This is a genomic window from Streptococcus mitis, assembly GCF_946190375.1.
Classification (GTDB): domain Bacteria; phylum Bacillota; class Bacilli; order Lactobacillales; family Streptococcaceae; genus Streptococcus; species Streptococcus mitis_CJ.
In genome coordinates this window covers 1-103,022 of sequence record NZ_CAMIAF010000008.1, presented here as the reverse complement: position 1 = coordinate 103,022, position 103,022 = coordinate 1, and the positions used below count along the sequence as shown (strand labels likewise).

Annotated in this window: 103 protein-coding genes, 1 tRNA gene and 4 pseudogenes; 88 read left to right on the top strand and 20 right to left on the bottom strand. The window is 40.8% G+C overall.

Annotated elements, in window-relative coordinates; translation table 11 throughout:
* Positions 1–839: ISL3 family transposase (locus N8M09_RS05255; RefSeq protein ID WP_261064282.1), on the bottom strand; the 839-nt coding region annotated here is incomplete at its 3' end.
* A gap of 570 nt (positions 840–1,409) precedes the next feature.
* Between N8M09_RS05255 and N8M09_RS05250 the strand changes: the two genes are divergently transcribed.
* From N8M09_RS05250 to pepC, 21 genes are all read left to right on the top strand, one after another.
* Positions 1,410–1,601 (top strand): hypothetical protein, encoded by a 192-nt coding sequence (locus tag N8M09_RS05250; RefSeq protein WP_261064280.1) that lies wholly within the window; start codon positions 1,410–1,412, stop codon positions 1,599–1,601.
* Positions 1,598–1,792, top strand: coding sequence for a hypothetical protein (locus N8M09_RS05245; protein WP_261064278.1), 195 nt, complete (start codon positions 1,598–1,600; stop codon positions 1,790–1,792). The genes N8M09_RS05250 and N8M09_RS05245 overlap by 4 nt, the downstream gene beginning before the upstream one ends.
* Positions 1,779–2,663, top strand: coding sequence for an ABC transporter ATP-binding protein (locus N8M09_RS05240; RefSeq protein ID WP_261064277.1), 885 nt, complete (start codon positions 1,779–1,781; stop codon positions 2,661–2,663). Before N8M09_RS05245 ends, N8M09_RS05240 begins: the two co-directional genes overlap by 14 nt.
* 1 nt (position 2,664) lies before the next feature.
* Positions 2,665–3,402, top strand: coding sequence for an ABC transporter permease (locus N8M09_RS05235; RefSeq protein ID WP_153192748.1), 738 nt, complete (start codon positions 2,665–2,667; stop codon positions 3,400–3,402).
* Positions 3,402–4,499 carry a sensor histidine kinase gene (locus N8M09_RS05230; RefSeq protein ID WP_261064275.1) on the top strand — a complete coding sequence of 366 codons (1,098 nt, stop codon included), beginning with the start codon at positions 3,402–3,404 and terminating at the stop codon, positions 4,497–4,499. Before N8M09_RS05235 ends, N8M09_RS05230 begins: the two co-directional genes overlap by 1 nt.
* A gap of 1 nt (position 4,500) precedes the next feature.
* Positions 4,501–5,100, top strand: a complete 600-nt coding sequence (locus tag N8M09_RS05225; RefSeq protein WP_261064273.1) for a response regulator transcription factor — start codon at positions 4,501–4,503, stop codon at positions 5,098–5,100.
* Between the two features lie 322 nt (positions 5,101–5,422).
* Positions 5,423–5,836, top strand: a complete 414-nt coding sequence (rpsL, locus tag N8M09_RS05220) for a 30S ribosomal protein S12 (protein WP_001142332.1) — start codon at positions 5,423–5,425, stop codon at positions 5,834–5,836.
* A 19-nt stretch (positions 5,837–5,855) separates the two neighbouring features.
* A complete protein-coding gene (rpsG, locus tag N8M09_RS05215; RefSeq protein ID WP_000087873.1) occupies positions 5,856–6,326 on the top strand; it encodes a 30S ribosomal protein S7 in 471 nt (156 codons plus the stop codon).
* 282 nt (positions 6,327–6,608) lie between these two features.
* A complete protein-coding gene (gene fusA / locus N8M09_RS05210) occupies positions 6,609–8,690 on the top strand; it encodes an elongation factor G (RefSeq protein WP_000090348.1) in 2,082 nt (693 codons plus the stop codon).
* 103 nt (positions 8,691–8,793) lie between these two features.
* Complete coding sequence (locus N8M09_RS05205) at positions 8,794–13,185, top strand: PolC-type DNA polymerase III (protein WP_261064271.1); 4,392 nt, start codon at positions 8,794–8,796, stop codon at positions 13,183–13,185.
* 76 nt (positions 13,186–13,261) lie between these two features.
* Positions 13,262–13,768 (top strand): DnaA/Hda family protein, encoded by a 507-nt coding sequence (locus N8M09_RS05200; RefSeq protein ID WP_261064269.1) that lies wholly within the window; start codon positions 13,262–13,264, stop codon positions 13,766–13,768.
* A gap of 12 nt (positions 13,769–13,780) precedes the next feature.
* Positions 13,781–14,731 (top strand): helix-turn-helix transcriptional regulator, encoded by a 951-nt coding sequence (locus N8M09_RS05195; RefSeq protein ID WP_261064268.1) that lies wholly within the window; start codon positions 13,781–13,783, stop codon positions 14,729–14,731.
* 7 nt (positions 14,732–14,738) lie between these two features.
* Positions 14,739–16,052 (top strand): DUF262 domain-containing protein, encoded by a 1,314-nt coding sequence (locus N8M09_RS05190; protein ID WP_261064266.1) that lies wholly within the window; start codon positions 14,739–14,741, stop codon positions 16,050–16,052.
* A complete protein-coding gene (locus N8M09_RS05185; RefSeq protein WP_261064265.1) occupies positions 16,046–17,941 on the top strand; it encodes a DUF262 domain-containing protein in 1,896 nt (631 codons plus the stop codon). Before N8M09_RS05190 ends, N8M09_RS05185 begins: the two co-directional genes overlap by 7 nt.
* Before the next feature lie 89 nt (positions 17,942–18,030).
* Complete coding sequence (locus N8M09_RS05180) at positions 18,031–18,294, top strand: type II toxin-antitoxin system RelB/DinJ family antitoxin (protein ID WP_261012978.1); 264 nt, start codon at positions 18,031–18,033, stop codon at positions 18,292–18,294.
* On the top strand, positions 18,287–18,565 hold the full coding sequence (locus N8M09_RS05175) for a type II toxin-antitoxin system RelE/ParE family toxin (RefSeq protein WP_261043527.1): 279 nt from the start codon (positions 18,287–18,289) through the stop codon (positions 18,563–18,565). The genes N8M09_RS05180 and N8M09_RS05175 overlap by 8 nt, the downstream gene beginning before the upstream one ends.
* A gap of 20 nt (positions 18,566–18,585) precedes the next feature.
* Positions 18,586–18,738: a hypothetical protein gene (locus tag N8M09_RS05170; protein ID WP_000776617.1), complete on the top strand. Its 153-nt coding sequence runs from the start codon at positions 18,586–18,588 to the stop codon at positions 18,736–18,738.
* A 21-nt stretch (positions 18,739–18,759) separates the two neighbouring features.
* Positions 18,760–20,001 (top strand): aminopeptidase, encoded by a 1,242-nt coding sequence (locus N8M09_RS05165; RefSeq protein ID WP_033679625.1) that lies wholly within the window; start codon positions 18,760–18,762, stop codon positions 19,999–20,001.
* 9 nt (positions 20,002–20,010) lie between these two features.
* Entirely contained in the window at positions 20,011–20,241 is a 231-nt protein-coding gene (locus N8M09_RS05160) for a GlsB/YeaQ/YmgE family stress response membrane protein (protein WP_261064263.1), read from the top strand.
* A 257-nt stretch (positions 20,242–20,498) separates the two neighbouring features.
* Positions 20,499–21,221 carry a pseudouridine synthase gene (locus tag N8M09_RS05155; protein WP_261064261.1) on the top strand — a complete coding sequence of 241 codons (723 nt, stop codon included), beginning with the start codon at positions 20,499–20,501 and terminating at the stop codon, positions 21,219–21,221.
* Positions 21,222–21,331: 110 nt separating this feature from the next.
* The gene (pepC, locus tag N8M09_RS05150) at positions 21,332–22,666 is read left to right on the top strand and encodes an aminopeptidase C (RefSeq protein WP_261064259.1); all 1,335 of its coding nucleotides are present in this window, start codon (positions 21,332–21,334) and stop codon (positions 22,664–22,666) included.
* Positions 22,667–22,721: 55 nt separating this feature from the next.
* Here the strand turns inward: pepC and N8M09_RS05145 are convergent, their stop codons facing one another.
* The 5 genes from N8M09_RS05145 to N8M09_RS05125 form a co-directional block, all read right to left on the bottom strand.
* Positions 22,722–23,633 (bottom strand): PTS system mannose/fructose/sorbose family transporter subunit IID, encoded by a 912-nt coding sequence (locus tag N8M09_RS05145; protein ID WP_000136865.1) that lies wholly within the window; start codon positions 23,631–23,633, stop codon positions 22,722–22,724.
* 23 nt (positions 23,634–23,656) lie between these two features.
* Positions 23,657–24,460: a PTS mannose/fructose/sorbose transporter subunit IIC gene (locus N8M09_RS05140; protein ID WP_000022716.1), complete on the bottom strand. Its 804-nt coding sequence runs from the start codon at positions 24,458–24,460 to the stop codon at positions 23,657–23,659.
* Between the two features lie 25 nt (positions 24,461–24,485).
* The gene (locus N8M09_RS05135) at positions 24,486–25,475 is read right to left on the bottom strand and encodes a PTS sugar transporter subunit IIB (protein ID WP_261064257.1); all 990 of its coding nucleotides are present in this window, start codon (positions 25,473–25,475) and stop codon (positions 24,486–24,488) included.
* Positions 25,476–25,712: 237 nt separating this feature from the next.
* On the bottom strand, positions 25,713–26,732 hold the full coding sequence (gene adhP, locus N8M09_RS05130; protein ID WP_261064256.1) for an alcohol dehydrogenase AdhP: 1,020 nt from the start codon (positions 26,730–26,732) through the stop codon (positions 25,713–25,715).
* Positions 26,733–26,956: 224 nt separating this feature from the next.
* Positions 26,957–27,769 carry a Cof-type HAD-IIB family hydrolase gene (locus N8M09_RS05125; RefSeq protein ID WP_261064255.1) on the bottom strand — a complete coding sequence of 271 codons (813 nt, stop codon included), beginning with the start codon at positions 27,767–27,769 and terminating at the stop codon, positions 26,957–26,959.
* A 189-nt stretch (positions 27,770–27,958) separates the two neighbouring features.
* On the opposite strand from N8M09_RS05125, the gene N8M09_RS05120 reads away from it, so the two are divergent.
* The 6 genes and pseudogenes from N8M09_RS05120 (at position 27,959) to folK (ending at position 34,162) form a co-directional block, all read left to right on the top strand.
* Positions 27,959–29,377 carry an NCS2 family permease gene (locus N8M09_RS05120; protein ID WP_000359256.1) on the top strand — a complete coding sequence of 473 codons (1,419 nt, stop codon included), beginning with the start codon at positions 27,959–27,961 and terminating at the stop codon, positions 29,375–29,377.
* Positions 29,378–29,481: 104 nt separating this feature from the next.
* Positions 29,482–30,191 (top strand): annotated as a pseudogene (locus tag N8M09_RS05115) (lysostaphin resistance A-like protein).
* Between the two features lie 166 nt (positions 30,192–30,357).
* A complete protein-coding gene (gene folP, locus N8M09_RS05110; protein WP_261064253.1) occupies positions 30,358–31,332 on the top strand; it encodes a dihydropteroate synthase in 975 nt (324 codons plus the stop codon).
* Between the two features lies 1 nt (position 31,333).
* Entirely contained in the window at positions 31,334–32,656 is a 1,323-nt protein-coding gene (locus N8M09_RS05105) for a bifunctional folylpolyglutamate synthase/dihydrofolate synthase (RefSeq protein ID WP_261064251.1), read from the top strand.
* Complete coding sequence (gene folE / locus N8M09_RS05100) at positions 32,637–33,191, top strand: GTP cyclohydrolase I FolE (protein WP_000380913.1); 555 nt, start codon at positions 32,637–32,639, stop codon at positions 33,189–33,191. The genes N8M09_RS05105 and folE overlap by 20 nt, the downstream gene beginning before the upstream one ends.
* 158 nt (positions 33,192–33,349) lie before the next feature.
* Positions 33,350–34,162: a 2-amino-4-hydroxy-6-hydroxymethyldihydropteridine diphosphokinase gene (gene folK, locus N8M09_RS05095; protein ID WP_261012972.1), complete on the top strand. Its 813-nt coding sequence runs from the start codon at positions 33,350–33,352 to the stop codon at positions 34,160–34,162.
* A gap of 45 nt (positions 34,163–34,207) precedes the next feature.
* Here the strand turns inward: folK and N8M09_RS05090 are convergent, their stop codons facing one another.
* The gene (locus tag N8M09_RS05090) at positions 34,208–34,525 is read right to left on the bottom strand and encodes a DUF960 domain-containing protein (protein ID WP_261012971.1); all 318 of its coding nucleotides are present in this window, start codon (positions 34,523–34,525) and stop codon (positions 34,208–34,210) included.
* A gap of 238 nt (positions 34,526–34,763) precedes the next feature.
* On the opposite strand from N8M09_RS05090, the gene ccpA reads away from it, so the two are divergent.
* Positions 34,764–35,774: a catabolite control protein A gene (gene ccpA / locus N8M09_RS05085; RefSeq protein WP_020900851.1), complete on the top strand. Its 1,011-nt coding sequence runs from the start codon at positions 34,764–34,766 to the stop codon at positions 35,772–35,774.
* A 52-nt stretch (positions 35,775–35,826) separates the two neighbouring features.
* Here the strand turns inward: ccpA and N8M09_RS05080 are convergent, their stop codons facing one another.
* Positions 35,827–36,789, bottom strand: coding sequence for an asparaginase (locus N8M09_RS05080; RefSeq protein WP_261064248.1), 963 nt, complete (start codon positions 36,787–36,789; stop codon positions 35,827–35,829).
* 65 nt (positions 36,790–36,854) lie between these two features.
* Between N8M09_RS05080 and N8M09_RS05075 the strand changes: the two genes are divergently transcribed.
* Complete coding sequence (locus N8M09_RS05075) at positions 36,855–38,243, top strand: Cof-type HAD-IIB family hydrolase (protein ID WP_261064246.1); 1,389 nt, start codon at positions 36,855–36,857, stop codon at positions 38,241–38,243.
* A gap of 34 nt (positions 38,244–38,277) precedes the next feature.
* On the opposite strand, the gene N8M09_RS05070 is transcribed toward N8M09_RS05075, so the two are convergent.
* Positions 38,278–38,730 carry a universal stress protein gene (locus N8M09_RS05070; protein WP_000079148.1) on the bottom strand — a complete coding sequence of 151 codons (453 nt, stop codon included), beginning with the start codon at positions 38,728–38,730 and terminating at the stop codon, positions 38,278–38,280.
* A 161-nt stretch (positions 38,731–38,891) separates the two neighbouring features.
* Here N8M09_RS05070 and N8M09_RS05065 point away from each other — a divergent pair, with 161 nt between their 5' ends.
* The 4 genes from N8M09_RS05065 to N8M09_RS05050 all read left to right on the top strand — a co-directional run bounded on the left by N8M09_RS05065 (position 38,892) and on the right by N8M09_RS05050 (position 42,947).
* Positions 38,892–39,185 carry a hypothetical protein gene (locus N8M09_RS05065; RefSeq protein ID WP_261064245.1) on the top strand — a complete coding sequence of 98 codons (294 nt, stop codon included), beginning with the start codon at positions 38,892–38,894 and terminating at the stop codon, positions 39,183–39,185.
* 156 nt (positions 39,186–39,341) lie between these two features.
* A complete protein-coding gene (locus N8M09_RS05060; RefSeq protein ID WP_000666455.1) occupies positions 39,342–40,556 on the top strand; it encodes a pyridoxal phosphate-dependent aminotransferase in 1,215 nt (404 codons plus the stop codon).
* A gap of 154 nt (positions 40,557–40,710) precedes the next feature.
* The gene (gene rpmH, locus N8M09_RS05055; protein ID WP_000831905.1) at positions 40,711–40,845 is read left to right on the top strand and encodes a 50S ribosomal protein L34; all 135 of its coding nucleotides are present in this window, start codon (positions 40,711–40,713) and stop codon (positions 40,843–40,845) included.
* Positions 40,846–40,982: 137 nt separating this feature from the next.
* Positions 40,983–42,947, top strand: a complete 1,965-nt coding sequence (locus N8M09_RS05050) for a peptide ABC transporter substrate-binding protein (RefSeq protein WP_261064243.1) — start codon at positions 40,983–40,985, stop codon at positions 42,945–42,947.
* 91 nt (positions 42,948–43,038) lie between these two features.
* On the opposite strand, the gene N8M09_RS05045 is transcribed toward N8M09_RS05050, so the two are convergent.
* A complete protein-coding gene (locus N8M09_RS05045) occupies positions 43,039–44,883 on the bottom strand; it encodes an APC family permease (RefSeq protein WP_261064240.1) in 1,845 nt (614 codons plus the stop codon).
* A 157-nt stretch (positions 44,884–45,040) separates the two neighbouring features.
* On the opposite strand from N8M09_RS05045, the gene N8M09_RS05040 reads away from it, so the two are divergent.
* From N8M09_RS05040 to N8M09_RS04940, 21 genes and pseudogenes are all read left to right on the top strand, one after another.
* Positions 45,041–45,814 carry a TatD family hydrolase gene (locus tag N8M09_RS05040; RefSeq protein WP_261064239.1) on the top strand — a complete coding sequence of 258 codons (774 nt, stop codon included), beginning with the start codon at positions 45,041–45,043 and terminating at the stop codon, positions 45,812–45,814.
* On the top strand, positions 45,814–46,374 hold the full coding sequence (gene rnmV, locus N8M09_RS05035) for a ribonuclease M5 (protein WP_261064237.1): 561 nt from the start codon (positions 45,814–45,816) through the stop codon (positions 46,372–46,374). The genes N8M09_RS05040 and rnmV overlap by 1 nt, the downstream gene beginning before the upstream one ends.
* 71 nt (positions 46,375–46,445) lie before the next feature.
* A pseudogene (locus tag N8M09_RS05030) lies at positions 46,446–47,346 on the top strand (XRE family transcriptional regulator).
* A 318-nt stretch (positions 47,347–47,664) separates the two neighbouring features.
* Positions 47,665–47,961 carry a lactococcin 972 family bacteriocin gene (locus tag N8M09_RS05025; RefSeq protein WP_061866245.1) on the top strand — a complete coding sequence of 99 codons (297 nt, stop codon included), beginning with the start codon at positions 47,665–47,667 and terminating at the stop codon, positions 47,959–47,961.
* 103 nt (positions 47,962–48,064) lie between these two features.
* Positions 48,065–50,095, top strand: a complete 2,031-nt coding sequence (locus N8M09_RS05020) for a bacteriocin-associated integral membrane family protein (protein ID WP_261064235.1) — start codon at positions 48,065–48,067, stop codon at positions 50,093–50,095.
* 1 nt (position 50,096) lies between these two features.
* The gene (locus N8M09_RS05015) at positions 50,097–50,738 is read left to right on the top strand and encodes an ABC transporter ATP-binding protein (protein ID WP_261064232.1); all 642 of its coding nucleotides are present in this window, start codon (positions 50,097–50,099) and stop codon (positions 50,736–50,738) included.
* Positions 50,731–51,014: pseudogene (locus tag N8M09_RS05010) on the top strand (hypothetical protein). The gene N8M09_RS05015 and the pseudogene N8M09_RS05010 overlap by 8 nt, the downstream one beginning before the upstream one ends.
* Positions 51,015–51,265: 251 nt before the next feature.
* On the top strand, positions 51,266–52,138 hold the full coding sequence (gene rsmA / locus N8M09_RS05005; protein WP_261064230.1) for a 16S rRNA (adenine(1518)-N(6)/adenine(1519)-N(6))-dimethyltransferase RsmA: 873 nt from the start codon (positions 51,266–51,268) through the stop codon (positions 52,136–52,138).
* A gap of 1 nt (position 52,139) precedes the next feature.
* Positions 52,140–53,018 carry a ribosome small subunit-dependent GTPase A gene (rsgA, locus tag N8M09_RS05000; protein WP_261064228.1) on the top strand — a complete coding sequence of 293 codons (879 nt, stop codon included), beginning with the start codon at positions 52,140–52,142 and terminating at the stop codon, positions 53,016–53,018.
* Positions 53,019–53,028: 10 nt separating this feature from the next.
* Positions 53,029–53,685, top strand: a complete 657-nt coding sequence (rpe, locus tag N8M09_RS04995; protein WP_261064226.1) for a ribulose-phosphate 3-epimerase — start codon at positions 53,029–53,031, stop codon at positions 53,683–53,685.
* Positions 53,648–54,310: a thiamine diphosphokinase gene (locus tag N8M09_RS04990; RefSeq protein ID WP_261064224.1), complete on the top strand. Its 663-nt coding sequence runs from the start codon at positions 53,648–53,650 to the stop codon at positions 54,308–54,310. The genes rpe and N8M09_RS04990 overlap by 38 nt, the downstream gene beginning before the upstream one ends.
* A gap of 1 nt (position 54,311) precedes the next feature.
* Positions 54,312–55,568, top strand: a complete 1,257-nt coding sequence (locus N8M09_RS04985) for a DNA recombination protein RmuC (RefSeq protein WP_261064223.1) — start codon at positions 54,312–54,314, stop codon at positions 55,566–55,568.
* Entirely contained in the window at positions 55,558–56,499 is a 942-nt protein-coding gene (locus N8M09_RS04980; protein WP_261064221.1) for a 3'-5' exoribonuclease YhaM family protein, read from the top strand. The genes N8M09_RS04985 and N8M09_RS04980 overlap by 11 nt, the downstream gene beginning before the upstream one ends.
* Before the next feature lie 266 nt (positions 56,500–56,765).
* Positions 56,766–57,593 carry a pur operon repressor gene (gene purR / locus N8M09_RS04975; protein ID WP_004238844.1) on the top strand — a complete coding sequence of 276 codons (828 nt, stop codon included), beginning with the start codon at positions 56,766–56,768 and terminating at the stop codon, positions 57,591–57,593.
* A 66-nt stretch (positions 57,594–57,659) separates the two neighbouring features.
* A complete protein-coding gene (locus tag N8M09_RS04970) occupies positions 57,660–58,910 on the top strand; it encodes a diaminopimelate decarboxylase (RefSeq protein WP_261064220.1) in 1,251 nt (416 codons plus the stop codon).
* Positions 58,911–59,035: 125 nt separating this feature from the next.
* A complete protein-coding gene (gene pflA, locus N8M09_RS04965) occupies positions 59,036–59,830 on the top strand; it encodes a pyruvate formate-lyase-activating protein (RefSeq protein WP_001288288.1) in 795 nt (264 codons plus the stop codon).
* 273 nt (positions 59,831–60,103) lie between these two features.
* Positions 60,104–60,814 (top strand): ABC transporter ATP-binding protein, encoded by a 711-nt coding sequence (locus N8M09_RS04960; RefSeq protein WP_000438101.1) that lies wholly within the window; start codon positions 60,104–60,106, stop codon positions 60,812–60,814.
* 1 nt (position 60,815) lies between these two features.
* Complete coding sequence (locus tag N8M09_RS04955) at positions 60,816–61,601, top strand: ABC transporter permease (protein WP_261064218.1); 786 nt, start codon at positions 60,816–60,818, stop codon at positions 61,599–61,601.
* A gap of 1 nt (position 61,602) precedes the next feature.
* Complete coding sequence (locus tag N8M09_RS04950) at positions 61,603–62,322, top strand: ABC transporter permease (RefSeq protein ID WP_261064216.1); 720 nt, start codon at positions 61,603–61,605, stop codon at positions 62,320–62,322.
* A 61-nt stretch (positions 62,323–62,383) separates the two neighbouring features.
* A complete protein-coding gene (locus tag N8M09_RS04945; protein ID WP_033676135.1) occupies positions 62,384–63,070 on the top strand; it encodes a response regulator transcription factor in 687 nt (228 codons plus the stop codon).
* Entirely contained in the window at positions 63,040–64,128 is a 1,089-nt protein-coding gene (locus N8M09_RS04940) for a sensor histidine kinase (protein ID WP_261064214.1), read from the top strand. Before N8M09_RS04945 ends, N8M09_RS04940 begins: the two co-directional genes overlap by 31 nt.
* A 176-nt stretch (positions 64,129–64,304) precedes the next feature.
* Here N8M09_RS04940 and yidC read toward each other — a convergent pair whose 3' ends face one another.
* Together yidC and N8M09_RS04930 are read right to left on the bottom strand one after the other, a co-directional pair.
* Positions 64,305–65,231, bottom strand: a complete 927-nt coding sequence (gene yidC, locus N8M09_RS04935) for a membrane protein insertase YidC (protein WP_173226033.1) — start codon at positions 65,229–65,231, stop codon at positions 64,305–64,307.
* A gap of 77 nt (positions 65,232–65,308) precedes the next feature.
* Positions 65,309–65,587, bottom strand: a complete 279-nt coding sequence (locus N8M09_RS04930; protein WP_261064212.1) for an acylphosphatase — start codon at positions 65,585–65,587, stop codon at positions 65,309–65,311.
* A 33-nt stretch (positions 65,588–65,620) separates the two neighbouring features.
* Between N8M09_RS04930 and N8M09_RS04925 the strand changes: the two genes are divergently transcribed.
* The 12 genes from N8M09_RS04925 (at position 65,621) to N8M09_RS04870 (ending at position 75,528) form a co-directional block, all read left to right on the top strand.
* The gene (locus N8M09_RS04925) at positions 65,621–66,361 is read left to right on the top strand and encodes a TrmH family RNA methyltransferase (protein WP_261064210.1); all 741 of its coding nucleotides are present in this window, start codon (positions 65,621–65,623) and stop codon (positions 66,359–66,361) included.
* Between the two features lie 54 nt (positions 66,362–66,415).
* On the top strand, positions 66,416–67,099 hold the full coding sequence (locus tag N8M09_RS04920) for a Bax inhibitor-1/YccA family protein (RefSeq protein ID WP_261064208.1): 684 nt from the start codon (positions 66,416–66,418) through the stop codon (positions 67,097–67,099).
* A 112-nt stretch (positions 67,100–67,211) separates the two neighbouring features.
* Positions 67,212–68,204 (top strand): aspartate--ammonia ligase, encoded by a 993-nt coding sequence (gene asnA / locus N8M09_RS04915; RefSeq protein ID WP_000748005.1) that lies wholly within the window; start codon positions 67,212–67,214, stop codon positions 68,202–68,204.
* Between the two features lie 64 nt (positions 68,205–68,268).
* A complete protein-coding gene (gene rsmD, locus N8M09_RS04910; protein WP_224218754.1) occupies positions 68,269–68,808 on the top strand; it encodes a 16S rRNA (guanine(966)-N(2))-methyltransferase RsmD in 540 nt (179 codons plus the stop codon).
* Positions 68,798–69,286 (top strand): pantetheine-phosphate adenylyltransferase, encoded by a 489-nt coding sequence (coaD, locus tag N8M09_RS04905; protein WP_261064206.1) that lies wholly within the window; start codon positions 68,798–68,800, stop codon positions 69,284–69,286. Before rsmD ends, coaD begins: the two co-directional genes overlap by 11 nt.
* Positions 69,270–70,307: a SepM family pheromone-processing serine protease gene (locus N8M09_RS04900; protein WP_000727281.1), complete on the top strand. Its 1,038-nt coding sequence runs from the start codon at positions 69,270–69,272 to the stop codon at positions 70,305–70,307. The genes coaD and N8M09_RS04900 overlap by 17 nt, the downstream gene beginning before the upstream one ends.
* Before the next feature lie 57 nt (positions 70,308–70,364).
* The gene (locus tag N8M09_RS04895; protein ID WP_000250399.1) at positions 70,365–70,595 is read left to right on the top strand and encodes a DUF1146 family protein; all 231 of its coding nucleotides are present in this window, start codon (positions 70,365–70,367) and stop codon (positions 70,593–70,595) included.
* Between the two features lie 61 nt (positions 70,596–70,656).
* Positions 70,657–71,730, top strand: a complete 1,074-nt coding sequence (locus N8M09_RS04890) for an acyltransferase family protein (protein ID WP_261064205.1) — start codon at positions 70,657–70,659, stop codon at positions 71,728–71,730.
* Positions 71,715–72,998: a UDP-N-acetylglucosamine 1-carboxyvinyltransferase gene (murA, locus tag N8M09_RS04885; RefSeq protein ID WP_261064204.1), complete on the top strand. Its 1,284-nt coding sequence runs from the start codon at positions 71,715–71,717 to the stop codon at positions 72,996–72,998. The genes N8M09_RS04890 and murA overlap by 16 nt, the downstream gene beginning before the upstream one ends.
* Positions 72,991–73,179, top strand: a complete 189-nt coding sequence (locus N8M09_RS04880) for a DNA-directed RNA polymerase subunit beta (RefSeq protein WP_025169706.1) — start codon at positions 72,991–72,993, stop codon at positions 73,177–73,179. Before murA ends, N8M09_RS04880 begins: the two co-directional genes overlap by 8 nt.
* Before the next feature lie 38 nt (positions 73,180–73,217).
* Positions 73,218–74,042, top strand: a complete 825-nt coding sequence (endA, locus tag N8M09_RS04875) for a DNA-entry nuclease EndA (RefSeq protein ID WP_261064201.1) — start codon at positions 73,218–73,220, stop codon at positions 74,040–74,042.
* A gap of 154 nt (positions 74,043–74,196) precedes the next feature.
* Positions 74,197–75,528, top strand: a complete 1,332-nt coding sequence (locus tag N8M09_RS04870) for a hemolysin family protein (RefSeq protein ID WP_261064200.1) — start codon at positions 74,197–74,199, stop codon at positions 75,526–75,528.
* A gap of 200 nt (positions 75,529–75,728) precedes the next feature.
* On the opposite strand, the gene N8M09_RS04865 is transcribed toward N8M09_RS04870, so the two are convergent.
* A tRNA-Cys gene (locus N8M09_RS04865) sits at positions 75,729–75,799 on the bottom strand.
* Between the two features lie 167 nt (positions 75,800–75,966).
* Between N8M09_RS04865 and N8M09_RS04860 the strand changes: the two genes are divergently transcribed.
* From N8M09_RS04860 to N8M09_RS04840, 5 genes are all read left to right on the top strand, one after another.
* Positions 75,967–77,955 (top strand): peptide ABC transporter substrate-binding protein, encoded by a 1,989-nt coding sequence (locus N8M09_RS04860; protein WP_261064198.1) that lies wholly within the window; start codon positions 75,967–75,969, stop codon positions 77,953–77,955.
* Positions 77,956–78,021: 66 nt separating this feature from the next.
* Positions 78,022–79,518: an ABC transporter permease gene (locus N8M09_RS04855; RefSeq protein WP_000759914.1), complete on the top strand. Its 1,497-nt coding sequence runs from the start codon at positions 78,022–78,024 to the stop codon at positions 79,516–79,518.
* On the top strand, positions 79,518–80,444 hold the full coding sequence (gene oppC, locus N8M09_RS04850; RefSeq protein WP_000103691.1) for an oligopeptide ABC transporter permease OppC: 927 nt from the start codon (positions 79,518–79,520) through the stop codon (positions 80,442–80,444). Before N8M09_RS04855 ends, oppC begins: the two co-directional genes overlap by 1 nt.
* An 8-nt stretch (positions 80,445–80,452) precedes the next feature.
* Positions 80,453–81,520: an ABC transporter ATP-binding protein gene (locus tag N8M09_RS04845; protein ID WP_000159551.1), complete on the top strand. Its 1,068-nt coding sequence runs from the start codon at positions 80,453–80,455 to the stop codon at positions 81,518–81,520.
* A 10-nt stretch (positions 81,521–81,530) separates the two neighbouring features.
* The gene (locus tag N8M09_RS04840) at positions 81,531–82,457 is read left to right on the top strand and encodes an ATP-binding cassette domain-containing protein (RefSeq protein ID WP_033688124.1); all 927 of its coding nucleotides are present in this window, start codon (positions 81,531–81,533) and stop codon (positions 82,455–82,457) included.
* 414 nt (positions 82,458–82,871) lie between these two features.
* On the opposite strand, the gene N8M09_RS04835 is transcribed toward N8M09_RS04840, so the two are convergent.
* Both N8M09_RS04835 and N8M09_RS04830 read right to left on the bottom strand, forming a co-directional pair.
* The gene (locus N8M09_RS04835) at positions 82,872–83,750 is read right to left on the bottom strand and encodes a LysR family transcriptional regulator (RefSeq protein ID WP_261064195.1); all 879 of its coding nucleotides are present in this window, start codon (positions 83,748–83,750) and stop codon (positions 82,872–82,874) included.
* A gap of 127 nt (positions 83,751–83,877) precedes the next feature.
* Positions 83,878–84,228 (bottom strand): helix-turn-helix domain-containing protein, encoded by a 351-nt coding sequence (locus N8M09_RS04830; RefSeq protein WP_261064194.1) that lies wholly within the window; start codon positions 84,226–84,228, stop codon positions 83,878–83,880.
* Positions 84,229–84,586: 358 nt separating this feature from the next.
* Here N8M09_RS04830 and N8M09_RS04825 point away from each other — a divergent pair, with 358 nt between their 5' ends.
* From N8M09_RS04825 to yidD, 15 genes and pseudogenes are all read left to right on the top strand, one after another.
* Positions 84,587–86,212: a malolactic enzyme gene (locus tag N8M09_RS04825; RefSeq protein ID WP_261064193.1), complete on the top strand. Its 1,626-nt coding sequence runs from the start codon at positions 84,587–84,589 to the stop codon at positions 86,210–86,212.
* A gap of 202 nt (positions 86,213–86,414) precedes the next feature.
* A pseudogene (locus N8M09_RS04820) lies at positions 86,415–86,534 on the top strand (IS630 family transposase); the annotation flags it as partial.
* 497 nt (positions 86,535–87,031) lie between these two features.
* Positions 87,032–88,009 carry an ABC transporter substrate-binding protein gene (locus N8M09_RS04815; RefSeq protein WP_261064191.1) on the top strand — a complete coding sequence of 326 codons (978 nt, stop codon included), beginning with the start codon at positions 87,032–87,034 and terminating at the stop codon, positions 88,007–88,009.
* Positions 88,010–88,019: 10 nt separating this feature from the next.
* On the top strand, positions 88,020–88,913 hold the full coding sequence (locus tag N8M09_RS04810) for an ABC transporter permease (protein ID WP_000011439.1): 894 nt from the start codon (positions 88,020–88,022) through the stop codon (positions 88,911–88,913).
* Positions 88,914–88,925: 12 nt separating this feature from the next.
* On the top strand, positions 88,926–89,729 hold the full coding sequence (locus N8M09_RS04805) for an ABC transporter ATP-binding protein (RefSeq protein WP_000157661.1): 804 nt from the start codon (positions 88,926–88,928) through the stop codon (positions 89,727–89,729).
* A gap of 325 nt (positions 89,730–90,054) precedes the next feature.
* Positions 90,055–90,303, top strand: coding sequence for a YneF family protein (locus tag N8M09_RS04800; protein ID WP_000364990.1), 249 nt, complete (start codon positions 90,055–90,057; stop codon positions 90,301–90,303).
* A 203-nt stretch (positions 90,304–90,506) separates the two neighbouring features.
* Positions 90,507–91,301, top strand: coding sequence for a glutamate racemase (gene racE, locus N8M09_RS04795; RefSeq protein WP_000370376.1), 795 nt, complete (start codon positions 90,507–90,509; stop codon positions 91,299–91,301).
* Positions 91,298–92,269, top strand: a complete 972-nt coding sequence (locus N8M09_RS04790) for a nucleoside-triphosphate diphosphatase (protein ID WP_261064189.1) — start codon at positions 91,298–91,300, stop codon at positions 92,267–92,269. The genes racE and N8M09_RS04790 overlap by 4 nt, the downstream gene beginning before the upstream one ends.
* Positions 92,245–92,766, top strand: a complete 522-nt coding sequence (locus tag N8M09_RS04785) for a metallophosphoesterase (protein WP_261064187.1) — start codon at positions 92,245–92,247, stop codon at positions 92,764–92,766. The genes N8M09_RS04790 and N8M09_RS04785 overlap by 25 nt, the downstream gene beginning before the upstream one ends.
* A complete protein-coding gene (gene cbpB / locus N8M09_RS04780) occupies positions 92,763–93,224 on the top strand; it encodes a cyclic-di-AMP-binding protein CbpB (protein WP_000560711.1) in 462 nt (153 codons plus the stop codon). Before N8M09_RS04785 ends, cbpB begins: the two co-directional genes overlap by 4 nt.
* A complete protein-coding gene (gene xerD / locus N8M09_RS04775) occupies positions 93,221–93,955 on the top strand; it encodes a site-specific tyrosine recombinase XerD (RefSeq protein WP_314726050.1) in 735 nt (244 codons plus the stop codon). Before cbpB ends, xerD begins: the two co-directional genes overlap by 4 nt.
* Complete coding sequence (locus N8M09_RS04770; protein WP_261064183.1) at positions 93,955–94,683, top strand: segregation/condensation protein A; 729 nt, start codon at positions 93,955–93,957, stop codon at positions 94,681–94,683. The genes xerD and N8M09_RS04770 overlap by 1 nt, the downstream gene beginning before the upstream one ends.
* Positions 94,684–94,701: 18 nt before the next feature.
* Entirely contained in the window at positions 94,702–95,271 is a 570-nt protein-coding gene (gene scpB / locus N8M09_RS04765; RefSeq protein ID WP_261064181.1) for an SMC-Scp complex subunit ScpB, read from the top strand.
* Complete coding sequence (locus N8M09_RS04760; protein WP_001222228.1) at positions 95,258–95,980, top strand: pseudouridine synthase; 723 nt, start codon at positions 95,258–95,260, stop codon at positions 95,978–95,980. Before scpB ends, N8M09_RS04760 begins: the two co-directional genes overlap by 14 nt.
* On the top strand, positions 95,980–96,222 hold the full coding sequence (gene yidD, locus N8M09_RS04755) for a membrane protein insertion efficiency factor YidD (protein ID WP_261064179.1): 243 nt from the start codon (positions 95,980–95,982) through the stop codon (positions 96,220–96,222). Before N8M09_RS04760 ends, yidD begins: the two co-directional genes overlap by 1 nt.
* A 110-nt stretch (positions 96,223–96,332) precedes the next feature.
* Here the strand turns inward: yidD and N8M09_RS04750 are convergent, their stop codons facing one another.
* From N8M09_RS04750 to galE, 5 genes are all read right to left on the bottom strand, one after another.
* Positions 96,333–97,298, bottom strand: coding sequence for a siderophore ABC transporter substrate-binding protein (locus tag N8M09_RS04750; RefSeq protein ID WP_261064177.1), 966 nt, complete (start codon positions 97,296–97,298; stop codon positions 96,333–96,335).
* Positions 97,299–97,393: 95 nt separating this feature from the next.
* Positions 97,394–98,146, bottom strand: a complete 753-nt coding sequence (locus N8M09_RS04745) for an iron ABC transporter ATP-binding protein (RefSeq protein WP_261064175.1) — start codon at positions 98,144–98,146, stop codon at positions 97,394–97,396.
* The gene (locus tag N8M09_RS04740; RefSeq protein WP_261064173.1) at positions 98,143–99,099 is read right to left on the bottom strand and encodes an iron chelate uptake ABC transporter family permease subunit; all 957 of its coding nucleotides are present in this window, start codon (positions 99,097–99,099) and stop codon (positions 98,143–98,145) included. The genes N8M09_RS04745 and N8M09_RS04740 overlap by 4 nt, the downstream gene beginning before the upstream one ends.
* The gene (locus N8M09_RS04735; protein WP_261064172.1) at positions 99,089–100,048 is read right to left on the bottom strand and encodes an ABC transporter permease; all 960 of its coding nucleotides are present in this window, start codon (positions 100,046–100,048) and stop codon (positions 99,089–99,091) included. The genes N8M09_RS04740 and N8M09_RS04735 overlap by 11 nt, the downstream gene beginning before the upstream one ends.
* A gap of 143 nt (positions 100,049–100,191) precedes the next feature.
* Positions 100,192–101,190, bottom strand: coding sequence for a UDP-glucose 4-epimerase GalE (gene galE, locus N8M09_RS04730; RefSeq protein ID WP_261064171.1), 999 nt, complete (start codon positions 101,188–101,190; stop codon positions 100,192–100,194).
* A 293-nt stretch (positions 101,191–101,483) separates the two neighbouring features.
* On the opposite strand from galE, the gene pepA reads away from it, so the two are divergent.
* Positions 101,484–102,548, top strand: a complete 1,065-nt coding sequence (gene pepA / locus N8M09_RS04725) for a glutamyl aminopeptidase (RefSeq protein ID WP_261064169.1) — start codon at positions 101,484–101,486, stop codon at positions 102,546–102,548.
* A 21-nt stretch (positions 102,549–102,569) separates the two neighbouring features.
* The gene (locus N8M09_RS04720; RefSeq protein ID WP_261064168.1) at positions 102,570–102,866 is read left to right on the top strand and encodes a bacteriocin immunity family protein; all 297 of its coding nucleotides are present in this window, start codon (positions 102,570–102,572) and stop codon (positions 102,864–102,866) included.
* Positions 102,867–103,022 lie beyond the last annotated feature (156 nt).

Sequence of the window (103,022 nt, the reverse complement as noted above, 5' to 3'; positions counted from 1 at the left end):
CTGAGTTTACGACTATCTTGTTGAATGAGTTTCCAGTAACGCTTGATAGCCTTGTATTCATGGGATTTTCGCTCAAATTGATTCATGATTTGAACACGGACACGACTTATAGCACGGCTTAAGTGTTGCACAATATGAAAACGATCTAGAACAATTTTAGCACATGGAAAAAGCTGTTTAGCCAAGTCATAATAAGGACTAAACATATCCATCGTAATGATTTTCACCTGACAACGGACAGCTCTATCGTATCGAAGAAAGTGATTTCGGATGATAGCCTGTGTTCTTCCTTCAAGAACGGTGATAATGTTGAGATTATCAAAGTCTTGTGCAATGAAACTCATCTTTCCTTTAGTGAAGGCATACTCGTCCCAGGACATAATCTTTGGAAGACGAGAAAAATCATGCTTAAAGTTGAAATCATTGAGCTTTCGAATGACAGTTGAAGTTGAAATGGAAAGCTGATGGGCAATATCGGTCATAGAAGTCTTTTCAATTAACTTTTGCGCAATCTTTTGGTTGATAATACGAGGAATTTGATGATTCTTCTTGACGAGTGAGGTCTCGGAGACCATCATTTTCGAGCACTGATAGCACTTGAAACGGCGTTTTCTAAGGAGAATTCTAGTAGGCATACCAGTTGTTTCAAGGTAAGGAATCTTAGACGGTTTTTGGAAGTCATATTTCTTCATTTGACTTCCACATTCAGGACAAGAGGGGGCCTCATAATCCAGTTTAGCGTTAATTTCCTTGTGTGTATCCCTATTGATGATATCCATAAATTGGATATTAGGGTCTTTGATATCGAGTAGTTTTGTGATAAAATGTAGTTGTTCCATATGATTCTTTCTAATGAGTTGTTTAGTCGCTTTTCATTATAGGTCATATGGGATTTTTTTTCTACAACAAAAGAGGCTCCATAATATCCATAGGGGATTTACCCACTACAAATATTATAGAGCCCATTAAGAGAGAATCAGTTTGGTTCCCTCTTTTTTCGATTTTAGTAATTCATTTTATATAGTGATTTTAATAACAATCGTTTAATAAATACTGTAGTTAATTATACACATTGAAATTTAATAGATTTTATAACTCTTATTAATTTTTTAATAAAGCACTAGAAGAGTTTCTGTTGAATCTATAGTATATATTTTTATGTTATAAAAATTGCTCCTATTACGATTTTAAATAAGTATTAGTTTACATTATAGTTTGAATTGAATTTGATGTCACGATAAAGGAAGTGACTATAGATTCTTTTCTACCTCATGTTTTATTGTATAGTGTATCTTGCTAATTTTGAATAGAATTTTTTATGACATTTGTCATATCTCCTCATGACAGAAGCTTCTAGTGATTCTACCTTCAAAGAATTATACTAGATGTATCAAGTGGAGGAAGAAAAAATGAAACATAAAATGATTGTCGCAATGAGTCTAGTAGCAGCAGGAGTCATGACTTATCTCATGTTCTCAGGATTGGATGAAGATTTCTATCATTTTCCTTGGGAGCTATTTGCAGGATTTGGAATGATGTCCTGGCTTATCCGAGAAGGTTTGAAATTAGTCTCAGATGTGAAAAAGGAGTTTGAAAAATGAAAAAAGCGTTTCTCTATCTTTTTATTGGAGTATCACTAGTGGTATGGTTGGTGGAAATATTTACAGGTTGGTTTGATCAAGCCTTCCTTCACCAATTCATCCGTGGTGCCTGGGGAGTTGGATTTATGATTTTTATCGCCTTTCCTATGGGAAAGGAGTGGCTGAAAGGAGAATATCATGAACATGATTAAGGTAGAAAGCCTAAATATAAACATCAAGGGCAAGGCTATTTTGAAGGATATTTCCTTTGAGGTAGCTGAAGGTGAATGCGTCGCCTTGATTGGGCCCAATGGTGCTGGGAAGACCACACTCTTGGACTGTCTGCTTGGAGATAAACTGGTCACAAGCGGTCAAGTATCCATCCAAGGCTTGCCAGTGACGAGCTCTAAGTTAGACTACACTAGATCCTATCTCCCTCAAGAGAATGTAATCGTTCAGAAACTAAAGGTAAAAGAGTTGATTGCTTTCTTTCAAAAAATTTATCCAAATCACTTGAGTAACCAGGAAATAGATCAACTATTACAGTTTGATAAGGAACAAAAAGAGCAATTCGCAGAAAAATTATCAGGTGGACAAAAGCGTCTTTTCTCTTTTGTCTTGACCTTAATTGGGCGACCAAAGCTTGTCTTTTTAGATGAGCCAACTGCTGCCATGGATACCTCTACCCGTCAACGTTTTTGGGAAATTGTTCGGGACCTAAAAGCGCAAGGAGTCACCATTCTCTATTCGTCTCATTATATTGAAGAGGTAGAGCATACAGCTGACCGGATTTTGGTTTTAAATAAGGGTGAATTGATTCGTGATACGACGCCTCTAGCTATGCGTAGTGAGGGAATTGAAAAGCATTTTATCCTTCCTCTGGCATACAAGGAAATTGTTGAGCAGTCTAACTTGGTTGAAAACTGGGTACAAAAACAAGATGCTCTGCAAGTAGTCACACGAGAGGCAAATGCTTTTTGGGAACTGTTAGTTAAAGCAGGATGTAGCATACAAGAAATCGAAGTTAATAACCGTAGTTTGCTAGATACAATCTTTGAAGAAACACAAAAGGGAGATGACTAAGATGAAACGATGGATCGCACTAAACAAGATAGAATTTCTATTGACCAAACGACAATTAGTCTATTATTTATTATCAGTAGGTATGCCGACAGCCTTCTATTTATTCTTTTCAGGCATGTACCAGGACACACCCGGTGGACCAGCTAATTTTATGCGTGATTACCTCATCTCCATGACGGCTTTTTCCATGATGTCGACAGCCATGTTTTCATTTCCAGCTGTCTTACATACCGATAAAATCAACAACTGGCAGAAAACATTGCGCCATACTCCGGTAAATATGGTAGAATATTATCTATCAAAGATCACAAGTATGCTGGTTGATTATTTGGTTTCAATCTTGGTGGTTTTCTCAGTTGGGCATTTTGTAAGAGGTGTGGATATGCCTTTAGCAAGTTGGATTGGGGCTGCGTTCTTGCTGATAGTAGGAAGTATTGCCTTTGTAGCGCTTGGTTTGACCTTGACACTCTTGCCTTCTAGTCAGCTGATGTCAGTCGTGGGCAATCTTCTCTATCTAGGCTTGGCTGTTTTAGGCGGACTCTGGATGCCCATCTCTTTATTTCCAGACTGGATGCAAGCAATCGGGAAGTGCCTACCAACTTATCAGTTGATGGAGTTGCTCAAGACCTTCTTAAACGAGGGTGGCATCAATTTATCAGCCACAGTTTATCTACTTGTTTTTTCAGCAGTTTTGTTTGGTTTGACCATTTACCTTCAAGGTCATAAGGAGAATGCTTAATGCTTGAAAGACTGAAAAGCATAGACTATATGTATTGGGCCAGTTTGATTTTTATGGTTTTTCCCATCGTTCCTGTAGTGACTGGGGAGCTTCCTAGCTGGCATTTGTTGATTGACATTCTGTTTGTCTTGGCTTACTTAGGTGTTTTAACCACCAAGAGTCAGCGTTTATCCTGGATCTGTTGGGTGATTATGCTAGCCTATGTAGCTGGGAATACTGCCTTTGTTGGTGTAAATTATATCTGGTTCTTCTTTTTCCTTGCCAATCTCTTAATTTATCATTTCGGCGTACGTAGTTTTAATTCTTTACATGTCCGGACTTTTCTCCTTGCTCAATTCCTTGTTGTGGGGCAACTTTTGATTTTTCAGGAAGTTGAAGTTGAGTTTCTAGTCTATCTGCTTGGAATTATCACTTTTATCGATTTAATGACTTTTGGCTTGGTTCGGATTCGTATTGTGGAGGATTTGAAAGAAGCTCAGGCTAAGCAAAATGCCCAGATAAATCTATTGCTTGCTGAAAATGAACGCAGTCGTATCGGTCAAGATTTGCATGATAGTCTGGGGCATACCTTTGCTATGATTAGTGTCAAGACAGATTTAGCATTACAGTTATTACAGATTCAGGCTCATCCACAGGTGGAAAAGGAATTAAGAGAAATACAGCAAATTAGCAAAGACTCAATGCGTGAAGTTCGAACGATTGTGGAAAATCTTAAGTCTAGAACTTTGACATCCGAACTAGAGACTGTGAAAAAGATGTTAGAAATTGCTGGAATTGAGGTGGAAACAGATAATCAACTAGACACTGCCAGCCTTACTCAGGAATTGGAGTCAACGGCTTCTATGATTTTGCTTGAGCTAGTGACCAATATCATCAAACATGCCAAAGCGTCGAAGACTTACTTAAAATTACAACGAACAGAGAAAGAACTCGTTTTAACAGTAAGAGATGATGGCTGTGGCTTTTCTTCCCTAAAGGGGAACGAACTCCATACTGTCCGAGATCGTGTCCTTTCATTTTCAGGAGAAGTAAGAGTAATCAGTCAGAAACATCCAACGGAAGTGCAAGTTCGGCTACCTTATAAGGAGAGAAACTAAGATGAAACTACTTGTTGCAGAAGATCAAAGTATGTTACGAGATGCCATGTGCCAGTTGCTTGCCTTTCAAGCAGATGTAGAGTCTGTCTTACAAGCCAAGAATGGGCAAGAAGCAATCCAACTCTTAGAAAAAGAGTCCGTAGATATCGCCATTCTTGATGTAGAGATGCCTGTTAAGACTGGCCTCGAAGTCTTGGAATGGATTCGAGCAGAAAAACTAGAAACAAAGGTGGTTGTGGTGACGACCTTCAAGCGTCCTGGTTATTTTGAACGTGCAGTCAAGGCTGGAGTAGATGCTTATGTCTTGAAAGAAAGAAGCATTGCAGACCTCATGCAAACCTTGCATACTGTCCTCGAAGGACGCAAGGAGTATTCGCCTGAATTGATGGAAGTGGTAATGACACATCCCAATCCATTAACAGAGCAAGAAATCGCCGTTTTAAAGGGAATTGCTCAAGGCTTGTCTAACCAAGAAATTGCAGATCAACTTTATTTATCAAACGGAACCGTCCGAAACTATGTCACCAATATTCTTTCTAAACTAGATGCTGGTAATCGAACAGAGGCAGCTAATATCGCAAAAGAATCTGGTTGGTTGTGATGATATAATATTTTTTGAACATTATGTGCTAAAATTGATGGGATGGGATTGCATGGAACAATACCAAACTTTAGGAGGGGCTTATTCCTCCTTTTCTTTCTTTCTTTTGGGAGCAATACAAACGAGCTAAAAATAACAATAAAAAAGAAAAACATCTTGACAAGCAAGGGAAAAATTTGTTACAATAATAGACGGTACTTTTTACTTTTGGTCTCTCAAGAGTGTACAGGGACGTGCTGACAAATGTTGCAAAAGTACACACAGATGATAGCTGTCACCAAGTGTATCATCACCAAAAATAAAAAAACACAGGAGAATGTAGATGCCTACAATTAACCAATTGGTTCGCAAACCGCGTAAATCAAAAGTAGAAAAATCTAAATCACCAGCTTTGAACGTTGGTTACAACAGTCACAAAAAAGTTCAAACAAACGTTTCTTCACCACAAAAACGTGGTGTTGCAACTCGTGTTGGAACAATGACACCTAAAAAACCTAACTCAGCCCTTCGTAAATTCGCTCGTGTACGTTTGAGCAACCTTATCGAAGTTACTGCCTACATCCCAGGTATCGGACACAACTTGCAAGAGCACAGCGTGGTTCTTCTTCGCGGTGGACGTGTAAAAGACCTTCCAGGGGTACGTTACCATATCGTCCGTGGTGCACTTGATACTGCAGGTGTTAACGATCGTAAACAAGGCCGTTCTAAATACGGTACTAAACGTCCAAAAGCATAAGGAAAGGGGATAAAGAGAAATGAGTCGTAAAAATAGAGCTCCAAAACGTGACGTATTGCCAGATCCGCTTTACAATTCACAATTAGTTACTCGTCTTATCAACCGCGTTATGCTTGACGGTAAACGTGGTACCGCTGCTTCAATCGTTTACGGTGCTTTTGAGCAAATCAAAGAAGCTACTGGCAACGATGCACTTGAAGTATTTGAAACAGCTATGGAAAACATCATGCCTGTACTTGAAGTACGTGCACGTCGTGTTGGTGGATCTAACTACCAAGTCCCAGTTGAAGTTCGTCCAGAACGTCGTACAACACTTGGACTTCGTTGGTTGGTAACAATCGCTCGTCTTCGTGGTGAACACACAATGCAAGACCGTCTTGCAAAAGAAATCTTGGATGCTGCTAACAACACTGGTGCAGCAGTTAAGAAACGTGAAGACACTCACCGTATGGCTGAAGCTAACCGTGCATTCGCACACTTCCGTTGGTAATATAGGATGCGAAAGCGTTAAGAAAGTCCCAGAGAAAATAGGGAATCAAAGCAGGTTGCGATTGCAACCAATGAGATTCATCTTTTTCTCCAGACTTTTAGCTTGAGTTCAACTCAACTAACTTGGGCTTTTAGCCCGAGTTCAACTCAACTTACCAGCTTGTAAGTTGAAACCAACAATAGCATGAAAACATTGAGAACGGGTAGGTCCTGCCTATCCGTTTTTATTAAAATCGTGTTATAATAGAATAGAAATCAAAAATAAATAGGAGAAACAAACCTCATGGCACGCGAATTTTCACTTGAAAAAACTCGTAATATCGGTATCATGGCTCACGTCGATGCTGGTAAAACAACAACTACTGAGCGTATTCTTTACTACACTGGTAAAATCCACAAAATCGGTGAAACTCACGAAGGTGCGTCACAAATGGACTGGATGGAGCAAGAGCAAGAACGTGGTATCACTATCACATCTGCTGCGACAACAGCTCAATGGAACAACCACCGCGTAAACATCATCGACACACCAGGACACGTGGACTTCACAATCGAAGTACAACGTTCTCTTCGTGTATTGGATGGTGCGGTTACAGTTCTTGACTCACAATCAGGTGTTGAACCTCAAACTGAAACAGTTTGGCGTCAAGCAACTGAGTACGGAGTTCCACGTATCGTATTTGCCAACAAAATGGACAAAATTGGTGCTGACTTCCTTTACTCTGTAAGCACACTTCACGATCGTCTTCAAGCAAATGCACACCCAATCCAATTGCCAATCGGTTCTGAAGATGACTTCCGTGGGATCATCGACTTGATCAAGATGAAAGCTGAAATCTATACTAACGACCTTGGTACAGATATCCTTGAAGAAGATATTCCAGCTGAATACCTTGACCAAGCTCAAGAATACCGTGAAAAATTGATCGAAGCAGTTGCTGAAACTGACGAAGAATTGATGATGAAATACCTCGAAGGTGAAGAAATCACTAACGAAGAATTGAAAGCTGGTATCCGTAAAGCGACTATCAACGTTGAATTCTTCCCAGTATTGTGTGGTTCTGCTTTCAAGAACAAAGGTGTTCAATTGATGCTTGATGCGGTTATCGACTACCTTCCAAGCCCACTTGACATCCCAGCAATCAAAGGTATCAACCCAGATACAGACGAAGAAGAAACTCGTCCAGCATCTGACGAAGAGCCATTTGCAGCTCTTGCCTTCAAGATTATGACAGACCCATTCGTAGGTCGTTTGACATTCTTCCGTGTTTACTCAGGTGTTCTTCAATCAGGTTCTTACGTATTGAACACTTCTAAAGGTAAACGTGAACGTATCGGACGTATCCTTCAAATGCACGCTAACAGCCGTCAAGAAATCGATACTGTTTACTCAGGTGATATCGCTGCTGCCGTTGGTTTGAAAGATACTACAACTGGTGACTCATTGACAGATGAAAAAGCTAAAATCATCCTTGAGTCAATCAACGTTCCAGAACCAGTTATCCAATTGATGGTTGAGCCAAAATCTAAAGCAGACCAAGATAAGATGGGTATTGCCCTTCAAAAATTGGCTGAAGAAGATCCAACATTCCGCGTTGAAACAAACGTTGAAACTGGTGAAACAGTTATCTCTGGTATGGGTGAGCTTCACCTTGACGTCCTTGTTGACCGTATGCGTCGTGAGTTCAAAGTTGAAGCGAACGTAGGTGCTCCTCAAGTATCTTACCGTGAAACATTCCGCGCTTCTACTCAAGCACGTGGATTCTTCAAACGTCAGTCTGGTGGTAAAGGTCAATTCGGTGATGTATGGATTGAATTTACTCCAAACGAAGAAGGTAAAGGATTCGAATTCGAAAACGCAATCGTCGGTGGTGTGGTTCCTCGTGAATTTATCCCAGCGGTTGAAAAAGGTTTGGTAGAATCTATGGCTAACGGTGTTCTTGCAGGTTACCCAATGGTTGACGTTAAAGCTAAGCTTTACGATGGTTCATACCACGATGTCGACTCATCTGAAACTGCCTTCAAGATCGCGGCTTCACTTGCTCTTAAAGAAGCTGCTAAATCAGCACAACCAGCTATCCTTGAGCCAATGATGCTTGTAACAATCACTGTTCCAGAAGAAAACCTTGGTGATGTTATGGGTCACGTAACTGCTCGTCGTGGACGTGTAGATGGTATGGAAGCACATGGTAACAGCCAAATCGTTCGTGCTTACGTTCCACTTGCTGAAATGTTCGGTTACGCAACAGTTCTTCGTTCTGCATCTCAAGGACGTGGTACATTCATGATGGTATTTGACCACTACGAAGATGTACCTAAGTCAGTACAAGAAGAAATCATTAAGAAAAACAAAGGTGAAGACTAATCAGTCCTCACTCTAGAAGGAAGTCACTTAGTGGCTTCTTTTTGTCTTTAGAAAATACCTCTAAGTATGGTAAAATAGTAGGAGAATAATGTGAGGAAAATGAATGTCAAATAGTTTTGAAATTTTGATGAATCAACTGGGGATGCCTGCTGAAATGAGGCAGGATCCTGCTTTAGCACAGGCTGATATTGAGCGAGTTGTGGTTCATAAAATTAGTAAGGTATGGGAGTTTCATTTCGTATTTTCTAATATTTTACCGATTGAAATCTTTTTAGAAATAAAGAAAGGTTTGAGCGAAGAATTTTCTAAGACAGGCAATAAAGCTGTTTTCGAAATCAAGGCTCGGTCTCAAGAATTTTCAAATCAACTCTTGCAGTCCTACTATAGAGAGGCTTTTTCTGAGGGGCCATGTGCTAGTCAAGGTTTTAAGTCCCTTTATCAGAATTTGCGAGTTCGTGAGGAGGGCAATCAACTCTTTATTGAAGGCTCTGAGGCGATTGATAAGGAACATTTTAAGAAGAATCATCTTCCTAATTTAGCGAAACAACTTGAAAAGTTTGGCTTTCCAACTTTCAACTGTCAAGTAGAGAAAAATGATGTGCTGACCCAAGAGCAGGAAGAGGCCTTTCATGCTGAAAATGAGCAGATTGTTCAAGCGGCCAATGAGGAAGCGCTCCGTGCTATGGAACAACTGGAACAGATGACACCTCCTCCAGCTGAAGAGAAACCAGCCTTTGATTTTCAAGCTAAAAAAGCTGCAGCTAAACCCAAGTTGGACAAGGCGGAGATTACTCCTATGATTGAAGTAACGACAGAGGAAAATCGTCTGGTCTTTGAAGGGGTTGTTTTTGATGTAGAGCAAAAAGTGACCAGAACAGGTCGTGTTTTAATCAACTTTAAAATGACGGACTACACTTCCAGTTTTTCTATGCAAAAGTGGGTTAAAAATGAGGAAGAGGCTCAGAAATTTGATCTCATCAAGAAAAATTCTTGGCTCCGAGTTCGTGGGAATGTAGAAATGAATAACTTCACACGCGATTTGACTATGAATGTGCAGGATGTGCAGGAAGTTGTTCACTATGAGCGGAAGGATTTGATGCCAGAAGGTGAGCGTCGGGTTGAGTTTCATGCTCATACTAACATGTCGACCATGGATGCTCTACCAGAGGTCGAAGAAATCGTTGCGACAGCTGCTAAGTGGGGACACAAGGCTGTTGCCATTACGGACCATGGGAATGTCCAGTCCTTCCCACATGGCTATAAGGCGGCTAAGAAAGCGGGAATCCAGCTGATCTATGGTATGGAAGCCAACATCGTGGAGGACCGTGTCCCTATCGTCTATAACGAAGTGGGGATGGACTTGTCAGAAGCGACCTATGTGGTCTTTGACGTGGAAACGACGGGTCTATCAGCCATCTATAATGATTTGATTCAGGTTGCGGCTTCTAAGATGTACAAGGGGAATGTTATTGCCGAATTTGATGAATTTATCAATCCTGGGCATCCCTTGTCAGCCTTTACCACAGAGTTGACTGGAATTACAGATGATCATGTAAAAAATGCCAAACCACTTGAACAAGTTCTGCAAGAATTTCAAGAATTTTGCAAGGATACAGTCTTAGTCGCCCACAATGCCACCTTTGACGTTGGCTTTATGAATGCCAATTATGAGCGTCATGGTCTGTCGAAGATTAGTCAGCCAGTGATTGATACGCTGGAGTTTGCTAGAAATCTCTATCCTGAGTATAAACGTCATGGTTTGGGGCCTTTGACCAAGCGTTTTGGTGTGGCTCTGGAACATCATCACATGGCCAATTACGATGCGGAAGCGACTGGTCGTTTGCTTTTCATTTTTATAAAAGAGGTGGCAGAAAAACATGGTGTGACTGATCTAGCTAGACTCAACATTGATCTAATCAGTCCAGACTCTTATAAAAAAGCTCGGATCAAGCATGCGACTATTTATGTCAAGAATCAGGTAGGTCTGAAAAATATCTTTAAACTGGTTTCTTTGTCCAATACCAAGTACTTTGAAGGGGTTCCGAGGATACCGAGAACGGTTCTAGATGCCCATCGGGAAGGTTTGATTTTAGGATCAGCCTGTGCAGAAGGTGAAGTTTTCGATGCAGTCGTTTCCCAAGGTGTGGATGCGGCGGTTGAGGTGGCCAAGTATTATGACTTTATCGAGGTCATGCCACCAGCTATCTATGCTCCCTTGATTGCTAAAGAACAGATCAAGGATATGGAGGAGCTCCAGACTATTATCAAGAGTTTGATAGAGGTTGGAGACCGTCTTGGTAAGCCTGTTCTTGCTACGGGAAATGTCCACTATATCGAACCAGAAGAAGAAATTTACCGTGAAATTATTGTCCGTAGTTTGGGACAGGGGGCTATGATTAACCGGACCATCGGTCACGGTGAACATGCCCAACCAGCACCACTTCCAAAAGCCCATTTTAGAACGACCAATGAGATGTTGGACGAATTTGCTTTTTTAGGCGAGGAACTGGCTCGGAAACTGGTCATTGAAAATACCAATGCCTTGGCAGAAATCTTTGAGCCTGTTGAGGTTGTAAAAGGTGACTTGTACACGCCTTTCATCGACAAGGCTGAAGAAACAGTCGCTGAATTAACCTACAAGAAAGCTTTTGAGATTTATGGAAATCCGCTACCAGATATCGTTGATTTGCGAATTGAAAAGGAATTAACTTCCATTCTGGGGAATGGATTTGCTGTGATTTATCTGGCATCACAGATGCTGGTACAACGTTCCAATGAACGGGGCTACTTAGTTGGTTCTCGTGGGTCTGTCGGTTCAAGTTTTGTTGCGACTATGATTGGGATTACGGAGGTTAATCCTCTCTCTCCTCACTATGTTTGTGGTCAGTGTCAGTACAGCGAGTTTATCACCGATGGTTCTTACGGTTCAGGTTTTGATATGCCCAATAAGGACTGTCCAAAGTGTGGCCACAAACTCAGTAAAAATGGGCAGGATATTCCGTTTGAGACCTTCCTCGGTTTTGATGGGGACAAGGTTCCAGATATTGACTTGAACTTCTCGGGAGAAGACCAGCCTAGTGCCCACTTGGATGTGCGTGATATCTTTGGTGAAGAATATGCCTTCCGTGCGGGAACGGTTGGTACGGTAGCTGCTAAGACTGCTTATGGCTTTGTCAAGGGCTATGAGAGAGATTATGGCAAGTTCTATCGTGATGCAGAGGTGGAACGCCTTGCTCAAGGTGCAGCTGGTGTCAAGCGGACTACGGGACAACACCCGGGGGGAATTGTTGTTATTCCTAACTACATGGATGTCTACGATTTTACGCCTGTCCAGTATCCAGCGGATGACGTGACGGCTGAATGGCAGACTACCCACTTTAACTTCCATGATATTGACGAGAACGTCCTCAAACTTGATGTACTGGGACATGATGATCCGACCATGATTCGGAAACTTCAAGATTTATCTGGGATTGATCCTAATGAAATCCCTATGGATGATGAAGGCGTGATGGCTCTCTTTTCAGGGACGGATGTTCTTGGAGTAACACCTGAGCAAATCGGAACTCCGACGGGTATGCTGGGGATTCCAGAATTTGGAACCAACTTTGTACGTGGGATGGTAGATGAGACGCATCCGACGACTTTTGCGGAGTTGCTGCAGTTGTCAGGGTTGTCTCACGGTACCGATGTTTGGTTGGGAAATGCCCAGGATTTGATCAAGCAAGGAATTGCAGACCTATCAACTGTTATTGGTTGTCGGGACGACATCATGGTTTACCTCATGCATGCTGGTCTCGAGCCTAAGATGGCCTTTACCATCATGGAACGGGTGCGTAAAGGCTTATGGCTCAAGATTTCCGAAGAGGAACGCAATGGCTACATCGAAGCCATGAAGGCCAATAAGGTGCCAGAGTGGTATATCGAATCCTGTGGGAAAATCAAGTACATGTTCCCTAAGGCCCATGCGGCAGCCTACGTTATGATGGCCTTGCGTGTGGCCTACTTCAAGGTTCACCATCCCATTTATTATTACTGTGCTTATTTCTCCATCCGAGCTAAGGCTTTTGATATCAAGACCATGGGAGGGGGCTTAGATGCTATCAAGCGTAGAATGGAAGAAATCGCTGAAAAACGGAAGAATAATGAAGCCTCTAATGTGGAAATTGACCTCTATACAACTCTTGAGATTGTCAATGAAATGTGGGAACGCGGTTTCAAGTTTGGCAAACTCGATCTCTACCGTAGTCAGGCAACAGAGTTTCTCATTGATGGGGATACCCTCATTCCGCCATTTGTAGCAATGGATGGTCTGGGAGAGAACGTTGCTAAGCAATTGGTACGAGCGCGTGAAGAGGGAGAATTCCTCTCCAAAACAGAATTACGTAAGCGTGGCGGGCTGTCATCTACCTTGGTTGAAAAGATGGATGAAATGGGGATTCTCGGCAATATGCCAGAGGATAATCAGTTGAGTTTGTTTGATGAGTTGTTTTAAGAAAAAAATTAACAGACGGACAAATATTGTCCATCTGTTTTGTTATACTTATAGTACAAAAGAAAAAGAGGTTTAAATGATGAACAATACAGGCTTAAATAACAAATATCAACTTGAAAATTTTCTAGAAAAAGATGGCAATGCTTTAGCAAAGAAAGAAGCCTTAGAAGTAGTAAAGAACTTAGGCTTAAAATACAATCCATTTTATATTTATGGGGAATCGGGTTCAGGAAAAACACATCTGCTACAAGCTATTGGTAATAAGGTTCTTGAGAAAAATCCAGAAAAGCGAGTAAAATATATTTCTGCCGAAAACTTATTAGAAAATGAGCTAGAAATACAAAAAATTAGAGGTGAGGAGTTGGATCTTCTACTAGTAGATGATATTCAGGTATTGGGAGAAAAAGATGATATGATTCAAGAAAAAATTTTTAACCTCTTTAATTCTTTCTTTGGTAGGAAAACGCAAATTGTTTTATCTGGTAATTCTGAACCAGATCAGTTGAAAAATGTTCAATCTCGTTTGATTGTGCGTTTTAAGTGGGGAATGATAGCGTGTCTAACATCGCTTGAAGATGAATAAAAAGGACTTTAGATGAATGATCAAGAGAGATTACTAACGATCTTTTTACGCTTACAGTTTGGGATTCCATTAGGAAAAAAGCAACTGGTTCAGGAATTTGAGGTTAGTAAAAAGACGATACAGAGAGATTTTTCGCTACTCCGTGATATTTTATCTAGTAACACCAGTTATAGTGGAGATTTGCTTTATAACCGTAAGACGAATAAGTATTGTTTAGCAAGTAAGTCAGTTTTTAATAAAAAGGATATACTCGTTATTTCAAAGATTTTATTGGAAAATCGAGCATTGAATCGGCCAGAAATTGATAGCTTACTAAAAAATTTACTGGTTTTAGTTCCTCGTGATGACCAGAAAGAAATCGAGAAGATTATTGGTAGTGAAAAGCTCAATTATGCTCCCTTAGCGGATCAGCAAAATAGAATAGAGAAAATTTGGAATTTATCAGAAGCTATTTTGCATGAACAGGTTCTAGACATTATCTATCAAAAACCTTATTCTGAATCTTCTAAGAGGCAGACTGTTTTACCAGTCTCTCTTTACTATGATAGTCATTATTTCTATCTGGTTGTTTACCAGTTGAAACATGCTACTTATATTACTTTAAGAGTAGACCGTATCCAGTCATGGTCTCTTAGTGGTATAGAGAAACCCTCTATTTCTTATCGAGATAAATTTAGAGATGGTGACATTCGTAACGAGAGAGTGGATGCTTTTATCGGGAAGAAAATCAGTATTGAGATCGAGTATTTGAATGATCCGACTATTGTGATGGATCAATTTCCAAATGCAAAAATAGTTGGGAAAAATGGTGACTGGACTCATTTTCAGTTTGAAAGTCAGCATACACCGGGTCTTAAACGCTGGTTGCTGGGACAAGGGGAAGCAGTTACTGTTTTGTCTCCTCGGATTTTAGTAGAGGATATGAAGCGAACAGTTCAAGAAATGATAGATAAATATAAATGAGGATAAAATGAGTATTCAATTTACTTCTAAAAAGGTTGGAGAACTATTGGAAGAAGGGGACTTGCGAATTCCTTCTTATCAAAGACCTTATAAATGGAACAGAAAACATATCCGTAATCTTTTTTATGATTTACGAGATGCTATGGGGAAAAAGGAATATCAGATTGGATCCGTTATCCTGCATGAAAATGATGGACACTTAGATATTGTCGATGGACAGCAACGGCTAATTTCAATTTCTTTGTTTCTTCATTCGTTAGATGATTTAGAGAATTATAAGGGTGCGAATCAACTGTTGAGTGCTGAAGAATTTGGAGAGATATCTTGCTATCATGCGAGTGAAAATTATAATGAGTGGAAAAATTTAACTCAATTAGTTGGCGAAAATGAGGCAAAAGATATTTGCAACTTTTTATTAGAGAATTGTGCTGTCTCTGTGATTACTATGCCCCAAGAACGATTATCAGAAGCCTTTCAGTTATTTGATTCTCAGAATAATCGTGGAAAATCTTTAGAACCTCATGATTTGCTCAAAGCTTATCATCTTCGCAAGCAAGATTCCGAAGACGAAAGAATTGTGGAAAAGTGGGAGCAATTTGTAGAGGATAAAGAGTTAAGTCTCAAAGAGTTGTTTGATAAACATCTTTTTCGTATGAGACGTTGGTCGCGAGGAGAGACAGGATTAACAAACAAGCGTTATGGATCTTATCTCCGCTTTACAGAGGATTTTATTGACGATTTTAAAGGCGTTGATTTGAATCAGAACTTTCCATATCTAGAATTGTATCGTCATATTGAAAATCTCCCTATGTCAATTACTATGCCAATCATTGATGGAAGTAAATTTTTTGAGTATATTGAATCTGCTCATGAAACTATTAGAGTTCATAAAAATTTTTTAAATAAACAGTTAGGGGTCTCTAATGAGTCAGAGAAGGAAGAACAAAATTTAGCTTACCCAGAAGGTATGTTAAACATTTACAATAGCTCAAAGGGGCGCTACCTCAAGTGTCACAATCTATTTCTAAATATTTGCTTGCTTTTCGCAGATAGATTTGGAAAAGATGAGCTATCAAAGGAGATAGTAGAGACCTTGTTTATTTGGTCTTACTACCCTCGAGTTAAATCTAAAGCCATATATGATGCGACGGTTGGGAACTATGCTGCTGGTGGAAGGTTTAGACAAAAAGAGGTTCAAAAGCTATTTCAACTTTTATCCCATGCTGTCACTCCGAATGATTTTATGATCAAGATAGATAGAGAGTTATTTGAAAATTATACTGTGGATAGGATTATAGAAGAGGAAAAAGATAAATGGTAGAAACACATATAAGTTTATCAGTTAATCGTTTGTTAAATGAAGATACCTATGCTATTCCTCTTTATCAGAGAAATTTTGCTTGGACTTATGATGAAATTGAGCAGTTATTGAACGACGTAGCAGATGCTTTTCAAGAAAATAGAGACAATTATTATATTGGAACATTGGTCGTTAATAAAGAGAATGACATTTTCAAAATCATAGATGGGCAACAACGGACAACAGCCCTTAATTTGATTGCCTTAGCTTTGAAGCATGAGTTTGGTTTTGATAGATTGAAAGCTGTCAATCTTACCTTTCCAGCTAGGAAGAAATCGAATGAGAATATTCAAAAGCTATTTACCAAGCAAAAAATTTCAGAGGACGATGAAAATGAGCTGACTAGAGGTTACGGACATGCTAAAGACGCATTGAAAAAAGTGCTAGAGGAGCGCCGTCTTGATCTTCAGTCTTTCGTTGATTATCTTTTTGAGAAGGTTATCATTTTTCGGAGTATACTTCCTGAAGATTTAGATTTGAATCTTTATTTCGAACGTTTCAACTCTCGAGGTGAACAACTAGAAGCTCATGAGATTCTTAAGGCGCAAATGATGGCTAAGTTCGGTACAGATCAAGAAATGGCGCAAAAGTTTGCGAGAATTTGGGATGCCTGTGCAGAGTTTGATAAGCCGGTAGCAAGTCAGTTTAAGATGCGGCGGAAGAGAGCAGATGACTTTCAAGAACGTGAACGTATTTTTGGATGGCATTTTACAAATTACTCATTTCATAATATTTATAATGATATTGATTTTCATCAAAATGAAAGAAGAAAGTTATCAGATATATTAGGAAAAAAGATAAATGAAAAAAATATAGAAGTAGAAAAAGATTTTGGCGATTATACTACAGTCATTGATTTTCCAACATTCTTACTCCATGTTTTGGCAATTGAGGAAGGTAAGAAAACTGATGAGATTCAACTAGATGATAAGAAACTCTTAGCACTATTTGATATAAAAAATAAAGATAAAACTTGGGTTATTGAATTTAGTGAATTTCTTCTTAGAATAAAACATATTTTCGATAATTACATCATTAGAAACTCGAATACGGATTCTTCAAGTAGAAATAAGGATGAATGGTTTTTACAGAAGGGGACTTATTATGAATATCAACCTAATGGGAAAGCGAAAGAGCATTATATCGTTGAAGAACGCTTTACTAAGAATACATTTTCAGATTCGGAAATTAACCAAAACATTATCCTCCTTCAATCCATGTTTGCTGTGACCTTTACTGCTAATCGTGATAGTCGTTGGTTATATGAAATCTTGCAATTTTTGTTTAACCATATTGAAGAGTTAAATCAAACAGAATTTGCTAGTCAGTTTAAGGATTTTCTTGAGAAAATGGCAGTGAGATATGCTGAGGAAAGTTTGTTTGACAAGGATGGAAATATCAAAAGATATGGCGCCATTCGTGTTTATGATTTCAATTTTATAGATTATGTTTTATGGAAAAATTGTTCGGATTTAAAAGTAAAGTATTCGAACGTTGAATTTGAAGATTTTAAGTTTACATATCGTCGTTCCATAGAGCACTGGTTTCCACAACATCCAAATAGTGATGAAATAGTTGAAAAGATGGATGATAAATTTTTGCACTCCTTCGGGAATCTTTGTATCATTACAGATAGTCAGAATTCGAAGTTTGGAAATTTAGTTCCAAGTGCAAAATATAATCAATGGCAAGATATATTTTATCGTCAAAGTTTAAAATTACAGATGATGGCAGAGATAACTTCTAAAAAAGATTCTGGTTGGGGTTCGAAACAAATAATAGAACTGGAAAAGGAAATTTTGACTAGGGTAAATAATTTTATAGAAAGTAAGTCATCAGAACAGCTATAATCATTTATTCAAAGAGGCTAATGTATATCCAATAGATTTACATTAGCCTTCTTTTTTGTTAAAATAATAGATAGAAAGAGGGTGAGAGTATGTCAAAGACGAGCATGAGTATTCGTTTGGATAGCGAGGTTAAGGAGCAGGCCCAACAGGTGTTTAATAATCTGGGAATGGATATGACAACAGCTATCAATATTTTCCTTCGTCAGGCTATTCAATATCAGGGATTACCTTTCGATGTCAGACTAGACGAGAATCGGAGGTTGCTTGAGGTATTAACGGATTTAGACCAAAATCGTAATATGAGCCAACCCTTTGAATCAGTCTCTGACTTGATGGAGGATTTGCGTGCTTAAGATTCGTTATCATAAACAGTTTAAAAAAGATTTTAAGTTGGCTATGAAGCGTGGTTTGAGGGCAGAATTATTAGAAGAAGTTTTAAATTTTCTTGTTCAAGAAAAAGATCTTCCTGCTAGATATCGTGATCATCAATTGACGGCATCTAAGCATTTTCAAGGAGTTCGTGAATGCCATATCCAGCCAGATTGGCTTTTGGTTTATAAAGTAGACAAGGAAGAATTGATTTTAAACTTGCTTAGGACAGGCAGTCATAGTGATTTGTTTTAATAAATTTTAAGGGGGTTCTCATGAAACTTAGAATCTTCGCAGAAGATAAACCTGCTGAAAAGGTTTTTGACTATCAGTTAGAGCTGGCAGATGAAACAATTATTCTATCGACAGCACTCTTGTCAGGTGCTATTGCTTTGGCAGGATTATTTTCTGCTTTGAAAGAAAAATAAAAATAGAAAAGGACAAATAAAATGGTTTTACCAAATTTTAAAGAAAATCTAGAAAAATATGCGAAATTATTGGTTGCGAACGGAATCAACGTGCAACCTGGTCACACTTTGGCTCTCTCTATCGACGTGGAGCAACGTGAGTTGGCTCACTTAATCGTCAAAGAAGCTTATGCCTTGGGGGCGCATGAGGTGATCGTTCAGTGGACAGATGATGTCATCAACCGCGAGAAATTCCTCCACGCACCGATGGAACGTTTGGACAATGTGCCAGAATACAAGATTGCTGAGATGAACTATCTCTTGGAGAACAAGGCTAGCCGTCTCGGTGTCCGTTCATCTGATCCAGGTGCCTTGAACGGTGTGGACGCTGACAAACTTTCAGCTTCTGCAAAAGCGATGGGACTTGCCATGAAGCCAATGCGTATCGCAACTCAATCCAATAAAGTCAGCTGGACTGTGGCAGCCGCTGCTGGACTTGAGTGGGCTAAGAAAGTCTTTCCAAATGCTGCGAGCGACGAAGAGGCAGTTGATCTCCTTTGGGACCAAATCTTCAAAACTTGCCGTGTCTACGAAGCAGATCCTGTTAAGGCTTGGGAAGAGCATGCAGCCATCCTCAAGAGTAAGGCAGATATGCTTAATAAAGAACAATTTTCAGCCCTTCATTACACAGCACCAGGAACTGATTTGACACTTGGCTTGCCGAAGAACCACGTTTGGGAATCAGCTGGTGCTATTAATGCGCAGGGAGAAGGATTTTTGCCAAATATGCCGACAGAGGAAGTATTCACAGCACCAGACTTCCGCCGTGCAGATGGTTATGTCACTTCTACAAAACCGCTTAGCTATAACGGAAATATTATTGAAGGTATTAAAGTAACCTTTAAAGACGGCCAAATCGTAGACATTACTGCTGAGAAGGGTGATCAGGTCATGAAAGACCTTGTCTTTGAAAATGCGGGTGCGCGTGCCTTAGGTGAATGTGCCTTGGTACCAGATCCAAGTCCAATTTCTCAGTCAGGCATTACCTTCTTCAACACCCTTTTTGATGAGAATGCTTCAAACCACTTGGCTATCGGTGCAGCCTATGCGACTAGCGTCGTTGGTGGAGCAGAGATGAGTGAAGAGGAGCTTGAAGCTGCGGGACTTAACCGTTCAGATGTTCACGTGGACTTTATGATTGGTTCTAATCAGATGGATATCGATGGTATCCGTGAGGATGGAACACGTGTGCCTCTCTTCCGTAACGGAGATTGGGCAAATTAAGGAGCCAAGATGATAGGAAGTATGTTTGTTGGTCTCCTAGTGGGATTTTTAGCAGGTGCTCTGACCAATCGTGGAGAGCGAATGGGATGTTTTGGAAAAATGTTTCTGGGCTGGATTGGTGCTTTTATAGGCCACTTGCTTTTTGGGACTTGGGGACCGATAATAGCAGGAACTGCCATTATTCCGGCAGTACTAGGTTCCATGATTGTCTTAGCGATTTTCTGGAGACGAGAAAGTTAATTTCTTAAATCTGATACTCAATGAAAATCAAAGAGCAAACTAGGAAACTAGCCGCAGGTTGCTCAAAGCACTGCTTTGAGGTTGTAAATAAGACTGACGAAGTCAGCTCAAAACACTGTTTTGAGGTTGCAGATAGAACTGACGAAGTCAGTAACCATACATACGGCAAGGCGACGTTGACGCGGTTTGAAGAGTATGAAATGAAAAGGAGGTTGGTCATTGAGACAGCCTCCTTTTGAGTATGATATAATAGTTCTATGAGATTAGATAAATTTTTAGTTGCCTGCTCTGTGGGAAGTCGGACTGAGGTCAAAAACTTGCTCAAGGCTGGGCGCGTGACGGTAAATGGTAAAAAAGAAAAATCAGCTAAATTGCAGATTGATGAAAAAATAGATGAGATTCGCTTTGACGGGCAAGTGTTGGAGTATGAAGAGTTTGTCTACTACATGATGAACAAGCCCCAAGGAGTTATTTCAGCGACTGAGGATTCCAAGCACAGAACCGTGTTGGACTTGCTGGATGATATTGCTCGTAGCAAGGAAGTTTTCCCAGTAGGACGCTTGGATATTGACACGCATGGTCTTTTGCTCTTGACCAATGACGGCAAACTAGCTCATGCTCTTCTTTCACCTAAGCGTCATGTGGATAAGACTTATCTGGCACAGGTTAAGGGAATTATGACCCAAGAAGATGTGGAGACATTTGCTAAGGGCATTCCTCTCAAAGACTTTACCTGTCAGCCTGCTAGACTGGAGATTATTTCTATAAATACAGAAAAGAATCAAAGCCGAATCCGTGTGACCATTGCAGAAGGGAAGTTCCATCAGGTCAAGCGTATGGTGGGCTACTGTGGTAAGGAAGTAGTAGACTTGCAACGTTTGACTATGGGAACTCTAGTATTGGATGAGAACTTGCAGCGAGGAGAATGGCGTCGCTTGACCAAGGAGGAGTTAGAAGCTCTCCTTGCGAATATTGCCTAATTTGATTTATATTCGAAAAGGTGAGGGAGAATATCCTTGCCTTTTATGTTTTTCAGTTGCTTACTTTGTGAAAAGCGTTATAATAGACTGTAGAATAAAAGGAGGAATCTATGAACGCGATTCAAGAATCATTTACTGATAAACTATTTGCCAACTATGAAGCAAATGTAAAATACCAAGCGATTGAAAATGCTGCTAGCCACAACGGAATTTTTGCAGCTCTAGAACGTCGCCAAAGCCACGTAGACAATACGCCTGTTTTCTCATTGGATTTGACCAAGGACAAGGTAACCAACCAGAAAGCGTCTGGTCGTTGCTGGATGTTCGCAGCCCTTAACACCTTCCGCCACAAACTCATCTCTCAATACAAATTGGAAAACTTTGAGTTGTCACAAGCCCACACTTTCTTCTGGGACAAGTATGAGAAATCCAATTGGTTCTTGGAGCAAGTCATTGCGACTGCAGACCAAGATTTGACGAGTCGTAAGGTTAAATTCCTACTTCAAACTCCACAACAAGATGGCGGTCAATGGGATATGGTCGTTTCTCTCTTTGAGAAATACGGTGTCGTGCCTAAGTCAGTTTATCCTGAGTCTGTTTCATCTAGCAGCAGTCGTGAGCTAAATGCAATCCTTAACAAATTGCTGCGCCAAGATGCTCAAATCTTGCGTGACTTGCTTGCTTCTGGCGCAGACCAAGCGACTGTTCAAGCTAAGAAAGAAGACCTCTTGCAAGAAATCTTTAACTTCCTTGCTATGTCATTGGGGCTTCCACCACGTAAATTTGACTTTGCTTATCGCGATAAAGATAACAACTACCAAAGCGAAAAGGGCATCACGCCACAGGAATTTTACAAGAAATATGTCAATCTTCCTCTAGAAGACTACGTTTCTGTTATCAATGCTCCAACTGCTGATAAACCATACAGTAAATCGTACACAGTTGAGATGTTGGGAAATGTGGTTGGTAGCCGTGTGGTTCGTTACATCAACGTTCCAATGGAGCGCTTGAAAGAATTGGCGATTGCTCAAATGCAAGCAGGTGAGACTGTTTGGTTTGGTTCAGATGTCGGTCAGCTCAGCAACCGTAAAGCTGGAATCCTTGCGACAGATGTTTATGACTTTGAATCAAGCATGGACATTAAACTCACTCAAGACAAGGCTGGACGTTTGGACTATAGCGAAAGCTTGATGACCCACGCTATGGTCTTGACAGGTGTTGATTTGGATGAAAATGGCAAATCAATCAAGTGGAAGGTTGAAAACTCATGGGGAGACAAGGTCGGTACAGATGGTTACTTTGTTGCCTCAGACGCTTGGATGGACGAATACACATACCAAATCGTTGTCCGTAAAGAATTGCTGACAGCAGAAGAACAAGCTGTCTATGAAGCAGAACCAATTGTACTCGCACCATGGGATCCAATGGGTGCCTTGGCCGAATAAAAGTATAGAAAAAAGGAATCAGATTTTAGAATCTGATTCCTTTTAAGTTGCTTGATTACATGATGTGAAGAACATGTGCCACAATACCCACTGCGAAGAGGGCAAGGATGATAGTGATTGGAGATACTTTTTTCTTAAGCAAGTACATGCAAAGGAAAGTAAGGAGTAGTCCTGATAGTCCAGGAATCAACATATCCAAGTTTTGTTGGAAAGTAGTAACTTTTTCAGATGTTTGAGATAATCCTTGTCCTACTTGTGCGAATGCTTCTTGGATACCTTTAGATCCTTCTGGCAATTTATCCCAATGGATATAAGCTTTTTCATCTAGTTGAACTTTGGCAACATCGAAAGCAAATTTAATATTTACCCAACGTTGAACAAGGACAGCAAGAATGAACATACCAAGGATAGAAGCTCCTTTAGTGATGTCTTGAAGGATACCGCCAGACATATCTTTAGTGATTTCTGATCCAGCCTTGTATCCAATCTCTTGTGTATACCACAAGAATGACATACGAATCAAGTTCCAAAGAACGAAGAAGAGGATTGGACCTAAGATATTACCAGTAAGGGCAAGTGAAGCACCGAGTGATCCAAGGATTGGGCGTACTGTAAACCAGAATACTGGGTCACCGATACCAGCAAGAGGTCCCATCATACCGATTTTAACCCCTTGGATAGCAGCGTCATCAATTTCAACACCGTTAGCACGTTCTTCTTCAAGTGCAAGAGTAACCCCCATGATTGGAGCGGCTACGTATGGGTGAGTGTTGAAGAACTCAAGATGGCGTTCAAGAGCAGCGATTTGATCTTCTTTTTTAGTGTAGAGTTTTTTAAGAGCTGGAATTAATGAGTAAGCCCAACCCAAGTTTTGCATACGTTCATAGTTCCAAGAACCTTGTAAGAAAGTTGAACGCCACCAAACTTTTTTACGATCTGATTTAGTTAATTGAAGTTTTTCAGTCATGATGTTTTCAGTCCTTTCTTATCTTAGTAGTCTTCTAGGATATCGCCGATTGGGTCGTTAGAAGTTGCGGCTCCACCGCCACCGTTTCCACCAGTTTTAGAAAGGTGAAGGTAGATAAGAGCGATAGCAACACCGATAGCACCAAATCCGATTAGAGTAATATCTGACACGGCAGCAAGCACGAAACCGATAGCGAAGAATGGCCATACTTCACGAGTTGCCATCATGTTGATAACCATAGCGTAACCAACGGCAACAACCATACCACCACCGATAGCCATACCATCTTTAAGCCAATCAGGCATAGCATTTAGAATGCTTTGTACTGTTTCAGTTGGTACCATTAGAAGGAGTGCTGCAGGGACTGCAATACGAAGACCTTGAAGAAGAAGTGCGACAAAGTGAGCACGTTCAACTGCTTTGAAGTCACCTTTTTTAGCAGAAGCATCAGCAGTGTGAACCAGTCCGACAGAGAGTGTACGGACAATCATAGTCAAGAATAGACCAGCAACTGCAAGAGGGATAGCAACCGCTTGGGCAACACCGATACCTGTCTTAGTAAAGTCGCCACCAAGAACCATGATAATGGCAGCAGCAACAGAAGCAAGAGCAGCGTCAGGAGCTACGGCAGCTCCGATGTTAGCCCAACCAAGGGCGATCATTTGAAGAGAACCACCAAGGATAATACCTGCTTCAAGGTTACCAGTAACAAGACCGATAAGGGTACAAGCTACGATTGGTTGATGGAATTGGAACTGGTCGAGGATACCTTCAAGACCTGCTAGGAAGGCTACAACGACTACTAAAACCATAGAAATAATAGACATCTTTAAAATCCTTTCATAAAATCGATTATTGCACGTTTGCTTTGTTGATCAAGTCAAACAAATCTTTTTTCGTGTCGTTTGGAACTTTACGTACATCAAATTCAACACCAAGGTCACGCATTTTTTCAAATGTAGCAACGTCTTCTTTATCCATAGACAAAACGTTGTTAACCATTGTTTTACCAGTTGAGTGAGCCATTGATCCAACATTAAGAGTTTTGATTGGCACACCACCTTCGATAGCACGAAGAGCATCTTGAGGTGTTTCAAACAAGATAAGGGCATGTGTTTCTCCGAAGCGAGGATCTTTTGCAACGTCGATTAGTTTTTGGATAGGAACAACGTTTGCTTTCACTTTACCTGGAGCTGCTTGTTTAATCAATTCTTTACGTAATTCGTCTTTAGCTACGTTATCTGAAGCAACGATGATACGATCTGCTTTTGAGTCTGGAGTCCAAGCAGTTGCAACCTGACCGTGAAGTAAACGAGTGTCTAGACGGGCAAGGTTGATTTTGAGTTTACCGTCTCCGATGACAGTTCCTTCTGGGATAGCAGCTTGGGCAACTGGAGCAGCTGCAGCGCTTGCTACTTCCTCAACTGGGTTTAGCTCTTCTCGAAGAGCCTTGATGCCATCTTTGGCTTCTTTAATGATATTCGCAGCGACTTTTTCTACACCTGCAGCAGCGTCCATGAGGCGCTCTGTATAGGCTTGGATTAACATCGGTAAGTTAAGTCCTGTGATGATGGCAAACTTACGATCAGGATTTTCTCCCATCACGCGACTAGCTTGGTTGAATGGAGAACCACTCCAAAGGTCAGCCAAAACTAGCACCTCATCTTCTGCGTCAAATGCAGCCACAGCGTTGTTAAATTTAACGTATAGGTCATCTGGACCTTCATTTGGCATAAAGGTTACAACTTGAACCTTTTCTTGTTCACCAAAAATCATAGATCCTGACTGATGAATACCTGCAGCGAATTCACCGTGGCTCGCAATAATGATTCCGATACTCATTATTGTCATTCCTCCTTATAAAATGTTGTGCCCATTGTTTAAGAAAACTTTAAGACTTTTTAAGTATAAACCGTTTTCATCTAAAAATCAACTATTTATCATAAAATAATTAAAAAGATTACATATGAACATATTGATATATTGAGTTTTAGAGAAGTTTTTTTGAATCCTTATTTAAAAATTTAACATAAAAAAGTTGGAAGCGCATTCCAACTTTTAAAATAGATTTTTATTAGATTAGTGGGTGAAGTCGAGTACCATACGTCCTTGGATTTGACCTTTTTCCATTTCGTCGAAAATGGCTACGGCATCTTCGACTGGACGTTTTTGGACAATTGGGACTACCAAACCTTCTGCACCGAATTGGAAGGCTTCTTCCAAGTCTTTACGAGTTCCAACAAGAGAACCGATAACTTGGATTCCATCTAGAACGGTTTTAACGATACTGAGTTCCATCATTTCAGAAGGAAGACCGACAGCGACGACGCGACCACCAGCACGAACGGAGTCAACAGCCTGGTTGAAGGCAACTTTAGATACAGCAGTTACGACAGCTGAGTGAGCTCCTCCATTTGTTTTTTCCTTGATGAGTCCTGGTACATCGTCAACTTCGAGGCCGTTAATAACGATATCCGCACCGACTTCTTTTGCAAGGGCAAGTTTGTCATTGTTGATATCAACCGCGATGACATGAGCATTAAATACTTTTTTAGCGTATTGAACAGCTAGGTTACCAAGCCCACCAGCACCGTATAGAACAACCCATTGGCCTGGTTCAACTTTTGCTTCTTTAATAGCTTTATAGGTTGTTACACCAGCACATGTGATAGAAGAAGCTTGGGCTGGATCAAGTCCGTCAGGAACTTTGACAGCATAGTCTGCAGTTACGATACATTGTTCAGCCATACCACCGTCTACTGAGTAGCCAGCATTTTTTACTGTACGGCAAAGAGTTTCACGGCCAGTTGTACAATATTCGCAAGTACCACATCCCTCAAAGAACCAAGCAACGCTGACACGGTCACCGACTTTAAGACTTTTAACATCAGGAGCGATTTCTTTAACAATACCAACACCTTCGTGTCCTAGAACACGTCCTGGTACTTGACCAAAGTCACCGTGGGCAACGTGGAGGTCAGTGTGGCAAACACCACAGTATTCAATCTCTACAAGTGCTTCTCCAGTTTCAAGTGGACGGAGTACTTTTTCTTCAACAGCAACACCAGTGCTTTCTGGATTTACAACAACAGCTTTCATAGCTATCCTCCTTGATATTGGTCGAGAACAGGGACACCAGGACTGGATTGATTATGTTTCAACAGAGTCGAGTGTGACGAGCTCTCTTGTATTTATATGTGAAGTATATCACAAAAGAAAGCCTTTTCCAAGGTTTTGGAGGCAAAAAGTAGAACAATCGATTAACTGGTTGATTAGACTGTGAAAAGAGCACAAAGACCAGCTCGTAAGCTGGTCAGTAGGGGCTATAAGAATAAATCTTGCAGGGTTTTGGCAACCCCGTCTTGGTCATTTGTCAAGGAAATTTGCTCATCTGCATAAGGGAGTAGCTCTGGATTGGCATTTTTCATGGCATATCCTTTCCCAGCAAAAGCGAGCATTTCGGTATCATTGTGTTCATCTCCAAAAGCAATCAAATCTTTTTTGTCACGGTTCATTACCTTGAGCAAGTAGTCCAAGGCGAAGGCCTTGTTGACACCTTTGGGGGTACATTCAAGGATATTGAGCGGACCACCCCAGGTATTGATAGACAGTTGATGCTGATAGAAGGCGTTCATTTCTTTTGCCAAGGCATACTTGTCACTGGCTCTGGTCTGCAGCAGAATACAGTTAGGATCCTTGGTCACCAATTCAGGCTGAAATTGATTTTCAGGCTGGAAGGCTTCTACACCAAATAGTTTGGGATTGGCAATTTCTTCATTAGGATTTGTAATGTAGAATTTTTTACGATATTCTCCAGCAATAAAATCGGCTTGAATATCCTCTGAACGTTGAACCATGTCTAAAAGATATTTTTTGTCTACCGTCAAACACTTTTCAAAGTCCCAAACTTGGTCTGGTAAATGAGTGAGGGAACCGTTGAAGTTAATCATAGGAGTGTCTAAGCCTAGCTCGCGGTAAAAATCTTTTGACATGCGGTAAGGGCGACCTGTCGTGATAATAACCTGATGGCCTTTTTCAGCAACTTTTTTAATGGTTTTTTTGGTAAAGTCAGAAATCTGACTGTCTGAGTTGAGCAGGGTTCCATCCAGGTCAACTGCAATAATTTTCTTCGTCATAGGGACCTTTCTAGTGTCTTTTCAGATAAGATGTCTACTATTATAGCAGAAAGCAGGCAGAAAAGCAGATTCGAAACAAAAAAAGAAATTTCATCAAATTCTTAAATAAATCAAACAAAGATATTGAAAAAGTGAATGATAAATGATATAATTCTATTATTGTTCGTAAAAATTAAAAGGAGATTGATAATGGACAAATTATTTAAACTAAAAGAGAACGGTACAGACGTTCGTACAGAGGTTCTCGCTGGTTTAACAACTTTCTTTGCAATGAGCTATATTCTCTTTGTAAACCCACAAATTCTTTCGCAAACAGGAATGCCTGCTCAGGGTGTCTTCCTAGCAACGATTATCGGTGCAGTTGCTGGTACCCTGATGATGGCCTTCTATGCTAACCTGCCATACGCTCAAGCGCCAGGTATGGGACTCAATGCCTTCTTTACCTTTACAGTCGTATTCGGACTTGGTTATTCATGGCAAGAAGCCCTAGCTATGGTCTTCATCTGTGGAATTATCTCATTGATTATTACCTTGACAAATGTTCGTAAAATGATCATTGAATCGATTCCAAATGCCCTTCGCTCAGCTATTTCAGCTGGTATCGGTGTCTTCCTTGCCTACGTGGGGATTAAGAATGCTGGACTTTTGAAATTCTCTATCGATCCAGGAAATTATACGGTTGCAGGAGAAGGGGCTGATAAGGCTCAAGCAGCGATTACAGCAAATGCGTCAGCGGTTCCAGGATTGGTCAGCTTTAATAATCCAGCTGTTTTGGTGGCTCTTGCAGGACTTGCCATTACGATCTTCTTTGTTATTAAAGGGATTAAAGGGGGAATTATCCTCTCTATCTTGACAACGACTGTTCTTGCTATCGCAGTTGGTTTGGTAGATTTGTCTAGTATCGATTTTGCTAATAACCATGTTGGTGCAGCCTTTGAAGATTTGAAGACAGTCTTTGGTGCAGCTCTTGGTTCAGAAGGTTTGGGAGCTTTGATTTCAGATACAGCTCGCTTGCCTGAAACTCTGATGGCTATTCTCGCCTTCTCATTGACAGATATTTTTGACACAATTGGTACCTTGATCGGTACAGGTGAAAAAGTTGGTATCGTAGCGACAAATGGTGAAAATCATCAATCAGCTAAGTTGGACAAGGCTCTTTACTCTGACTTAATTGGTACTTCAATTGGTGCCATCGCAGGTACTTCAAACGTAACGACTTATGTTGAGTCTGCTGCTGGTATCGGGGCAGGTGGACGTACTGGTTTGACAGCCTTGGTTGTAGCTATCTGTTTTGCTATCTCAAGCTTCTTTAGCCCACTTCTAGCGATTGTACCAACAGCCGCTACAGCTCCAATCTTGATTATCGTTGGGATTATGATGTTGGCTAGCTTGAAAAATATCCATTGGGATGATATGTCTGAAGCAGTTCCTGCCTTCTTCACATCTATCTTTATGGGATTCAGCTACTCTATCACTCAAGGAATTGCAGTTGGTTTCTTGACTTACACTTTGACTAAACTTGTCAAAGGTCAAGCTAAAGATGTTCATGTCATGATTTGGATTTTGGATGCCTTGTTTATCCTGAACTACATCAGCATGGCCCTATAAATGCTATAATATAAAAAGGGGTTCTCCCCTTTTTATATTATAGTTACTTGAAAATTGCTTCAAACTAGGTAGGTGATTTTGATTGAATGGTAGGAGTATGATTGATGATAAAAAAGAATATTTGGGGTGAAGTATTAAACCGGGGGAAGTGGTTAATAATCTTTCTAGTAGGGCTTTTGTTTTCTCAGTTTCCTTTAGCCCTAGCAACTTTTCTAACTAGCAGAAAATTTCCACTGCTTCAAACGGGGGACTATTAGTAGGGGCCTTATCTCTTGTGGTTTTAACTGTATTTATAATAGGTGCTAGGAAAACACAGTTGGCTAGTTTTGTTTTATCGTTTTTCAAGACTAAGGATTTGGCTAGATTGGCCTTAAGCTATCTAGTGATTCTTGCCTTTAATATTCTTGGTGTGGTCTTACTGCGTTTGATGAATGAAACAACAACCAGCAATCAATCAAATATTAATGATTTGGTCCAGAATAGTTCCTTAATTTCCAGTTTTTTCTTACTGGTTCTAATAGCTCCTATTTGTGAGGAGATTTTATGTCGAGGTATAATTCCTAAAAAGATTTTTAGAGGAAATGAAAATTTGGGATACATAATAGGTGCAATTGTATTTGCTTTGCTGCATCTACCAACAAATCTGCCTTCTCTTTTAATCTATGGTGGCATGTCATCGGTTTTAACGTGGACTGTCTATAAAACCCAACGTTTAGAAATGTCTATCTTACTTCATATGATTGTTAACGGAGTAGTCTTTTGCTTGTTTGCACTTGTGATTATTGTTAGTAGAACCTTTGGTGTGCCTATTTAAGGTTCTCTACTTTAAAAGTTAAGGGCAATATTTTAAAAATGGGAGAAATGGTTCTGCTAAATGGAAGCAATTTTTCTTGAGGGAGAAATTGCCTCCTTCAACTGTGAAAAAGATGAATGCAATCGTATCCATCTTTTTCTTTTTTATGGTAAAATAGAGAAATAATATGGTGAAAAGTCTTAAAGGAGTATCCGAGATGTCAAGTAAAGCTAATCCTACCAAAACAGCTATTTGCGGAATTATCAATGTAACACCGGATTCCTTTTCAGATGGTGGTCAGTTTTTTGCTGTTGAGCAGGCGCTCCAGCAGGCCCGTAAATTGATAGCAGAAGGGGCGAGCATGCTAGATATCGGTGGAGAATCGACTCGGCCGGGAAGTAGCTATGTTGAGATAGAAGAGGAAATCCAGCGTGTTGTTCCAGTGATCAAAGCGATTCGTAAGGAAAGTGATGTCCTCATTTCCATTGATACTTGGAAAAGTCAGGTGGCAGAGGCTGCTTTGGCTGCTGGTGCCAATCTAGTCAATGATATCACTGGTCTCATGGGCGATGAGAAAATGGCTCATGTGGTTGCAAAGACTGGAGCGAAAGTGGTTATCATGTTTAATCCAGTTATGGCGCGACCTCAGCATCCTAGCTCGCTCATCTTCCCTCAGTTTGGCTTTGGTCAAGCTTTTACAGAGGAAGAGTTAGCTGATTTTGAAAAATTGCCAATTGAAGACTTGATGGGGGCTTTCTTTGACAGATCCCTAGCGAGAGCAGGTCAAGCTGGTATTGCACCAGAAAATATCCTGCTGGATCCAGGAATTGGCTTTGGTCTGACCAAGAAAGAAAATCTGCTCCTTCTACGGGATTTGGATAAACTCCATCAGAAGGGCTATCCAATCTTTCTCGGAGTGTCGCGCAAGCGATTTGTCATCAATATCCTTGAAGAAAGTGGTTTTGAAGTCAATCCTGAGACAGAACTTGGTTTCCGCAATCGAGATACGGCTTCGGCTCATGTAACTAGTATTGCTGCAAGACAGGGTGTAGAAGTGGTGCGCGTGCATGATGTAGCTAGTCACAGGATGGCAGTTGAAATTGCGTCAGCTATTCGATTGGCAGAAGAAGCGGAAAATCTAGATTTAAAACAATATAAGTAAGATGAACGAAATTCAAAACAACCAGTGGATTGCCCACTACCGGACCGACCAACCGCATTTTGGCTTGGAACGCATGGTGGAACTGTTAGCTTTGCGTGGCAATCCCCATCTCAAACTCAAGGTTATCCATATCGGAGGAACCAATGGCAAGGGCTCGACCATTGCTTTTTTGAAAAATATGCTAGAAAAGATGGGGCTGAGAGTTGGTGTTTTCAGCTCCCCCTATCTCATTCATTACACAGACCAGATTAGCATCAATGGGGAATCTATTCCCGAGGCTAGACTCGAAACTTTCATGGCAGACTATCAGTCTTTGCTGGAAGGAGAAGCGGCCGCTAATTTACAGGGCACAACCGAGTTTGAGATTATAACAGCCATAGCCTATGACTACTTTGCCTCAGAGCAAGTAGATGTGGCCATCATGGAAGTGGGCATGGGTGGACTCTTGGATAGTACCAATGTCTGTCAGCCCATTTTAACAGGCATCACGACTATTGGACTGGACCATGTAGCCCTACTTGGTGACACCTTGGAAGCCATAGCAGAGCAGAAGGGTGGTATTATCAAACAAGGTATTCCCTTGGTAACAGGTCGTATCGCTCCAGAAGCTTTGGTTGTCATTGACGCTATTGCGGAAGATAAAAATGCACCGAGACTTGCCTATGGGAAAGATTATCAAGTTAGTCATCAAGAGAGTGTGGTAACGGGTGAAATCTTTGATTATACCAGTTCTGTCAGACAAGGTCGCTTCCGGACAGGCCTGCTTGGTTTGCACCAGATAGAGAATGCTGGGATGGCCATTGCTTTACTTGATACTTTTTGTCAAGAAGATGGTCGAGAACTAGCAAGCAATGACTTGATTGCTCAAGCCTTGGAAGAAACAAGTTGGCCAGGGCGTCTGGAGGTCGTGTCGAGAGAACCCTTGATGATTTTGGATGGGGCCCACAATCCTCATGCTATCGAGGCTTTATTAGCAACCTTGCAAGAACGTTTTGCGGATTATCATAAGGAAATCCTCTTTACCTGCATCAAAACCAAGGCCTTGGAAGATATGTTGGATTTGTTGGAGGAAATCCCAGATACCGAGCTTACCCTGACACATTTTGACGATAGTCGGGCAACTGATGAAAGTGTGCTGAAAGAGGCAACTAAGTCTAGAGATCTCAGCTACCAAGGTTGGCAGGATTTTCTAGAGCAGAAATTGACAAATAAACAAGAAGAGAAACAAACAGTTAGGATTGTCACAGGTTCCTTGTATTTCTTGAGCCAAGTGAGAGCCTATCTGATGGAGAGGAAGAACGAGAATGGATACACAAAAGATTGAAGCAGCTGTAAAAATGATTATCGAGGCTGTAGGAGAGGACGCTAACCGCGAGGGCTTGCAGGAAACACCTGCTCGTGTAGCCCGTATGTACCAAGAGATTTTTTCAGGTCTTGGCCAAACAGCGGAGGAGCATTTGTCAAAATCCTTTGAGATTATTGACGATAATATGGTGGTAGAAAAGGATATCTTTTTCCACACCATGTGTGAGCACCACTTCTTACCATTTTATGGGAAAGCGCATATTGCCTACATTCCAGATGGCCGTGTGGCAGGCTTGTCTAAGCTAGCCCGAACAGTTGAAGTTTATTCTAAGAAACCACAAATTCAAGAACGTTTGAATATCGAAGTGGCCGATGCCTTGATGGAGTATCTAGGTGCTAAAGGAGCCTTTGTTGTCATTGAGGCAGAACATATGTGTATGAGCATGCGTGGTGTCAGAAAACCAGGCACTGCAACCTTGACGACAGTAGCTCGTGGTCTATTTGAAACAGATAAGGACCTCCGAGATCAGGCTTATCGTTTAATGGGACTATAATACTCTTCGAAAATCAAATTCAAACCACGTCAGCTTCCATTTGTAACCTCAAAACAGTGTTTTGAGCAGCCTGCGGCTAGCTTCCTAGTTTGCACTTTGATTTTCATCGAGTATAAAAAGAATCCGCTTTGGGCGGATTTTTCTAGAAAGGAATCATTATGGATCAACTGCAGATTAAGGATTTGGAAATTTTTGCTTATCATGGTCTTTTTCCTAGTGAGAAAGAATTGGGGCAGAAGTTTGTTATTTCAGCTATCCTATCCTATGATATGACCAAGGCGGCTACAGACTTGGATTTAACAGCCTCTGTCCATTACGGAGAACTGTGTCAGCAGTGGACGACTTGGTTTCAGGAAACAACTGAGGACTTGATTGAAACGGTAGCCTACAAACTGGTAGAACGTACCTTTGAGACCTATCCTCTTGTCCAAGAAATAAAGCTAGAACTTAAAAAACCTTGGGCGCCAGTGCATTTGTCACTAGATACATGCTCAGTAACCATCCATCGACGTAAGCAACGAGCCTTTATTGCTCTGGGAAGCAATATGGGGGATAAGCAAGCAAATTTGGAGCAAGCCATTGACAAACTGCGAGCGAGTGGCATCCATATTCTCAAAGAGTCCAGTGTCTTAGCGACGGAGCCTTGGGGTGGAGTGGAGCAGGATAGCTTTGCTAATCAAGTGGTTGAGGTGGAAACCTGGCTACCAGCACCAGTCTTGTTAGAAACCTTGTTGGCTATTGAGTCAGAGATGGGACGGGTGAGAGAGGTGCATTGGGGACCTCGTTTGATTGATTTGGACTTGCTCTTTGTGGAGGACCAGGTCATTTATACAGACGACCTTATTTTGCCTCATCCTTACATAGCGGAACGCCTTTTTGTTCTTGAGTCTCTACAAGAAATTGCGCCTCATTTTATCCATCCGACATTAAAGCAACCTATCCGCAACTTGTATGATGCTTTGAAAAAATAGAAAAAACTCTAGTTTTCAGTTACTTGCAACTGAAGGCTAGAGTTTTTAAAATAGGTCATTTTCTTCTGGGAGGAGGATAGTCTCTCTACCGTCTATGTCTAAAACCAGAACTCTCGGAGGATAAAGAGGGTCGAAAGGATGATTAAAGTCAAAATCAATGGCTGTAGGGAGGTGTTGGCTTGAGAAGTGGAAGGTAATCTTACCTTGGTTATTAAGCAATTGAAACTCAAGTTCTTCTTCCAATTCAAAGACATTTTTTAAGAAATGGTCGATGATATACCAAAAAGAGTCAATGACTTCATCAGGCAAGCTGGTAACAATGCCAAAACTAGCAGACCGCATCTGGGTATTGGTAAAAGCCATATCTCTGCCCCCTTTCTTTTCCCTTATCATACAGCAAATAGGATTAAAAATCAAGAAAAGGTGATTTTTTTCTTTAAAACTTAGGCTTTCTATGAAATTTTTTTCAAACAATCTTCAAAAAATACTTGAAAGTGTTTACAAATAGTGATAGAATGGAATAAGTAGAAACATGAAAACGAAATTTTCATACCGTCTCTTTTTTAGAGTTTCGTGAGGTATGATATAGAAAGGAAATGGAATGAATACAGACGATACAGTAACGATTTATGATGTCGCCCGTGAAGCAGGAGTTTCAATGGCGACGGTTAGCCGTGTAGTCAATGGCAATAAGAATGTAAAAGAGAATACTCGTAAAAAAGTGCTTGAGGTGATTGACCGTTTGGATTACCGTCCAAATGCCGTGGCGCGTGGTCTTGCAAGTAAAAAGACAACCACTGTCGGTGTCGTGATCCCGAACATCACCAATGGTTATTTCTCAACACTTGCCAAAGGGATTGATGATATCGCTGAGATGTACAAGTACAATATCGTCCTTGCTAACAGTGATGAGGATGATGACAAGGAAGTTTCAGTTGTCAATACACTGTTTTCTAAGCAAGTAGATGGTATCATCTTTATGGGTTACCACTTGACTGAAAAAATTCGTTCAGAGTTTTCTCGTTCTCGAACACCAGTTGTTCTTGCAGGAACGGTGGATGTAGAACATCAACTTCCAAGTGTTAATATTGACTACAAACAAGCTACGATTGACGCAGTGACTTACCTTGCTAAAGAAAATGAGCGCATTGCTTTTGTTAGCGGTCCGCTAGTGGATGACATCAATGGTAAGGTTCGTTTGGTTGGTTACAAGGAAGCCTTGAAAAAAGCAGGGATCTCTTATAGCGAAGGATTGGTATTTGAGTCTAAATACACTTATGAAGACGGCTATGCCTTGGCAGAACGCTTGATTTCATCGAATGCAACTGCAGCAGTTGTAACAGGTGATGAATTGGCAGCAGGTGTCTTGAATGGTTTGGCTGACCACGGTGTGTCAGTGCCAGAAGAGTTTGAAATCATTACGAGTGATGATTCACAAATCTCACGCTTTACCCGTCCAAACTTGACAACGATTGCCCAACCTCTTTATGACCTTGGTGCTATCAGTATGCGTATGTTAACGAAGATTATGCACAAGGAAGAGTTGGAAGAACGTGAAGTTCTCTTACCTCATGGTTTGACAGAACGTCGTTCGACACGAAAACGGAAATAGAAAAAATCAGGGAATCGTGAAGATTTCCTGATTTTGCTTTCTAGAGAAGGGGTTACCCTTCCATATAGTCTTTCAAGGCTTGTCCTGTTAATCCAGCATTGAGAGCAATGAGGAGTTTCAAGCGGGCTTTTTGGGCGTTGAGTTCTTTAACAAAGAAGACCCCAGATTTTTGCAACTGCACGCCACCGCCTTGGTAGGCATAAACAGGTTCAGCAATACCATTGAAACATCGGGAAACCAGAGCGACAGGGATTCCTTTTTGTAGAAGGCTTTCTAGTTTTTGAGCCGTTTCTTTGGGAATATTACCAGCTCCGAAAGCTTGGATAATCAAACCGTCCAATTGTTCCAAATCCAGCATGTCAATTAGCTCATCTGTCATACCGGCATAAGCGGAGATGATAGGGACTAAACCTTGTATGTGATCAAGGTCAAAGCGGACACGGGGTTCAGCTGTTTTGAAGTAGAGGATTTCGTGTTTCATAATCAGACCAAGTGGCCCGTGTGTTGGAGTCTGGAAGGTGCTGACGTTGGTCGTATGTGTTTTGGTGACATACTTGGCAGCGTGGATTTCATCGTTCATAACGACCAAAACTCCTTTGTCAGCAGCCCTGTCATCGCTGGCAACTCGTAAAGCACTTAGGTAATTATAAACCCCGTCACTGCCGAGTTCATTGGAGCTGCGCATGGCCCCTGTTAGAACGATGGGCATGTGGGGAACTTCCATGGTGTCAAGGAAATAGGCTGTTTCTTCTAAAGTGTCGGTCCCATGTGTAATCACCACTCCATCGTAATTATCTGCTTCTTCTTTGATTTTTTGGTAGAGGGCCATCATATGCTTGGGCTTGATATGGGGGCTTGGCAGGTTAAAAAAGTCTAAAGCGTGGACTTGGATTCCTTCGAGAGGATTGGACACATGGTTCATAGGATTATCCGAACTAGTCACAACAGCACCAGAAGCATCGGCCTGCATGGAAATAGTTCCACCTGTATGTAAAACAAGGATTTTCTTAGGCATGATTTACTCACTCTTTCTGAAATGTGGTATAATCATTGTATCACAAAAGGGGAGATTGGGATAGGATGGAAGTCAAAGCTGTTTTTTTTGATATCGATGGAACCTTGGTTAACGATCGCAAGAGTGTTTTGAAATCCACTAAGGACGCGATTAAGATTGTCAAAGAACAAGGGGTGCTGGTTGGCGTAGCGACAGGACGAGGACCTTTTTTTGTTAAGGAATTGATGGACGATTTGGATCTGGACTTTGCGGTAACCTACAATGGCCAGTATATCTTTAATAAAGACAGAGTCTTGTTCACGAGCCCGATTTCCAAGTTACATTTGCGCCGGTTAATTACTTATGCTAAAAAAGAGGGCAAGGAGATTGCCCTAGGGACCAAGGATGCCATGCTGGGGTCTAAAATCATGTCTTTTGGTCTGGGAACTTTTTCTCAACGAATCAGTCGCTTCGTTCCCTCTGCTTTAACTCGGACGGTGAGTCATTCCTTTAATCGTATGGTCAGCAAGGTTGTTCCCCAAAAGGAAGAAGACCTGCTTGATCTGATGAATCAACCTATCTACCAAGTTTTGATGCTGATGACGCCAGAAGAATCTGAGAAGGCAGCAGCTGATTTTGAAGACTTGAAATTAACACGTAGCAATCCTTTTGCAGCGGATGTCATCAATCAGGGAAATTCAAAATTGGAAGGTATTCGCCGAGTTGGGAAAGAATATGGCTTTGACCTCAACCAAGTCATGGCCTTTGGTGACTCGGATAACGACCTGGAAATGCTGGCTGGTGTCGGTATGTCGGTCGCTATGGGAAATGGTAGTAGCAGTGTTAAGGAGGTCGCCAAGCATATCACGACCAGCAATCAGCAAGACGGAATCCATAAGGCCCTAGAACATTTTGGTGTTTTGGCTTCAGAAAAAGTTTTTGTCAGCCGTGACTATCATTTCAATAAGGTCAAGACCTTCCACCACATGATGGATGAACGGACACAAGAAGAACCGCGGGCTTGGGATTTAGAAGGTGCAACCCATAGGGCTGGCTTTAAAATAGAAGAATTGGTGGAGTTTGTTCGAGCTGCCAGCCCTTCTGAAGAGGACTTTGGTCAAGCTCTATCGCAACTTCATCAGGCCCTTGATAAGGCAGCAGATAAGGTAGCACAGAAGACGCCTGCTCAGCAAGATTTGGTAGGGCAAGTGGATGCCTTGATTGACACACTTTACTTTACCTACGGTAGTTTTGTCTTGATGGGAGTGGACCCAGAACGTATTTTTGACATTGTCCATCAGGCTAATATGGGGAAAATTTTCCCTGACGGCAAGGCTCATTTTGATCCAGTGACCCATAAAATCTTAAAACCAGATGATTGGGAAGAAAAATATGCTCCAGAACCTGCTATTAAAAAGGAACTGAAGCGCCAGCTCAAGGCTTACGAACGCCATAAAGAGAGAAATAAATCGTAAACAAGAAGGAGCTAGGGGCTCCTTTTCTTTATAATTATAAGGTTTTTTCTTGTTCTCTCACCACCAGCAAATCAACCTTAGCATGGCGGAGAATGTATTCAGATGAAGAGCCAACCAAGAGGCGTTCAAAGGCGTTGAGACCAGTTGCGCCAACGAGGATGAGGTCCACTTCCTCAGCATCGGGAATAGTACGTGCCAAGAGGGTTTTTGGATTTCCCATTTCAATGACGATATGAACATCTGCCACACCAGCATCTTTAGCACGTTTTTCGTACTCTTTCATCAGACTTTCAGCGTCGACTTGGAGTTCTTCGTAAACTTCAGCATCAAAGGTGGATACACTTTGGAGTGCGCGTGTGTCAATGACATGTGCGATGGTGAGTTTAGCGTCGTTTCGTAGAGCAGAATGAACTCCCTTGACAAAAGCCAAGTCTGCTTCTTTAGAACCATCGATTGCGACCATGATATTTTGGTAACGTTGTGCCATAATGAAACCTCCTGAAATTTTCTTACTATAATTGTAAACCTTTTCACTATAGAAGTAAAGCAAAAAAAGTATTTTTTAAAAGAATGTTAGCGATTAAAATCTATATAAATATATGATAAAATAAAAGAAAGGATAGCAGGAAAGAAGTGAAGGGAGGGATAATGATGAAAAGCTCTTTTCAAAAATCAAATTTCCTTTATTATGGAATTATCCTAGTTTCAGTCTTGCTAGAAGTTATCATGATCTGGCAATTAGAGAAGCTAATTCCACTTCTCTATCCAGGTTTTATCGGATTTTTAGTCTTTCACCTACTCTACCATCTAATCTTATTCCTAGTTGCAAAACGAAGTGGGCGTTGGGACTACTTGATGATATGGGGACTTTTCCTCATGTTCAATCTTCTCTATGACTCCTTTTTAGGCTTGCTTTTTCTAGGTTTATCTTTTGGTATGTGATGTGACTTTCGCAAAACACCTGCTATCTCCACTGTCTTGACCTCGCTCTTAGTGAGGTTTTTCTTCTGTAGGATTTTAGTAACACATTTCAGTAAACTTGTCGCATTGTCTTTCTAGTGGTATAATGTTACTATCCTGATGAATTGAGGAAACAAGATGAAAGAATATAACAAGTCTAGTAAGTTAGAACATGTTGCTTATGATATCCGTGGCCCTGTTTTGGAAGAAGCCATGCGAATGCGAGCAAACGGAGAAAAGATTTTACGTCTGAATACAGGAAATCCAGCAGAATTTGGCTTTACAGCGCCAGACGAGGTCATTCATGACTTGATTATGAATGCGCGTGATAGTGAAGGTTATTCTGACTCCAAAGGGATTTTCTCAGCCCGTAAGGCCATTATGCAGTATTGCCAATTGAAGAAATTCCCAAACGTAGATATTGATGATATCTACCTTGGAAATGGTGTCAGTGAGTTGATTGTCATGTCCATGCAGGGGCTTTTGGACAATGGGGATGAGGTCTTGGTGCCTATGCCAGACTATCCTCTCTGGACAGCAGCTGTCAGCCTAGCTGGGGGAAATGCCGTTCACTATATCTGTGATGAAGCTGCAGAATGGTACCCAGATATTGACGATATCAAGTCAAAAATCACTTCCAATACCAAGGCAATTGTCCTTATCAATCCAAACAACCCAACTGGAGCCCTTTATCCTAAGGAACTCTTGTTGGAGATTATTGAGATTGCCCGTCAAAACGATTTGATTATCTTTGCGGATGAAATTTACGACCGCATGGTCATGGATGGACATGTGCATACGCCTGTGGCGAGCTTGGCACCAGATGTTTTCTGCGTCAGCATGAATGGTCTATCAAAATCCCACCGTATCGCTGGTTTCCGTGTGGGTTGGATGGTCTTGTCTGGACCTAAGACACATGTTAAAGGCTATATCGAAGGGCTCAATATGCTGTCCAATATGCGCCTTTGCTCTAACGTTTTGGCCCAACAAGTCGTACAAACTTCATTGGGTGGTCACCAGTCGGTCGATGAATTGCTCCTTCCTGGTGGTCGCATCTATGAGCAAAGAAACTTCATCTACAATGCTATTCAAGATATTCCAGGTCTATCTGCTGTTAAACCCAAGGCTGGACTCTATATCTTCCCGAAAATCGACCGCAATATGTACCGTATCGATGATGATGAGCAGTTTGTCCTTGATTTCTTGAAGCAGGAAAAGGTTCTCTTGGTTCATGGTCGAGGCTTTAACTGGCAGGAACCAGACCACTTCCGTATCGTTTACCTTCCTCGCGTTGATGAACTAGCCCAAATCCAAGAAAAGATGACTCGTTTCTTGAAACAGTATCGTAGATAGGGCTTACATCAGAAAAAGCGCTAAAAAGCAGGAAACATTTGCCTAGAGCTATTGACAAAAGTGAAAGAATCAGATAGAATGGTAAAGTATGTTTAGTAACTGATCACTTTATAGCCGGCTAAACGAATACAAAATCTATGAGGAGGTATTCATCGTGAAACGTACTTATCAACCAAGTAAACTTCGTCGTGCGCGCAAACACGGATTCCGTAACCGTATGTCAACTAAAAACGGTCGTCGCGTATTGGCAGCTCGTCGTCGTAAAGGACGCAAAGTTTTGGCTGCATAATCCAAACGAACTATATCAAAAATCAGTAGGAACTCGAGTCTACTGATTTTTATTTTTGTAAAAAAGTACAAAAGGCTTTATATTTTTGCTCAAATGGTGTATAATATTTCACATACTGTAAAAAATGGAGAATAATCATGAAGAAATCAAAAGTTATGCTTTTTGGAGCTATGGCTTTGACAGCGGGTCTAGCTCTAGCGGCATGTGGGTCTTCCCAATCAAGCAATGCAGACAAGACTTACTCTTATATCTTTGTCAATAACCCAGATACCTTGGATTACATTACCTCTACACGAGACTCTACATCTAGTATCACAACCAACTTGATTGATGGGTTGTTGGAAAATGACCAGTATGGCAATCTCATTCCATCTATGGCTGAGTCATGGACTGTGTCAAAAGATGGTTTGACTTACACTTATAAAATTCGTCAGGGAGCTAAATGGTACACTTCGGAAGGAGAAGAGTATGCGGATGTAACGGCTCATGACTTTGTGACAGGTCTCAAGTATGCGGCTGATAAAAAAGCTGAAAACTTGTACTTGGTACAAGACTCTATCAAGGGGCTAGCAGACTATGTTGAAGGGAAAACATCCGATTTTGGAACTGTTGGTGTGAAGGCAGTGGATGATTACACACTACAATACACCCTCAACCAACCTGAAACTTATTGGAACTCTAAAACAACAGCAAGTATTCTTAGTCCTGTAAATGAAGCCTTCTTGAAGTCTAAGGGAGATGACTTTGGAAGTGTGACACCATCAAGTATCTTGTCAAATGGTCCTTACTTGTTTAAGTCCTTCACATCAAAATCTTTGATTGAATTTGACAAAAATCCTAATTACTGGGATAAGGACAATGTCAAAATCGAGAAAGTGAAACTTTCATTCTTTGATGGTTCTGACCAAGACAGCATTGCAAGAGGATTCTTGGAAGGTAACTATACAGATGGTCGTATCTTCCCAACCAGCTCAGTCTTTGCTGAACTCAAGAAGGGAAATGAGGACAAGATTACCTATACACCACAAAACTCAGTTACCTTCTACTATCTTTTCAACGTCAATCGCCAAAGCTACAAGCAGACTATGAAACAGTCTGATAAGGAAAAGACAGATGCACGCGCAGCTATGCAAAATAAAGATTTCCGTCAGGCTATCAACTTTGCCTTTGACCGTCATGCTTATGCAGCGCAGACAAATGGTGAAGATGGAGCAGACCGTATCTTGCGTAACACGGTTACACCAAGTAATTTTGTTCAAGTTGGCGATAAGAACTTCGGTGATATTGTCAATGAAAAAATTGTCAACTACGGTAAAGATTGGGCAAATATTAACCTAAACGATGGTAAGCAAGCCTTCTTGAACCCTGACAAGGCCAAAGAGAAATTTGCGAAGGCCAAAGAAAGCCTGCAAGCACAGGGAGTAACCTTCCCGATTCATTTGGATATGCCAGTTGACCAGACTGCTAAGTTAGATGTACAACAGGCTGGATCTTTCAAACAAACAGTGGAAGAGACCCTTGGTAAGGATAATGTGGTTATCGATGTTATCCAACTTTCTCCAGATGAAAAAGACCAGGCAACCTACTTTGCAGATACAGCAGAACAAAAAGACTATGATATCGACATCTCAGGATGGGGTGGAGACTACTCAGATCCTAAGACTTACCTAGCCATCCTTGATCCAGAAACAGGTTCTCAGTTGAAAAACATGGGCTTGTCTGAAGGAAAAGACAAGGAAGTCAAGGACAAGATTGGTCTTTCTGACTATAAGAAACTCTTGGATGAGGCCGACGCTGAAATCACAGATACTCAAGCTCGCTATGAAAAATACGCTGAAGCCCAAGCTTGGTTGACAGATAGCGCCTTGTTCCTACCAGTTCAAAGTGGTGGAGCCAACCCAATCTTCCGTAAGACTGTACCGTTTACAGGACCATTCTCATTCGTTGGACACAAAGGAGATGCAGACAACTATAAATATGTTGAATTGCAAAAAGAGCCAGTCACTGCTAAACAGTACCAAGAACTTTATGAAAAGTGGCTAAAAGAAAAAGCCGAGTCAAATAAAAAAGCTCAGGAAGATTTAGCTAACCACATTCAATAGTATTCCTAGTCATGCTTTTCAGTTAAGCATAGTGGCTGGATTCAGAAAAAGGCCTTGCCAGAAGCTTCTTGGTTCTGGTAGGGCCTTTTCTTTATTCTTTTAAGTGATAGGAGTAGCTAGCGACAACGACGTCCTGGTGCCAACGGAGGGCGTATTTGAGTTTGAGACTCATCTGATTGTGCAGGATATTTTGCCAAGGTTTATTAGGGATAAACTGGGGTACAAGAACAGTGACTGTATAGTTCTTTTTCTGGGCATCCTCAGAGATTCGTTTGACATACTTGACAGTAGGCGTGATGATGTCACGGTAGCTGGTCTTGATGTTTTTCAGAGTAATAGTGGGGAAGTAATCGGTAAATTCTTGGAGAATTTCCTGGTCTTTTTCTGCTGTTTCCTTAGTAGAAATGTGCATGGCTAAGACTTCATCTCCGATACTTTGGGCGTAGTTAATAGCTCCAACGCTTACACGGGTGACATTTCCTACTAGAACGAGGACAAGATTGCCATCGTAGGTACGTTTTTCGATTCCTTCATAGAGACGCAATTGTTGGGCCACTTTTTGGTAATGACTGTGAATGGCCAAGAAGAGTAGGGTGAGTACGAGAATAATCGGGAAGAAAGGCCAGATATCACTGAGACGGAAAAAGAGCAGGATTAGCACGATAGCGTAGCAAATGATAGCCCCAAGGATATTGGCAAGAGCAGGTTTTAAGAAATTTGCCCCTTTTTCTTTTTTCCAATGGCAAATCATCCCAGTCTGAGATAGGGCAAAGGGCACGAAGACCCCGATAGTATAAAGAGGAATCAAGCGTTCGGTATTGCCATTAAAAATGAGAAGAAGAATCATAGCCCCAAAAGCCAGAGTTAAAATTCCATTGGAGTAGCCTAGTCGGTCTCCTTTTTCCATAAAGAGATGGGGCATGTACTTGTTTTTAGCCATATTGTAAGCCAGCATAGGAAAGGCTGAAAAGCCAGTATTTGCAGCTACGGCCAAAATCAAGGCTGTGGAGAATTGGAAGATATAATAGCCAAGGTGACCCAAGAAGGAATTACCAAGGATGCCTTGAGCCATCTGTGAAAGAATAGTTTCTCCGTGTTGAGGCATAATCCCCATCCAGTAGTTTAGGAAGGTGATACCAGCAAAAAGAAAACCTAAAATCAGTGACATAATGGTCAAGGTTTGAGCGGCATTCTTTTCTTTTGGAGCCTTGAAAAAGGGAACGGCATTTGAAATAGCTTCAACCCCTGTCAGAGAGGCAGAACCACTGGTAAAGGCTCTTAGAATGAGAACGATAGACAGACTCGGTACAGCATGCCCGATAGGAGAAGTTGCCTGATAGCTGAGAGACCCTGTCATTAGTTGAAAGATTCCATAGAGTAAGAGAAAGACAGTGCTGATGATAAAGAGATAGACAGGAATCATCAGTGAACTAGCAGATTCTTTCAACCCTCGTAAGTTCAAGAGCATGAGCAAGCAAACTAGAAAAATAGAGATGTGGAGGTTGTACGGATGAAGAGAAGGGAGAGCCGCTGTGATAGCGTCCGCTCCAGATGAAACAGATACCGCTACGGTCAGCATGTAGTCAACTAGCAGACTACCTCCAGCGATTAAGCCAAGTTGGGGAGATAGATTTTCTCGAGTAACCATATAGGCCCCTCCCCCTTGAGGGTAGGCATGGATGATTTGACGGTAGGAGACGGTCAGGCTAGCTAGGAGCAGGAGGACAAAGAGGCCGATAGGAAGGCTCCACCATATCGCAAGAGGAGAGAGGCTAGCCAAGACGAGGACTACTTGCTCAGGCCCATAGGCAATGGAAGATAGAGCGTCGCTTGACAACATGGCCAAGGCCTGCATTTTTCCAAGTAGTCCCCCCTCTCCTTCTGTTAAGGACTTAAGAGGACGACCGATAAAAGTCTGTTTTAATTTTGTAAACATTGTATTTTCCTTTTCTGAAAATTTCAATAAGTGCTATTATACTGCTTTGGGAAAATAGCGTCAAGAGACGACGATGGATTTTAGAATATTTTTTACAGATGAGGAGAGAGGTCAGTTTTTTTGGTATAATAGAAGATAGAAAACGAGGTTAGAAGAGATGATTTTTGATACACATACACACTTGAATGTAGAAGAATTTTCAGGTCGTGAGGCAGAAGAAATTGCCTTGGCTGCTGAGATGGGGGTGACACAGATGAATATTGTTGGTTTTGATGAACCGACGATTGAGCGTGCCTTGGAGTTGGTAGATGAGTATGACCAGCTCTATGCGACTATCGGTTGGCATCCGACAGAAGCTGGAACTTACACAGAGGAAATTGAAGCCTACTTGCTTGATAAGCTCAAGCATCCCAAGGTTGTTGCTTTAGGTGAGATTGGTTTGGATTATCATTGGATGACAGCGCCCAAAGAGGTGCAGGAGCAGGTTTTTCGTCGTCAGATTCAGTTATCTAAGGACTTGGATTTGCCTTTTGTTGTCCACACCCGTGATGCGCTGGAAGATACCTATGAGATTATTAAGAGCGAAGGAGTTGGTCCTCGAGGTGGTATCATGCATTCTTTCTCAGGAACTCTTGAATGGGCAGAGAAGTTTGTCGCGCTTGGCATGACTATTTCCTTCTCAGGAGTGGTGACTTTTAAGAAAGCAACTGACATCCAAGAAGCAGCTAAAGAGTTACCTTTGGACAAGATTTTGGTGGAAACGGATGCTCCCTACTTGGCTCCTGTTCCTAAACGTGGTCGCGAAAACAAAACAGCCTATACTCGCTATGTAGTGGATTTTATCGCCGACTTGCGTGGTATGACGACAGAAGAGCTAGCGGCAGCAACGACTGCAAATGCAGAACGAATTTTTGGATTGGACAGCAAGTAATGAAAGAAAAAATTTCTCAAGTCATCGTGGTCGAAGGTCGCGATGATACGGCCAATCTCAAACGTTACTTCGATGTAGAGACCTATGAGACACGAGGTTCTGCCATCAATGAGCAGGATCTAGAACGGATTCAGCGCCTACACCAACGTCATGGAGTCATTGTCTTTACAGACCCAGATTTTAATGGGGAGCGGATTCGTCGCATGATTATGACGGCCATCCCAACAGTTCAGCATGCCTTCCTCAAACGAGATGAAGCTGTTCCCAAGTCCAAAACCAAGGGGCGTTCTCTGGGAATCGAGCATGCCAGCTATGAAGACCTGAAAACGGCTCTAGCTCAGGTGACAGAACAATTTGAAAACGAGAATGAGTTTGATATCAGTCGTAGCGACTTGATTCGCCTTGGTTTTTTAGCAGGGACAGACAGCCGTAAGCGACGAGAATATCTAGGAGAGGCTCTCCGAATTGGCTATTCCAACGGCAAGCAACTCCTCAAACGCCTAGAGTTGTTTGGGGTTACCTTGGCAGAAGTGGAAGAAGCTATGAAATCTTATGAGTAGGAAAGATGTAGCTGTTACAATTTTTTAAGTTTCACAGTATTTTTCGAAGCAGGTAGAAGAGGAGGTGTCTGATGTTAATTGGTCAAAAAATTAAAGAGATTCGGATAGAAAAAGGAATTAGTCGTCCAGATTTTTGTGGAGATGAGCAAGAACTGACGGTTCGTCAACTATCGCGAATTGAAAGTGGAGCTTCGCAACCGAGTTTGCCCAAGTTAGACTATATTGCTCGCCGGCTAGGAGTTCCAGCTTATAGCCTTATGCCAGATTTTTCAGCTCTTCCTCCTGCTTATTTGGAATTGAAATACCAGATTTTACGTGAACCAATCTATGGTAAAGAAGAGGAGTACGATAAGAAAGAAGCGTGTTTGGAAGAGATTTATAAAACATACTTTGATAATCTTCCTAAAGAGGAACAATTAGCATGTGAAGTATTGCAGGCGTGTTTGGATACTTCTAGAACTAGAAGGCCTGAATATGCAGAGTTAATACTTGAGGAACATATTCCTCAGATTATAGAAAAAGAAGCTTATTCAATAAATGATATGTTGTTGGTTCGTTTGTTTTTTTTATCAAATGCTCATTAGAAAAGATCTTGCCAAATTTATAAATCAAATCGAAAAGCTAATGTTCTTGCTTTTGGGACAGAAGAAGATAACTCAAATAGAGAATTACTTTATAATTAGAGATACTCTTATTTCAGGAATGTGTTGTCTTGAAAAGGTAGGAGTAACTGATTGTTTTAATGATTATCTATCGTGTTTACAAGAAATTATGGATAAAACTCAAGATTATCAAAAGAAACCTCTTGTATTTATGTTTTTGTGGAAGCAAGCATTAAGAGAAGAAAGAGATTTTAGTTTAGCTGAATCATTTTATCAGTCTTCTAAAACATTTGCGCAGCTAATTGGAGATGAATTTCTAGTAAAGAAATTGACAGAGGAATGGCAAGAGGATGTAAAAAAATATTTATAAACATAGTGAAGCAATGACAAAAATGTCCTTGTTCTTGTATCAAAACAGTTCTAAAGTTCGTCTTTAGAGCTGTTTTTTAGATATAAGCTAAAAATGACACGAAATGGTTCTATTTTAAGGACGTTGACGTCCTTGATAGTGTGATAAAGATGGAGTATAATGACTATAAAAGTTCATTTCAGGGTGCTATTTTGATAATTTAGAGAAAAACAAATAATTTTAGAATATCATTTAGTAATATAATAGTATCAACGTTGATAATGGAAAGAGGAGCAAATAACTCAACAATCTTGTAATCAAAAATAGAGGAGTATCAATATGAAACAAACAGTTAAAAAATTAGCCCTTGTAGCGAGCATTGCAGCAACATTAGGTGGAAGTGTAGCAGTAGTATCGGCCGCGGTTAAGTATCCAGGTGGTGGTGTTTGGACGTATGGTTCAGCTAACGGCGGTGCGTACTCAAACTACTATCACCCGTCAAAATACCATAGTTCAACGGTTTCCAGCAGATGGAATAGTTCATCTGATAAGGGATATGCTAATGCAGGAGGAACATCACGAGCTTGGATTCGTACTGCGTGGGCCGAGCAAGTAAGTTTCTATTATGATTATTAAAAATTACACACGAGAAAGAAAAAATATTTCTGGGTGAATTGATAACGATGCTTTACTTGGTCACCTTCTCACTAAGTGACCAAGTAACTTTTTGGAGGAAATGATGAAACGTTTATTTATTTTGATTTCAATGGTATTGGTATCGCTTTATATGGTGATAAATTCCGTTGACCATCGAGAAGAGATTTTATTTGGTAACTATGCCTCTGTTGACGTGATGGGTACTGAGCTAAACCAGCCAGTAGCTGGTCGCGAAGAGGTGACAGAGGCTTTGAGTCACTTGGCGGTAGAGCACAATAGTCTCATCGCCCGACGGATTGTTGAACCAAATGAAGCTGGAGAAACACGCTTTACCTATGCCACTTATGGCCAGGGAGAACTTCCAGAAGGTTTGACCATTTCCTCCGAGGAGAGTGCAGAAACGAGTGATTTATTAGGTTCTTACTTGATTGTGTCAGGGAGTCTGGATGGAGTGAGCTTACAGACCGCCCTGCAAGAACTTGGTTATAATGGTGTTGTCTCGAATAGAACAGAGTCATTTTCAATGGTCGTCCTCTTGGCGGCTACCCCAATGGGACTACTGAGTCTAGCTATTTTTCTGCTGACCTTTATGAGTCTGACCCTGATTTATCGGATAAAATCCCTTCGTCAGGCAGGGATTCGTTTAATCGCTGGTGAGAGCTTGTTTGGGGTGGTTCTCAGACCAGTGTTAGAAGATATGAGACAGCTTATCTTCTCGGTGCTGGTATCCAGTTTTTTGGGATTGGGGATTCTCTGGTATCAAGGTGCCTTGTTTATGGCAACGGTGCAACTGGTCATCATTGCTCTTCTACTTTATGGATTGACCTTGGCAGGGATTTCTACCTTACTAAGTGTCGTGTATCTACTTGGTTTACAGGAAAATAGTCTGGTGGATCTCTTGAAAGGGAGACTCCCTCTCAAACGTATGATGACATTGATGATGGTGGGGCAACTCTTAGCCGTACTGGTGGTCGGATCAAGTGCGACTGCTCTCCTACCCCACTACCGTGAAATGCAGGAAATGGAGAGAGCTAGCGATAAATGGAGCCAGTCCTCAGACCGTTACCGTCTATCCTTTGGTTGGTCTAGTGCATTTGCCGATGAAGAAGGAATGCGTAAGGATAATCGTGAGTGGCAGACATTTACTGAAGAACGGTTAGCCAATACAGACTCTTTTTATATCATGAGCAATGTTGACAATTTCTCAGATGGAGCAGAAGTGGACCTAGATGGCAATCGTTTCAATGACTACACACCTTCAGGGAATGTTATCTATGTCTCACCGCGCTATCTGATAGAAGAAAAGATTACCATTTCTTCAGAGTTTATGGACAAGATGCAAAACTTATCTGAGGGAGAGTTTGGGCTGATCTTGCCTGAGAGCTTGCGAGAGCAATCTGCCTACTATCAAGGATTATTTACAGATTACCTGCAAAACTTTTCATCTGAAAGTGTAGAAGTGACAAGTCAGAAACACTACCTCCCACAGGTAACGCTAGCTTTTACAGAAACAGGACAGGAACGCTTCCTCTATAACGATGGGTACAAGACGACACGCCAGTACCTAAAAGATCCGATTATTGTAGTTTTAACGCCGCAAGCGACTGGAACAAGACCTGTTGCAGGGATGTTATGGGGAACTACGGCTAATAGTGCCTTGAAACTAGATCGATATGGAGATAGTATCACAGCTCTAAAAGAGCAAGGTCTGTATCACAAGGTCTCTTATTTGGTAAAAAGCCAGCTGTTTTTTGCCAAGGTACTAAATGACAAACGGATGGAGTTCTACTCTCTCCTTATTGGGACGATTTTGACCCTGTCTACGGCTATCTTGTTATTTGATTCCATGAATCTTCTCTATTTTGAGCAGTTCAGACGGGAGCTCATGATTAAACGTCTTTCTGGTATGACAATTTATGAGCTTCATGGCAAGTACTTACTGGCGCAAGGAGGAGTTCTCTTGATTGGCCTAGTCCTATCTAGTATTTTGACAAGAGATGGTTTGATCAGCGCTCTAGTTGTAGCTTTGTTTACGCTTAACGCCCTCTTGATTTTAGTAAGGCAGGATAAAAAAGAAGAAGCTGGTAGCATGGCAGTATTGAAAGGAAAATAAGATGATTGATATTCAAGGATTGGAAAAGAAATTTAATGATCGCGCGATTTTCTCTGATTTAAATCTCAAGCTAGAGAAGGGCAAGGTTTATGCCTTAATCGGAAAGAGTGGAAGCGGAAAGACGACTTTGCTTAATATCTTAGGCAAACTAGAAAAGATAGATGGTGGAAGGATTCTCTATCAGGGGAAAGATTTAAAAACCATTCCCACTCGTGAGTATTTTCGAGACCAGATGGGCTATCTCTTTCAAAATTTTGGACTCTTAGAAAACCAATCAATCAAAGAGAATTTGGATTTGGGCTTTGTCGGTCAAAAAATTTCAAAAGTAGAACGTTTGGAAAGGCAAGTGGAGGCTTTAGAAAAAGTTAATCTAGGGTATTTGGATCTAGAACAAAAAATTTATACTTTATCTGGGGGAGAGGCCCAACGAGTTGCCCTTGCGAAGACTATTTTGAAAAATCCACCCTTGATTTTAGCGGATGAACCAACAGCAGCTCTTGATCCTGAAAATTCAGAGGAGGTTATGAATCTCTTGGTGGGATTGAAAGATGAAAATCGAATGATCATCATTGCGACCCATAATCCCCTAGTCTGGAATAAGGCTGATGAAATCATTGATATGAGGGAGCTTGCTCATGTGTGAAAAAATCCGTATTCGCAGGGTATCTGATTATCCTAGTGCCAGAGGTGGTTTAGAAGATATTCTCATCATGGAAAATATGACCAATCATCTCAAATCCGAGTGAATGGCTATTTGCTTGATTTTGCTAGTATTGAAGGGCAAAGGCAAAAGCATTATCGTTTGAAAAATTTACCTCAAACGGTTGAACTGACAGTGGATGATGTGGAGGAGGATGTAGATTTGACCCTATCCGAAAATAGAAGTTATCAAGAAGCTGATTTTTTTGATACTCAATGAAAATCAAAGAGCAAACTAGGAAGCTAGCCGCAGGCTGTACTTGAGTACGGCAAGGTGAAGCTGACGTGGTTTGAATTTGATTTTCGAAGAGTATGAACGTATGTTTCGAGAGAACCGCTAAGTCCCCCTTTAAAGATTTCCAAGACTATCTTTCTTCACGAGGAAAGATAGTTTTTTGGTATGATTTTCACCCCCAAAATACAAGGGGAATGTGTTACAATAGTAGTAACAGATAATAGAAAAGAGAATAGATGAGAATTGCAGATTATAGCGTGACCAAGGCAGTGCTGGAGCGTCACGGTTTTACCTTTAAAAAGTCCTTCGGGCAAAATTTCTTGACGGATACCAATATCCTACAAAAAATCGTGGATACAGCTGAGATTGATGACCAGGTTAATGTCATTGAAATTGGCCCAGGGATTGGTGCCTTGACAGAGTTTCTAGCGGAGCGTGCAGCTCAAGTCATGGCCTTTGAGATTGACCACCGTTTGGTGCCGATTTTGGCAGATACCTTGCGTGATTTTGATAATGTGACCGTAGTCAACGAGGATATTCTCAAGGTCGATTTGGCGCAGCATATCCAGAATTTTAAAAATCCTGACCTGCCAATCAAGGTAGTGGCTAATTTGCCTTACTACATCACGACGCCTATTCTCATGCACTTAATCGAGAGTGGGATTCCTTTTAGTGAGTTTGTTGTTATGATGCAGAAAGAAGTGGCGGACCGCATTTCAGCCCAGCCGAATACCAAGGCTTACGGTAGCTTGTCGATTGCGGTGCAGTATTACATGACTGCCAAGGTTGCTTTCATCGTGCCTCGTACGGTCTTTGTGCCAGCGCCAAACGTGGACTCTGCTATTTTGAAAATGGTGCGTCGTCCAGAACCAGCCGTAGCAGTGGAAGACGAGAACTTCTTCTTTAAGGTTTCTAAGGCTAGTTTCACTCATCGACGCAAGACTTTATGGAATAACCTGACAGGTTACTTTGGCAAGACTGAGGAAGTTAAGGACAAGCTGACGAAGGCTTTGGACCAAGCAGGCTTGTCACCAAGTGTGCGTGGAGAAGCTCTCGGCTTGACAGAATTTGCCAGTCTAGCAGACGCGCTTAAAGGGCAAGGACTCTAAGATGCAGGGACAAATTATTAAGGCCTTGGCAGGCTTCTACTATGTAGAGAGTGATGGCCAGGTCTATCAAACACGCGCGCGTGGGAATTTCCGTAAAAAAGGCCATACTCCTTACGTTGGAGACTGGGTAGATTTTTCTGCCGAGGAAAATTCAGAAGGCTATATCCTCAAGATTCATGAACGGAAAAACAGTCTGGTCCGTCCGCCTATTGTCAATATTGACCAAGCTGTGGTGATCATGTCTGTCAAGGAACCTGATTTTAACAGCAATTTGCTGGATCGTTTCTTGGTTCTTTTGGAGCACAAGGACATCCATCCCATCGTTTATATTTCTAAAATGGATTTGTTGGAAGATAGAGGAGAACTGGATTTTTATGAACAGACTTATGGTGACATCGGCTATGACTTTGTGACCAGTAAAGAGGAACTCCTGCCTTTATTAACAGGCAAGGTTACGGTCTTTATGGGGCAGACAGGTGTTGGGAAGTCAACTCTTCTCAATAAAATCGCACCAGACCTCAATCTTGAAACAGGAGAAATTTCAGACAGTCTGGGTCGTGGTCGCCATACTACTCGAGCTGTTAGTTTTTACAACCTCAATGGGGGTAAAATCGCAGATACACCAGGTTTTTCATCTCTGGATTATGAAGTGTCAACAGCAGAAGATCTCAATCAGGCCTTCCCAGAGATTGCTAGTGTCAGCCGAAACTGCAAATTCCGCACTTGTACCCATACCCATGAGCCGTCCTGTGCAGTGAAGCCGGCAGTAGAAGAGGGCGCCATTACAACCTTCCGTTTTGACAACTATCTGCAATTTCTCAGTGAAATTGAAAATCGCAGAGAAACCTATAAAAAAGTCAGCAAAAAAATTCCAAAATAAGGAGAAACCTATGTCTCAATACAAGATTGCTCCGTCAATTCTGGCAGCAGATTATGCCAACTTTGAACGTGAAATCAAACGCCTAGAAGCAACTGGGGCAGAGTATGCCCATATCGATATCATGGATGGGCACTTTGTGCCACAAATCAGTTTTGGTGCAGGTGTGGTCGAAGCTCTTCGTCCTCATAGTAAGATGGTCTTTGACTGCCATTTGATGGTGTCAAACCCAGAGCATCATTTAGAGGATTTTGCGCGTGCAGGTGCGGATATCATCAGCATCCATGTGGAAGCAACGCCTCATATTCATGGTGCCCTCCAAAAAATTCGTTCACTCGGTGTCAAGCCATCAGTTGTCATCAATCCTGGTACGCCTGTTGAAGCTATTAAGCACGTGCTTCACCTAGTTGACCAAGTTTTAGTTATGACAGTTAACCCTGGCTTCGGTGGACAAGCCTTTCTGCCAGAAACCATGGATAAGGTCCGAGAGTTGGTTGCCCTTCGTGATGAAAAAGGCTTGAACTTTGAAATCGAAGTGGATGGCGGGATTGATGCCCAAACTATTGCCCAAGCCAAAGAAGCTGGTGCGACCGTTTTTGTAGCAGGTTCCTATGTCTTTAAGGGAGATGTCAATGAGCGAGTACAAACTCTCAGAAAACAACTGGACTAGGGTTGCCGTTTTTGCAGGAGGAGACCGCGGTCACTACCGGACGGACTTTGATTGCTTTGTCGGTGTGGATCGAGGCTCGCTTTGGGTTTTGGAAGAAAACCTTCCTCTTGCTCTAGCAGTTGGAGATTTTGATTCTGTAACTGCAGAAGAACGACAGGTGATTCAAAAACGTGCCCAGCATTTTGTCCAAGCCCGACCAGAAAAAGATGATACAGATTTGGAATTGGCTCTCTTAACCATCTTTGAGCAAAATCCTCAGGCTGAGGTTACTATTTTTGGTGCTTTGGGTGGCCGTATTGATCACATGCTGGCCAATGTTTTTCTTCCTAGCAATCCCAAGTTGGCGCCTTATATGCGCCAGATAGCGATTGAGGATGGGCAAAATTTGATTGCCTATTGTCCAGAAGGGACCGGTCAGCTAGAACCTCGTTTAGACTATGACTATCTAGCTTTTATGCCAGTTCGGGATAGTCAGCTGACCATTCTCGGAGCCAAGTATGAGTTGACAGAGGAAAATTTTTTCTTTAAAAAAGTGTACGCTTCTAACGAATATATAGATAGGGAAGTGTCGGTGACTTGCCCAGATGGCTATGTGGTCGTGCTACATAGTAAGGACAGGAGGTAGAATGGAAAGTTTACTTGTTCTATTATTGATTGCCAACCTAGCTGGCCTCTTTCTGATTTGGCAAAGGCAGGCTAAGCAGGAAAAACATCTCAGCAAGATCTTGGAGGATCAGGCAGATCACTTGTCAGACCAGTTGGATTATCGCTTTGAACAAGCCAGACAAGCCAGGCAGTTGGACCAAAAAGACTTGGAAGTGGCTGTCAGTGACCGTTTGCAAGAAATGCGAATGGAATTGCACCAAGGTCTGACTCAGGTCCGTCAAGAAATGACAGAGAATCTCTTGCAAATTAGAGATAAGACTGACCAACGTCTTCAAGCCTTGCAGGAATCAAATGAGCAACGTTTAGAACAAATGCGCCAAACAGTCGAGGAAAAACTAGAAAAGACCTTACAGACACGCTTGCAGGCCTCCTTTGAGACAGTTTCCAAGCAATTGGAGTCTGTCAATCGTGGTCTTGGAGAAATGCAGACTGTTGCCCGCGATGTCGGAGCCCTTAATAAGGTTCTCTCAGGAACCAAGACGCGAGGGATTCTGGGAGAATTGCAACTGGGACAAATCATAGAGGACATCATGACCCCTGCCCAGTACGAACGAGAATATGCAACGGTTGAAAACTCCAGTGAACGAGTGGAGTATGCTATCAAGTTACCTGGACAAGGCGACCAGGAATATGTCTACCTGCCGATTGACTCCAAATTTCCTTTGGCTGATTATTACCGCTTAGAAGAAGCCTATGAAGCAGGTGACAAGGATGAAATCGAACGCTGTCGCAAGTCACTCCTAGTCAGCGTCAAGCGCTTTGCCAAGGATATCAAGAGCAAGTACATAGCACCGCCTCGGACGACCAATTTTGGAGTTTTGTTTGTTCCGACAGAAGGTCTTTACTCAGAAATCGTCCGCAATCCTGTCTTCTTTGATGACTTGAGACGGGAGGAGCAGATTATTGTTGCAGGTCCAAGTACCCTATCAGCCCTCCTCAATTCCCTATCAGTTGGCTTCAAAACTCTCAATATCCAAAAGAGTGCCGACCATATCAGCAAGACTCTTGCCAGTGTCAAGACCGAGTTTGGCAAGTTTGGTGGTATTCTGGTTAAGGCACAAAAACACCTCCAACATGCCTCTGGCAATATTGAGGAATTATTAAACCGTCGCACTACAGCTATCGAGCGAACTCTCCGTCACATTGAGTTATCAGAAGGTGAGCCTGCGCTTGATCTACTCTATTTCCAAGAAAATGAGGAAGAATATGAAGATTAGTCACATGAAAAAAGATGAGCTGTTTGAAGGCTTTTACCTAATCAAATCAGCTGACCTGAGGCAAACTAGAGCTGGGAAAAACTACCTAGCCTTTACCTTCCAAGATGATAGTGGCGAGATTGAAGGGAAACTCTGGGATGCCCAACCTCATAACATTGAGGCCTTTACCGCAGGTAAGGTTGTCCACATGAAAGGACGCCGAGAAGTTTATAACAACACCCCTCAGGTTAACCAAATTACTCTCCGTCTGCCTCAACCTGGTGAACCCAATGACCCAGCTGATTTCAAGGTCAAGTCACCAGTTGATGTCAAGGAAATCCGTGACTACATGTCGCAAATGATTTTTAAAATTGAAAATCCTGTTTGGCAACGGATTGTCCGAAAGCTCTACACCAAGTATGATAAGGAATTTTACTCCTATCCAGCTGCCAAGACAAACCATCATGCCTTTGAAACGGGCTTGGCCTATCATACGGCAACCATGGTGCGCTTGGCAGATGCCATTAGCGAAATCTATCCTCAGCTCAATAAGAGCCTGCTTTATGCAGGGATTATGCTGCATGACTTAGCTAAAGTCATCGAGTTGACGGGACCAGACCAGACCGAGTACACAGTGCGAGGCAATCTCCTTGGGCATATTGCTCTAATTGATAGCGAAATTACCAAGACAGTTATGGAACTCGGCATTGATGATACCAAGGAAGAAGTCGTTCTGCTTCGTCACGTTATCCTCAGTCACCACGGCTTACTTGAGTATGGAAGTCCAGTCCGTCCACGCATTATGGAAGCAGAGATTATCCATATGATTGATAATCTGGATGCTAGCATGATGATGATGTCAACAGCTCTGGCTTTGGTGGATAAGGGAGAGATGACCAATAAAATCTTCGCTATGGACAATCGTTCCTTCTATAAACCAGATTTAGATTAATAATTTAAGAAAAATGAGCATTTTTTAGGACAAGAATGTTCGTTTTTTTATGTGAATATGGTATAATAAGTAAAAGATAAAAATTAATACTCTTCGAAAATCTCTTCAAACTAGGGTAACATCGCCTTGTCGTATGTATATATGTAGTTATATTACAGACTTTGTCAGTTCTATCGACAACCTCAAAACAGTGTTTTGAATCGTCAGCGACCAGCTTTCTAGTTTGCTTTTTGATTTTTTGAATAAAAATGGAATAGGAAATAGAAATGAAATTAAGAAGAAGTGATCGGATGGTTGTCATTTCCAACTATTTGATTAATAATCCTTATAAACTAACTAGTCTCAATACTTTTGCTGAAAAGTATGAATCTGCTAAATCATCCATCTCAGAGGATATCGTGATTATCAAACGCGCATTTGAGGAAATTGAAATCGGTCATATCCAGACAGTAACTGGTGCTGGTGGTGGTGTTATTTTCACACCATCAATCTCAAGCCATGATGCCAAGGAAATGGTTGAAGACTTGCGTGCCAAGTTGTCAGAAAGTGATCGTATCTTGCCAGGTGGTTACATCTACCTGTCTGATTTGCTTAGCACACCAGCTATCTTGAAAAATATTGGTCGCATTATTGCTAAGAGCTTTATGGACCAAAAAATTGATGCAGTTATGACTGTAGCGACTAAGGGTGTTCCACTTGCAAATGCAGTTGCCAATGTCCTCAATGTTCCTTTTGTTATTGTGCGCCGTGACCTGAAAATTACCGAAGGTTCAACTGTTAGCGTCAACTATGTTTCAGGTTCAAGTGGTGACCGCATTGAGAAAATGTTCCTTTCAAAGCGCAGTCTCAAGGCAGGTAGCCGTGTCCTGATTGTGGATGACTTCTTGAAAGGTGGCGGAACGGTCAATGGGATGATTAGTCTCTTGCGTGAGTTTGATTCAGAATTGGCAGGTGTAGCGGTCTTTGCGGATAATGCCCAAGAAGAACGTGAAAAGCAGTTTGATTACAAGTCACTCTTGAAGGTAACCAATATTGATGTCAAGAACCAAGCCATCGATGTTGAGGTTGGCAATATCTTTGACGAAGATAAATAAGAGATAGAACTAAAGGTTGGAACAATTGTCCCAGCCTTTCTTTGCAAATAGAATAGAAGGAAACTTATGAAAACACCATTTATCAATAAAGAAGACTTAGAAAAGATTGTTGCCGAGTTCCCAACTCCCTTTCACTTGTATGATGAGAAGGGAATTCGTGAAAAGGCAAGAGCCGTCAACCAAGCATTTTCATGGAACAAGGGCTTTAAGGAATATTTTGCAGTTAAGGCTACTCCAACTCCAGCTATTTTGAAAATTCTCCAAGAGGAAGGTTGTGGCGTGGACTGCTCTAGTTATGTGGAGCTTTTGATGAGTCATAAACTGAATTTTCCAGGTTCTGAGATTATGTTCTCTTCAAACAACACGCCAGATAAGGAATATGCCTATGCACGTGAATTAGGTGCGACCATTAACTTGGATGCTTTTGAAGATATTGAACATCTGGAGCGTGCAGCAGGCATTCCAGAAATTATTTCTTGTCGTTACAATCCTGGAGGCGTTTTTGAACTGGGGACAGACATTATGGACAATCCTGGAGAAGCCAAGTTTGGCATGACCAAGGACCAGCTCTTTGAAGCTTTTGCTATCTTGAAGGAAAAAGGAGCCAAGACTTTTGGGATTCACTCCTTCCTAGCATCCAATACCGTGACCCATCTCTATTATCCAGAGTTGGCGCGTCAGCTTTTTGAATTGGCTGTTGAAATCAAGGAAAAGTTGGGCATTTCGCTAGACTTTATCAATCTTTCTGGCGGTATTGGTGTCAACTATCGTCCTGAGCAGGAGCCAAATGATATCGCTTTGATTGGTGAGGGGGTTCGTAAAGTTTATGAAGAGGTCCTTACACCAGCAGGTCTTGGTCAGGTTAAGATTTTCACCGAATTGGGTCGTTTTATGTTGGCACCTCACGGTGCTTTGGTCACAAGAGTCACTCATAAGAAGGAAACCTACCGTACCTATCTAGGTGTGGATGCATCAGCAGTCAACCTCATGCGTCCAGCTATGTACGGAGCTTATCATCATATTACTAACGTGACCCATCCAGATGGACCAGCTGAAGTGGTAGATGTGGTTGGTTCACTCTGTGAAAACAATGATAAATTTGCAGTGAATCGCGAACTGCCTTATACAGAAATCGGTGATTTGCTGGTAATTCATGATACAGGTGCTCACGGTTTTTCAATGGGCTACCAGTACAACGCCAAACTTCGTTCTGCGGAAATCCTCTATACCGAAGAAGGTAAAGCCCGCCAAATCCGCCGTGCAGAGCGCCCTGAGGACTACTTTGCAACCTTGTATGGCTTTGATTTTGAAGAATAAAATGATAATTCATTGAAAATGAAATTGAAAAACAGATTGCTTTCTAAAAAATAGGCAAAAATCTTGTTTTTCCTTCAAGTCGTGATATAATAAAACTATAAAACGTTTTCAAGGAAGGTAACGATATGTCTGAAGAAACAATTGATTATGGACAAGTGACAGGAATGGTGCATTCGACAGAAAGCTTTGGTTCGGTAGATGGACCTGGTATTCGCTTTATTGTCTTTTTGCAGGGCTGTCACATGCGTTGCCAGTATTGCCATAACCCGGATACTTGGGCTATGGAGTCCAATAAATCACGTGAACGAACGGTAGATGATGTCTTGACAGAGGCCTTGCGTTACCGTGGTTTCTGGGGAAATAAGGGCGGTATTACAGTCAGTGGAGGAGAAGCTCTCTTGCAGATTGATTTTCTGATTGCCCTCTTCACCAAGGCTAAAGAACAAGGAATCCACTGTACCTTGGACACCTGTGCCCTTCCTTTCCGTAATAAACCACGTTACCTTGAAAAGTTTGACAAGCTCATGGCTGTCACTGACTTGGTTCTCTTGGATATCAAGGAAATCAACGAAGAACAGCACAAGATTGTCACTAGCCAAACCAATAAAAACATCCTGGCCTGTGCCCAGTATCTATCAGATATTGGAAAACCTGTCTGGATTCGTCACGTGCTAGTTCCGGGCTTAACAGACAGAGACGATGACTTGATTGAACTTGGTAAGTTCGTTAAGACCCTCAAAAATGTTGATAAGTTTGAAATTCTACCTTATCACACCATGGGTGAGTTCAAATGGCGTGAATTGGGAATTCCTTATTCACTCGAAGGGGTTAAACCGCCAACAGCAGACCGCGTCAAGAACGCTAAAAAACTCATGGATACCGAAAGTTATCAAGACTATATGAAACGTGTACATGGATAAAAAAGAAGCCTGATGGAAACATCGGGCTTTTAAGTTTACACAAATATATATAATTAAATAAAACAAAATTTTATACTCTTCGAAAATCTCTTCAAACCACGTCAGCGTCGCCTTACCGTACTCAAGTACAGCTTACGGCTAGCTTCCTAGTTTGCTCTTTGATTTTCATTGAGTATTAAATCTTTTGACTCTTGAAATTCTGAAAAAAATCCGAAAATGAATGTGTAAGATATAGTTACTTTTAGAAATATTAAATAGAATAGGAGAACATCTATGGAACAAAGTATTACTATTAAAAATTTATGTAAGTCATATGGCCAAACTCAAATTTTAAAAGATATTTCTTTTGAAGCAAAAGCAGGTAGAGTGACTGCTTTCCTAGGTCCAAATGGAGCTGGAAAAAGTTCAACCTTACGTATTTTATTAGGATTAGACAAAGCAACATCTGGCCTTACTAAAATTGGAGATCAAACTTATAAGGAATTAAAATTTCCTCTAAAAACTGTAGGAGCTTCATTTGACAGTGTAGGTGCTCCTGATGATCGGACTGTTTATCAACATTTGAAAATTGTTGCTGCTAGTAATGGGATATCCAGTCAGCGAATTGAGCAAGTCTTGGATATGGTGGATATTAGCCATAAGAAAAAATCTAAAATTGGGAAATTATCATTAGGAGAAGGACAACGATTAGGAATTGCAACAGCTCTATTAGGAAATCCTCAATATCTGATATTGGATGAACCGACTAATGGGTTGGATCCAAGAGGAATTCGGTGGTTTAGAGAGTTTATAAAAAAACAAGCTCAAGAAGGGAAGACAGTCTTGCTATCATCTCATATATTATCGGAAGTGGAAGCAGTAACAGATGATGTAGTTATCATAAATAAAGGAAAAGTTCTTATAAAAGGCACTTTACAAGAAGTGATGAAAAATCTTTCTTCACTAGAAGAAGTCTTCTTTAGTTTAACAGAGGGAGGAAAGTGACATGGCACTTATTTACTCTCTTCATTCTGAAATATTGAAATTACTTTATAAGAGAGCTACTCATATTGTACTATTCTTGATACTCGTATTTCAAACATTCTTAGCAAATATTGGTGCTTCTCAGATTGTTTCAGTTGGTATTCATGCTACACCAGCGACAAATCCAGAATTAGCAGAAGCTATACCTCCTATTGAATTTTTAGGTTTTGATGTCACTTTATTTGGTGTTTTTATTATGATTATCCTAGGCTCAATTTACGGAGCCGAGGAGTATAAATGCTCTGCTATTCGTACAAGCCTCCTCTCTATTACAAATCGAAGTACTTTCCTAGTTTTAAAAACATTAGTTTGGCTTGTATTTTCTTTTTTCATTTCCTTTCTATCAATATTCCTTACGATTAACATGACACATTATGTTTTAGGACAAGATGGCTTATTGCTTTTTTCACTAAATGGAACAGTTTGGTTCTATATATTTTTAGCCAGTATAGCTTGGACTTTGTTGGGACTACTGGCCTATATTATGGCTTTGACATTTAAAACAGCCATTGTTCCTCTATTATTTTTGCTTCCCCAAGTCTACAATGTAGGAACATTCTTAGCAAACTATATATCGGTTGCAAAATTTCTTCCAGTTGCATTGGGGCAAGGATTGATTGCTACATCTCCTCAAATTTTAGAACAGAATAGTTTACAACATATTTTACTTTTACTTTGTTGGAACTTCTTATTCTTGGCTTTAGCAATTTACCGATTACTTAAGTCAGATATTGGAGGAGGTGAATAAGTTGAAAGAGCAACTTAAAAGTGAGTATCTCAAGTTTATGATGAATCCTTGGCACTGGTTGATTATAGGTGCTCTATTACTGTGTGTTCCAGCGATGGTTGTTTTTTTAAATAGTAAGCCAGACCAGTTGACCCTACAGTTTGTTTTGGAACAGCTACTGCAAAGTCTCTATTTAGGACAGGCAGGTTTCGTTAGTCTAGTGGTTCTATTTATAGGTCAAGAATTTACAGGTTCTAGCCTTCGTACCAGTTTTCTTACATGTCCAAATCGTTTGAAATTTATAATCTGTAAACTAGCTATTCTATTATGTATTGAAATTATCCTATTGGTCGCTGTAATATCATTATGCATACTAATCGCGCAAGGATACTACAATATCAATCTTTTGAGTAATATTAAACATGTTCTAACAATTCTATTTCCAGCTTGTATTTCTATTCTAACCTTCTCTCTTTTAAGTGGTATTTTTGTATTTATTTCCCAGTCTTTTATCTTAATTCTGGGAATAAGTTTATCCCTTTTATTGGGGTTGGGACAAATGTTACTACAATTCAGTTCTTTTTTTAGAAATTTACCATTACTAACTAGTATGAATTGTTTTTATACCTATCCATTGTCTCTTTATTATCCAGTGTGGCAAGGCTTAGGGATACAAATAGTTTGGTTATTAATTGTTTTTGTATTTGCTACATTGATACTTATAGGAAAAAATGTACGCTAAAGACAGGGGATGTCCTGTCTTTTTCTCGGTTAGTGCTATAATATAGTTAGGAGGGCGAGTTATGGCTTATAAAATTTTGGTGGTAGATGATGATCTTGCTATTCTTCGCCTAATAAAAAAAGTACTAGAATATGAAAAATATGAAGTAGTCATACGAAATAAGGTAGAAGAGATTGATCTTTGTGATTTTACAGGATTTGACTTGATTTTATTAGATATTATGATGCCTGTTAGTGGTTTAGAAATCTGTCAGATGATTCGCGAGCAGATAACTGTTCCTATCTGTTTTATAACTGCCAAGGATATGGATGAAGACTTAGTAGCTGGAATCAATGCAGGTGCTGATGATTATATTATGAAGCCCTTTAGTATGCAAGAACTTTTAGCACGTGTTAAAATGCACTTGCGTCGTGAAGAACGGACTAAAGGAAATGTTCATCAAATAAAGATTGGGAAGCTTATACTATATACGGATAGTAAGGAACTATTTGTAAACGATGATAAGATTGCTCTGACAAGGAGGGAATTTGACATAGTGAATCTTTTGGCAAGCAACCCAAGTAAAATATATTCTATTGAGGAAATTTATAATTATCTATATCCACAAAGTTCAGAAGCGCTTTTACGTTCGGTTTCAGAGTACATTTATCAAATTCGTCAAAAGCTGAAACCTTATCAATTAAATCCAATTAAAACCTTATACGGTGGAGGATATCAATGGGTAGAATCAAAAGTTTTAGACAATTAATTCGAGAAACCTATTGGAGAATTATTTGGCAGTTTAGTCTTGGCTTACTAATGGCCTATCTTATTCCCTTAGCTTCAGTATCTATACAAATAAATGAAGACGGGAAAACTCTAAAAAATAGTGGTGTTCTATCAATTTTTTTCAATGTGTCATCATGGATATATATTTGTGTTTTATTGATTGTTCTAATAAGTTATCACATTGGAAAATTGTTGAAAAAACTGAGTTATGAAATGACTTTGATTTATGAAAATAGTATGTGGTTGGAGAAGGAATGTACAGAAAGTTTAACGGTTAAAGAATTTCGTGAGACAGGAAATCGGATTATTGTGATGCAAGATAGAATTCGACAATTAATAGTTGATGAGAAACAGCAGAAAGAAGATTTGATGTTTCAGGTTTCAGCAGCTTCTCATGATTTAAAAACTCCCTTAACCATTATTAGGGGGAATGTGGAATTTTTGCAGGCGATAACTGAAAACGACCAATCTCAAGAATGCTTAGCAGATATAGAAAGAGCTAGTCAACAGTTACTAGATTATTTCAATCAATTAATTCACTATTCTAAAACCTATTATGATGATGAGACAGGCTGGGTGGAATATTCCTCTTCAGATTTTATAAATGAATTAGAGAAAGAAGTCTCTTTTTTGATAAAAAATCAGATGAAGTTTTCTTTTGAACAAAATGTGAAAGGAACTGAAAACTATTATATAAATCCATCTCTTCTGATTCGTGCAATACAAAATATTTTAACAAATGCTCTGGAATACGCCGATAAACAGAATCCTAAAATTAACATTAGGGTAGAGCAAGAGGGGAAGGAATTGAAAATAGGTATATGGAATAATGGTTCGGAATTTCCAGAGGAAGTTTTAACTAATTTTGGAAAGCTCTTTTATCGTATGGATAAAGCTAGATCGTATAAAGAGCAACATTATGGTATTGGACTTAGTTTTGTATGTAGAGTTGCAAAACTACACAAAGGCCGAGTTGAGCTTAGAAATAGAGACGCGGGAGCAGAAGTTTTAATAACTGTGAAGTGTATTAAATCATAGTGATTTACTTGTTAATTTATGATTGAATAGTTTTTATATGTGAGCCTTTAAACTATTTAACTTTTTTGACTAGTATAAGATGTAACGGTAGATAATAAAAACGAATGATGATATCTAGTTGATGAAAACTATTTATCATTCATTCGTTTTTTAATTATTGGATAATTTACGTAGCTTTATCTCGAACGTTGTTTTCCAGCGTTGCGATTTTTGTGTTTTTTCTTGCTTGTGATAGCAGTTGGTTGTTCAGGGGTAACGTCTTTTCGTCCACTTGGTTTAGAGAAAGCACTTGCTTTTGGTGGGTTCTTCGCCAGTTCTTCACGGACTTTTTTGCGAAGTTTTGGACGAACGATATAGTTGACGATAAACTGTTGGAGAATCATCATGAAACCACCGACAACCCAATAAAGTGTGACACTAGCTGGTGAGATGAGGGAGAAGCCGGCAATCATGACTGGGCTCACGTAAGCCATTTTCTTGATTTGATCTCTTTGCGTTTCATCTTCTACTCCGTGAAGTGAAAGGAGTGATTGAAGATAGTAAAGGACACCAGCGCAGGCAGCTAAAATCATACTTGGAGAGCCTAGAGGAATTCCTAGGTAGCTTGCTTGAGCAACCCCTTCAGTATGTTGGGCAGCAAAGTAAATTGCAGAGAAGAAAGGCATTTGAAGGAGGATAGGGAAACATCCTACACCACCAAACATGCTGATGCCGTGTTCTTTTTGAGCGGCAAAGAGAGCTTGTTGGGCTTCGAGTTTTTCTTCTTGAGTAGTCGCTTCCTTGAGACGAGTTTGATGTGGCTCAAGGACGTGCTTGAGGGCGTTCATCTTTTCAGAGTGAAGCGTTGCCTTCCATGATTGGTAGATACCAAGTGGCAAGATAATCAAGCGCACGATAATGGTTACGATGATGATAGCGACACCAAAGCCTAGACCTTGATCAGTAGCGAAGTACTTGATAGCTTCAGCCATAGGCGCTCCGATCGTATTCCAAATAAATCCTATTGGCTTTCCTGTGGCTTTATCGACGCTAACACAGCCAGTCAAGACAAGCAACATAGCCACTCCCATAGCCGAGAGTGCAAAACGTTTAATAGATTTCACTGTTTTTATTCCTTCTTTAAAAATTATACCTTTCTATTCTACTGTTTTTTTACAAAATATACAATAGTTCTAGAGACTTAATTTGCGATTTTAAAGTCAGGGTAAGGAGGAAAGTTACTTAGTTTGACATCTAAGTAGCTGACTTTTGAAAAAGGTGTGGGTCCTTTTCGGATTTCTTGGATAAATTTCGCCATGATAGCAGATGAGTCTGCTTGGGCTAAGATTTCCACTGTGCCATCGTCGTTATTCCATACCCGACCTGTGATGCCACCAATTTCAAGTGCCAAGCTGTAAACACCCCAACGAAAGCCGACTCCTTGCACCGTACCTTGGGCAATCATTCTAACCTTTTGCATACCAAACCCCTTTGATTGTGTTATAATATTTCTATGACTATTATAACCTCAAAAGCCAATTCTGTGGTAAAAAATGCCAAGAAATTACACCAAAAAAAATACCGCAAGTCTGCTTATTTGATTGAAGGCTGGCACTTGTTTGAAGAAGCTGTTCAAGCTGGAGTGACGATTGAGAAAATCTTTGCCTTAGAAAATTATCGAGATCAGCTAGCATCGTTTCCGCAAACTGTCTGGGTGTCAGAGGATATTTTGCTAGATTTGGCAGATTCTCAGACTCCACAGGGCATTGTTGCCGTGGTTCAAAAAGAAGAAGTAGGGCAAGCTGACTTGAGTCAGGGCAAGTTCTTGTTTTTGGAAGATGTGCAAGATCCTGGTAATGTGGGAACGATCATTCGAACTGCGGATGCAGCAGGCTATACAGGAGTGATTGTTTCAGATAAGTCGGCAGATATCTACAGTCTCAAGACCCTACGTTCCATGCAAGGCAGTCATTTCCATCTGCCCATTTACCGAATGTCTAGTCAAAGGCTTCTCGAGGAAGCTAAGGAAGCAGCTATCCCAGTGCTGGCAACAACCCTATCTAAAGATTCTGTTGATTACAGAGAACTGCCTCCTATAGAAAATTTTGTACTAGTCATGGGAAATGAGGGTCAAGGAATTAGTCCCCTCATGGCTGAAAGTGCAGATCAATTGGTCCATATTAGCATGAAGGGTAAGGCAGAGAGTTTGAATGTTGCCGTTGCGGCCGGTATTTTAATTTTCCATTTAAGCTAATTTTAACTTTCTTTGTTATAATCAAGGAAAGATGTTCATAGAAAAGGAGAAAAGATGAATCACACTATTATTCATGACCGTGCAGGTCTCAATCAATTTTACGCTAAGGTTTATGCCTTTGTTGGTCTGGGGATCGGACTATCTGCTTTGGTATCAGGCCTTATGTTGACGGTCTTTCAATCTCAGTTGGTTTACTTTTTGATGCAGGGGCGTCTCTGGTTGACCATTGCTACTTTTGCGGAGTTGGCCTTGGTTTTCGTTGCCAGCAGTATGGCTTCAAAGAATAGTCCAGCGGCTCTTCCAGTATTTTTACTTTACTCTGTTTTAAACGGCTTTACCCTCAGTTTTGTGGTAGCCTTCTATACTCCGGGTACAGTTTTATCTGCCTTTGTATCGAGCGCCCTTCTCTTCTTTGTCATGGCGGCAGTTGGTATCTTCACCAAGAAAGACTTGAGTGGTCTTGGTCGAGCTATGATGGCGGCTCTTATCGGTTTGCTGATTGCTATGGTAGTCAATATTTTCTTGGCTAGTGGCTTCTTTGATTATATGATTAGCGTAGCCATGGTTTTGGTTTTCTCAGGGTTGATTGCTTGGGACAACCAAAGAATTCGTCTCGTTTATGAGCAATCACAAGGTCGTGTAGCGACAGGTTGGGTTGTGTCAATGGCTCTCAGTATCTATCTTGATTTTATCAATCTTTTCCTAAGTATTTTACGTATCTTCGGTCGTAATGACTAGAAGGTACCTAACATCAGTGTTCGAAGGAGCACTGATTTTTTTCGTATTTGCTCTTTCCTTTTCTTGAAAATAGGTGTATAATGCTTTTAATTAATTTTTTGAGGAGTAGTTTATGAAGAAAAGTTTTATCCATCAACAAGAAGAGATTTCCTTTGTCAAAAACACTTTTACCCAGTATTTGAAAGATAAGTTAGAAGTTGTCGAAGTTCAAGGTCCTATCTTGAGCAGGGTCGGCGACGGGATGCAGGACAACTTATCAGGTGTGGAGAACGCCGTATCGGTCAAGGTTCTCCAAATCCCTGATGCTACTTATGAAGTGGTGCACTCACTTGCTAAATGGAAACGCCATACCTTGGCTCGTTTTGGTTTCGGTGAGGGGGAAGGTCTTTTCGTCCACATGAAGGCCCTTCGTCCAGACGAAGACTCGTTGGATGCGACCCACTCTGTTTATGTTGACCAGTGGGACTGGGAGAAGGTTATCCCAAATGGTAAGCGTAACATCGCTTATCTAAAAGAAACAGTTGAGAAGATTTATAAGGCCATTCGTTTGACAGAACTAGCTGTTGAAGCTCGCTATGACATCGAATCAATCTTGCCAAAACAAATCACTTTTATCCACACAGAAGAGTTGGTAGAACGCTACCCAGACTTGACACCAAAAGAGCGTGAAAATGCTATTTGTAAAGAATTTGGAGCAGTCTTCTTGATCGGTATCGGTGGTGAATTACCAGACGGTAAACCGCACGACGGACGTGCACCAGACTACGATGACTGGACAAGCGAGTCTGAAAATGGCTACAAGGGTCTAAATGGTGATATTCTTGTCTGGAATGAATCTTTAGGTGGAGCCTTTGAGTTGTCTTCTATGGGAATCCGTGTAGATGAAGAAACTCTTCGCCGTCAGGTAGAAATTACCGGTGATGAAGACCGCTTGGAATTGGAATGGCACAAGGCTTTGTTGAATGGCCTATTCCCATTGACAATCGGTGGAGGAATTGGACAATCTCGTATGGCCATGTTCTTACTTCGTAAGAAACACATCGGAGAAGTGCAAACAAGTGTTTGGCCTCAAGAAGTCCGCGATACTTACGAAAATATTTTATAGAGAATCGAACCGCAAGGTTCGGTTTTCTTTCTCTTTTTGCCTATAATTTGGTATAATAAACGGTATGAAAATCGTATCAGGAATCTATGGGGGACGTCCCCTCAAGACACTAGAAGGTAAGACGACAAGACCTACTTCGGATAAGGTTAGGGGAGCTATTTTTAACATGATTGGTCCCTACTTTGAAGGTGGACGAGTCTTGGACCTTTATGCAGGTAGTGGTGGTTTATCTATCGAGGCAGTATCGCGTGGCATGTCCAGCGCTGTTTTGGTTGAGCGAGACCGTAAGGCTCAGGCTATCGTGGCTGAAAATATTCAGATGACCAAGGAAGTTGGGAAATTTCAACTTCTCAAAATGGATGCAGAAAGGGCATTGGAACAGGTATCTGGGGGATTTGACCTCATTTTCTTAGACCCTCCTTATGCCAAGGAACAAATCGTAGCAGATATTGAAAAAATGGCTGAGAGGGAGCTTTTTTCTGAAGATGTCATGGTCGTGTGTGAGACGGATAAAGCCGTTGAACTTCCAGAAGAAATTGCCTGTCTGGGCATCTGGAAGGAAAAAATTTATGGAATTAGTAAGGTGACAGTCTATGTCAGATAAGATTGGCTTATTCACAGGCTCATTTGATCCGATGACAAATGGGCATCTGGATATCATTGAACGGGCGAGCAGACTCTTTGATAAGCTTTATGTCGGTATTTTTTTTAATCCCCACAAACAAGGATTTCTCCCTATCGAAAATCGTAAACGGGGGCTAGAAGAGGCTTTGAAACATTTAGAAAATGTTGAAGTTGTGTCTTCTCATGATGAATTGGTGGTTGATGTTGCAAAAAGACTGGGGGCTACTTGTCTAGTGCGTGGTTTGAGGAATGCAGCGGATTTGCAATATGAAGCTAGTTTTGATTACTACAACCATCAGCTATCTCCTGATATAGAGACCATTTATTTACATAGTCGACCTGAACATCTCTATATTAGTTCATCAGGTGTTAGAGAGCTTTTGAAGTTTGGTCAGGATATTACCTGTTATGTTCCTGAGAGTATTTTGGAGGAAATAAGAAATGAAAAAAAAGATTAGATGGCCCTTATACGTCATTGCGGCCTTGATTGTGACTTTCTTGGCATTTGTAGTGCCCTTGCCCTACTATATAGAGGTTCCAGGTGGTTCGGAAGATATTCGCCAAGTCCTTAAAGTCAATGACACAGAAGATAAGGAAGCTGGTGCCTATCAATTCGTTACGGTTGGTGTCCAGCATGCCACTTTAGCCCATATGATTTATGCGTGGTTGACGCCTTTTACAGATATTCGTAGTGCCCAAGAGACTACAGGTGGCTCTTCCGATGTTGAATTTATGCGGATCAATCAATTCTACATGCAAACATCGCAAAATATGGCCAAGTATCAAGGGCTAAAAACAGCTGGTAAGGATATTGAACTTAAATACCTTGGGGTTTATGTTTTGACTGTGACGGATAATTCGACCTTTAAAGGGATTCTCAACATCTCTGATACAGTTACCGCAGTCAATGATCAGACCTTTGACAGTTCCAAAGACTTGATTGATTACGTCAATTCTCAAAAACTAGGGGACTCCGTCAAGGTCACCTATGAAGAGGATGGGCAAACCAAGTCTGCAGAAGGTAAGATTATCACCTTGGAAAATGGCAAAAATGGGATTGGAATCGGATTGATTGACCGTACAGAAGTGACCAGTGATGTCCCAATTCGCTTTTCAACAGCTGGTATCGGCGGTCCAAGTGCAGGTCTCATGTTTAGTCTGGCAATCTATACCCAAATAGCTGACCCTGGTCTTAGAAATGGCCGTATTGTTGCCGGTACAGGAACCATTGACCGTGATGGTAATGTGGGGGATATTGGAGGTATTGATAAAAAAGTTGTTGCTTCGGCTAGAGAAGGTGCTGCTATTTTCTTTGCTCCAGATAACCCTGTTAGCGAAGAAGAACAAAAAGCGCATCCGGATGCGAAAAACAACTACCAAACAGCCCTAGAAGCAGCTAAAACAATCAAGACAGATATGAAAATCGTGCCTGTTAAAACCCTACAAGATGCAATTGATTACTTGAAAAACAATCCCTAGTTTTTAAGAGAAATTTCCAAACTAGCGCACAAACAGAGAAGATGGTATAATAGTCAAATGGTTCAATTATTATTCACTCTAAGCAGTCACATGCTCTTTATTTATGTGAGTTTTTACCTTTTAAAGAATCTTGTTAGATGGGAAAAGGTTTTAAAAGTGACAGCTGAGAATACAGGAAAAGTTCGTTTACTAGTAGCCTTTTTTAGCATTGTCATGGGCTACATCATGAGTTCTTTCTTTATCAGCCTGTATCAGTTGTGGCAAGAAGCGCTTAGAGGATTATTATAATTTGCGTGTTTAAGAAATTACTTTCAAGATATTATTAAACTTATAGGGAGAAATAGAATTCATGGATATTATAGTCTTGTTATTAATAACGCTATTAATTTATTTGTTACCTCAAAATAAGGAATATCTAAGTGTTGAATCTACATCAGGGCTTAGAGGATTTCTAGCCATAGGAATAATATTTCATCATGTGTCGCAATGGGTTACATCTGGTGATGAATTTTCTAATTTTTCCTATATGGGGACCTATATTGTTTCTATTTTCTTCTTTTTGTCCGCCTATGGATTGTATTTTCAGAACGAAAATAAGAAAAACTACCTAGATAATTTTTTAGTTAAGAGACTTTCTAAAATTCTAGTTCCATTTTTTTCTATATCTTTGATTTATATGTTTTACAGATTCGTAAACGGTCAATTAATGGATTTAAATTTTTTTATTAATTTATTTAAAAAAGGAAGTACAATTATATATAATGGTTGGTTTGTTGATATTATAATTTTAATGTATGTGTTCTTTTATATATCGTTTAAGTTTTTTCAAAATAAGTTCTTATCTATTGTTGTCAATACAATATTTATAATCTGTTATATCTGTTTGGCTATAAAATTAGGCTATAGCGTCTGGTGGTACAATAGTGCCTTGGCCTTCGTTATTGGTCTAATATGGGCTAAAAATCAAAATAAAATTGATAGATTTTTAGATAGGTATTACTTTATAGCAATTATTTTAGTCACTGTGTTGCTCTTTTTCTCACATAAATACAATATTTTATTGAAGTATATACATTTAGAAGATAGCTATAGTTATGCACTGGCGGCTAATTTAGATAATATTATTTTTACAATCTACTTTATTATTGTTTTTCTGAAAAAAATAAATTTTTCAAATATGTCTTTGATTTTACTAGGTAGTATATCGTTTGAATTATATATGATACATGGACTAGTAATCTCTATTCTGGAAAAAATATTTGTGTCATCCAGAGTAAATGATGTGTTATTTACATTTTTTGTATTGATGATAAGTCTGATTTTTGCTTGGATTATTAACAAATTAGTTAATAGGTTTATTCAAAAAGTAAGTCTATTTATAAAACCAACATTAAAGGAAAATACTCTATGGAAAAAATTGTAGTTCAAGGTGGCGATAATCGTCTGGTAGGAAGTGTTACGATCGAGGGAGCAAAAAATGCAGTCTTGCCCTTATTGGCAGCGACTATTCTAGCAAGTGAAGGAAAGACCGTCTTGCAGAATGTTCCTATCTTGTCAGATGTTTTCACTATGAATCAGGTGGTTCGCGGTTTAAATGCCAAGGTGGATTTTGATGAGGAAGCTCATCTTGTCGAGGTGGATGCGACTGGCGATATCACAGAGGAAGCTCCTTACAAGTATGTCAGCAAGATGCGTGCATCTATCGTTGTCTTGGGACCAATTCTTGCCCGTGTAGGTCATGCCAAAGTATCCATGCCAGGTGGTTGTACGATTGGTAGCCGTCCTATTGATCTTCATTTGAAAGGTCTGGAAGCCATGGGGGCTAAGATTAGCCAGACGGCTGGTTATATCGAAGCCAAGGCTGACCGCTTGAAGGGTGCTCATATCTATATGGACTTCCCAAGTGTTGGTGCTACGCAGAACTTGATGATGGCAGCGACTTTGGCTGATGGTGTGACAGTTATTGAAAATGCTGCGCGTGAGCCTGAGATTGTTGACCTCGCCATTCTCCTCAATGAAATGGGAGCAAAGGTTAAAGGTGCTGGTACAGAGACCATTACCATCACCGGTGTTGATAAACTTCATGGTACGACTCACAATGTAGTCCAAGACCGTATCGAAGCAGGAACCTTTATGGTAGCTGCTGCCATGACTGGCGGTGATGTCTTGATTCGAGACGCTGTTTGGGAGCACAACCGTCCCTTGATTGCTAAATTGCTTGAAATGGGAGTGGAAGTGACAGAGGAGACTGAAGGAATTCGAGTTCGTTCTCAACTAGAAAAGCTAAAAGCTGTCCATGTGAAAACCTTGCCCCACCCAGGATTTCCAACAGATATGCAGGCTCAATTTACAGCCTTGATGACCGTTGCAAAAGGGGAATCAACTATGGTGGAGACAGTTTTCGAAAATCGTTTCCAACACTTAGAAGAAATGCGACGCATGGGCTTGCACTCGGAGATTATCCGTGATACAGCTCGTATTGTTGGTGGGCAACCTTTGCAGGGAGCGGAAGTCCTTTCAACTGACCTTCGTGCCAGCGCATCCTTGATTTTGACAGGTTTGGTAGCACAAGGAGAAACTGTTGTCGGTAAATTGGTTCACTTGGATAGAGGTTACTACCGTTTCCATGAGAAGTTGGCGCAGCTAGGTGCTAAGATTCAGCGGATTGAGGCAAATGATGAAGATGAATAAGAAATCAAGCTACGTAGTCAAGCGTTTACTTTTAGTCATCATAGTACTGATTTTAGGTGTTTTAGCCCTAGGAATCGGCTTAATGGTAGGTTATGGAATCTTGGGAAAGGGTCAAGATCCATGGGCTATCCTGTCTCCAGCAAAATGGCAGGAATTGATTCATAAATTTACAGGAAATTAGGCTGGAGAACCAGCCTTTTTCTAAAGATAAGGAGAAATATGAACAAAAAAACAAGACAGACACTGATCGGACTGCTAGTGTTATTACTCTTATCTGCAGGGAGCTATTATATCAAGCAGCTGCAGTCGACAGCTAATAGTCCCAAAACCAAGGTTAGTCAGAAAAAACAAGCGTCTGAAGCTCCTAGTCAAGAATTGGCAGAAAGTGTCTTAACAGACGCGGTCAAGAGTCAAATAAAAGGGAGCCTGGAGTGGAATGGCTTAGGTGCTTTTATCGTCAATGGTAATAAAACAAATCTAGATGCCAAGGTTTCAAGTAAGCCCTACGCTGATAATAAAACAAAGACAGTGGGCAAGGAAACAGTGCCAACCGTAGCAAATGCCCTCTTGTCTAAGGCTACTCGCCAGTACAAGAATCGTGAAGAAACTGGGAATGGTTCGACTTCATGGACTCCTCCAGGCTGGCATCAGGTCAAGAATCTAAAGGGTTCTTATACCCATGCGGTCGATAGAGGTCACTTGTTAGGCTATGCCTTAATCGGTGGCTTGGATGGTTTTGATGCCTCGACAAGCAATCCTAAAAACATTGCTGTTCAAACAGCTTGGGCAAATCAGGCACAAGCCGAGGATTCGACTGGTCAAAACTACTATGAAAGCAAGGTGCGTAAAGTCTTGGACCAAAACAAGCGTGTCCGTTACCGTGTAACCCTTTACTACGCTTCGAACGAGGATTTAGTTCCTTCAGCTTCACAGATTGAAGCCAAGTCTTCAGACGGAGAATTGGAATTCAATGTTCTAGTTCCCAATGTTCAAAAGGGACTTCAACTGGATTACCGAACTGGAGAAGTAACTGTAACTCAGTAAAAGATAAGATAAACTCCTATGTCACTTGTGGATGTAGGGGTTCTTTTTTGGACAATTTAAGTAGAACTAGAATAGACACTGAGAAAAAATAATATGTACTGAGCTAATTTTTGTGATATAATAAGTGACAAGATACTATTTTAGGAGAAGAACTATGGAAGACCCAAGTAGTCAGAATTTGTTGCTACAATTTGTTTTATTGTTTGTTTTGACGGTATTAAATGCCTTTTTCTCAGCCACAGAAATGGCCATGGTTTCACTTAACCGTGCGCGGGTTGAACAAAAGGCGGAAGAAGGAGACAGACGCTACATCCGCCTTCTGAAGGTACTAGAAAATCCTAACCATTTTTTATCAACCATTCAGGTAGGAATCACCCTGATTACAATCTTATCAGGGGCGAGTTTAGCTGATACTCTAGGACGTGTGATTGCCTCTTGGCTTGGGAATGGCGAAACAGCACAAGCCGTGGCAACTTTTCTATCCTTGGCATTTTTGACCTATATTTCCATCGTTTTTGGGGAATTGTATCCTAAGAGAATCGCTCTTAATCTAAAGGATGCCTTGGCAATTCGTACAGCGCCGGTTATCATTGGGCTCGGAAAACTAGTCAGTCCTTTTGTTTGGCTTTTAGCTGCTTCGACCAATTTCTTGAGCCATTTGACTCCTATGTCATTCGATGATGCGGATGAAAAAATGACCCGTGATGAAATTGCCTATATGCTGACAAATAGTGAAGAAACATTGGATGCTGACGAAATTGAAATGTTACAGGGGATTTTTTCACTGGACGAATTAATGGCCAGAGAAGTCATGGTTCCTCGAACGGATGCCTTTATGGTCGATATTCAGGATGATAGTCAAACCATCATCCAAAGTATTTTAAAACAAAATTATTCTCGTATCCCTGTCTATGATGGAGACAAGGATAACGTGATTGGGATTATTCACACCAAGAGTCTCCTTAAGGCGGGCTTTGTGGACGGTTTTGACAATATTGTTTGGAAGAGAATTTTACAAGATCCACTTTTTGTTCCTGAAACTATTTTTGTGGATGACTTGTTAAAAGAACTGCGCAATACCCAAAGACAAATGGCAATCTTGCTAGATGAATACGGTGGGATGGCTGGTTTGGTGACACTTGAAGACCTCCTAGAGGAAATCGTTGGGGAAATCGATGACGAAACAGATAAGGCTGAAATCGAAGTTCATCAAATCGGAGAAGATACTTATATTGTTCAAGGTACCATGAATCTCAATGATTTTAATGACTACTTTGATGTCGAACTGGCAAGTGATGACGTTGATACCATCGCTGGTTATTATTTGACAGGAGTTGGGACCATTCCAACGACTGAGAAACTCAGCTATGAATTGGTCAGCCAAAACAAACAGCTTATCCTAACCAATGATAAAGTGAAAAATGGCCGTGTTACCAAGGTAAAAGTCCAAATTACCGAAGTTGAAATAGAAGAAGAAACAGAGTAAACTAGAGGCTTTTGTCACCAGGAGTGACAAAGCTTTTTTCAGTTGATTTCAAAAGGGAATAGTATCCTCGAAAAACTCAGCCCCCAAATCCGCCCCAAAAGTGTTTTAAAGTTGTCCTTTTTTATCATGAAATAAAAATAAAAAAGCCCTATTTTACGGGCTTTTTTGTCTTGATAAATTCCGATAAATTCGGTATTGAAAGGCGGTAGACGGATTTGAACCGACGATCAAGCTTTTGCAGAGCCGTGCCTTACCACTTGGCTATACCGCCTTAACGTTTATTATTATACCTTGAAAATGATTTTCAGTCAATAGCTTTTTCAGATTTTTTGTGTTAATAAGCCTAAATATTCTGAAAATTCGTTTACTTTTATTGAAATATCTTAAAATATATGGTATAATCAATAATAACCTATACTTTATAAGAGGAGTAAATAAATGAAAAAAAGTCGAGTGCTTGCTGTAGTGGGAGCTACCTTATTAGCGTCAGGAGTTCTAGCTGCGTGTTCAAACACTAGTTCAAATAATGCTAAACTAGCAAAAGATTACCAATATGTTTATCAAACAGATCCAGAAACTTTGGATTATATCGTTAGCAATATTGATTCAACATCTTTCGTCACAACAAATGCTGTAGATGGTTTGTTGGCTAATGATAAATATGGTAACCTGGTTCCTTCTATTGCTGAATCATGGACAGTTTCAAAAGATGGTTTGACTTATACCTATAAAATCCGTAAGGATGCTAAATGGGTAACCGCAGAGGGAGAAGAATACGCTCCTGTAACTGCTAAAGACTTCGTTACTGGTTTGAAACATGCTGTAGATGGAAAATCAAAAGGACTTTCAATCGTTAGCTCTTCTATTAAAGGATTAGAAGCATATATCAAGGGTGAAACAAGTGATTTTTCAACCGTCGGAGTAAAAGCACTCGATGATCAAACACTAGAATATACTTTGAACCAGCCAGAAACTTTCTGGAATGACAAGACCACTAGTGGTGTTTTGATGCCAGTTAATGAAGAATTCTTAACTTCAAAAGGGGAAGGTTTTGGTGCCCCAACCGATGCTAACTCTATTCTTTATAACGGTCCATTTGTCTTGAAGGCTGTAACTCCTAAATCATCTATCGAGATGGCTAAAAATGACGCTTACTGGGATAAAGAAAATGTAAAAATTGAGAACGTTAAGTTCACTTTCTGGGATGGTAAGGATCAAGATGTAATTGCCAAAGGTTTTGCCGATGGTCAATATAGCAAGGCTCGTATCTTCCCTACAAGTTCTACATATGAAAAATATGCAGCTGACTTTAAAGATAACATTTACTTTAATGAACCAGGTGCGGGTGTTGCAACTGTCAGCTTGAATTATGGCCGTACAACCTATAACCACACTGCCAAAACAAGTGATGCCCAAAAGACATCTACTCAGAAAGCATTGCTAAACAAGGAATTCCGTCAAGCCTTGAACTTTGCGGTCGATCGCAATTCTTACTCAGCTCAAACAAATGGTACTGATGGAGCTGCAGTAGCCATCCGTAATACGTTTGCACCATATAATCTTCAAGTTGGTAAGAAAACATTTGGTGAATTGGTACAAGATAGCTTGACTAAGACAAATTCTTCTACTTGGTCAAACGTGTCTCTAGCAGATTCTCAAAATGGCCTTTACAATGAAGAAAAAGCTAAAGAAGTCTTTGCTAAAGCAAAATCAAGCCTACAAGCTGAAGGTGTTGAATTCCCAATCCACTTGGATGCCTTGGTTATCCAAGAATCAACAGCGGTTGTAAACCGTGTTCAATCATTGAAACAATCAATTGAAAAAGTATTGGGTTCAGATAATGTTGTTGTAGATTTACAACAAATGACTCAAGCAGAAGCTTTACCAATTTCATTTAGCGCTCCAACAGCTAAAGAACAAGACTGGGATATCCATACCTTGTTAGGATGGAACCCTGACTATCAAGATCCTTCTACTTTCTTGGATCAATTCGTCCTTAAGGGAGGAAGCACTCGCCTTTACCTTGGTATTGACCAAAACACAGATGCATCAGTAGTAAGCAAACTTGGTTTAGCTGACTATGGAAAATTACTTGATGACGCAAACAGCGAAAACCAAGATGTTCAAAAACGTTATGAAAAATACGCAGTAGCACAAGCTTGGTTGACTGATAATGCTTTGACAATTCCAGTAATGGCTTCTCCTAAAGAAACAGCCGTTTCATATGTTTCAAAAGTTCTACCATTTAGCTCTTCATATTCAGTAGCCGGCCTTAAAGGTGAAAATTCAGGATACTTGAAGTACACTGAAGTTGGTGAAAAAGCAATCACCAAAGAAGAGTATGAAAAAGCTCGTGAAAAATGGTTGAAAGAAAAGACTGAGTCAAACGAGAAAGCTCAAAAAGAATTGGCAAGTCATGTGAAGTAAATAATTTTCAATAGAACTTTCTCTCCATGAGGAGAAGGTTCTTTTGGGATTTTTAAAGGAAATGATATGAAAAAATATATTTTTATGCGTGTTTTGCGGTCCTTGGTTTCTATCTTCTTAGTAACAACCTTGACCTACACGATTATCTATACAATGGTTCCTCGAAAATTGATTTTCAAACAGGATACCAACTATAACAAGATTGCGACAACTGCTGATAAACGTGATAACTATGAGAATACTGTTTATGAGCGTATGGGCTATATCGAGTACTACGATACCAAAGAGTTGCAAGAAAAAGCTAGCCAGATGGATGCTTCTGTAACCGTTGAAGCTAATGACACCAACAAGGCTATCTATGAAAAATACATCAAACAAATCGGTCATGGTTGGACCTTGGGAGAATTTACTGAAAGTGGCCAATTCTACGCTACTCGTGAAATCCCGATTTTTGAACGTGTTTTTCACTTCTATGCTAACTTGATTGACATTGACCATACTAATAAAATCCAAGACCCTGAAAATCCAGACTTGAAACGTTACCTTCGTTTTGAAAATGATCCAGCTATCGGATGGTCCTTGGTCGGTTCAGGTACCAAACACAAATATCTTTTGTACTTCAACAGTCAGTTCCCATTTGTTCATCAAAACTTTGTGAACATTAATTTAGGTGACTCTTATCCAACCTATGCTAATAGCCCTGTTTTACAGGTTATTACTCAAGGACAAGGGCAAACAAAAACATCTCAAGTTCAGTTCCCAACAGGTAAGAAAACTTCTTCTGTAAATATTTACTCAAGAACCTATAAATCACCTAGTCAGGCTGATTCTCGTGAAGTAGCTAACTATGGGAAAGATGATCCGTATACGGCTACTGAAAGTAACTACCAATATCCTTCAATGATTGCCAGCTCTGCTGTTGTTGGATTGATCGGTTTGGTGATTTCTTATGCGATTGCTGTGCCACTTGGTTCAGCTATGGCTCGCTTCAAGAACACTTGGATTGATAGCTTCTCAACAGGGGCTTTGACCTTCTTGATGGCTCTTCCAACAATTGCCTTGGTTTATATCGTTCGTTTGGCTGGTTCTTCAATTGGCTTACCAGATTCATTCCCTATCTTGGGTGCTGGAGATTGGCGTTCGTATGTTTTACCAGCAGTTATCCTTGGTTTGTTGGGTGCTCCTGGTACAGCTATTTGGATTCGTCGTTACATGATTGACTTGCAGTCACAGGACTTTGTTCGTTTTGCTCGTGCAAAAGGTTTGTCTGAAAAAGAAATTTCAAACAAACACATCTTTAAAAATGCCATGGTTCCGCTGGTTTCAGGAATTCCTGGTGCTGTTATCGGGGTTATCGGTGGTGCAACCCTTACTGAAACAGTCTTCGCCTTCCCAGGTATGGGTAAAATGTTGATTGACTCTGTAAAAGCATCTAATAACTCTATGGTCGTTGGTCTTGTCTTCATCTTTACATGTATTTCTATCTTCTCACTTCTTTTGGGAGATATTTGGATGACGATTATTGACCCACGTATTAAATTGACTGAGAAAGGAGGCAAATAATGTCTACAATCGATAAAGAAAAATTTCAGTTTGTAAAACGTGACGATTTTGCCTCTGAAGCCATTGATGCGCCAGCTTATTCATACTGGGGTTCAGTGTTTAGACAATTTATGAAGAAAAAATCAACTGTAGTCATGTTGGGAATCTTGGTAGCTATCATTTTGATGAGTTTCATCTACCCAATGTTTTCTAAGTTTGATTTCAATGATGTCAGCAAGGTAAACGACTTTAGCGCTCGTTATATCAAGCCAAATGCTGAGCATTGGTTCGGTACAGACAGTAACGGTAAATCTCTCTTTGACGGTGTCTGGTTCGGAGCTCGTAACTCTATCCTCATTTCTGTGATTGCGACAGTAATTAACTTGGTTATCGGTGTTTTTGTCGGTGGTATTTGGGGAATTTCAAAATCAGTTGACCGTGTGATGATGGAAGTTTATAATGTCATCTCAAACATCCCATCTCTTTTGATTGTCATTGTCTTGACTTACTCAATCGGAGCTGGATTCTGGAATCTGATTTTTGCTATGAGTGTGACAACATGGATTGGAATTGCCTTCATGATCCGTGTGCAAATCTTGCGTTACCGTGACTTGGAATACAACTTGGCGTCACGTACTTTGGGAACGCCAACCTTGAAGATTGTTGCCAAAAATATCATGCCACAATTGGTATCTGTTATTGTGACAACCATGACTCAAATGCTTCCAAGCTTTATCTCATATGAAGCCTTCTTGTCATTCTTCGGTCTTGGATTACCGATTACAGTGCCAAGTTTGGGGCGTTTGATTTCAGATTATTCACAAAACGTAACAACCAATGCTTACTTGTTCTGGATTCCATTGACAACTCTTGTCTTGGTATCCTTATCCCTTTTCGTAGTTGGTCAAAACTTAGCGGATGCTAGTGATCCACGTACACATAGATAGGAGTAGAAATGACAAAAGAAAAAAATGTAATTTTGACTGCTCGCGATATTGTCGTGGAATTTGACGTTCGTGACAAAGTATTAACAGCCATTCGTGGCGTTTCCCTTGAACTAGTTGAAGGAGAAGTATTAGCCTTGGTAGGTGAGTCAGGATCAGGAAAATCTGTTTTGACAAAGACTTTCACAGGTATGCTCGAAGAAAATGGTCGCATTGCCCAAGGAAGTATTGACTACCGTGGTCAAGATTTGACAGCCTTATCTTCTCATAAAGATTGGGAACAAATTCGTGGTGCTAAGATTGCGACTATCTTCCAAGATCCAATGACTAGTTTGGACCCAATTAAAACAATTGGTAGTCAGATTACAGAAGTTATTGTAAAACACCAAGGAAAAACAGCTAAAGAAGCGAAAGAATTGGCCATTGACTACATGAATAAGGTTGGGATTCCAGACGCAGATAGACGTTTTGATGAATACCCGTTCCAATACTCTGGAGGAATGCGTCAACGTATCGTTATTGCGATTGCCCTTGCCTGCCGACCTGATGTCTTGATCTGTGATGAGCCAACGACTGCCTTGGATGTAACCATTCAAGCACAGATTATTGATTTACTCAAATCATTACAAAATGAGTATCATTTCACAACAATCTTTATCACTCACGACCTTGGTGTGGTAGCAAGTATTGCGGATAAGGTAGCAGTTATGTATGCAGGAGAAATTGTTGAGTATGGAACTGTTGAGGAAGTCTTCTATGATCCTCGCCATCCATATACATGGAGTCTCTTGTCTAGCTTGCCTCAGCTTGCTGATGATAAAGGGGATCTTTACTCAATCCCAGGAACACCTCCGTCACTTTATACTGACCTGAAAGGGGATGCCTTTGCCTTGCGTTCAGACTATGCAATGCAGATTGACTTTGAACAAAAAGCTCCTCAATTCTCAGTATCAGAGACACATTGGGCTAAAACTTGGCTTCTTCATGAGGATGCTCCAAAAGTAGAAAAACCAGCTGTGATTGCAAATCTCCACGATAAAATCCGTGAAAAAATGGGATTTGCCCATCTGGAAGACTAGGAGGAAGGAAATGTCTGAAAAATTAGTAGAAATCAAAGATTTAGAAATTTCCTTCGGTGAAGGAAGTAAGAAGTTTGTCGCAGTTAAAAATGCTAACTTCTTTATCAACAAGGGAGAAACCTTCTCGCTTGTAGGTGAGTCAGGTAGTGGGAAAACAACTATTGGTCGTGCTATCATCGGTCTCAATGATACAAGTAATGGGGATATCATTTTTGAGGGTCAAAAGATTAATGGTAAGAAATCGCGTGAACAAGCTGCGGAATTGATTCGTCGAATCCAGATGATTTTCCAAGACCCTGCGGCAAGTTTGAATGAACGTGCGACTGTTGATTATATTATTTCTGAAGGTCTTTACAATCACCGTTTGTTTAAGGATGAGGAAGAACGTAAAGAGAAGGTTAAAAATATTATCCGTGAAGTGGGGCTTCTTGCTGAGCACTTGACTCGTTACCCTCATGAATTCTCAGGCGGTCAACGTCAACGTATCGGTATTGCCCGCGCCTTGGTCATGCAACCAGATTTTGTTATTGCGGATGAGCCCATTTCAGCCTTGGACGTTTCTGTGCGTGCCCAAGTCTTGAACTTGCTCAAAAAATTCCAAAAAGAACTTGGTTTGACCTATCTCTTCATCGCCCATGACTTGTCGGTCGTTCGCTTTATTTCAGATCGTATCGCAGTTATTTACAAGGGTGTTATTGTAGAGGTTGCAGAGACAGAAGAATTGTTTAACAATCCAATTCACCCATATACTCAAGCCTTACTTTCAGCGGTACCAATTCCAGATCCAATCTTGGAACGCAAGAAGGTCTTGAAGGTTTACGATCCAAGTCAACACGACTATGAGACTGATAAGCCATCCATGGTAGAAATCCGTCCAGGTCACTATGTTTGGGCTAACCAAGCCGAATTGGCACGTTATCAACAAGGATTAAACTAATAATGGTTTTATAATTTCCATGTCAACTTTTATGGAAATTATAAACCTTTTTTTGTTGGACTGATTTGAAAATCTTTGAAAGTGCCTTGAAAGAATTTTCGAAAGAAATAGAATTCTTAGAAAATCATTGAATTATAGTGAGATGAAATAAAATCTGAACAACTCGATTAGGAAAGTCAAATTCATTTCTAGAAAAGGTTTAGAAGTCGCGGCGTATTACTCTAGCTTCAATCTACTATAGTCTAATACTCTTCGAAAATCTCTTCAAACCACGTCAGCTCTATCTGCCACCTCAAAACAGTGTTTTGAGCAGCCTGCGGCTAGCTTCCTAGTTTGCTTTTTGATTTTCATTGAGTATAATATCTACAATGTAAAAAACTCTAGCTATCAGTTCATTGATAGTTAGAGTTTTTTCTATTCATATGATTTAAAGAGATTAAATAAGGCTTCTACTTCTGATGACGGTGTAGCTGATTTAAGGTAAGCGTAATAAACTGTAAAAGTTATCTTGTCCTTCGGTATAAGAGGAATTTTTATTAAATCATCATCTTCATCAGAAAGTGCGATATCAGCCAGTAAACTAAGGCCAATCCCTTTCTTTAAAAGTTCTTTAAGGATGGCAATGTCATCAGTCTTAAAGAATATTTCTGCCTTGTTTTGATACTTTTGATTAAGCGTTTCAAAAGCTTTCAGGTGAACAAAGTGTTCGTCTAAGAGTATAAAGGATTGATCTGCTAATTCTTCAAAAGCGAGGGAAGGAGCAGTGGCAAAAGGATGGTTCTTAGATAAAACGACATACAGTTCTTTATGAAATAGCTCGTGTGACTCTATTGAAGGATAGTTGAGAGGTTCAATCAAACCGAGTAGGCTTGCATCAAGGTCTCCTTTGATGAGAAGGTTTAATAACTCCACGGAACCACCGCGGATAGGGCGTACCTTTTTTAAAAAATCGAATTTATCTTTTTCGTTTAAGGCAGCAAAGAGATACTGAATGATAATAGGAGGGAATCCTACAGTAGAGTATTGTGCCAAGGAGCGATTAATTTCTTTGCGAGTAGAAATGACCTCAGGTAAAATCAGTTCTGTATGCTTTAGAAGGATTTGTCCTTGAGGAGTTAGCTTGAAGGAACGATGCGAGGGGTCATGGTGAATTAATTTGCAGTTAAAGGATTCCTCTAAGCGCTTGATAGCATAAGAAATAGATGGTTGGCTGACTTTATGTTGTTTTGCTACTTCCGTATAGGATTGAAGCTGGCAGAGGTCATAAAAATATTGTAGATCTTTTAAATTCATATGGGCTCACTTTCATTAGTTGGAGAAGGAAAATAAGTGGAAAACAGCAGATAAATAATTTTTATCCGTATCCTACAATTTGACTATACGAGTATTCACCAGTTAAAATGTAAGTGAGTCAGGGATCTCAAAGATTATCTAAGATACTCTCAAAAATGACCAACATCTTTTCTCGTTTATCAATAGGGAGCTGTTTAATCTTCATGTTGATTCTTTTGAGTGAAAGATTATCACTCTTATCAGAGGTTGATTCAAGGCTATCAAAATTGAAAAATTCCTCTGGGGTCATTTCTAGGGCGTCAATCACTTTTTGAAGACTGTGAATGGTCAGATTCACATTTTGGTTTTCAAGTTGATTGATATACTTAAGCCCGAGTCCTGCTTGTTCCGAAAGTTCTTCCTGGCTCATTTTATTCTGTGTTCGAAAATATTTTACTTTTTGGGAAATATATTGTTGTAAATAGTTTTTAGTTGTCATATAAATAGAATACAAGTTTTAAATGACAAAAAAACACCTTAAAAAATACAAAGTATTACATAACGCACTTATATGATATTTATTTTAATTAGGATTGTCAATTTGTATGATTGGTTTATTTTACTTGAAACTTTTAGTAAAGAGAGATCATCGAGAGTTTTATGAGTTCAGAACTTTATAAAATATAACAACTTAAAGTATTATCAATAATAGTGTTTTAAGTATAAAAGAGCCTATTAAAAATTGTTCTCGTAGACTCATTATAACATATGCGTATACAATTGTATTATTTAAATAACAACGTTTCATGAACAATTCGTTTCATGTGGTATAATATAAATAAAAAGGAGGTTGCACTATGACTGCACATGATATTTTAAACAATCCTTTCCTCAATAAAGGTACTGCCTTTACCTTAGAGGAGCGAAAGGAACTAGGCCTTATTGGTTTACTGCCACCGTATGTTCAAACGATTGAAGAACAAGCGGCGCAAACTTATGCACAAATGCAAACAAAAGCCAATGATTTGGAAAAACGTCTTTTCCTAATGGAAATTTTTAATACCAACAGGACTCTTTTCTATTACCTCTTTTCTCAACATTTGGAAGAATTCAATCCAATTGTATATGATCCAACCATTGCAGATACGATTGAGGGCTATAGTGATCTTTTTGTAGATCCCCAATATGCGGGATATCTTGATATTAATCATCCTGAAAATATTGAAGCTACTTTGAAAAACGCTGCCGGGGGTCGCGAGATTCGTCTCATTGTTGTAACAGATGCAGAAGGAATCCTTGGAATTGGCGATTGGGGAACAAATGGTGTCGATATTTCTGTTGGGAAATTGATGGTTTATACGGGTGCTGCTGGAATTGATCCTTCAATGGTCCTTCCTTTAGTTATTGATGCAGGGACTAACCGTGAAGAACTTCGTAACAATCCTAATTACTTAGGAAATCGTCACGAACGGGTCCGCGGAGATCGTTACTACGACTTCATTGACCAATTTGTTCAAACAGCAGAACGTCTCTTTCCTAAACTCTACCTTCACTGGGAAGACTTCGGTCGCTTGAATGCTGCCAATATTCTTGAAAAATACCGGAAACAAATTCCGACCTTTAATGATGATATTCAAGGTACAGGAATCGTTACCTTGGGTGGTATCTTTGGTTCGCTGGATATTAGTGGTGAAAAATTAACAGATCAAGTTTATCTCTGCTATGGTGGTGGTACTGCGGGTGCAGGAATTGCCTCTCGTGTTCTTCGTGAAATGGTAAGTGAAGGTCTTTCTGAAGAGGAAGCCTATAAACGTTTCTTTATGGTTGATAAACAAGGTCTTCTCTTTGATGACATGGATGACTTGACACCAGAGCAAAAACCATTTGCTAAGAAACGTGCTGATTTTAGTAACGCAGATAAGTTGACTGACCTGCTTGAAGTAGTGAAGACTGTGAAGCCAACCATTCTTGTAGGAACTTCAACTCAGCCTAATACCTTCACTAAAGAAATAGTAGAAGCTATGTGTGAAAACACAGAACGTCCAATGATCTTCCCTTTGTCAAATCCAACTAAATTGGCAGAAGCTAGTGCTAAAGATTTGATTGAATGGTCAGATGGCAAAGCTTTTGTCGCAACAGGAATTCCTGCCGATACGGTTTCTTATAAAGGTGTAGACTATGTGATTGGTCAAGCAAATAATGCCCTGATTTACCCAGGTCTTGGTCTAGGTATGCTGGCTTCTGAAGCAAGTCTTTTGACTGATGAAATGATTGGAGCAGCGGCGCATTCATTGAGTGGTATTGTCAATCCAGGTCAACCAGGAGCTCCTGTCTTGCCACCATTCAAGTATGTAGCAGATGTTTCTATTAAAGTAGCAGAAGCAGTCGCTAAAAAAGCACAAGAGCAAGGTCTTGCACGCGTTAAGGAAACAGATATGGCCAAAGCAGTTCGTGATTTGAAGTGGTATCCAGAGTATAAATAATTCATTTCTGCTGCCTATCCTCGGGATACTTGGCTTATTTTGGATATGTTAGCAATCTACAGAGTTGATAACCGAAAAGTAAAGAGATTGTCGTATTGACTATTGGTTTTAAACAGTATAAAATAACTGTCGATTTTTTGTCCGACTGCCAAGAGTCAGTTTAATACTATACTAAAATCAAAACGCATTATATAATAGTGATATGAAATCAACCAAAGAAGAAATACAAGTTATCAAAACACTTTTAAAAGACTCTAGTACAACTAAATACCATAAAAGTCTTCAAATCGTTCTATTTTGTCTAATGGGCAAATCTTTGAAATTATCCTAAAAGAATTGAAAGAATTATGAAAGAATTTTCGAAAAATTTTAAAAAATTCTGAAATATTCTTGACAGGTGATGAAAAAGGTGGTAAGATAGGAAGCATCAAAAAAGAAAGCAGAAAAAGAAATGAATAAGAAACAAGCTGTAACGATGAATCAAAACTTTTACTTTAGCTACTTTAGATAGTGTTTGTAGACATGTCACCATGGATGCAAACAGTTCAAGCAATTTGTTTGTATCTATGTGGCTAAGATTTTTGATTGTGGTCCATATAGATGAATATCTAAATGGACTAGCTAAGTTGTAACTTGTTAGATTATTTCAAGCATCCGTTTAGGTATTATCTAGGCGGTTTTTTGTTTTATACTCTTCGAAAATCAAATTCAAACTACGTCAACGTCGCCTTGCCGTACTCAAGTACAGCCTGCGGATAGTTTCCTAGTTTGCTCTTTGATTTTCATTGAGTTTTATCTTTTCTGAGAAGGAGTTTCATTATGAAAGTTGTTCGAAAATTACTAGCCCCCCTCTTGGTAGTGGGGATCCTCTTGACCTCTCTGATCAGTTTGCATCAGTTGAAGGCAGATAAGAAAAAAGATGTGTTTCGTATCGGTATTTCGCAGTTTATTACCCATCAGTCCCTAGACGCTACTAGAGAAGGATTTGTGGATGAGCTGGCCAAACAAGGCTATGTTGAGGGGAAAAATATTGAGATTGATTTGCAAAATGCACAAGGAGAACAACGAAATCTAAAAACGATTTCCCAGCAACTAGCAGAATCTAGTGATGTCGTTCTAGCCATCGCAACGCCTTCTGCTCAGAGCTTGGCTAATACAACACAAACGACACCAGTTATCTTTTCAGCGGTAACAGATCCTGTCAGTGCCAAGTTGGTTGTGTCAAGAGAACATCCTGGGGGCAATGTAACTGGGACAAGCGATCAGTCATCAGATGCCATTTCAACCCAAATCAATTTGATAAAGAAAGTGTTGCCAAAAGCTAAAACGATTGGAATTCTTTATACTCAGAGTGAGCCCAATTCAGTTGTCCAAAAGGATGAAGCTAAGCGCCTTTTGGAAGAAAAAGGCTTTACCGTTGTTGAAAAAACAATCTTGGACAGTAACAACGTCAAGGCTGCAGCAGAAAGCTTGATGGCAGAGGTGGATATGGTTTTTGTACCAACGGATAATATCATTTCATCAACTATGGAAACAGTCAAGCAGGTTTCTATTAAACACAAGGTTCCAGTATTCGGTGGTTCAACAGAAATGATTGCTGTGGGTGGCTTGTATAACTACGGAACCAATTATGAAGAACTGGGACGGCAGACAGCTCGCATGTTGATTCGTGTTTTAAAAGGTGAGAAGCCAGAAAATATAGCAGTTGAGTTGCCTGAAAAACTGGAATTGCATACCAATCAAGAAATGGCAGACGCATTGGGAATTGATATTAGTAAGTTAGAAAGCAAGGAATAGGAGGTTTAAGATGAGTTTTGTATTATCTAGTTTATCAGAAGGTTTGTTATGGTCGATTATGGCCATTGGAGTTTACTTGACTTTCCGTATTTTGGATATTGCGGATATGACTGCTGAAGGAGCCTTTCCTCTGGGGGCAGCTGTCGTCGTATCGCAGATACAGGCAGGGACAAATCCTTGGATTGCGACTTTACTTGCTTTGCTAGCAGGTATGGTAGCAGGTCTTGTATCAGGAATGCTCCACACCAAGATGAAAATCCCAGCTCTCTTGACAGGGATTGTGACCTTGACAGGACTTTATTCGATCAATATTAAAATCATGGGAAGTGTGCCCAATCTTTCCTTGGGAGATTCTTCAACTGTCTTTAAACAGTTGGCGAGCTTGGGACTGACAAATGAAGAAGCTGTTTTCTCATTCAGTTTGGCCTGTCTCTTACTTGTTTGTTTGGTCTTGACTCTTTTGATGAAAACAGAGATTGGCTTGGTCTTGCGTTCGACTGGGGACAATATTCCTATGAGTGAGGCCAATGGGGTCAATGTAGACACCATGAAGATTGTTGGTTACATGATTTCAAACGGCTTGATTGCCCTATGTGGTTCCTTGTTTGCCCAAAATGATGGATTTTCAGATGTGACTTCTGGGACAGGAACCATTGTTGTTGGTTTGAGTGCAGTCATTATTGCGGAAGTCTTGATACACGACTTGACCATTGGAGGCCGCTTGTTATCCATCGGAATCGGTGCTATTGTATACCGTTTGATTATTTTAAATATCTATGAAATTCCAAATCTAGATCAAAACTTGGTACGTCTCTTTAATGCAATCTTGCTCGCCTTAGTTTTATTTGCACCAGAATTGCAAAAGAGATTAAAGATTCGTGGTCTGAAATTGAGAAATGAATAGGAGGAGAAAGTTATGGCAAGTTTGTTAACACTTGAAAATATTCACAAAACATTTGAAGCAGGGACGGTCAATGAGAACCATGTCCTCAAAGGATTAGATTTAGAAGTTGAAGAGGGAGATTTTATCTCTGTGATTGGTGGAAATGGAGCAGGGAAATCCACTTTGATGAATATCTTGGCTGGCAATCTATCGGTGGACGAAGGGGACCTTTTATTGGCAGGCAAATCCATTAAAAATCTGAGTGTAAGAAAGAGAGCCAAGGATATCGCTCGTGTTTTTCAAGATCCTAAGATGGGAACAGCTTCTCGTTTGACGATTGAGGAGAATATGGCTATTGCCTTGAGACGCGGGCAGAAGAGAGGACTTGGCTGGGGCGTGAAAGAGAAGGACAGAATCCAGTTCCAAGAGGCCTTGAAGGAGTTGAATATTGGCCTTGAAAACCGCTTAAAAGTAGATACTCAATATCTCTCAGGAGGACAAAGACAGGCCTTGACCCTAGTCATGGCAGCTCTGGTGAAACCCAAACTTTTGCTTTTGGATGAACATACTGCGGCACTTGATCCGAAAACGAGTCAAATGGTGATGGATTTGACGCAAAAGATTGTGGAACACCATCAGTTGACGACTTTGATGATTACCCACGATATGAACCATGCGATTGAGTACGGAAATCGTCTCATTATGCTCTATCAGGGTAAGATAGTGGTGGATGTAAAAGGAGAAGAGAAGAAGCATCTGACAGTTGAAGATCTCATGCATCTCTTCCAGAAAAATAGTGGCCAAAGTCTAGTCAGTGATGAATTGGTTTTAGGATAAAGAAAAAGGCTGAGATCTGGTGTCTCAGTCTTTTATTAGTACAAATGGATAGACAGAAATATGAAATTGATATTCTTCTAAAATCTCTTCAAACCACGTTAGCTCTATCTGCAACCTCAAAACAGTGTTTTGAGCAACCTGTGGCTAGCTTCCTAGTTTGCTCTTTGATTTTCATTGAGTGTAAACTCAGTAAGGAGCCCTCTTTCGCAGAAAAGCAGGGTTCTTTTTGCTGTCTATTCCATCCTTGAAAGCGTAAAACAAACTGGTCAGGGTGGCTAGTTTGTGGTATAATGAAAGAGACTCAAAAAGAAACAGGAGAAAAATGATGGATTTACTATTAGCAATTGTATTGATTGTGCTAGCTTTTCTAGGAGGAGCTCTTGGAGGAATGTACTTGGTTCGTAAGCAAATTGAAAAAGAATTCGCTGACAACCCACGTTTGAATGCTGAAGCAGTTCGTACTCTTTTGAGTGCAAATGGTCAAAAACCAAGCGAAGCTAAGGTACAACAAGTTTACCACCAAATCATCCGCCAACAAAAAGCAGCCCTTGCTAACAATAAAAAGAAAAAATAAATAAGGAAAAGTCTGGGATGAAAGTTCCAGACTTCTCACTATGTTGGCTAAGGGTTTAGGGATGAGACTTTTTCCTTGCATTCTATTGATATTTGATTATGATTAAGAGAGATAGTTGTTGCTTAGGCTGTCATTATTCAGTTCATAAGGAACGGTAATCATAATGAACTATCAATCAGAAAAAAGACTAGAAAGAAGACTGTATGGATAATCGACCAATTGGTTTTTTGGATTCGGGTGTCGGGGGCTTGACCGTTGTGCGCGAGCTCATGCGCCAGCTTCCCCATGAAGAAATCGTCTATATTGGAGATTCGGCACGGGCGCCTTACGGGCCCCGTCCTGCTGAGCAAATTCGTGAATATACTTGGCAGTTGGTCAACTTTCTCTTGACCAAGGATGTTAAGATGATTGTCATTGCTTGTAATACTGCGACTGCGGTCGTCTGGGAAGAAATCAAGGCTCAACTAGATATTCCTGTCCTAGGTGTCATTTTGCCAGGAGCTTCGGCAGCTATCAAGTCCAGTCAAGGTGGGAAAATCGGAGTGATTGGAACACCCATGACGGTACAATCAGACATCTACCGTCAGAAAATCCATGATTTGGATCCGGACTTACAGGTGGAGAGTTTGGCCTGTCCCAAGTTTGCTCCCTTGGTGGAGTCGGGTGCCCTGTCAACCAGTGTTACCAAGAAAGTGGTCTATGAAACCCTACGTCCCTTGGTTGGAAAGGTGGATAGCCTGATTTTGGGTTGTACCCATTATCCACTCCTAAGACCCATTATTCAAAATGTCATGGGACCCAAGGTTCAGCTCATCGATAGTGGGGCAGAGTGCGTACGGGATATCTCAGTCTTACTTAATTATTTTGAAATCAATCGTGGTCGCGATGCCGGACCACTCCATCACCGTTTTTACACAACAGCCAGCAGCCAAAGTTTTGCACAAATTGGTGAAGAATGGCTGGAAAAAGAGATTCATGTGGAGCATGTAGAATTATGACAAATAAAATTTATGAATACAAGGATGACCATGACTGGTATGTTGGAAACTATAGTATTTTTGGTGGTGTCCGGACTTTGAATGGTGATGACTTGGATTTTCCTCTATTTGAGTTTGCCCAAAGATTTCGAAATGAGGAACAAGGTTTTCCTATTTCTGTGATTGTTTTACGCTATGGTTCCCTCTACCGTTTATTGTCTTTTGTGGTAGATATCCTCAACCAAGAAGCAGGACGTAACTTGGAAGTCATCCAACGTCAGGGGGCTTTGCTCTTGGTTGAAAATGGGCAACTCCTGCATGTAGAATTGCCTAAAGAAGGGGTCAATGTTCATGATTTCTTTGAGACAAGCAAGGTCAGAGAAACCTTATTGATTGCGACTCGTAACGAGGGCAAGACCAAGGAATTCCGTGCTATCTTTGACAAGCTAGGCTACGATGTGGAAAATCTTAATGACTATCCTGACTTGCCTGAAGTAGCAGAAACAGGCATGACCTTCGAAGAAAATGCCCGTCTCAAGGCAGAAACCATTTCTCAATTAACGGGCAAGATGGTTTTGGCAGATGACTCAGGTCTCAAAGTCGATGTCCTTGGTGGCTTGCCAGGTGTCTGGTCAGCTCGTTTCGCAGGTGTGGGAGCTACTGACCGTGAAAATAATGCCAAACTCTTGCACGAATTGGCCATGGTCTTTGAACTCAAGGACCGCTCGGCTCAATTCCATACAACCCTAGTCGTAGCCAGTCCAAACAAGAAAAGCTTGGTTGTTGAAGCAGACTGGCCAGGCTACATTAACTTTGAACCTAAGGGTGAAAATGGCTTTGGTTACGATCCTCTCTTCCTTGTAGGAGAGACAGGCAAGTCCTCAGCTGAATTAACCCTTGAAGAAAAAAATAGTCAATCTCACCGTGCCTTGGCCGTTAAGAAACTTTTGGAGGTATTTCCATCATGGCAAAGCAAACCATCATTGTAATGAGCGATTCTCATGGCGATAGCTTGATTGTGGAAGAAATCCGTGATCGCTATCTAGGCAAAGTTGATGCCGTTTTTCATAACGGTGATTCTGAACTGCGTCCTGATTCTCCCCTTTGGGAAGGCATCCGTGTTGTTAAAGGGAATATGGACTTCTATGCAGGTTACCCAGAACGTTTGGTGACTGAGCTTGGTTCGACCAAGATTATCCAAACCCATGGTCACTTGTTTGACATCAATTTCAACTTTCAAAAGTTGGACTACTGGGCTCAGGAAGAAGAGGCCGATATCTGTCTCTATGGTCACTTGCATGTGCCAAGTGCTTGGATGGAAGACAAGACCCTCTTTCTAAATCCAGGTTCCATCAGTCAACCACGCGGGACCGTCAGAGAATGTCTCTATGCTCGTGTGGAGATTGATGACAGTTATTTCAAAGTGGACTTTTTGACACGAGACCATGAGGTGTATCCGGGCTTGTCCAAGGAGTTTAGCCGATGATTGCCAAGGAGTTTGAGACTTTCTTGTTGGGACAAGAAGAAACTTTTTTGACCCCTGCTGAAAATCTAGCTGTGTTGATTGATACCCACAATGCAGATCACGCGACCCTCTTGCTCAGTCAGATGACCTATACCCGTGTTCCTGTTGTGACAGATGAAAAACACTTTGTTGGGACGATTGGGCTCAGAGATATTATGGCTTACCAGATGGAGCATGACTTGAGTCAAGAAATCATGGCAGATACGGATATCGTTCATATGACGAGAACGGACGTAGCGGTTGTCTCGCCTGATTTTACTATTACAGAGGTCTTGCACAAGTTGGTAGATGAGTCCTTCTTGCCGGTTGTGGATGCGTCTGGTATTTTCCAAGGAATTATCACGCGCAAGTCTATCCTCAAGGCAGTGAATGCCCTCTTGCATGACTTTAGTAAGGAATATGAGATTCGATGCAAATGAGAGATAGGATTTCAGCCTTTTTAGAGGAAAAGCAGGGTCTGTCTGCCAATTCCAAGCAGTCCTATAAGTATGATTTGGAGCAATTTTTAGACATTGTGGGCGATCGGATTTCTGAGACTAGTCTCAAGATTTACCAAGCCCAGCTAGCCAATCTAAAAATCAGCGCCCAGAAGCGAAAGATTTCGGCCTGTAACCAATTTCTCTACTTTCTCTATCAAAAAGGAGAAGTGGATAGCTTTTACCGCTTGGAATTAGCTAAACAAGCTGAAAAGAAGACCGAAAAGCCAGAACTGTTAGACCTAGACTCTTTTTGGCAAGAAAGTGACGTTCCAGAGGGTCGCTTGCTAGCGCTCTTAATCCTAGAAATAGGGCTCTTGCCGAGTGAGATTTTAGCTCTCAAGGTTGCGGATATCAATCTGGACTTTCAAGTGTTGCGAATCAAGAAGGCTTCCCAACAGAGGATTGTCACCATTCCCACGACCTTGCTTTCAGAGTTGGAACCCTTGATGGGCCAGACCTATCTCTTTGAAAGGGGAGGGAAAGCCTATTCTCGTCAGTGGGCCTTCCGTCAGTTAGAAGCTTTTGTCAAGGAGAAAGGTTTCTCAACCTTATCAGCCCAAGCCTTGCGGGAACAGTTCATTCTACGACAAATTGAAAACAAGGTCGATTTGTACGAAATTGCAAAAAAATTAGGATTAAAAACAGTCCTGACCTTAGAAAAATATAGATAATGGATATTAAATTAAAAGATTTTGAAGGGCCCCTGGACTTGCTCTTGCATCTGGTTTCTAAGTATCAGATGGATATCTACGATGTGCCTATTACGGAAGTCATCGAACAGTATCTAGCCTATGTCTCAACCCTGCAGGCCATGCGTCTGGAAGTGACGGGCGAGTACATGGTCATGGCCAGTCAGCTCATGCTGATCAAGAGCCGCAAGCTTCTTCCAAAGGTAGCGGAAGTGACAGACTTGGAGGATGACCTGGAGCAGGATCTTCTGTCTCAAATCGAAGAATACCGCAAATTCAAGCTCTTGGGTGAGCACTTGGAAGCCAAGCACCAAGAACGGGCCCAGCACTATTCCAAAGCGCCGACAGAGTTGATTTACGAAGATGCGGAGCTTGTGCATGACAAGACGACCATTGACCTCTTTTTGGCTTTTTCAAATATCCTAGCCAAGAAAAAAGAGGAGTTTGCACAAAATCACACGACTATCTTGCGGGATGAGTATAAGATTGAGGACATGATGGTTATCGTGAAAGAGTCCTTGGTTGGACGAGATCAGTTGCGCTTGCAGGATTTGTTTAAGGAAGCCCAGAATGTCCAAGAGGTCATCACCCTCTTTTTGGCGACCTTAGAGTTAATCAAAACCCAGGAGCTAATCCTCGTGCAAGAAAAGAATTTCGGAGATATCTATCTCATGGAAAAGAAGGAAGAAAGTCAAGTGGCCCAAAGCTAGACTTGATAGAGAGGAAAGATGAGTACTTTAGCAAAAATAGAAGCGCTATTGTTTGTAGCGGGTGAAGATGGGATTAGAGTCCGCCAGTTAGCTGAACTCCTCTCTCTACCACCGACAGGCATCCAACAGAGTTTAGAAAAATTAGCCCAGAAGTATGAAAAGGACCCAGATTCCAGTTTGGCTCTGATTGAGACAGGGGGCGCTTATAGATTGGTGACCAAGCCTCAATTTGCAGAGATTTTGAAGGAATACTCTAAGGCACCTATCAACCAGAGTTTATCTCGGGCTGCCCTTGAGACCTTGTCCATCATTGCTTATAAGCAGCCGATTACGCGGATAGAAATTGATGCCATCCGTGGAGTCAACTCGAGTGGGGCCTTGGCAAAATTGCAGGCTTTTGACCTGATAAAGGAAGACGGGAAAAAAGAAGTGTTGGGACGCCCCAACCTCTATGTGACAACAGATTATTTCTTAGATTACATGGGGATAAATCATTTGGAAGAATTACCAGTGATTGATGAGCTTGATATTCAAACCCAAGAAAGCCAATTATTTGGTGAAAGGATAGAAGAAGATGAGAATCAATAAGTATATTGCCCACGCAGGTGTGGCCAGTAGGAGAAAAGCAGAAGAGCTGATCAAGCAAGGCTTGGTGACGGTTAATGGTCAAGTGGTACGTGAACTAGCAACGACCATCAAGTCAGGCGATAAGGTTGAAGTTGAAGGCCAACCTATCTACAACGAAGAAAAGGTCTATTATCTGCTTAACAAACCACGCGGTGTCATTTCCAGTGTGACAGATGACAAGGGCCGCAAGACGGTTGTCGACCTCTTGCCCAACGTGAAAGAGCGCATCTACCCTGTAGGTCGTTTGGACTGGGATACATCAGGAGTCTTGATTTTGACCAATGATGGGGATTTTACGGATGAAATGATTCACCCTCGTAATGAGATTGACAAGGTTTATGTCGCGCGTGTTAAAGGTGTGGCCAATAAGGATAATCTCCGCCCCTTGACCCGTGGACTTGAGATTGATGGCAAGAAAACCAAGCCGGCTGTCTATGAGATTCTCAAAGTGGACCCAGTTAAAAACCGCTCTGTGGTGCAGTTGACTATCCATGAAGGGCGTAACCACCAGGTTAAAAAGATGTTCGAAGCTGTCGGTCTCCAAGTGGACAAGTTGTCACGGACCCGTTTTGGACATCTAGACTTGACAGGACTCCGTCCAGGAGAATCCCGTCGTCTTAATAAAAAAGAAATCAGCCAACTACACACCATGGCTGTAACCAAGAAATAATGAAACGAATTTTAATAGCGCCTGTGCGCTTTTACCAACGGTTTATCTCACCAGCCTTTCCACCCTCTTGTCGCTTTGAGCCGACTTGTTCCAACTACATGATTGAGGCTATTGAAAAACATGGCTTCAAGGGTGCTTTGATGGGTTTGTCTCGGATTTTACGTTGCCATCCCTGGTCGAAAACAGGTAAGGACCCCGTCCCAGACCATTTTTCCCTTAAACGGAATCAAGAAGGGGAATGAGGCTGGACAAAAATATTTTAGTGAAATGATAAAAACGCATCCTATCAGGTTTGAGTGAGCTTGATAGGATGCGTTTTATCATGTAAAGATGTGATTGAGTTTGAAGTTGCTTATTTCAAGGCTTTTTGTGCATCTTCAATCATGAGTTTGGTTGATTCAAGTCCGCCTCCGCTTAGATACCAGAGGTCTGGTGTTAGTTGGATAATCTTACCATTTTTAGCGGCAGGAGTTTCAGCGATAAGGGCATTTTCTAGGACGCCATCGTTGCTTGAGTTGTCCCCAGCGATGGCAAGGGTACGGTTGATGACAAAGAGGATGTCAGGATTGATTTCTTTGACACTTTCAAAACTGACTTCTTGTCCGTGGCGAGAGTCTTCAAATTGAGTGTCAGTTGGCTTGAATTTCAAGGTTTGGTACAAGAAAGAGAAACGAGATTGGGCACCAAAGGCTGCCATTTTTCCTTCGTTGAGGAGGATAGCAAGGGCTTTTTTGTCAGAACTTTCGTTTTTAGTTGCGACTTCTTGGATGCTCTTGTCTAATTTGGCCAATTCTTCCTTGGCTTTCTGTGTACCAGTTTCGCCGAAGGCACTTGCTAAGTATTCAATGTTGGTCTTAGTTGAAGTCCAGTAGTCGTCCTTGCTTGCTTGGAAGAGAACAGTCGGAGCGATTTCGTTGAACTTATCTACGAATTTTTGGGTACGTGGTGAAGCGATAATCAAATCTGGTTCAAGGGCAGCAATGGCTTCTAGGTCTGGCTCAACCATAGAACCAACATTCTTAACTTTTCCAGTTAGGTCTTTTAGGTAAGTTGGAACGGTTTTTGTAGGCATTCCGACGATATTCTTTTCAAAACCTAAAGCGCGAATAGTATCAGCAGCGCCAAGGTCAAAGGTCACAATCTTTTCAGGAACCTTTGAAAGTTTGACCTCATCTAGTGAACTTTTAATGGTCACCTCTGTTGGAGCAGAGCTACTTGTCTCCGACTGGCTGGTACTTGAGTTTGTACTACATGCACCAAGTAGGAGCAAGAAACTAGCCATTAGGGCAGTGAGGTAAAGTTTAAGGGATGTTTTCATAATTTCTCCTTTTTAAAATGTGATAACGATTTAGGGAGTCTCTAGGTATTATTGACTAAGAGACTGAAGGTTCTCTAACTTGAGCTTCTATGTTACTAGCTATAGATGCAGATCTTTTTGCCATTGATATCAGCTAGCGTGATGGGAATCTCATAGAGTTGACTGAGCAGATCAGACTGCATGATTTGATCGGTTCTTCCCTTGCTAAAGACTTGGCCGTCCTTGAAGGCGACAATTTCATCTGCATACTGGCTGGCCATGTTGATATCGTGGAGGACGATGATAATGGTCTTGCCGAGTTCCTCCACCAGTCGCTTGAGAATCTGCATCATACTGACACTTTGCTTGATATCGAGATTGTTGAGTGGTTCGTCTAGCAAGATAAAGTCTGTATCCTGGGCCAGTACCATAGCTATAAAGACCCGTTGGAGCTGGCCTCCAGACAGGCTATCGATGTAGCGGTCTTTTAAGTTGGTCAGTTCCAGATAGTCCAGAGTTTCTCGGATTTTTTCCCAATCTTCTGGTCTCAGTCGACCTCGACTGTAGGGAAAACGTCCAAAGCTGACCAGTTCTTCCACCGTCAATTTGGCTTGGTAATTGATTTTCTGCTTTAGGATAGTCAGTTCTTGGGCTAGTTCTTGCGAATTCCAACTCTCGATTTCACGGTCTTTGATACTGAGAATTCCCTGATCTTTCTTGGTCAGTCTGCTCATGATGGAGAGGAGAGTCGATTTTCCAGCACCATTTGGACCAATGAAGGCTGTCAGTTTCTGAGGACTGACTTCAAGCGAAATGCCTTGCAAAATATCCTGTTTTTGAATGGATTTGTCAATGTTTTTCAGTTTCACCGACGCGCCCTCCTATAAAGTAAGATAAAGAATAAGAAGCCACCCACGCTCTCGATGATCATGCTGATGCGAATTTCTAGTGCAAAGACTCGTTCAATCAGGGCTTGCCCCAAGGTCAAACTGATAAATCCAACCAGAATGGCCACGATAAAGAGCAACTTGTGCCGATAATCTTTGACGATCAGGTAGGTGAGGTTGGCCAGCATAAAGCCAAAGAAGGCCATAGGCCCTACCAAGGCAGTGGCCGTTGAAGTCAAAAGCACGATGCCCCAGAGGAGTTCTCTCTGTTCTTTTTCAACATCGAGTCCCAATATCTGAGCCGTTTCTCTTTGTAGGTGCAAGACATCCAGAATGACTGCTTTCCGAAAGAAAAAGATGGTCAAAGCAAGGATAATCAGAGAACCAATGGCTAGGATGGAAGTGTTGAGATGCTGAAAGGAGGCAAAGAGACTGTTCTGCAGTTTATCGTATTCGTTTGGATCCATCAGGACCTGAAGGAAGGTACTGATATTTCGAAAGAGACTTCCGAGGGCTAGACAGATCAGCAGGATGAAGACCAGATCTTGCTTCATCAGTGTCTTCAAGTAGCCTTGTAAGGCAAGAAAGAAGAGGGATTGAAGCAGAAGCAAAACTAGGAATTCTAAGATAGGAGACTTCCCAAGTTGAAGAAACTTGCTTTCAAAAACCAGTAGCAGAGTTTGTAGTAGGACGTAGAAGGATTCGATTCCCAAAATACTTGGCGTCAGGAAGCGATTTTCCGTTAGGGTTTGAAAACTAATGGTCGAAATCCCTGTCGCGATGGCTACCAAGAGATAAACGATAACCTTTTGGGAACGCAACTTCCAAGCAAAGGCTGACAGGTGAGTAATGGGCCAAAAGTAGAGAAGACAAGCTCCGATGGCAAGAATAATGAGAAGCCAGAATAGCTTAGTATGTTTGCTTTTAGACGGCATCTTTTAGTCCCCCTCTCCAGAGAAGTAGGATAAAGACGAGGCTGCCGATGATTCCTAGCAAGAGGCTGACAGACAGCTCATAGGGCCGAATCAAGACTCGAGAGAGAATGTCGCAGGCCAGAACTAGATTGGCACCAACCAGTACGACCATGAGTTTGGTTTGACTCAGATTATCTCCATAGCGTTTGCGAACAAGATTGGGAACGATAACTCCGAGAAATGGCAAGCCACCCACAGTAATCATGGTGACACTTGTCGTTAGCGCAACCAGAAAGAGGGCCAGTTTTTCAAGTAGGGAGTAAGAAATCCCCAAACTCTCACTGGTTTCCTTGCCCAGATTCATGATGGTAAAAGTTTGGGACAATTTCCAAACGGCAATCAGGATAATGAGGCCTAAGAAGAGCCACTCATACTGATGGGTCTGAATCATGGAGAAGGAGCCCTGGGTCCAAGCTGTCATACTCTGAACCAGATTGAAACGGTAGGCGATAACTTCTGTCACGGAACCGATAATCCCACTATAGATGATCCCAATCAGAGGCAACATCCACCTTTCCTTTACAGAAAAAATAGTCATAAAGGCCAGGAAGAAGAGGGTAAATAAAATGGATGAGACAAAAGCAAAGAGCATCTTTTGGGTCAGACTAGCCGACGGAAAGACAAAGAGGCTCAATACCATTCCTAGTTTGGCGGCTTCAGTAGTCCCAACTGTGCTTGGAGCAGCAAACGGATTTTGAGTGATAGTCTGCATGAGCAGACCTGCCATACTCATACTAGAGGCGGTCAGGAGAATACTAATCGTCCTTGGAAGACGCGACTCTTGAAAGAGAAGCCAAGTTTCATGATCCAGAGCAAAGAGTTTTCCCCATGAAAAATCACTGGTTCCAATGCTAATAGAGAGAAAGACTAGGAGTAAAAGTAAGCCAATTAAATAATGAGAAAGTTTCATACCCCGTCCTTTCATGTAGATTTGGTATCGAAAGATACCTGCGGATATTACTGTAACACGATTTCTTTAATCTGTCAATAAATTTTCTGACAATTTAATGAATAAAACAAGGAGAGAGCACTAGGACTTTCTCCTCTGTTATCTTATTCCAAAATATTTTTCCCCTCTTTAACACGCCAACGATAGTCTGATAAAATAATATCTTCGAGGGAGTAGCTAGCCTGCCAGTCAAGATATTGTTTAGCTTTTGATGCGTCTGCTAGGACGCTAGCTGGGTCACCAGCACGACGAGCAACAATCTCGTGTGGGATTTTTTGATCCAGTAATTCTTCAGCAGTTTTAAAGATTTCTTTGACAGTATAGCCTTTCTCAGTTCCTAAGTTAAAGATTTGAGAAGAACTGTCTTCTTGGAAGAGGTAATTCATCCCTTTAACATGTGCCTGTGCAAGGTCCAAGACATGAATGTAATCCCGAATACATGAACCGTCACGTGTATCGTAGTCATCTCCAAATATTTTTAGGCTATCATTTTGTCCCAATGCAGTCTTGTTGATGTTAGGAATGATGTGAGTTGGATTTTTCACACGCAGACCGTTTGAAGCATCCATTTCAGCCCCAGCTACATTAAAGTAACGGAAAATGACATATTTCCAGTCGTAGCGATTGGCCATCCAGTAAATCATTCGTTCACCCATCAGTTTTGTCTCTGCATAAGGGTTGACAGGATCAAGCAGGGTGTCTTCAGTCGCTGGCTTGTCAATACAGTTATTACCATAGAGAGATGCAGTTGAAGAGAACATGATTTTTTGAATGCCAACTTCAGATAAGACTTTGAGAACTTGGTTCATACCAGCAACATTGGCAGTGAAGTATTTGCTTGGATTTTCAATACTTTCGCTCACAACAATTTCACCTGCACAATGAAGAACAGCATCAATTTGATTTTCTTCCAAGTAAGCTTTTAGGGCACTAGCATCATAAACATCCAGTTGTTTAAAGCTAGCACGACTATCCACAGCCGAACGATTTCCTGTAGAGAGATTATCGAGGACATGCACCTGGTAGCCAGCATTTAAAAGAGCTTTAACGGTATGGGAGCCAATGTAGCCAGCTCCACCTGTAACAAGAATTGTTTTGGTCATGATTTTTTCCTTTTCCTAGTTTTGTACTATTTTAAAGAAAGAGGAAGGGAAAGTCAACTATTTTCTGCAAATTTCATGAAAAACTGAACAAATATAGCGTTGGATTGTTTTTTATTTGGGAATTAATAGTTTGGTTGGTCTTGGAATAGTTCTTAGATTTCACCTCACATGCAAGAAAATACAAGCTTTTTCTAAGATACAGTAAGACTAAGATACTAATTTAGAAATCCACCTTCCCGCTATCCTTCTCCTATAAAAAGTGGTAAAATGGATGAAAGAAAGAAGGAACTGAAATGACAACATTATTTTCAAAAATCAAAGAAGTAACAGAACTTGCTGCTATCTCAGGTCATGAAGCACCTGTCCGTGCTTATCTTCGTGAAAAGTTGACACCGCATGTGGATGAAGTGGTGACAGATGGCTTGGGTGGTATTTTCGGGATTAAACATTCAGAAGCTGCGGATGCACCGCGCGTCTTGGTCGCTTCTCATATGGATGAAGTTGGTTTTATGGTCAGCGAGATTAAGCCAGATGGTACCTTCCGTGTCGTTGAGATTGGTGGTTGGAATCCTATGGTGGTTAGTAGCCAGCGCTTTAAACTCTTTACTCGTGATGGTCGTGAAATTCCTGTGATTTCGGGTTCTGTCCCTCCACATTTGACTCGCGGAAAGGGTGGACCAACTATGCCTGCTATTGCAGATATCGTCTTTGATGGTGGTTTTGCGGACAAGGCTGAGGCAGAAAGCTTTGGCATCCGTCCTGGCGACACCATCGTACCAGATAGTTCTGCAATCTTGACAGCCAATGAAAAAAATATCATCTCAAAAGCTTGGGACAATCGCTACGGGGTTCTCATGGTTAGCGAGTTGGCGGAAGCTCTGTCAGGTCAAAAAATTGGCAATGAACTCTATCTTGGCTCTAACGTCCAAGAAGAAGTTGGTCTCCGTGGTGCTCATACATCTACAACCAAGTTTGACCCAGAAGTTTTCCTAGCAGTTGACTGCTCACCAGCAGGTGATGTCTACGGTGGTCAAGGCAAGATTGGAGATGGAACCTTGATTCGTTTCTATGACCCAGGTCACTTGCTTCTTCCAGGAATGAAGGATTTCCTTTTGACAACTGCTGAAGAAGCTGGAATCAAGTACCAATACTACTGTGGTAAAGGCGGAACAGACGCTGGCGCAGCTCATTTGAAAAATGGCGGTGTCCCATCTACAACAATCGGAGTCTGTGCTCGTTATATCCATTCTCACCAAACCCTCTACGCAATGGATGACTTCCTAGAAGCGCAAGCTTTCTTACAAGCCTTGGTGAAAAAATTGGATCGTTCAACGGTTGATTTGATTAAAAGTTATTAAACCATAAGGGAGGTGGTAGGGATGGTAGAACCAAACCTAGAAAGTCTTGTAAAAGATCTTTACAATCATGCTCGCCATGATTTGAGTGAAGATTTAGTTGCTGCTCTCCTAGAGACTGCAAAAAAACTGCCTTCTACAAATGAGCAATTGCTGGCAGTCCGTCTCTCGGGTCTAGTCAATCGTGAATTGCTCCTAAATCCTAAACATCCGGCACCTGAGTTGCTCAACTTGGCTCGCTTTATCAAAAGAGAAGAAGCCAAGTACAGAGGAACTGCAGCTTCTGCGCTTATGTTTGGCGAACTCTTTAAAATGCTTTGATTCCATTGTGGATCAAAGCATTTTTTATATGGTGAAAAGCCATTCTTGATGAGGAAAAGAAAAAAGCCATCCCATTCAGGAGAGCCTACTGAAAAAGTCATCAAATTGATGGCTTTTTTGTTATACTAGAGATGAGGTAAAATAATGCTTGATAAT

Coding starts and splice junctions, on each gene's coding strand:
- N8M09_RS05120 (WP_000359256.1), top strand. CDS start 27,959: ATGGACAAATTATTTAAACTAAAAGAGAACGGTACAGACGTTCGTACA.
- N8M09_RS05050 (WP_261064243.1), top strand. CDS start 40,983: ATGAAGAAATCAAAAGTTATGCTTTTTGGAGCTATGGCTTTGACAGCG.
- N8M09_RS05045 (WP_261064240.1), bottom strand. CDS start 44,883: ATGTTTACAAAATTAAAACAGACTTTTATCGGTCGTCCTCTTAAGTCC.
- N8M09_RS05235 (WP_153192748.1), top strand. CDS start 2,665: ATGAAACGATGGATCGCACTAAACAAGATAGAATTTCTATTGACCAAA.
- N8M09_RS04840 (WP_033688124.1), top strand. CDS start 81,531: ATGTCTGAAAAATTAGTAGAAATCAAAGATTTAGAAATTTCCTTCGGT.
- rsgA (WP_261064228.1), top strand. CDS start 52,140: ATGCAGGGACAAATTATTAAGGCCTTGGCAGGCTTCTACTATGTAGAG.
- murA (WP_261064204.1), top strand. CDS start 71,715: ATGGAAAAAATTGTAGTTCAAGGTGGCGATAATCGTCTGGTAGGAAGT.
- N8M09_RS04735 (WP_261064172.1), bottom strand. CDS start 100,048: ATGAAACTTTCTCATTATTTAATTGGCTTACTTTTACTCCTAGTCTTT.
- N8M09_RS05145 (WP_000136865.1), bottom strand. CDS start 23,633: ATGACTGAAAAACTTCAATTAACTAAATCAGATCGTAAAAAAGTTTGG.
- N8M09_RS05240 (WP_261064277.1), top strand. CDS start 1,779: ATGAACATGATTAAGGTAGAAAGCCTAAATATAAACATCAAGGGCAAG.
- N8M09_RS04750 (WP_261064177.1), bottom strand. CDS start 97,298: ATGAAAACATCCCTTAAACTTTACCTCACTGCCCTAATGGCTAGTTTC.
- N8M09_RS05250 (WP_261064280.1), top strand. CDS start 1,410: ATGAAACATAAAATGATTGTCGCAATGAGTCTAGTAGCAGCAGGAGTC.
- N8M09_RS04980 (WP_261064221.1), top strand. CDS start 55,558: ATGAAGATTAGTCACATGAAAAAAGATGAGCTGTTTGAAGGCTTTTAC.
- N8M09_RS04870 (WP_261064200.1), top strand. CDS start 74,197: ATGGAAGACCCAAGTAGTCAGAATTTGTTGCTACAATTTGTTTTATTG.
- N8M09_RS05185 (WP_261064265.1), top strand. CDS start 16,046: ATGGTAGAAACACATATAAGTTTATCAGTTAATCGTTTGTTAAATGAA.
- ccpA (WP_020900851.1), top strand. CDS start 34,764: ATGAATACAGACGATACAGTAACGATTTATGATGTCGCCCGTGAAGCA.
- N8M09_RS05040 (WP_261064239.1), top strand. CDS start 45,041: ATGATTTTTGATACACATACACACTTGAATGTAGAAGAATTTTCAGGT.
- N8M09_RS04890 (WP_261064205.1), top strand. CDS start 70,657: ATGGATATTATAGTCTTGTTATTAATAACGCTATTAATTTATTTGTTA.
- pepA (WP_261064169.1), top strand. CDS start 101,484: ATGACAACATTATTTTCAAAAATCAAAGAAGTAACAGAACTTGCTGCT.
- folK (WP_261012972.1), top strand. CDS start 33,350: ATGGATCAACTGCAGATTAAGGATTTGGAAATTTTTGCTTATCATGGT.
- N8M09_RS05170 (WP_000776617.1), top strand. CDS start 18,586: ATGAAACTTAGAATCTTCGCAGAAGATAAACCTGCTGAAAAGGTTTTT.
- rpsG (WP_000087873.1), top strand. CDS start 5,856: ATGAGTCGTAAAAATAGAGCTCCAAAACGTGACGTATTGCCAGATCCG.
- N8M09_RS05200 (WP_261064269.1), top strand. CDS start 13,262: ATGATGAACAATACAGGCTTAAATAACAAATATCAACTTGAAAATTTT.
- fusA (WP_000090348.1), top strand. CDS start 6,609: ATGGCACGCGAATTTTCACTTGAAAAAACTCGTAATATCGGTATCATG.
- N8M09_RS05080 (WP_261064248.1), bottom strand. CDS start 36,789: ATGCCTAAGAAAATCCTTGTTTTACATACAGGTGGAACTATTTCCATG.
- N8M09_RS05245 (WP_261064278.1), top strand. CDS start 1,598: ATGAAAAAAGCGTTTCTCTATCTTTTTATTGGAGTATCACTAGTGGTA.
- N8M09_RS04860 (WP_261064198.1), top strand. CDS start 75,967: ATGAAAAAAAGTCGAGTGCTTGCTGTAGTGGGAGCTACCTTATTAGCG.
- N8M09_RS05195 (WP_261064268.1), top strand. CDS start 13,781: ATGAATGATCAAGAGAGATTACTAACGATCTTTTTACGCTTACAGTTT.
- N8M09_RS04800 (WP_000364990.1), top strand. CDS start 90,055: ATGGATTTACTATTAGCAATTGTATTGATTGTGCTAGCTTTTCTAGGA.
- N8M09_RS04815 (WP_261064191.1), top strand. CDS start 87,032: ATGAAAGTTGTTCGAAAATTACTAGCCCCCCTCTTGGTAGTGGGGATC.
- N8M09_RS05135 (WP_261064257.1), bottom strand. CDS start 25,475: ATGAGTATCGGAATCATTATTGCGAGCCACGGTGAATTCGCTGCAGGT.
- N8M09_RS05020 (WP_261064235.1), top strand. CDS start 48,065: ATGAAACGTTTATTTATTTTGATTTCAATGGTATTGGTATCGCTTTAT.
- N8M09_RS04895 (WP_000250399.1), top strand. CDS start 70,365: ATGGTTCAATTATTATTCACTCTAAGCAGTCACATGCTCTTTATTTAT.
- N8M09_RS05105 (WP_261064251.1), top strand. CDS start 31,334: ATGAACGAAATTCAAAACAACCAGTGGATTGCCCACTACCGGACCGAC.
- N8M09_RS04955 (WP_261064218.1), top strand. CDS start 60,816: ATGGCACTTATTTACTCTCTTCATTCTGAAATATTGAAATTACTTTAT.
- rsmA (WP_261064230.1), top strand. CDS start 51,266: ATGAGAATTGCAGATTATAGCGTGACCAAGGCAGTGCTGGAGCGTCAC.
- N8M09_RS04945 (WP_033676135.1), top strand. CDS start 62,384: ATGGCTTATAAAATTTTGGTGGTAGATGATGATCTTGCTATTCTTCGC.
- folE (WP_000380913.1), top strand. CDS start 32,637: ATGGATACACAAAAGATTGAAGCAGCTGTAAAAATGATTATCGAGGCT.
- N8M09_RS04970 (WP_261064220.1), top strand. CDS start 57,660: ATGAAAACACCATTTATCAATAAAGAAGACTTAGAAAAGATTGTTGCC.
- rpsL (WP_001142332.1), top strand. CDS start 5,423: ATGCCTACAATTAACCAATTGGTTCGCAAACCGCGTAAATCAAAAGTA.
- N8M09_RS05225 (WP_261064273.1), top strand. CDS start 4,501: ATGAAACTACTTGTTGCAGAAGATCAAAGTATGTTACGAGATGCCATG.
- N8M09_RS05070 (WP_000079148.1), bottom strand. CDS start 38,730: ATGGCACAACGTTACCAAAATATCATGGTCGCAATCGATGGTTCTAAA.
- racE (WP_000370376.1), top strand. CDS start 90,507: ATGGATAATCGACCAATTGGTTTTTTGGATTCGGGTGTCGGGGGCTTG.
- N8M09_RS04720 (WP_261064168.1), top strand. CDS start 102,570: ATGGTAGAACCAAACCTAGAAAGTCTTGTAAAAGATCTTTACAATCAT.
- N8M09_RS05090 (WP_261012971.1), bottom strand. CDS start 34,525: ATGGCTTTTACCAATACCCAGATGCGGTCTGCTAGTTTTGGCATTGTT.
- N8M09_RS04990 (WP_261064224.1), top strand. CDS start 53,648: ATGAGCGAGTACAAACTCTCAGAAAACAACTGGACTAGGGTTGCCGTT.
- N8M09_RS04900 (WP_000727281.1), top strand. CDS start 69,270: ATGAAAAAAAAGATTAGATGGCCCTTATACGTCATTGCGGCCTTGATT.
- adhP (WP_261064256.1), bottom strand. CDS start 26,732: ATGAAAGCTGTTGTTGTAAATCCAGAAAGCACTGGTGTTGCTGTTGAA.
- N8M09_RS05125 (WP_261064255.1), bottom strand. CDS start 27,769: ATGACGAAGAAAATTATTGCAGTTGACCTGGATGGAACCCTGCTCAAC.
- purR (WP_004238844.1), top strand. CDS start 56,766: ATGAAATTAAGAAGAAGTGATCGGATGGTTGTCATTTCCAACTATTTG.
- coaD (WP_261064206.1), top strand. CDS start 68,798: ATGTCAGATAAGATTGGCTTATTCACAGGCTCATTTGATCCGATGACA.
- N8M09_RS05025 (WP_061866245.1), top strand. CDS start 47,665: ATGAAACAAACAGTTAAAAAATTAGCCCTTGTAGCGAGCATTGCAGCA.
- N8M09_RS05230 (WP_261064275.1), top strand. CDS start 3,402: ATGCTTGAAAGACTGAAAAGCATAGACTATATGTATTGGGCCAGTTTG.
- N8M09_RS04825 (WP_261064193.1), top strand. CDS start 84,587: ATGACTGCACATGATATTTTAAACAATCCTTTCCTCAATAAAGGTACT.
- cbpB (WP_000560711.1), top strand. CDS start 92,763: ATGATTGCCAAGGAGTTTGAGACTTTCTTGTTGGGACAAGAAGAAACT.
- N8M09_RS04810 (WP_000011439.1), top strand. CDS start 88,020: ATGAGTTTTGTATTATCTAGTTTATCAGAAGGTTTGTTATGGTCGATT.
- N8M09_RS04740 (WP_261064173.1), bottom strand. CDS start 99,099: ATGCCGTCTAAAAGCAAACATACTAAGCTATTCTGGCTTCTCATTATT.
- N8M09_RS04785 (WP_261064187.1), top strand. CDS start 92,245: ATGGCAAAGCAAACCATCATTGTAATGAGCGATTCTCATGGCGATAGC.
- N8M09_RS05075 (WP_261064246.1), top strand. CDS start 36,855: ATGGAAGTCAAAGCTGTTTTTTTTGATATCGATGGAACCTTGGTTAAC.
- N8M09_RS05065 (WP_261064245.1), top strand. CDS start 38,892: ATGATGAAAAGCTCTTTTCAAAAATCAAATTTCCTTTATTATGGAATT.
- endA (WP_261064201.1), top strand. CDS start 73,218: ATGAACAAAAAAACAAGACAGACACTGATCGGACTGCTAGTGTTATTA.
- N8M09_RS04930 (WP_261064212.1), bottom strand. CDS start 65,587: ATGCAAAAGGTTAGAATGATTGCCCAAGGTACGGTGCAAGGAGTCGGC.
- N8M09_RS04940 (WP_261064214.1), top strand. CDS start 63,040: ATGGGTAGAATCAAAAGTTTTAGACAATTAATTCGAGAAACCTATTGG.
- N8M09_RS05180 (WP_261012978.1), top strand. CDS start 18,031: ATGTCAAAGACGAGCATGAGTATTCGTTTGGATAGCGAGGTTAAGGAG.
- galE (WP_261064171.1), bottom strand. CDS start 101,190: ATGACCAAAACAATTCTTGTTACAGGTGGAGCTGGCTACATTGGCTCC.
- N8M09_RS05190 (WP_261064266.1), top strand. CDS start 14,739: ATGAGTATTCAATTTACTTCTAAAAAGGTTGGAGAACTATTGGAAGAA.
- N8M09_RS04760 (WP_001222228.1), top strand. CDS start 95,258: ATGAGAATCAATAAGTATATTGCCCACGCAGGTGTGGCCAGTAGGAGA.
- N8M09_RS04835 (WP_261064195.1), bottom strand. CDS start 83,750: ATGAATTTAAAAGATCTACAATATTTTTATGACCTCTGCCAGCTTCAA.
- N8M09_RS05165 (WP_033679625.1), top strand. CDS start 18,760: ATGGTTTTACCAAATTTTAAAGAAAATCTAGAAAAATATGCGAAATTA.
- asnA (WP_000748005.1), top strand. CDS start 67,212: ATGAAGAAAAGTTTTATCCATCAACAAGAAGAGATTTCCTTTGTCAAA.
- rpe (WP_261064226.1), top strand. CDS start 53,029: ATGTCTCAATACAAGATTGCTCCGTCAATTCTGGCAGCAGATTATGCC.
- folP (WP_261064253.1), top strand. CDS start 30,358: ATGGTGAAAAGTCTTAAAGGAGTATCCGAGATGTCAAGTAAAGCTAAT.
- scpB (WP_261064181.1), top strand. CDS start 94,702: ATGAGTACTTTAGCAAAAATAGAAGCGCTATTGTTTGTAGCGGGTGAA.
- N8M09_RS04855 (WP_000759914.1), top strand. CDS start 78,022: ATGAAAAAATATATTTTTATGCGTGTTTTGCGGTCCTTGGTTTCTATC.
- N8M09_RS05140 (WP_000022716.1), bottom strand. CDS start 24,460: ATGTCTATTATTTCTATGGTTTTAGTAGTCGTTGTAGCCTTCCTAGCA.
- N8M09_RS05015 (WP_261064232.1), top strand. CDS start 50,097: ATGATTGATATTCAAGGATTGGAAAAGAAATTTAATGATCGCGCGATT.
- rsmD (WP_224218754.1), top strand. CDS start 68,269: ATGAAAATCGTATCAGGAATCTATGGGGGACGTCCCCTCAAGACACTA.
- N8M09_RS04790 (WP_261064189.1), top strand. CDS start 91,298: ATGACAAATAAAATTTATGAATACAAGGATGACCATGACTGGTATGTT.
- N8M09_RS04960 (WP_000438101.1), top strand. CDS start 60,104: ATGGAACAAAGTATTACTATTAAAAATTTATGTAAGTCATATGGCCAA.
- yidD (WP_261064179.1), top strand. CDS start 95,980: ATGAAACGAATTTTAATAGCGCCTGTGCGCTTTTACCAACGGTTTATC.
- N8M09_RS04770 (WP_261064183.1), top strand. CDS start 93,955: ATGGATATTAAATTAAAAGATTTTGAAGGGCCCCTGGACTTGCTCTTG.
- N8M09_RS04830 (WP_261064194.1), bottom strand. CDS start 84,228: ATGACAACTAAAAACTATTTACAACAATATATTTCCCAAAAAGTAAAA.
- rnmV (WP_261064237.1), top strand. CDS start 45,814: ATGAAAGAAAAAATTTCTCAAGTCATCGTGGTCGAAGGTCGCGATGAT.
- N8M09_RS04845 (WP_000159551.1), top strand. CDS start 80,453: ATGACAAAAGAAAAAAATGTAATTTTGACTGCTCGCGATATTGTCGTG.
- N8M09_RS04985 (WP_261064223.1), top strand. CDS start 54,312: ATGGAAAGTTTACTTGTTCTATTATTGATTGCCAACCTAGCTGGCCTC.
- pepC (WP_261064259.1), top strand. CDS start 21,332: ATGAACGCGATTCAAGAATCATTTACTGATAAACTATTTGCCAACTAT.
- N8M09_RS04805 (WP_000157661.1), top strand. CDS start 88,926: ATGGCAAGTTTGTTAACACTTGAAAATATTCACAAAACATTTGAAGCA.
- xerD (WP_314726050.1), top strand. CDS start 93,221: ATGAGAGATAGGATTTCAGCCTTTTTAGAGGAAAAGCAGGGTCTGTCT.
- N8M09_RS04925 (WP_261064210.1), top strand. CDS start 65,621: ATGACTATTATAACCTCAAAAGCCAATTCTGTGGTAAAAAATGCCAAG.
- pflA (WP_001288288.1), top strand. CDS start 59,036: ATGTCTGAAGAAACAATTGATTATGGACAAGTGACAGGAATGGTGCAT.
- N8M09_RS05060 (WP_000666455.1), top strand. CDS start 39,342: ATGAAAGAATATAACAAGTCTAGTAAGTTAGAACATGTTGCTTATGAT.
- N8M09_RS05205 (WP_261064271.1), top strand. CDS start 8,794: ATGTCAAATAGTTTTGAAATTTTGATGAATCAACTGGGGATGCCTGCT.
- N8M09_RS05160 (WP_261064263.1), top strand. CDS start 20,011: ATGATAGGAAGTATGTTTGTTGGTCTCCTAGTGGGATTTTTAGCAGGT.
- N8M09_RS05155 (WP_261064261.1), top strand. CDS start 20,499: ATGAGATTAGATAAATTTTTAGTTGCCTGCTCTGTGGGAAGTCGGACT.
- N8M09_RS04920 (WP_261064208.1), top strand. CDS start 66,416: ATGAATCACACTATTATTCATGACCGTGCAGGTCTCAATCAATTTTAC.
- oppC (WP_000103691.1), top strand. CDS start 79,518: ATGTCTACAATCGATAAAGAAAAATTTCAGTTTGTAAAACGTGACGAT.
- N8M09_RS04880 (WP_025169706.1), top strand. CDS start 72,991: ATGAATAAGAAATCAAGCTACGTAGTCAAGCGTTTACTTTTAGTCATC.